Source organism: Kribbella sp. NPDC104218 (assembly GCF_055584105.1).
This window is the reverse complement of record NZ_JBVJMQ010000002.1, coordinates 210,681-323,623: the sequence shown is the minus strand read 5'-3', so window position 1 is coordinate 323,623 and position 112,943 is coordinate 210,681. Positions and strand designations below refer to the sequence as shown.

Annotated in this window: 105 protein-coding genes and 1 pseudogene (2 of these 106 cut by a window edge); 66 read left to right on the top strand and 40 right to left on the bottom strand. The window is 70.1% G+C overall.

Going from position 1 to position 112,943, the window contains the following annotated elements:
• Window positions 1-539 carry the 3' portion of a TetR/AcrR family transcriptional regulator gene (locus ACZ6ZD_RS17555; RefSeq protein WP_465673238.1) on the top strand. 34 nt of this gene lie to the left of the window's left edge, so 539 of the gene's 573 nt are visible here — the last part of the coding sequence; its start codon lies beyond the left edge, outside the window; the stop codon is at window positions 537-539.
• Window position 540: 1 nt separating this feature from the next.
• On the opposite strand, the gene ACZ6ZD_RS17550 is transcribed toward ACZ6ZD_RS17555, so the two are convergent.
• Entirely contained in the window at window positions 541-2,328 is a 1,788-nt protein-coding gene (locus tag ACZ6ZD_RS17550) for an AMP-dependent synthetase/ligase (protein ID WP_465673236.1), read from the bottom strand.
• 101 nt (window positions 2,329-2,429) lie between these two features.
• On the opposite strand from ACZ6ZD_RS17550, the gene ACZ6ZD_RS17545 reads away from it, so the two are divergent.
• From ACZ6ZD_RS17545 to ACZ6ZD_RS17515, 7 genes are all read left to right on the top strand, one after another.
• A complete protein-coding gene (locus tag ACZ6ZD_RS17545; RefSeq protein WP_465673234.1) occupies window positions 2,430-3,323 on the top strand; it encodes an SRPBCC family protein in 894 nt (297 codons plus the stop codon).
• A 6-nt stretch (window positions 3,324-3,329) separates the two neighbouring features.
• A complete protein-coding gene (locus tag ACZ6ZD_RS17540) occupies window positions 3,330-4,622 on the top strand; it encodes an ArsA family ATPase (RefSeq protein WP_465673232.1) in 1,293 nt (430 codons plus the stop codon).
• On the top strand, window positions 4,619-4,999 hold the full coding sequence (locus ACZ6ZD_RS17535; RefSeq protein WP_465673230.1) for a hypothetical protein: 381 nt from the start codon (window positions 4,619-4,621) through the stop codon (window positions 4,997-4,999). The genes ACZ6ZD_RS17540 and ACZ6ZD_RS17535 overlap by 4 nt, the downstream gene beginning before the upstream one ends.
• Complete coding sequence (locus ACZ6ZD_RS17530; protein ID WP_465673228.1) at window positions 4,990-5,949, top strand: ROK family glucokinase; 960 nt, start codon at window positions 4,990-4,992, stop codon at window positions 5,947-5,949. Before ACZ6ZD_RS17535 ends, ACZ6ZD_RS17530 begins: the two co-directional genes overlap by 10 nt.
• 364 nt (window positions 5,950-6,313) lie before the next feature.
• Window positions 6,314-7,441 carry an ROK family glucokinase gene (locus ACZ6ZD_RS17525; RefSeq protein WP_465673226.1) on the top strand — a complete coding sequence of 376 codons (1,128 nt, stop codon included), beginning with the start codon at window positions 6,314-6,316 and terminating at the stop codon, window positions 7,439-7,441.
• Complete coding sequence (locus tag ACZ6ZD_RS17520) at window positions 7,438-8,178, top strand: endonuclease/exonuclease/phosphatase family protein (protein WP_465673224.1); 741 nt, start codon at window positions 7,438-7,440, stop codon at window positions 8,176-8,178. The genes ACZ6ZD_RS17525 and ACZ6ZD_RS17520 overlap by 4 nt, the downstream gene beginning before the upstream one ends.
• A 17-nt stretch (window positions 8,179-8,195) precedes the next feature.
• Entirely contained in the window at window positions 8,196-10,514 is a 2,319-nt protein-coding gene (locus ACZ6ZD_RS17515; protein WP_465673222.1) for a glycoside hydrolase family 95 protein, read from the top strand.
• On the opposite strand, the gene ACZ6ZD_RS17510 is transcribed toward ACZ6ZD_RS17515, so the two are convergent.
• The 4 genes from ACZ6ZD_RS17510 to ACZ6ZD_RS17495 form a co-directional block, all read right to left on the bottom strand.
• Window positions 10,511-11,260 carry an enoyl-CoA hydratase family protein gene (locus tag ACZ6ZD_RS17510; protein ID WP_465673220.1) on the bottom strand — a complete coding sequence of 250 codons (750 nt, stop codon included), beginning with the start codon at window positions 11,258-11,260 and terminating at the stop codon, window positions 10,511-10,513. The two genes, ACZ6ZD_RS17515 and ACZ6ZD_RS17510, sit on opposite strands and share 4 nt — an antisense overlap.
• Window positions 11,261-11,389: 129 nt before the next feature.
• Complete coding sequence (locus ACZ6ZD_RS17505) at window positions 11,390-12,619, bottom strand: ornithine cyclodeaminase, nickel-pincer nucleotide-dependent (protein ID WP_465673219.1); 1,230 nt, start codon at window positions 12,617-12,619, stop codon at window positions 11,390-11,392.
• 57 nt (window positions 12,620-12,676) lie between these two features.
• A complete protein-coding gene (locus tag ACZ6ZD_RS17500) occupies window positions 12,677-13,384 on the bottom strand; it encodes a hypothetical protein (protein ID WP_465673218.1) in 708 nt (235 codons plus the stop codon).
• The gene (locus ACZ6ZD_RS17495; RefSeq protein WP_465673216.1) at window positions 13,368-14,141 is read right to left on the bottom strand and encodes an alpha/beta hydrolase; all 774 of its coding nucleotides are present in this window, start codon (window positions 14,139-14,141) and stop codon (window positions 13,368-13,370) included. Before ACZ6ZD_RS17495 ends, ACZ6ZD_RS17500 begins: the two co-directional genes overlap by 17 nt.
• Window positions 14,142-14,401: 260 nt before the next feature.
• Between ACZ6ZD_RS17495 and ACZ6ZD_RS17490 the strand changes: the two genes are divergently transcribed.
• The 8 genes from ACZ6ZD_RS17490 (at window position 14,402) to ACZ6ZD_RS17455 (ending at window position 21,565) form a co-directional block, all read left to right on the top strand.
• Entirely contained in the window at window positions 14,402-15,166 is a 765-nt protein-coding gene (locus tag ACZ6ZD_RS17490) for a lysophospholipid acyltransferase family protein (RefSeq protein ID WP_465673214.1), read from the top strand.
• A 56-nt stretch (window positions 15,167-15,222) separates the two neighbouring features.
• Window positions 15,223-16,596, top strand: a complete 1,374-nt coding sequence (locus ACZ6ZD_RS17485) for a class II 3-deoxy-7-phosphoheptulonate synthase (RefSeq protein ID WP_465673212.1) — start codon at window positions 15,223-15,225, stop codon at window positions 16,594-16,596.
• Window positions 16,593-17,618, top strand: coding sequence for a threonine aldolase family protein (locus ACZ6ZD_RS17480; protein ID WP_465673210.1), 1,026 nt, complete (start codon window positions 16,593-16,595; stop codon window positions 17,616-17,618). Before ACZ6ZD_RS17485 ends, ACZ6ZD_RS17480 begins: the two co-directional genes overlap by 4 nt.
• 62 nt (window positions 17,619-17,680) lie before the next feature.
• Complete coding sequence (locus ACZ6ZD_RS17475; protein ID WP_465673209.1) at window positions 17,681-18,310, top strand: DUF998 domain-containing protein; 630 nt, start codon at window positions 17,681-17,683, stop codon at window positions 18,308-18,310.
• Window positions 18,311-18,329: 19 nt separating this feature from the next.
• Window positions 18,330-18,893 (top strand): NADPH-dependent FMN reductase, encoded by a 564-nt coding sequence (locus tag ACZ6ZD_RS17470; RefSeq protein ID WP_465673207.1) that lies wholly within the window; start codon window positions 18,330-18,332, stop codon window positions 18,891-18,893.
• A 37-nt stretch (window positions 18,894-18,930) separates the two neighbouring features.
• The gene (locus ACZ6ZD_RS17465) at window positions 18,931-19,905 is read left to right on the top strand and encodes a ribose-phosphate diphosphokinase (protein WP_465673205.1); all 975 of its coding nucleotides are present in this window, start codon (window positions 18,931-18,933) and stop codon (window positions 19,903-19,905) included.
• Window positions 19,906-19,922: 17 nt separating this feature from the next.
• Window positions 19,923-20,450, top strand: a complete 528-nt coding sequence (locus ACZ6ZD_RS17460) for a hypothetical protein (RefSeq protein ID WP_465673203.1) — start codon at window positions 19,923-19,925, stop codon at window positions 20,448-20,450.
• Between the two features lie 44 nt (window positions 20,451-20,494).
• Entirely contained in the window at window positions 20,495-21,565 is a 1,071-nt protein-coding gene (locus ACZ6ZD_RS17455) for a glycoside hydrolase family 172 protein (RefSeq protein WP_465673201.1), read from the top strand.
• A 1-nt stretch (window position 21,566) separates the two neighbouring features.
• Here ACZ6ZD_RS17455 and ACZ6ZD_RS17450 read toward each other — a convergent pair whose 3' ends face one another.
• From ACZ6ZD_RS17450 to thiO, 5 genes are all read right to left on the bottom strand, one after another.
• Window positions 21,567-22,784: a glycoside hydrolase family 15 protein gene (locus tag ACZ6ZD_RS17450; protein ID WP_465673199.1), complete on the bottom strand. Its 1,218-nt coding sequence runs from the start codon at window positions 22,782-22,784 to the stop codon at window positions 21,567-21,569.
• A 7-nt stretch (window positions 22,785-22,791) separates the two neighbouring features.
• Window positions 22,792-23,673: a DMT family transporter gene (locus ACZ6ZD_RS17445; protein ID WP_465673197.1), complete on the bottom strand. Its 882-nt coding sequence runs from the start codon at window positions 23,671-23,673 to the stop codon at window positions 22,792-22,794.
• A gap of 38 nt (window positions 23,674-23,711) precedes the next feature.
• A complete protein-coding gene (pknB, locus tag ACZ6ZD_RS17440; RefSeq protein ID WP_465673195.1) occupies window positions 23,712-25,661 on the bottom strand; it encodes a Stk1 family PASTA domain-containing Ser/Thr kinase in 1,950 nt (649 codons plus the stop codon).
• Between the two features lie 90 nt (window positions 25,662-25,751).
• Window positions 25,752-26,735, bottom strand: a complete 984-nt coding sequence (locus tag ACZ6ZD_RS17435; protein WP_465673193.1) for a LysM peptidoglycan-binding domain-containing protein — start codon at window positions 26,733-26,735, stop codon at window positions 25,752-25,754.
• Window positions 26,736-26,845: 110 nt separating this feature from the next.
• A complete protein-coding gene (gene thiO, locus ACZ6ZD_RS17430; protein ID WP_465673191.1) occupies window positions 26,846-27,988 on the bottom strand; it encodes a glycine oxidase ThiO in 1,143 nt (380 codons plus the stop codon).
• Window positions 27,989-28,030: 42 nt separating this feature from the next.
• Between thiO and thiE the strand changes: the two genes are divergently transcribed.
• Genes thiE through ACZ6ZD_RS17415 form a run of 3 tightly spaced genes read left to right on the top strand, consistent with a single transcriptional unit; the run spans window position 28,031 to window position 29,527 of the window.
• Window positions 28,031-28,678: a thiamine phosphate synthase gene (gene thiE / locus ACZ6ZD_RS17425; protein ID WP_465673189.1), complete on the top strand. Its 648-nt coding sequence runs from the start codon at window positions 28,031-28,033 to the stop codon at window positions 28,676-28,678.
• Window positions 28,675-29,100 carry a guanyl-specific ribonuclease gene (locus ACZ6ZD_RS17420; protein ID WP_465673187.1) on the top strand — a complete coding sequence of 142 codons (426 nt, stop codon included), beginning with the start codon at window positions 28,675-28,677 and terminating at the stop codon, window positions 29,098-29,100. Before thiE ends, ACZ6ZD_RS17420 begins: the two co-directional genes overlap by 4 nt.
• On the top strand, window positions 29,093-29,527 hold the full coding sequence (locus tag ACZ6ZD_RS17415) for a barstar family protein (RefSeq protein WP_465673185.1): 435 nt from the start codon (window positions 29,093-29,095) through the stop codon (window positions 29,525-29,527). The genes ACZ6ZD_RS17420 and ACZ6ZD_RS17415 overlap by 8 nt, the downstream gene beginning before the upstream one ends.
• Here ACZ6ZD_RS17415 and ACZ6ZD_RS17410 read toward each other — a convergent pair.
• Window positions 29,524-30,594, bottom strand: coding sequence for a polyprenyl synthetase family protein (locus ACZ6ZD_RS17410; RefSeq protein WP_465673183.1), 1,071 nt, complete (start codon window positions 30,592-30,594; stop codon window positions 29,524-29,526). The two genes, ACZ6ZD_RS17415 and ACZ6ZD_RS17410, sit on opposite strands and share 4 nt — an antisense overlap.
• Before the next feature lie 57 nt (window positions 30,595-30,651).
• On the opposite strand from ACZ6ZD_RS17410, the gene metF reads away from it, so the two are divergent.
• Together metF and ACZ6ZD_RS17400 are read left to right on the top strand one after the other, a co-directional pair.
• The gene (gene metF, locus ACZ6ZD_RS17405) at window positions 30,652-31,569 is read left to right on the top strand and encodes a methylenetetrahydrofolate reductase [NAD(P)H] (protein ID WP_465673181.1); all 918 of its coding nucleotides are present in this window, start codon (window positions 30,652-30,654) and stop codon (window positions 31,567-31,569) included.
• Window positions 31,570-31,586: 17 nt separating this feature from the next.
• A complete protein-coding gene (locus tag ACZ6ZD_RS17400; RefSeq protein WP_465673179.1) occupies window positions 31,587-32,117 on the top strand; it encodes a SixA phosphatase family protein in 531 nt (176 codons plus the stop codon).
• 8 nt (window positions 32,118-32,125) lie between these two features.
• Here the strand turns inward: ACZ6ZD_RS17400 and ACZ6ZD_RS17395 are convergent, their stop codons facing one another.
• From ACZ6ZD_RS17395 to ACZ6ZD_RS17385, 3 genes are all read right to left on the bottom strand, one after another.
• Entirely contained in the window at window positions 32,126-34,336 is a 2,211-nt protein-coding gene (locus ACZ6ZD_RS17395; RefSeq protein ID WP_465673177.1) for a HelD family protein, read from the bottom strand.
• A gap of 68 nt (window positions 34,337-34,404) precedes the next feature.
• A complete protein-coding gene (locus ACZ6ZD_RS17390) occupies window positions 34,405-35,712 on the bottom strand; it encodes a phytoene desaturase family protein (RefSeq protein ID WP_465673176.1) in 1,308 nt (435 codons plus the stop codon).
• A complete protein-coding gene (locus ACZ6ZD_RS17385) occupies window positions 35,712-36,323 on the bottom strand; it encodes a DUF4126 domain-containing protein (RefSeq protein ID WP_465673175.1) in 612 nt (203 codons plus the stop codon). Before ACZ6ZD_RS17385 ends, ACZ6ZD_RS17390 begins: the two co-directional genes overlap by 1 nt.
• 145 nt (window positions 36,324-36,468) lie before the next feature.
• On the opposite strand from ACZ6ZD_RS17385, the gene ACZ6ZD_RS17380 reads away from it, so the two are divergent.
• Window positions 36,469-38,388, top strand: coding sequence for an N-acetylmuramoyl-L-alanine amidase (locus tag ACZ6ZD_RS17380; RefSeq protein WP_465673173.1), 1,920 nt, complete (start codon window positions 36,469-36,471; stop codon window positions 38,386-38,388).
• Here ACZ6ZD_RS17380 and ACZ6ZD_RS17375 read toward each other — a convergent pair whose 3' ends face one another.
• Window positions 38,389-38,859: a YbaK/EbsC family protein gene (locus tag ACZ6ZD_RS17375; RefSeq protein ID WP_465673171.1), complete on the bottom strand. Its 471-nt coding sequence runs from the start codon at window positions 38,857-38,859 to the stop codon at window positions 38,389-38,391.
• A gap of 11 nt (window positions 38,860-38,870) precedes the next feature.
• Window positions 38,871-39,458 carry a DM13 domain-containing protein gene (locus tag ACZ6ZD_RS17370; protein ID WP_465673169.1) on the bottom strand — a complete coding sequence of 196 codons (588 nt, stop codon included), beginning with the start codon at window positions 39,456-39,458 and terminating at the stop codon, window positions 38,871-38,873.
• A 349-nt stretch (window positions 39,459-39,807) separates the two neighbouring features.
• On the opposite strand from ACZ6ZD_RS17370, the gene ACZ6ZD_RS17365 reads away from it, so the two are divergent.
• The 5 genes from ACZ6ZD_RS17365 (at window position 39,808) to ACZ6ZD_RS17345 (ending at window position 43,408) form a co-directional block, all read left to right on the top strand.
• On the top strand, window positions 39,808-40,311 hold the full coding sequence (locus tag ACZ6ZD_RS17365; RefSeq protein ID WP_465673168.1) for a DUF6504 family protein: 504 nt from the start codon (window positions 39,808-39,810) through the stop codon (window positions 40,309-40,311).
• Window positions 40,308-40,781 carry an SAV_6107 family HEPN domain-containing protein gene (locus tag ACZ6ZD_RS17360; RefSeq protein WP_465673166.1) on the top strand — a complete coding sequence of 158 codons (474 nt, stop codon included), beginning with the start codon at window positions 40,308-40,310 and terminating at the stop codon, window positions 40,779-40,781. The genes ACZ6ZD_RS17365 and ACZ6ZD_RS17360 overlap by 4 nt, the downstream gene beginning before the upstream one ends.
• A 132-nt stretch (window positions 40,782-40,913) precedes the next feature.
• Complete coding sequence (locus ACZ6ZD_RS17355; RefSeq protein WP_465673164.1) at window positions 40,914-41,942, top strand: serine hydrolase domain-containing protein; 1,029 nt, start codon at window positions 40,914-40,916, stop codon at window positions 41,940-41,942.
• 62 nt (window positions 41,943-42,004) lie between these two features.
• Entirely contained in the window at window positions 42,005-42,751 is a 747-nt protein-coding gene (locus tag ACZ6ZD_RS17350; protein ID WP_465673162.1) for a methyltransferase domain-containing protein, read from the top strand.
• Window positions 42,752-43,003: 252 nt separating this feature from the next.
• On the top strand, window positions 43,004-43,408 hold the full coding sequence (locus ACZ6ZD_RS17345; protein WP_465673160.1) for a DUF3040 domain-containing protein: 405 nt from the start codon (window positions 43,004-43,006) through the stop codon (window positions 43,406-43,408).
• Between the two features lie 126 nt (window positions 43,409-43,534).
• On the opposite strand, the gene ACZ6ZD_RS17340 is transcribed toward ACZ6ZD_RS17345, so the two are convergent.
• From ACZ6ZD_RS17340 to ACZ6ZD_RS17330, 3 genes are read right to left on the bottom strand one after another with little or no spacing between them, the layout of a single operon-like run.
• Window positions 43,535-45,895, bottom strand: coding sequence for a transglutaminase TgpA family protein (locus tag ACZ6ZD_RS17340; protein ID WP_465673159.1), 2,361 nt, complete (start codon window positions 45,893-45,895; stop codon window positions 43,535-43,537).
• The gene (locus tag ACZ6ZD_RS17335) at window positions 45,892-47,178 is read right to left on the bottom strand and encodes a DUF58 domain-containing protein (protein ID WP_465673157.1); all 1,287 of its coding nucleotides are present in this window, start codon (window positions 47,176-47,178) and stop codon (window positions 45,892-45,894) included. The genes ACZ6ZD_RS17340 and ACZ6ZD_RS17335 overlap by 4 nt, the downstream gene beginning before the upstream one ends.
• 3 nt (window positions 47,179-47,181) lie before the next feature.
• Window positions 47,182-48,171 (bottom strand): AAA family ATPase, encoded by a 990-nt coding sequence (locus ACZ6ZD_RS17330; RefSeq protein WP_465673155.1) that lies wholly within the window; start codon window positions 48,169-48,171, stop codon window positions 47,182-47,184.
• A 417-nt stretch (window positions 48,172-48,588) separates the two neighbouring features.
• On the opposite strand from ACZ6ZD_RS17330, the gene mraZ reads away from it, so the two are divergent.
• From mraZ to ACZ6ZD_RS17240, 18 genes and pseudogenes are all read left to right on the top strand, one after another.
• Window positions 48,589-49,020 carry a division/cell wall cluster transcriptional repressor MraZ gene (mraZ, locus tag ACZ6ZD_RS17325; protein WP_132410748.1) on the top strand — a complete coding sequence of 144 codons (432 nt, stop codon included), beginning with the start codon at window positions 48,589-48,591 and terminating at the stop codon, window positions 49,018-49,020.
• A 241-nt stretch (window positions 49,021-49,261) separates the two neighbouring features.
• A complete protein-coding gene (rsmH, locus tag ACZ6ZD_RS17320; protein WP_465673153.1) occupies window positions 49,262-50,227 on the top strand; it encodes a 16S rRNA (cytosine(1402)-N(4))-methyltransferase RsmH in 966 nt (321 codons plus the stop codon).
• Window positions 50,227-50,832: a cell division protein FtsL gene (gene ftsL, locus ACZ6ZD_RS17315; protein ID WP_465673151.1), complete on the top strand. Its 606-nt coding sequence runs from the start codon at window positions 50,227-50,229 to the stop codon at window positions 50,830-50,832. Before rsmH ends, ftsL begins: the two co-directional genes overlap by 1 nt.
• Before the next feature lie 4 nt (window positions 50,833-50,836).
• A complete protein-coding gene (locus ACZ6ZD_RS17310; RefSeq protein WP_465673149.1) occupies window positions 50,837-53,077 on the top strand; it encodes a peptidoglycan D,D-transpeptidase FtsI family protein in 2,241 nt (746 codons plus the stop codon).
• 50 nt (window positions 53,078-53,127) lie between these two features.
• Entirely contained in the window at window positions 53,128-54,651 is a 1,524-nt protein-coding gene (locus ACZ6ZD_RS17305) for a UDP-N-acetylmuramoyl-L-alanyl-D-glutamate--2,6-diaminopimelate ligase (protein WP_465673147.1), read from the top strand.
• Entirely contained in the window at window positions 54,648-56,042 is a 1,395-nt protein-coding gene (locus ACZ6ZD_RS17300) for a UDP-N-acetylmuramoyl-tripeptide--D-alanyl-D-alanine ligase (RefSeq protein WP_465673145.1), read from the top strand. The genes ACZ6ZD_RS17305 and ACZ6ZD_RS17300 overlap by 4 nt, the downstream gene beginning before the upstream one ends.
• Entirely contained in the window at window positions 56,039-57,100 is a 1,062-nt protein-coding gene (mraY, locus tag ACZ6ZD_RS17295; RefSeq protein ID WP_465673143.1) for a phospho-N-acetylmuramoyl-pentapeptide-transferase, read from the top strand. The genes ACZ6ZD_RS17300 and mraY overlap by 4 nt, the downstream gene beginning before the upstream one ends.
• On the top strand, window positions 57,097-58,533 hold the full coding sequence (gene murD, locus ACZ6ZD_RS17290; protein WP_465673141.1) for a UDP-N-acetylmuramoyl-L-alanine--D-glutamate ligase: 1,437 nt from the start codon (window positions 57,097-57,099) through the stop codon (window positions 58,531-58,533). Before mraY ends, murD begins: the two co-directional genes overlap by 4 nt.
• Window positions 58,534-58,548: 15 nt before the next feature.
• A complete protein-coding gene (ftsW, locus tag ACZ6ZD_RS17285) occupies window positions 58,549-59,796 on the top strand; it encodes a putative lipid II flippase FtsW (protein WP_465673139.1) in 1,248 nt (415 codons plus the stop codon).
• Window positions 59,797-59,854: 58 nt separating this feature from the next.
• Window positions 59,855-60,943: an undecaprenyldiphospho-muramoylpentapeptide beta-N-acetylglucosaminyltransferase gene (gene murG, locus ACZ6ZD_RS17280; protein WP_465673137.1), complete on the top strand. Its 1,089-nt coding sequence runs from the start codon at window positions 59,855-59,857 to the stop codon at window positions 60,941-60,943.
• Window positions 60,940-62,400: a UDP-N-acetylmuramate--L-alanine ligase gene (gene murC / locus ACZ6ZD_RS17275; RefSeq protein ID WP_465673135.1), complete on the top strand. Its 1,461-nt coding sequence runs from the start codon at window positions 60,940-60,942 to the stop codon at window positions 62,398-62,400. Before murG ends, murC begins: the two co-directional genes overlap by 4 nt.
• A 33-nt stretch (window positions 62,401-62,433) precedes the next feature.
• A complete protein-coding gene (locus ACZ6ZD_RS17270; protein ID WP_465673133.1) occupies window positions 62,434-63,186 on the top strand; it encodes a cell division protein FtsQ/DivIB in 753 nt (250 codons plus the stop codon).
• A 160-nt stretch (window positions 63,187-63,346) separates the two neighbouring features.
• A pseudogene (gene ftsZ / locus ACZ6ZD_RS17265) lies at window positions 63,347-64,355 on the top strand (cell division protein FtsZ); the annotation flags it as partial.
• A gap of 528 nt (window positions 64,356-64,883) precedes the next feature.
• Window positions 64,884-65,627: a peptidoglycan editing factor PgeF gene (pgeF, locus tag ACZ6ZD_RS17260; protein WP_465673131.1), complete on the top strand. Its 744-nt coding sequence runs from the start codon at window positions 64,884-64,886 to the stop codon at window positions 65,625-65,627.
• Window positions 65,624-66,334, top strand: a complete 711-nt coding sequence (locus ACZ6ZD_RS17255) for a YggS family pyridoxal phosphate-dependent enzyme (protein ID WP_465673129.1) — start codon at window positions 65,624-65,626, stop codon at window positions 66,332-66,334. The genes pgeF and ACZ6ZD_RS17255 overlap by 4 nt, the downstream gene beginning before the upstream one ends.
• 72 nt (window positions 66,335-66,406) lie before the next feature.
• Window positions 66,407-66,976: a cell division protein SepF gene (locus tag ACZ6ZD_RS17250; protein WP_465673127.1), complete on the top strand. Its 570-nt coding sequence runs from the start codon at window positions 66,407-66,409 to the stop codon at window positions 66,974-66,976.
• A 37-nt stretch (window positions 66,977-67,013) separates the two neighbouring features.
• Window positions 67,014-67,319, top strand: coding sequence for a YggT family protein (locus ACZ6ZD_RS17245; RefSeq protein ID WP_465673125.1), 306 nt, complete (start codon window positions 67,014-67,016; stop codon window positions 67,317-67,319).
• Window positions 67,320-67,499: 180 nt separating this feature from the next.
• Entirely contained in the window at window positions 67,500-68,270 is a 771-nt protein-coding gene (locus ACZ6ZD_RS17240) for a DivIVA domain-containing protein (protein ID WP_171670215.1), read from the top strand.
• A gap of 196 nt (window positions 68,271-68,466) precedes the next feature.
• On the opposite strand, the gene ileS is transcribed toward ACZ6ZD_RS17240, so the two are convergent.
• Window positions 68,467-71,616 (bottom strand): isoleucine--tRNA ligase, encoded by a 3,150-nt coding sequence (ileS, locus tag ACZ6ZD_RS17235; protein WP_465673123.1) that lies wholly within the window; start codon window positions 71,614-71,616, stop codon window positions 68,467-68,469.
• A 430-nt stretch (window positions 71,617-72,046) separates the two neighbouring features.
• Window positions 72,047-72,310, bottom strand: a complete 264-nt coding sequence (locus ACZ6ZD_RS17230) for a hypothetical protein (protein WP_465673121.1) — start codon at window positions 72,308-72,310, stop codon at window positions 72,047-72,049.
• Here ACZ6ZD_RS17230 and ACZ6ZD_RS17225 point away from each other — a divergent pair.
• The 8 genes from ACZ6ZD_RS17225 (at window position 72,309) to ACZ6ZD_RS17190 (ending at window position 81,594) form a co-directional block, all read left to right on the top strand.
• Complete coding sequence (locus tag ACZ6ZD_RS17225; RefSeq protein WP_465673119.1) at window positions 72,309-72,764, top strand: TraR/DksA family transcriptional regulator; 456 nt, start codon at window positions 72,309-72,311, stop codon at window positions 72,762-72,764. The two genes, ACZ6ZD_RS17230 and ACZ6ZD_RS17225, sit on opposite strands and share 2 nt — an antisense overlap.
• Window positions 72,765-73,318: 554 nt before the next feature.
• On the top strand, window positions 73,319-73,780 hold the full coding sequence (gene lspA / locus ACZ6ZD_RS17220; RefSeq protein WP_465673117.1) for a signal peptidase II: 462 nt from the start codon (window positions 73,319-73,321) through the stop codon (window positions 73,778-73,780).
• A 14-nt stretch (window positions 73,781-73,794) separates the two neighbouring features.
• Window positions 73,795-74,703, top strand: coding sequence for an RluA family pseudouridine synthase (locus tag ACZ6ZD_RS17215; RefSeq protein ID WP_465676060.1), 909 nt, complete (start codon window positions 73,795-73,797; stop codon window positions 74,701-74,703).
• A gap of 18 nt (window positions 74,704-74,721) precedes the next feature.
• Window positions 74,722-75,333: a Type 1 glutamine amidotransferase-like domain-containing protein gene (locus ACZ6ZD_RS17210; RefSeq protein ID WP_465673115.1), complete on the top strand. Its 612-nt coding sequence runs from the start codon at window positions 74,722-74,724 to the stop codon at window positions 75,331-75,333.
• 121 nt (window positions 75,334-75,454) lie between these two features.
• Window positions 75,455-79,003, top strand: coding sequence for a DNA polymerase III subunit alpha (gene dnaE / locus ACZ6ZD_RS17205; RefSeq protein ID WP_465673113.1), 3,549 nt, complete (start codon window positions 75,455-75,457; stop codon window positions 79,001-79,003).
• A gap of 23 nt (window positions 79,004-79,026) precedes the next feature.
• Window positions 79,027-79,659, top strand: a complete 633-nt coding sequence (locus ACZ6ZD_RS17200; protein ID WP_465673111.1) for a hypothetical protein — start codon at window positions 79,027-79,029, stop codon at window positions 79,657-79,659.
• Window positions 79,660-79,714: 55 nt separating this feature from the next.
• Window positions 79,715-81,334: a DUF3352 domain-containing protein gene (locus ACZ6ZD_RS17195; protein ID WP_465673109.1), complete on the top strand. Its 1,620-nt coding sequence runs from the start codon at window positions 79,715-79,717 to the stop codon at window positions 81,332-81,334.
• 59 nt (window positions 81,335-81,393) lie between these two features.
• A complete protein-coding gene (locus ACZ6ZD_RS17190) occupies window positions 81,394-81,594 on the top strand; it encodes a hypothetical protein (protein ID WP_465673107.1) in 201 nt (66 codons plus the stop codon).
• Here ACZ6ZD_RS17190 and ACZ6ZD_RS17185 read toward each other — a convergent pair.
• Complete coding sequence (locus ACZ6ZD_RS17185; RefSeq protein ID WP_465673105.1) at window positions 81,591-82,355, bottom strand: alpha/beta fold hydrolase; 765 nt, start codon at window positions 82,353-82,355, stop codon at window positions 81,591-81,593. The two genes, ACZ6ZD_RS17190 and ACZ6ZD_RS17185, sit on opposite strands and share 4 nt — an antisense overlap.
• 101 nt (window positions 82,356-82,456) lie before the next feature.
• On the opposite strand from ACZ6ZD_RS17185, the gene ACZ6ZD_RS17180 reads away from it, so the two are divergent.
• Window positions 82,457-82,816, top strand: a complete 360-nt coding sequence (locus tag ACZ6ZD_RS17180) for a VOC family protein (RefSeq protein WP_465673103.1) — start codon at window positions 82,457-82,459, stop codon at window positions 82,814-82,816.
• Window positions 82,817-82,927: 111 nt separating this feature from the next.
• On the opposite strand, the gene recQ is transcribed toward ACZ6ZD_RS17180, so the two are convergent.
• The 5 genes from recQ to ACZ6ZD_RS17155 are packed head-to-tail and all read right to left on the bottom strand — an operon-like array spanning window position 82,928 to window position 88,085.
• Complete coding sequence (gene recQ, locus ACZ6ZD_RS17175; RefSeq protein ID WP_465673101.1) at window positions 82,928-84,781, bottom strand: DNA helicase RecQ; 1,854 nt, start codon at window positions 84,779-84,781, stop codon at window positions 82,928-82,930.
• Between the two features lie 58 nt (window positions 84,782-84,839).
• Window positions 84,840-85,241 carry a VOC family protein gene (locus tag ACZ6ZD_RS17170; RefSeq protein WP_465673099.1) on the bottom strand — a complete coding sequence of 134 codons (402 nt, stop codon included), beginning with the start codon at window positions 85,239-85,241 and terminating at the stop codon, window positions 84,840-84,842.
• Window positions 85,238-86,080, bottom strand: a complete 843-nt coding sequence (locus tag ACZ6ZD_RS17165; RefSeq protein ID WP_465673097.1) for an AraC family transcriptional regulator — start codon at window positions 86,078-86,080, stop codon at window positions 85,238-85,240. The genes ACZ6ZD_RS17170 and ACZ6ZD_RS17165 overlap by 4 nt, the downstream gene beginning before the upstream one ends.
• 10 nt (window positions 86,081-86,090) lie before the next feature.
• The gene (locus ACZ6ZD_RS17160) at window positions 86,091-87,107 is read right to left on the bottom strand and encodes a methyltransferase domain-containing protein (RefSeq protein ID WP_465673095.1); all 1,017 of its coding nucleotides are present in this window, start codon (window positions 87,105-87,107) and stop codon (window positions 86,091-86,093) included.
• Window positions 87,108-87,161: 54 nt separating this feature from the next.
• Entirely contained in the window at window positions 87,162-88,085 is a 924-nt protein-coding gene (locus ACZ6ZD_RS17155; protein WP_465673093.1) for an RNA polymerase sigma factor, read from the bottom strand.
• Between the two features lie 113 nt (window positions 88,086-88,198).
• Here ACZ6ZD_RS17155 and ilvD point away from each other — a divergent pair, with 113 nt between their 5' ends.
• Window positions 88,199-90,049, top strand: a complete 1,851-nt coding sequence (gene ilvD, locus ACZ6ZD_RS17150; protein WP_465676058.1) for a dihydroxy-acid dehydratase — start codon at window positions 88,199-88,201, stop codon at window positions 90,047-90,049.
• Here ilvD and ACZ6ZD_RS17145 read toward each other — a convergent pair.
• The 3 genes from ACZ6ZD_RS17145 to ACZ6ZD_RS17135 are packed head-to-tail and all read right to left on the bottom strand — an operon-like array spanning window position 90,046 to window position 91,294.
• A complete protein-coding gene (locus ACZ6ZD_RS17145; protein WP_465673091.1) occupies window positions 90,046-90,348 on the bottom strand; it encodes a type II toxin-antitoxin system PemK/MazF family toxin in 303 nt (100 codons plus the stop codon). The two genes, ilvD and ACZ6ZD_RS17145, sit on opposite strands and share 4 nt — an antisense overlap.
• Window position 90,349: 1 nt before the next feature.
• Window positions 90,350-90,586, bottom strand: a complete 237-nt coding sequence (locus tag ACZ6ZD_RS17140) for a ribbon-helix-helix domain-containing protein (protein ID WP_465673089.1) — start codon at window positions 90,584-90,586, stop codon at window positions 90,350-90,352.
• Between the two features lie 39 nt (window positions 90,587-90,625).
• On the bottom strand, window positions 90,626-91,294 hold the full coding sequence (locus ACZ6ZD_RS17135) for an LON peptidase substrate-binding domain-containing protein (protein WP_465673087.1): 669 nt from the start codon (window positions 91,292-91,294) through the stop codon (window positions 90,626-90,628).
• A 111-nt stretch (window positions 91,295-91,405) separates the two neighbouring features.
• Here ACZ6ZD_RS17135 and hisD point away from each other — a divergent pair, with 111 nt between their 5' ends.
• The 11 genes from hisD to ACZ6ZD_RS17080 all read left to right on the top strand — a co-directional run bounded on the left by hisD (window position 91,406) and on the right by ACZ6ZD_RS17080 (window position 103,384).
• Window positions 91,406-92,731, top strand: coding sequence for a histidinol dehydrogenase (hisD, locus tag ACZ6ZD_RS17130; RefSeq protein ID WP_465673085.1), 1,326 nt, complete (start codon window positions 91,406-91,408; stop codon window positions 92,729-92,731).
• Complete coding sequence (locus ACZ6ZD_RS17125; protein ID WP_465673083.1) at window positions 92,731-93,849, top strand: histidinol-phosphate transaminase; 1,119 nt, start codon at window positions 92,731-92,733, stop codon at window positions 93,847-93,849. The genes hisD and ACZ6ZD_RS17125 overlap by 1 nt, the downstream gene beginning before the upstream one ends.
• Window positions 93,846-94,445, top strand: a complete 600-nt coding sequence (gene hisB / locus ACZ6ZD_RS17120; protein ID WP_465673081.1) for an imidazoleglycerol-phosphate dehydratase HisB — start codon at window positions 93,846-93,848, stop codon at window positions 94,443-94,445. Before ACZ6ZD_RS17125 ends, hisB begins: the two co-directional genes overlap by 4 nt.
• On the top strand, window positions 94,442-95,077 hold the full coding sequence (gene hisH / locus ACZ6ZD_RS17115) for an imidazole glycerol phosphate synthase subunit HisH (RefSeq protein ID WP_465673079.1): 636 nt from the start codon (window positions 94,442-94,444) through the stop codon (window positions 95,075-95,077). Before hisB ends, hisH begins: the two co-directional genes overlap by 4 nt.
• Before the next feature lie 153 nt (window positions 95,078-95,230).
• Window positions 95,231-96,016, top strand: a complete 786-nt coding sequence (locus tag ACZ6ZD_RS17110) for an ABC transporter ATP-binding protein (RefSeq protein WP_465673077.1) — start codon at window positions 95,231-95,233, stop codon at window positions 96,014-96,016.
• The gene (locus ACZ6ZD_RS17105) at window positions 96,013-96,795 is read left to right on the top strand and encodes an ABC transporter ATP-binding protein (protein ID WP_465673075.1); all 783 of its coding nucleotides are present in this window, start codon (window positions 96,013-96,015) and stop codon (window positions 96,793-96,795) included. Before ACZ6ZD_RS17110 ends, ACZ6ZD_RS17105 begins: the two co-directional genes overlap by 4 nt.
• Window positions 96,792-98,624, top strand: a complete 1,833-nt coding sequence (locus ACZ6ZD_RS17100; RefSeq protein ID WP_465673073.1) for an AMP-dependent synthetase/ligase — start codon at window positions 96,792-96,794, stop codon at window positions 98,622-98,624. Before ACZ6ZD_RS17105 ends, ACZ6ZD_RS17100 begins: the two co-directional genes overlap by 4 nt.
• On the top strand, window positions 98,621-99,508 hold the full coding sequence (locus ACZ6ZD_RS17095; protein ID WP_465673071.1) for a branched-chain amino acid ABC transporter permease: 888 nt from the start codon (window positions 98,621-98,623) through the stop codon (window positions 99,506-99,508). Before ACZ6ZD_RS17100 ends, ACZ6ZD_RS17095 begins: the two co-directional genes overlap by 4 nt.
• Entirely contained in the window at window positions 99,505-100,608 is a 1,104-nt protein-coding gene (locus tag ACZ6ZD_RS17090) for a branched-chain amino acid ABC transporter permease (protein WP_465673069.1), read from the top strand. The genes ACZ6ZD_RS17095 and ACZ6ZD_RS17090 overlap by 4 nt, the downstream gene beginning before the upstream one ends.
• 10 nt (window positions 100,609-100,618) lie before the next feature.
• Window positions 100,619-101,920, top strand: coding sequence for an ABC transporter substrate-binding protein (locus ACZ6ZD_RS17085; protein WP_465673067.1), 1,302 nt, complete (start codon window positions 100,619-100,621; stop codon window positions 101,918-101,920).
• A gap of 78 nt (window positions 101,921-101,998) precedes the next feature.
• On the top strand, window positions 101,999-103,384 hold the full coding sequence (locus ACZ6ZD_RS17080; protein ID WP_465673065.1) for an alkaline phosphatase PhoX: 1,386 nt from the start codon (window positions 101,999-102,001) through the stop codon (window positions 103,382-103,384).
• Here ACZ6ZD_RS17080 and ACZ6ZD_RS17075 read toward each other — a convergent pair.
• The 10 genes from ACZ6ZD_RS17075 to ACZ6ZD_RS17030 all read right to left on the bottom strand — a co-directional run.
• Window positions 103,381-103,755, bottom strand: coding sequence for a YchJ family protein (locus ACZ6ZD_RS17075; RefSeq protein ID WP_465673063.1), 375 nt, complete (start codon window positions 103,753-103,755; stop codon window positions 103,381-103,383). The genes ACZ6ZD_RS17080 and ACZ6ZD_RS17075 overlap by 4 nt on opposite strands.
• 60 nt (window positions 103,756-103,815) lie before the next feature.
• Window positions 103,816-105,054: an ATP-grasp domain-containing protein gene (locus tag ACZ6ZD_RS17070; protein WP_465673061.1), complete on the bottom strand. Its 1,239-nt coding sequence runs from the start codon at window positions 105,052-105,054 to the stop codon at window positions 103,816-103,818.
• Window positions 105,047-106,306, bottom strand: a complete 1,260-nt coding sequence (locus ACZ6ZD_RS17065) for an MFS transporter (protein WP_465673059.1) — start codon at window positions 106,304-106,306, stop codon at window positions 105,047-105,049. Before ACZ6ZD_RS17065 ends, ACZ6ZD_RS17070 begins: the two co-directional genes overlap by 8 nt.
• A complete protein-coding gene (locus tag ACZ6ZD_RS17060; protein WP_465673057.1) occupies window positions 106,303-107,550 on the bottom strand; it encodes an ATP-grasp domain-containing protein in 1,248 nt (415 codons plus the stop codon). The genes ACZ6ZD_RS17065 and ACZ6ZD_RS17060 overlap by 4 nt, the downstream gene beginning before the upstream one ends.
• A gap of 1 nt (window position 107,551) precedes the next feature.
• Window positions 107,552-107,926 (bottom strand): avidin-fold protein, encoded by a 375-nt coding sequence (locus ACZ6ZD_RS17055; protein WP_465673055.1) that lies wholly within the window; start codon window positions 107,924-107,926, stop codon window positions 107,552-107,554.
• Entirely contained in the window at window positions 107,923-110,286 is a 2,364-nt protein-coding gene (locus ACZ6ZD_RS17050; RefSeq protein WP_465673053.1) for an FAD-dependent oxidoreductase, read from the bottom strand. Before ACZ6ZD_RS17050 ends, ACZ6ZD_RS17055 begins: the two co-directional genes overlap by 4 nt.
• Complete coding sequence (locus ACZ6ZD_RS17045) at window positions 110,286-111,632, bottom strand: class I tRNA ligase family protein (RefSeq protein WP_465673051.1); 1,347 nt, start codon at window positions 111,630-111,632, stop codon at window positions 110,286-110,288. Before ACZ6ZD_RS17045 ends, ACZ6ZD_RS17050 begins: the two co-directional genes overlap by 1 nt.
• Window positions 111,625-111,963, bottom strand: a complete 339-nt coding sequence (locus ACZ6ZD_RS17040) for a cupin domain-containing protein (protein WP_465673050.1) — start codon at window positions 111,961-111,963, stop codon at window positions 111,625-111,627. The genes ACZ6ZD_RS17045 and ACZ6ZD_RS17040 overlap by 8 nt, the downstream gene beginning before the upstream one ends.
• Before the next feature lie 315 nt (window positions 111,964-112,278).
• Window positions 112,279-112,689 carry a ferritin-like domain-containing protein gene (locus tag ACZ6ZD_RS17035; protein WP_465673048.1) on the bottom strand — a complete coding sequence of 137 codons (411 nt, stop codon included), beginning with the start codon at window positions 112,687-112,689 and terminating at the stop codon, window positions 112,279-112,281.
• Window positions 112,686-112,943, bottom strand: partial view of a cell division protein FtsK gene (locus ACZ6ZD_RS17030; RefSeq protein ID WP_465673046.1) — the final stretch only. The gene runs 297 nt beyond the window's last position; 258 of the gene's 555 nt are visible here — the last part of the coding sequence; the start codon falls outside the window, past its right edge — the gene reads right to left on this strand; the stop codon is at window positions 112,686-112,688. The genes ACZ6ZD_RS17035 and ACZ6ZD_RS17030 overlap by 4 nt, the downstream gene beginning before the upstream one ends.

Below are 112,943 nucleotides of genomic sequence, written 5' to 3'. Positions count from 1 at the left end.
AGCAGCTGCTCGGCGTCGCGCTCACCCTCGTCCGCACGCGGGGTACGGACGGTCTGACGCTGGTCACCCTGGCCGAGGCAGCCGCGGTCAGCCGCCCGATCGTCTACGACCACTTCGGCACCCGCTCGGGTCTGCTCCTGGCCCTCTATCGGCTGCTGGACGAACAGCACCGCACGGCGGTCGAGAAGGCGCTGGGGTCGGCTGAGGCGACCGCGGACGCCGTCGCGCGGGTGCTGAGCGAGGCCTACTTCGCCTGCGCGACGGACCTGCCCGAGTTCGGGGCGGTGGCGGCGGCGCTGAAAGGCGACCCCGAGGCGGACGCCGCGCAGCACGATCTGCTCGACGAGTACGTCGAGTTGATGTTCGTCGCGCTGATGCCGTACTCGCGGCTGCCTGCGGCGGCGCTGCGCGTGCGGTGCGTCGGCGTCCTGGGCGCGGCTGACGCGCTCGCGGTCGAGCTGAACCACGACCGGGTGACCGCCGAGGAGGCGGTCGCCGCGCTGACCGGGCTGATCACGGGCGACCTCCTCCGCGGGTGAACTACTTCGTGTAGAGGGCCTCGACGTCCGCCTCGTGGTTCGCCATCACGATGTGGCGGCGCAGCGAGAGCTTGAGCGAGAGCTCGCCGGACTCCTGCGTCCAGTCGATCGGGAGGATCTGGAACTTGCGGATCGCCTCGGCCTTGGAGACCGAGTCGTTGGCCTCGTCGACCGCCTTCTGGATCTCGGCGATCAGGTCGGCGTCCTCGGTCAGCGCGGCCGGGTCGCTCGGCTTGTTGTGCTCCTTGGCCCACGGCACGATGTTCTCCGGGTCGATCGTGATCAGCGCGGCGATGAACGGCTTGCCGTCGCCGACGACCATGCACTGGCTGACCAGCGGGTGCAGGCGGATCTGGTCCTCCAGGACGGTCGGCGCGACGTTCTTGCCGCCGGCGGTGACCAGGATCTCCTTCTTGCGGCCGGTGATCTTGATGAACCCGTCGACGTCGAACTCGCCCAGGTCGCCGGTGTGGAACCAGCCGTCGGCGTCGATCGCGCCGGCCGTCGCCTCGTCGTTCTTCCAGTAGCCCTGCATCACCTGGCCGCCCTTGAAGAGCAGCTCGCCGTCGTCGGCGACGGCGACCGTCACCCCAGGAAGCGGCCGGCCGACGGTGCCGATCCGGATGTCGTCGGGCAGGTTCACCGAGACGGCCGCGGTGGTCTCGGTCAGGCCGTAACCCTCCAGGACCGGGACGCCGATCCCGCGGAAGAAGTGGCCCAGCTTGTCGCCGAGCGGCGCGCCGCCGGAGACGGCGTACTGCACCTGGCCGCCGAGGACCGCCCGCAGCTTGCTGAACACGAGCCGGTCGAACAGCGCGTGCTTGGCCTTCAGGCCGAACGACGCGCCGCCCTTGTCCTGGGCCTGGGAGTAGGCGATCGCGGTGTCCGCGGCGGCGTCGAAGATCTTGCCCTTACCGCCGGCGTGCGCCTTCTGGTGGGCGGAGTTGTAGACCTTCTCGAAGACCCGCGGCACGCTCAGGATGAAGGTCGGCCGGACCTCGCCGAGATCGGCGACCAGGTTCTTCACGTCCGGGCTGTGCGCGACCTTGACCCGCTTCAGCACGCAGCCGACCTGGATGATCCGGGCGAACACGTGCGCCAGCGGCAGGAACAGCAGCGTGCTCGCGCCGTTGGTGTCGAACAGCTCGTCGAGGATCTTCACCGCCGGCTCGAGCTCGGCGGCGAAGTTGCCGTGGGTGAGCCGGCAGCCCTTCGGCCGGCCGGTCGTCCCGGAGGTGTAGATCAGCGTGGCCAGATCGCCGGGCGCGACCGCCGAGCGGCGCTTGTCGAAGTCGGCGTCGCTGACATCGCGGCCCAGCTCGATCAGCTGGTCGACAGCGCCGGCCTCGATCTGCCAGACCTCCTGCAGCGCGGGCGCCTCGGCGCGGGCCGACTCGACCACTGCGCCGTGGGTGGCGTTCTCGACGACGGCGACGACGGCCTCGGAGTCGCTCAGGATCCACTGCACCTGCGAGGGGGAGGAGGTCTCGTAGATCGGCACGGTGGCCGCGCCGATACTCCAGATCGCGTAGTCGACCAGAGTCCACTCGTAACGGGTCGGGCTGAGCAGAGCGACCCGCTCGCCGTGCTTGACGCCGGCCGCGATCAGACCCTTGGCGACGCCGGTCACCTGCTGGGCGAACTCGGCGGCGCTGACGTCGACCCAGCCGGCGCCGGAGCGGCGGCTGAACACCGCGGTCGCCGGGTAGGCGGACGCGTTCGCCCAGACCGCGTCGCTCAGGCTGCCGGTCGGCGGCTCGGTCACAGCAGGAACGGTGTACTCACGCATCCGCGTCTCCCCATCAGTCCGTCACGAATTGCCGGGCTTCCGGCGCACGCTACAGTCACTTACCCACAGGTAGCCAGGTTTATGTGACCCAAGGAATAGCCATGCCCGCGCTCGACATCAGTTGCGACGACTTGGTCGTTGCTGATCCAGCCTACGTCGCCGAGCGGCTCGGCTCGGACACGGTGTGGCGCGAGTGGTGGCCGGAGCTGACGCTGACGCCGTCCGAACGCCGCGGCGCGGAGGGCGTCCGGTGGATCGTCACCGGCGCCGCGCTGGGGACGGCGGAGTGGTGGCTGGAGCAGGTCCGCGACGGCGTCGTCGTCCACTGGTACCTGCGCGCCGATCCGGCCCGGCCGCTGCGCGGGCGGGCCCTGACGCGGGTGCGGGAACGCTATGTCCGGCAGTACCGGGAGCGGCTCTGGGCGTTCAAGGACGAAGCCGAAGCGGGCCGCGCCGCGGGCGAGCGACGTACCGGGGACCAACCCGCGATAGTCTCTCGCTCTGAGCTCTTCCCGACGGTGCAGTCTTCGTATGGCAAGTCCCGGCAGCTAAGAGGTGAATCGATGGCGGAACAGACCACCTCGACCATCGTGGTCAACGCGACCCCCAAAGAGATCATGGCGGTGATCGCGGACTTCGCGGCGTACCCCGAATGGGCGGACTCGATGCGCGAGACCGAGGTGCTGTCCACCGACGAGGCCGGCCGGCCGAACAAGGTGCGCTTCAAGGTCGACGCGGGCGCGATCTCCGACGAGTACACGCTGGCCTACGTCTGGTCGCGCAACGAGGTGACCTGGACGCTGGTCGAGGCGAAGATGGTGAAGGGGATGGACGGCGCGTACGTCCTGACCGACCAGGGCGCGGAAGGGACCGAGGTGACGTACCGGCTCGCGGTGGACGTGGCGATCCCGATGATCGGGATGCTCAAGCGCAAGGCCGAGAAGGTCATCATCGACACCGCCCTCAAGGGGCTCAAGAAGCGCGTCGAGTCCTGATCCGCGGTGACTCGGGTACTGCTGTACACAGGTAAGGGCGGCGTCGGCAAGACGACGTCGGCCGCGGGGACGGCGACTCTCGCGGCGCTGCGCGGGCTGCGCACGCTGGTGCTGTCCACGGACGCGGCGCACTCGCTGTCCGACGCGTTCGACTGCGAGGTCGGCCAGGAGCCGACCGAGGTGGACGATCTGCTGTTCGTGCAGCAGATCGACGCGCAGCGGCGGTTCGAGCGGTCCTGGGGCGACATCCAGTCGTACCTGCGCTCGCTGCTGCAGATGGTCGGCGTCGACCCGATCGAGGCCGAGGAGCTGACGGTGCTGCCGGGTGCGGCGGAGGTGCTCGCGCTGCTCGCCGTCCGCGACCACGTCCGGTCCGGCCGGTGGGACGTCGTCGTCCTGGACTGCGCACCGACCGCGGAGACGCTGCGGCTGCTGGCGCTGCCGGAGGCGCTGAGCTGGTACATGGATCGGATCTTCAACGCCGAGCGCAAGGTGATGCGGACGTTCCGGCCGTTCCTGAGCGGCGGGTCGAACCTGCCCGTTCCGGACGACAACGTGTTCGACGCGTTGCGGCGGCTGCAGAGTGATCTGGCTGACATCCGTACGCTGCTGGCCGGTCCGGATGCGTCGGTGCGGCTCGTGCTGACGCCGGAGGCGGTCGTCGTCGCGGAGGCTCGGCGTTCGCTGACGCGGCTGTCGCTGTACGGCTACCGCGTGGACGGCGTCGTCGCGAACCGGGTCTTCCCGGCCGCCGGCGCGGACACCTGGCGGCGGCAGTGGGTCGCCGCGCAGCGCGGCATCCTGGAGGAGGTGGCCGACTCGTTCCGGCCGCTGCCGATCTGGGAGTCGCCGTACCGGGTGTGCGAGCCGGTCGGGGTGGAGGAGCTGGCCGCGTTCGCCGTGGAGATGTACGGCGGTGACGACCCGTTCGCCCGCGCGACCGACGAGACCTCGCTGTGGGTCGATCGGCACATCGACACCGACGGGCGGACGTACACGCTGACGATGCCGTTGCCGCTGGCCTCCGCGAGTGAGCTGGAGCTGGCGCGGCACGGCGACGAGCTGATCATCACGGTCGGGTCGTACCGCCGCGTGCTGCCGCTGCCGGCCGCGCTGGCGCGTGGCGTGGTCGCAGGCGCGCGGCTGGACGACGGGCGGCTGCAGGTCCGGTTCGCTCCGCGAGAGGTCGCGCGGCCGGCGCCGGCGCTGGAGTCCGCGCAGGAGTTGGCGCAAGGGCTGACGGCGGAGTACCTGGCTCAGCAGGAGAGCCGCGAAGCAGCGATCGGTGAGAGCCGGTGAGCAAGGAACCTGTCGGTTCGCTCGCTGAGGAGGCCGCGAAGCTGTTCGCCGTCCTGCAGACCGCTGGTGCGGCGCCGGATGCGGATGCTGAGCCGGTTGAGGAGCACGAGCACAAGCTGGGGCCGGACTGCGTGTGGTGTCCGGTCTGCCAGGTGGTCAACAAGGTGCGGAACACCAGCCCGGAGACGATCGAGCAGCTGTCGACCGCTGCCGCGCATGTGCTCGGGTCGGTGCGATCGCTGCTGGAGGCGGCCGCGGAGGCCGCCCGGCAGGCACGGGAGGACGCAGCGTCGCGCTCTCCTCGGCAGGAGGAGGAGCCGGCTCCGCCGAAGGTGGACCGGATCGACGTGAGTGAGGACCCCGAACCATGGGACTGAGCATCGGAATCGACGTCGGCGGCACGAAGATCGCCGCCGGGGTGGTGGACGCCGAGGGCACGATCATCGCGCGGGCGCATCGCGACACCCCGGCCGACTCGGTCGACGCGACCGCCGCCGCGATCTGCGCCGCGGCCGCCGAGCTGATCGGTGAGCACGAGATCGAGGCGGTCGGGATCGGCGCCGCCGGTTTCGTCTCCTCCGACCGGTCGACCGTGCTGTTCGCGCCGAACCTGGCCTGGCGCGACGAGCCGCTCGGCGCCCGGGTCGCCGCGGAGCTGAAGATCCCGGTCGTCGTCGAGAACGACGCGAACGCGGCCGCCTGGGGCGAGTTCGCCTTCGGCGCCGCGAAACACGTCGAGCACATGGTCTGCGTCACCGTCGGCACCGGGATCGGCGGCGGTGTCGTGAGCGAGAGCCAGCTCCTGCGCGGCGCCCACGGCGTGGCCGCCGAGCTCGGCCACATGCGCGTCGTCCCCGGCGGTCACCGCTGCGGCTGCGGCGCCCGCGGCTGCTGGGAGCAGTACGCCTCCGGCCGCGCCCTGGTCCGCGAAGGCCGCGCCCAAGCCGAGTCCGGCTCACCCGCCGCCGCCCAGCTCCTCAGCGTCTGCGGCATCACCGACCCCGCCGACCTGACCGGCCCCATGATCACCGACGCCGCCACCAACGGCGACCCCCTGGCCGTAGAACTCCTCGAAGACCTGGGCCGCTGGCTAGGCGAAGGCCTCGCCTCCATCGTCACCCTCTGGGACCCCTCCGTCGTAGTCATCGGCGGCGGTGTCAGCGCCGCCAAAGACCTCATCCTCACCTCCGCCCAGATCGCCTTCGAAAAAAACCTCCCCGCCCGCTCCAACCGCCCCCACCCCACCTTCGGCATAGCCCTCCTAGGCAACGACGCCGGCCTAATCGGCGCCGCCGACCTAGCCCGCCACCCCGCCCCCACCAAATGACTTCCGGCGGACTACGTCCGGCCCGGACGAAGCGCCGAGCGCCCCACCGGCGCCCAGCCCACCCCAAGCCACAGGTCGAAGGCTCCGACAGCCTCCCTCCTGCGGCCGCCGGCGACTCGCGCCAGACGAACGTGTCCGGCCGCGATGGCGAACGGGCCCACGGGCGGCGTCCGGGGCGGACGAAGCGCCGAGCGCCCCGCCGGCGCCCAGCCCACCCCCAGCCACAGGTCGAAGGCTCCGACAGCCTTCCTCCTGCGGCCGCCGGCGACTCGCGCCAGGCGGAGGTGTCCGGCCGGGATGGGGAACGGGACCACGGGCGGCGTCCGGGGGCGGGGGATACTGGGGGGACTACTAGGAGGCTCGGGTGGCGCTGACGCAGGCTTTGACGATCGGGATCGACATCGGCGGCACGAAGGTGGCGGCGGGGGTGGTGGATCCGGAGGGAAATATTCTGGATCGGCTGCGCCGGGAGACGCCGACGAAGGATCCGCGGGAGACCGAGGACGCGATCGCGGAGATCGTGCACGACCTGGATTCGCGGCACGATGTGATCGCGGTCGGGATCGGCGCGGCCGGGTTCGTCGACGGGACGCGGTCATCGGTGCTGTTCGCGCCGCACCTGGCCTGGCGGCACGAGCCGCTGCGGGATGCGGTCGAGCGCCGGCTCGGCATCCCGGTCGTCGTGGAGAACGACGCGAACGCCGCGGCCTGGTCGGAGTGGCGGTTCGGCGGCGGGCAGGGCGAGAGCCACCTGGTCTGCGTCACCCTCGGCACGGGGATCGGCGGGGCGATCCTGAACGACGGCGCGCTCCAGCGCGGCAAGTTCGGTATCGCCGGCGAGTTCGGGCACATGCAGGTCGTGCCGGGCGGTCACCGCTGTGAGTGCGGTAACCGCGGCTGCTGGGAGCAGTACGCCTCCGGCAATGCGCTCACCCGCGAGGCCCGCGAGCTCGCGCTGTCCGGCTCGCCGGTCGCGCACAACCTGCTCCGGGCCGCCGGCGGCGACCCGCGCAAGATCAACGGCCCGATGGTGACCGAGCTGGCCAAGGACGGCGACCCGGTCGCCGTCGAGCTGCTCGAAGAGGTCGGCCGCTGGCTCGGCATCGGCCTGGCCAACCTGGCCGCCGCGCTCGACCCCGGCACGTTCGTCATCGGCGGCGGCGTCTCGGACGCCGGGGAGCTGCTCCTCGCCCCCGCCCGCGAAGCCTTCAAACGCACCCTCACCGGCCGCGGATTCCGCCCCGAGGCGCGGATCGTCCGCGCCGTCCTCGGCCCCGAAGCCGGCATGGTCGGCGCCGCCGACCTGGCCCGCGAGGAAGCCACCTGGCTGCGCCGCGTCCGCGTCAAGACCACCGCGGTCACCGCCAAGACCGCCGCCGCCCGCAACCGCTCCACCCGCCTCGAACGCGCGGCCCGCAAATCCGCCGCCCGCCGCAGCCCCCTCCGCCAGCCCGCCACCCCCGAACCCGAACTGAACGACACGGAGGCATGAGTACGCCGTTCGGGCCGGGCGGCGACGCCCGGGATGCGGTCGGGGCGGCGGTGATGCGGGTGTTGTCGTACAACGTGCATCGGTGGGGGGATGACCGGGAGGCGTTGGCGCGGGTGGTGAAGGCGTGTGCGCCGGATGTGATGTTGGTGCAGGAGGCGCCGACTTGGTGGGGGACCAGGCGGAAGCGGCGGGCGATGGCTGCGAGTTTTGGGCTGACTTATGTGGCGGGCGGGGCGCGGAACGCGATTTTGGTTGCTGAGCGCATCGAGTTGGCGCAGTCGCTGCACTGGCGGATCTGGCGGCCGTTCGTCCGGCGGCGGTTGCGGCTGGTCGCTACGCAGCTGCCGGGCGGTGCGGTGGGCGGGCGAGTGCTGATCGGGACGACGGCGGCGGCGCTCGTCGTCTGCCATCTGGGGCTGCACATCCTGGGCCGGCAGCGCGAGCTGGAGCAGGTGCTGCGCGGCTGCCGCTCGTTCGGGACGCCGTTCCTCCTGGTCGGCGACCTCAACGAGACGCCCGACGGCCCGGTCTGGCAGCGGCTCGCGGACGAAGGGCTCACCGACCTCGGGGCGGACGCCGGTCCGACATTCAGCTCGACCGATCCGCACAAGCGGATCGACGGCGCCCACCTGTCCCCGGAGCTGACCGGGCGGATCGTGCCGGTCCCGGCCGAGGTGCGTGAAGACCTGCCGAAGGCATCCGACCATCTTCCCCTCTTGATCGAACTGACGGGTTGAGACATAGGATCTCTCCCATGGGAGATCCGGTGAACAGCCTGCGCTACGACCGTCCGGCGTCCGAGTGGGTCGAGGCGTTGCCGCTCGGCAACGGGCGGATCGGGGTGATGTGCTTCGGCGGCGCCGGCCGGGAGCGGCTCGCGCTGAACGACGAGACCCTCTGGTCCGGCAGCCCGGCGACGCAACGCGCGCTCGAGCAGCCGCGAGGCGCGGTCGGACCGCAAGCACTGCAAGCGATCCGGGCCGCGATCGCGGACGGCGACGTCCGCCGCGCCGAGGAGCTCGCGGCGGGGTTCCACGCCGGGCACTCCCAGGCCTACCTGCCGCTCGGCGACCTCCTCCTCGACTACGCCGTCGACGGCGAGCCGACTCGCTACGAGCGCCGCCTCGACCTCGACACCGCGACCGCGACGACGGCGTACGAGATCGGAGGTCTCGCGGTCACGCAGGAGGTCTTCGGGAGCCACCCGGCCGGGGTCGCAGTGGTCCGCCTGACGGCCGCGCGCCCGATCGGCGTCCAGGCCAGACTGACGTCGCAGCTGCAGTCCCGCGCGCACGTGTCGTCCGACAGCGCCGGCCTGCTCATCCAGGCCCCCGCGGATGTGGCGCCGCCGCACCGCGACGTCCCCGAGCCGGTCCGCTACTCCGACGGCGACGATCGCGGTATGGCCGCGGCGATCGCGCTCCGCGCCGCCTCGAACGGTGCCGAGGTCGACGACACCGATGGGCTCACCATCGCGGACGCGACCGAGATCACGCTCGTCCTCGCCACCGCGACCGGGTACGTCGATCCGCACACCGCGCCGACCAAGCCCGCCGCGGAGTGCTTCGCCGAGGCCGACCACCGGGCGCGGACCGCGCTCGCCCGTGGCTGGGAGGCCCTGTACGCCGAACACGTCGCCGACCACCAGTCCCTCTACCGCCGCTCGGTCCTCGACCTGCCCCCGGCCGACACCGCCGCGCTCCCCACCGACCAGCGGCTGGCCCGCAACGACGACCCGGCCCTGGCCGCGCTGATCTACAACTACGGCCGCTACCTGATGATCGCCAGCTCCCGCCCAGGCGGTCTGCCGACCAACCTGCAGGGCATCTGGAACGACATCCTCCAGCCGCCGTGGAGCTCCAACTACACGGTCAACATCAACACCGAGATGAACTACTGGCCCGCCGAGACCACCAACCTGTCCGAGTGCCACGAGCCGCTGCTCAGCTACCTCGGTCACCTCGCAGCAGCCGGACGCCGGACGGCGCAGGAGCGGTACGGCGTCAACGGGTGGGTCGCCCACCACAACGCCGACGCCTGGTGCTGGACCGTCCCGGTCGACGGCAACCCGAAGTGGGCCAACTGGCCGATGGCCGGCGCCTGGCTGGTCCGCCACCTCTGGGACCACTACGCCTTCACCGGCGACCGTGACTTCCTCGCCGAGGCCTGGCCCGTGCTGCGTGGTCAGGCCGAGTTCTGCCTCGACTGGCTGACCGAACTGCCGGACGGCACCCTCGGGACGTCGCCGTCCACCTCACCCGAGAACGACTACGTCGCCGCCGACGGTCAGCCGGCGTCCGTCACCACGTCGTCCACCATGGACCTGGCTCTCATCGCGGACCTCTTCGACCGCTGCGTCCAGACAGCGGCCGTCCTCGGCCTGTCGGATGAGCTGGTCGACCGCTTCGCCGCAGCCCGCAAGCGCATCCCGGAGCCGTCCGTCGGCAGCCAGGGCCAGCTCCAGGAGTGGGCCGCCGACCTGCCGGAGCAGGACCCGCACCACCGGCACATGTCGCATCTCATCGGCGTCCACCCCGGCGACCTCATCACGCCAGACACCACACCTGAGCTGGCTGCCGCGGCTGCCCGGACGATGGACCTCCGCGGTGATGCGGCCACCGGCTGGTCTCTGGCCTGGAAGATCAACCTCCGCGCGCGTCTCCGCGACAGTGCGGCCGCGCACCGGCTCGTCCGCGCCTTCCTGACCCTGGCTGACGACACCGAGACGGACTACGTCGGTAGCGGCGCCGGCGTCTACGCGAACCTGCTCTGCGCGCACCCGCCGTTCCAGATCGACGGCAACTTCGGAGCCACCGCTGGCATCGCCGAACTGCTCCTCCAAAGCCACACCGACGACGTACACCTGTTTCCGGCCCTACCGGCCGCCTGGCCCACCGGCAGCATCACCGGCCTCCGGGCCCGCGGCGGCGTCACCGTGGACCTCAGCTGGTCTCCGACCGCCGCCACCGCAACTCTCACCGCCGACACCGACCAAACCCGCACAGTGCGCCACGGCGACACCCGCAACACCGTCACGCTCGCCGCGGGGACGCCGCAGACTGTGCAGCTCTAACGCTTCTTGCGGTTCAGGAAGGCCAGCATGGCTTCCTGGGCCGCGGGGGAGCCGAAGAGGCTCGCCGACAGCTCCGCCAGGTCCTTGCCGCGGGCGTCGATGTCGGCGAGCAGCTCGCGGTTGAGGAGCTGCTTGCTCTCGCGCAGGCCCTGCGGTGCGCCCTTGAGCAGCGACTCGACCATCGACGTGACGGCAGTGTCCAGCTCGTCGTCCTGGACGGTCAGCGTGACCAGGCCGAGGTTGGCGGCCTCGAGACCGTCGAAGGTGTTGCCGGTCAGGAACGTGTAGCCCGCGGCCCGCGAGCTGAGCCGGGGGAGCACGGTCAGCGAGATCGTGGCCGCCGCCAGCCCGAGCCGCACCTCGGTCAGCGCGAACGTCGTCGTCGCGCCGGCGACGCTGATGTCGGACGCCGCCACGATGCCGATCCCGCCCGCCCGGACCGGCCCGGCGACCCGCGTCACGACCGGCTTCGGGTTGGCCACGATGGCCCGCTGGACGTCGACCATCCGCTGCGCGCCCACGCCCATCCCGACGCTGGTCGCCTCGGACAGATCCGCGCCGGAGCAGAACACGTCGAGCGCCGACCGGATCACGATCACCCGGACGGCGTCGTCCGCCCCGGCCGTCTCCAGATGCGCCAAAAGCTCGCCGGTCAGCTGCTGCGACAGCGCGTTCTTGTTGTGCGGCGAATCCAGCGTCAGGGTCGCCACGCCATCGGCCACGGTCAGGTGCACGAGCTCGGTCATGCGCCCATGAAAGCACCTTCCCCGGCCGCGCGCTGTGGCGCGGATCGCCACGCCATCACAATCACCGCCGGCGGCCGCCGCCACGCTCGGCGCGGGGCGCGCGGAGCGATTGTGATGGGCTGGCGGTTCCTACTTCGTCTCTGCGTAGGTCGGTGAGAGCTCGCGGGCGAGGTGCTCGACGAAGAGGCCTACGTCGGTGACGATCCCGCGGGCCTGGGTGGAGCCGCGGTCGGCGAGTTTGGTGACGGTCGCCGGGTTGATGTCGACGCAGGTGAGCGGGACGGCGGCCGGGAGGATGTTGCCGGTGGCAACGGAGTGCAGCATGGTGGCGGCCATCAGGCAGTAGCCGACGCCCTCGAGTTCGGCGCGCATCGCGCGCTGCCCGGCCAGGACGTCGGTGTACACGTCGGGCAGCGGGCCGTCGTCGCGGACCGAGCCGACCAGTACGAACGTGTTGCCCTGTTTCACCAGCGCGTGCATGACGCCGGAGGTGAGCACGCCCTGCTCGACCGCGGCCGCGATCGACCCGGACTTGCGGATCGTGTTGATCGCCCGGATGTGGTGCTCGTGACCGTGCTCGACGCCGCGGCCGCGGGCCAGGTCGACGCCGAGCGACGTCCCGTACAGCGAGGACTCGATGTCGTGGGTGGCCAGCGCGTTCCCGGCGAACAGGACGTCGACGAAACCGGCCTCGACGATCGCGACCATGGCCGGCGCGGCGCCGGTGTGCACGATCCCCGGGCCGCCGACCCAGAGCACCTTCTGGCCGTTCGCCTTCGCCTCGCGCATCCCGTCGGCGACCTGCTTGACCAGCACCCGCTGCGGCTTCTCGCTGGACACCTCGGACTCCATGAAGCCGAAGGCCTCCTCGGAGTTCGCCACGATCGGCGGGGTCACCCTGACCCCCTGCGCGCTGGTGATGACCCGCATCCCGGCCTTCACCTCCGACATCGGGATCGTCCGGACGCCGGCGTCCTCGACGAGCAGCCCGCAGTCCATCTCCGGGTTCCGGACGGCGACCCAGTGGCCGTCCAGCCGGACGCTGGTCGGCAGGTTCGTGGTCGAGTAGAACCCGTCGGGGAAGACGCCGTCGCGCTCCACCTCGGTGATCTCGGGCGTGCCGGGGTCGACCAGGTTCGCGCCCTTGGTCTGGATCCGCATCAGCAGCCGCTGCAGCGTCTCCTCGTCGTCGGCGCCGACCGTCATCCGGACCGTCGACGGGTCGTCCTTGTCGTAGCCGAGGTCGAACTTGTCCAGCGTGTACTCACCGCCGTACCCGCGGATGTCGTCGAGCACCCGGGACAGCAACCCCGAGTCCATCAGGTGTCCGGTGATCTCAACCGTCTCACTGACCTGCACGGGGGTACCTCCCTCAGTCAAGAACGTCAGATTGTCCGACGATCTGCTGATGCTAGCTCACACCACGGCTCCGTCGTCCGGAGTGTCGTCCTGGGGGAGCCGGTCGCCCATCCGGATCACCAGCGTGAGGAAGCCGCCGACGAACCCGACCACGCCGAGGGTGGTGATCCAGCCGGTGCCGAAGTCCAGGACGGCGGCCAGGATCAGCAGCAGCGGGCCGCCGAGCAGGCCGAGCCAGGCGGCCCGGCTGATCCAGTCCAGCCGGGGGCCGCGCGGCGGCTCCGGCGGGATGTAGTGGTCGCGGGGGTCGTCGACGGGCCGGGCCGGGCGCTCCGGCTCCTCCTCGACGGGCTCGTCGCGGACGGCGAGCCCGGCCGGTACGTCGATCAGCGGCTCGTACTTCTCGTCGACGTCCTCGCTGACCGGCCAGCGCGGCACCGGGCTCTCGCCGCCGTCGTGCCCGGGGGCGGACGGCTGGTTGAACTGCTCGACGAGCAGCTTCCATTCGACGTCCTCGGTCGTCCGTGAGATCACCGGACGGGCGTCGTCGACCGCCTCGGCGTCCACGAACAGCTCCTCCGAGCCGTCCGGGACCGGGGCGCTCGCCGACTCCTCCGGCGTCCGCGGCTCCTCGCCCGGCGCCTTCACGTACGCCGCGATCCCGGCCTCGCCGAGCTGGAGCAGCAACGGCTCCACCAGCGCCGGGGTGATCGCGCCGACCGAGGCGAACGCCTCGGCGGTCAGCCCGTTATGACGCAGTGGCACGGCTGGTCACCCGCTCGATGAAGGTTGCCGAGCCGGCGAAGATCCGCGGCGCGTCGTTGTCCAGGGTGGCGACGTGGTAGCTGTCCTCGAGCAGGGTCTCGGTCACGTCACGCGACGAGATCGCGGCCAGTACGTTGCGCGCCGAGCTCGCCTCCACCACGTGGTCGACGGTACTGCGGAACAGCAACACCGGCTGCGTGACCTTGGCCAGGTCGGCCCGGGTGACCTTCCACAGCTGCGACAGCGACAGCATCGCCCGCAGCGGCATCCGGTCGTAGCCGTGCTCGTCGACGCCGGGCTTCTTGATGTCGTTCGCGATCGGCGGGAACGACGGGACCACCTTGGCCAGCAGCGGCAGCAGGCCGATCCGCTTGTCCTCGGTGCTCACCGACGGGTTGACCAGGACGACGCCGGCGATGTCGTCGCCGTGCTCCTCGGCCAGCCGCAGCGCCAGGCAGCCGCCCATCGACAGGCCGGCGACGACGACCTGGTCGTGTTCGGCGCGGAGCCGGGCCAGCTCGTTGTCCAGGACGGCGTACCAGTCCTGCCAGGTGGTCCGGTTGGCCTCCTGCCAGCTGGTCCCGTGGCCGGGCAGGCGGGGGACGGCGACGCCGTACCCGAGGGCGGCCAGGTGCTCGCCCCAGGGGCGCATCGAGTACGGCGTACCGGTGAACCCGTGGCTCAGCAGGACTCCGACGGCGGCGTTCTCCCCGCTCCCGGGGCTGCGGTACTCCTCCGCGTGGGCTTGCACTGGCACGGTCGACTCCTCGCCCGGTCGTGGGATCCTCACAAGGCGGCCAGGCCGCCGCTCAATGGTCGCATCTGGACCACGTCCAGTCTGCATCCAGATGACAACACGGTGTGCGACGCGGACATTCCTGGCGGTGACATTGCCTGAGGGGGAAGCTGGAACGTAGTGTCCTGCAGCGACGGGCCAGCACTGGTGCCGGACGAAGGACGGGCCGACGATGGTGTCGGCGGTTGTACGTGTCGGGCGAGTGACGGAGGTCGAGGCGGATGCTGTACCTGCTCATCAGACAGTTCATCGTGGCGCCAATCGTGAAGCTGTTCTTCCGGCCGAAGGTGACCGGGCTGCACCACATCCCGACCAGCGGCCCGGCGCTGCTGGTCAGCAACCACCTCGCGTTCTCGGACTCGATCTTCCTGCCGGTCGCCGTCCCGCGGCAGATCGTCTTCCCGGCCAAGTCGGAGTACTTCACCGGCCCCGGCCTCAAGGGCAAGGTCGTCGCGACGTTCTTCCGCTCGATCGGCCAGATCCCGATCGACCGCTCCGGCGGCCGCGCCTCGCTGGCCGCGCTGAACACCGGGCTCGACATCCTGAAGAAGGGCGAGCTGTTCGGGATCTACCCCGAGGGCACCCGCTCACCCGACGGCCGGCTCTACAAGGGCAAGACCGGCGTCGCCCGGATGGCGATCGTGGCCGGCGTCCCGGTGATCCCGGTCGCGATGATCGACACCCACAAGCTGCAGCCCCCGGGCTCGGTGCTGCCGAAGATCTGGCGCCGCGAGCCGGGCAAGCTGTTCCCGCGGATGAACCGCCCCGGCGTCGCCATCGGCGCCCCGCTGGACTTCTCCCGCTACGAGGGCATGGAGCGGGACCGCTTCGTGCTCCGCTCGGTCACCGACGAGATCATGTACGCGATGATGGAGCTGTCCGGCCAGGAGTACGTCGACATGTACGCCGACAAAGCCAAGGAGCTGCTCAAGGCCGGCGAGTCGATCGACGACCATCTGCGGCTGGGTGACGAGAAAGCGTCCTGACCCGTGTGATTGAGACGGCAGTGCGCGGGGTGTGCGCCCTCGAATAGGCTGAGGGCATGCAATTCGCGACGTTGAGCACGGGGGAAGTGCCGGGAGTTCCGACTCTGGACGAGCTGCGGGCCCTGAAGCCGCTGCAGCAGCCGGAGTGGCCGGACCAGCCGGCGCTGGAGCAGGTGATGAGCGAGCTGCGGACGCTGCCGCCGCTCGTGTTCGCCGGTGAGTGCGACGACCTGACCACCAAGATCGGGGCCGTCGCCCGGGGCGAGGCCTTCCTGCTCCAGGGCGGGGACTGCGCCGAGACGTTCGACGGCGTGACCGCGGAGAACATCCGCGCCAAGCTGCGGGTGCTGCTGCAGATGTCGGTCGTTCTCCAGTACGCCGCGAGCGTGCCGGTCGTGAAGGTCGGCCGGATCGCCGGGCAGTACGCCAAACCGCGCAGCTCCGGTGAGGAGACCCGGGACGGCGTGACGCTGCCGTCGTACCGTGGCGACGCGGTCAACGGCCTGGAGTTCACCCCCGAGGCCCGCATCCCGGATCCGCGCCGCCTGCGCGGCGTCTACAACGCCGCCGCCGCCACGCTGAACCTGACCCGCGCGTTCACCACCGGCGGGTACGCCGACCTGCATCAGGTGCACGCCTGGAACACCGACTTCGTGAAGTCCTCGCCGGTCGGCCAGAAGTACGAGCAGCTGGCCTCGGAGATCGAGCGGGCGCTGGCCTTCATGCGGGCCTGCGGCGCGACCTCCGACGAGTTCAAGACCGTCGACTTCTACGCCTCGCACGAGGCGCTCATCCTCGAGTACGAACACGCCCTGACCCGGATCGACTCGCGGACCGAGCAGCCGTACGACGTCGCCGGCCACCTGCTCTGGGTGGGGGAGCGGACGCGCCAGCTGGACGGCGCGCATGTCGAGTTCCTCGCCTCGCTGAGCAACCCGCTGGGCGTCAAGATCGGCCCGACGACGACGCCGGAGTACATCCGCGCGCTGATCGACAAGCTGAACCCGAAGGGTCTCGAGGGCCGGCTGACCTTCATCACCCGGATGGGCGCGGGCAAGATCCGGGAGGCGCTGCCGCCGCTGCTGGAGGCGGTCCGCGATCACGGCTCGCCGATCGCGTGGGTCTGCGACCCGATGCACGGCAACACCTACGAGACGCCGAACGGCTACAAGACCCGCAACTTCGACGACGTGATGGACGAGGTCCAGGGCTTCTTCGACGCGCACCAGCAGATCGGCACCTGGCCGGGCGGGATGCACATCGAGCTGACCGGTGACGACGTCACCGAGTGCCTGGGCGGCGGCGAGGCGCTTGTCGCCGAGGATCTGGCCAGCCGGTACGAGACGGCTTGCGACCCGCGCCTGAACCGGCACCAGTCGCTGGAGCTCGCCTTCCTGGTCGCCGAGCGGCTGCGGGGCGCGCGGGCATGATCGACCTCCGGTCGGATACCGTCACCCGGCCGGCCGCGGGGATGCTCGCAGCGATGACGAGCGCCCCGCTGGGCGACGACGTGTACGGCGAGGACCCGACGGTCAATCGCCTCGAGGAGACCGTCGCCGGTCTGCTCGGGCACGAGGCGGGCCTGTTCACCGTGACCGGTTCGCTCGCGAACGTTCTCGGCGTCCAGGGCCTGGTCCCGCGCGGCGGCGAGCTGATCTGTGAGGCGAGTGCGCACGTCGTCCGGGCCGAGCTGGGCGCGCATGCGGCCGTCAGCGGGATCACCACCCGGACGTGGAGCGCCCCGGCCGGGCAGATCGACCTCGAGCAGATCCGGGCGCTGATCGCGCCCGACCTCGGCCCGTACTTCGTCCGGACGTCGGCCGTTTCGGTCGAGAACACCCACAACTTCGGCGGCGGCGCCGTCCAGCACGGTTTCGACGCCCTCGCCGACGAGCTCGACGCTCGCGGCATCCCGCTGCACCTGGACGGCGCCCGCCTCTGGAACGCCGCCGTCGCGACCGGCCGGACGCCCGCGTCGTACGCCTCCAGAGCGGCCGCGGTCAGCGTGTGCCTCTCCAAGGGCCTCGGCGCTCCGATCGGCTCGGTGCTCGTCGGCTCGACCGAGCTGATCCGTGAGGCCCGCGTCTGGCGGAAGCGCCTCGGCGCCGGCTGGCGTCAAGCCGGTCTGCTCGCCGCCGCCGGTCTGTACGCCCTCGACCATCACGTCGACCGCCTCGCCGAGGACCACGCCAACGCGCGCCTGATCGCCGAGCTGCTGGCGGACGCCGCCCCCGGCTCCGTCAAACCCGACCAGGTCGACACCAACATCGTCGTCGCCGACCTCTCGGTGACCGGCAAATCGGTCGCCGAGGTGGTGGCCGCGGCGAAGGATCAGGGTGTCCTCGTCGGCGGGGTCGGCGCGACTCAGCTCCGCGTCGTCACCCACCTCGACGCGTCCGCGGCCGACTGCCGCGCAGCGGCCGAAATACTCGCCAGAATTTTTTCTGCGTAGCGGTGTCGATTTCGCGGTGACCCGTCCGACGCGTTGGCAAGACCAACCGAGAGGACGCCATCATGACCACCACGATCAGCACCCCGACCTACGCCGTCAGCACCCGCACCCTGCTGTCCGGCGGGATTCTCGCCGGCCCGCTGTACGCCGTCGTCGTCGCGGCCCAGGCGCTCACCCGCGACGGGTTCGACCCCAGCCGGCACGCGGCGAGCATGCTGGCGGTCGGCGAGCACGGCTGGATCCAGGTCCTGAACTTCATCGTCGCCGGCGCGCTGGTCATCGCGGCCGCCGGTGGACTGCGCCGGACCAGCGCGAGCCGCTGGACGCCGCGACTGCTCGGCATCTTCGGCGCCGGCACGATCGCGGCCGGCCTGTTCGTCCCGGACCCGGCCATGGGCTTCCCCGAGGGCGCCGCCGAGGGCGTGGTGAGCTGGCACGGTATCGCGCACTTCGCGGTCGGCGGGATCGGATTCCTCGCGCTGATCGCCTGCTGCCTGGTGAGCGCGCGCCGGTACGCCGTCGCCGGCCGGCGCGGCTGGTCGGCGTTCTCCGCGGCGACCGGCGTCCTGTTCTTCGCGGCCTTCGCCGGGATCGCCTCGGGCTCGACCGGCGGGATGACGATCGCCTTCTACCTCGCGATGGCGCTCGCCTGGAGCTGGATCTCGGCCACCCTGTGGCAGACCCGCAAGTAGTTCATGTTTAAATAGTTGAATGACTGATCTGAAGCTCCTCGCCATCTCCGGCAGCCTGCGGGCGGCCTCGCTGAACACCGCGCTGCTGCGGGCCGCGCAGCGGCAGGCGCCGGCCGGGACGACGATCTCGCTGTACGAAGGGCTCGCGGAGCTCCCGCACTACGACGGGGATCTGGACACCGAGGAGCGGCTGCCGGAGGCCGTGCGCGAGCTGCGCGCGGCGGTACGGGCCGCGGACGGCCTGCTGATCGCGACGCCGGAGTACAACTACTCGATCCCCGGCGGGCTGAAGAACCTGATCGACTGGGCCTCGCGACCGGCGGCGACGTCCTCCCTGCTGCACAAGCCGGTCGCCATCATGGGCGCCGCGCCGACGAACTTCGGGACCGTCCGGGCGCAGCTGGCGCTCCGGCAGGTGTTCGTCTGGACGCACTCGGATGTCGTGGTGAAGCCCGAGGTGATGGTGTTCAAGGCCCACGAGCGGTTCGACGCGGAGGGCAACCTGACCGACGCCGACACGATCACGCTCCTCGGCGGGCTGCTGGACGCCCTCGCCGACAAGATCCGCGCCGCCGCCAAGTAAGCTGCGGCTGTCTGGTCGGCAGCGTTCGGGGAGAGCCGTGCGAGAGATCGTCGTGTTCAGCGGAAGTGCCCATACCGATCTGGCGGAGCGGATCTGCGCCGATCTCGGCGTCCGGCTCTCGCCGGTCGAGATCCATCGGTTCAGCAACGACTGCCTGCAGGCGCAGTTGCAGGCGAACTGCCGGCAGCGCGACGTGTACATCGTGCAGCCGCTGGTGCCGCCGACGCAGGAGCACCTGATGGAGCTGCTGCTGATGGTCGATGCCGCGCGCGGCGCCTCGGCGCAGCAGATCACCGCCGTGATGCCGCACTACGCGTACGCGCGGTCGGACAAGAAGGACGCTTCGCGGATCTCGATCGGCGGCCGGCTGGTCGCCGACCTGCTGGTCGCCTCCGGTGTCGACCGGGTGCTGACGATGGCGCTGCACGCGCCGCAGGTCCACGGCTTCTTCTCCGTCCCGGTCGACCACCTGACCGCGATCGGCGTCCTGGCCGACCACTTCCGCGGCCGCGATCTGAGCGACACCGTCGTCGTCAGCCCGGATCTCGGCAACGCGAAGACCGCGACCCAGTTCGCCCGGCTGCTCGGGCTGCCGGTCGCCGCGGGCAGCAAGCAGCGGATGGCCGACGACCGGGTCGTCATCGACGCGATCGTCGGCGACGTCACCGGTAAGCGCGCGATCGTGCTGGACGACGAGATCGCCACCGGCGGCTCGATCATCGAGCTGCTCGACCGGCTCAAGGATCGCGGCTGCACCGAGGCGGCCGTCGCCTGCACGCACGGCTTGTTCGCCGGCAAGGCCGTCGAGCGGCTGCGGTCACACCCGTCGATCACCGAGGTGATCAGCACCGACACCGTCCCCCGGCCCGACGGCTTCCCCGAGTTGCAGGTCAGCTCGGTCGCCTCGCTCTTCGCGGAGGCGATCAAGCGCATCCACGAGGGCGAGTCCGTCTCCAGCCTCTTCGACGGCGTCGACCCCACCCACGCCCCGCCGCAGCCGAAGCTCTTCTAGACCCTTAGGGTCTGGGCATGGTGCTGAAACTGCTCGAGCGCGTGAAAGCGCTCGCGGTGGCCGGGGGCTGTGTGCTGCTGGCGCTCGCCGCGGCGTTCGGGATGGACTCGCGGCTCGACCGGCAGTGGATCCTGCGCGGCGTGACCCTGTTGCTGGCGGTCGGCTGTGCCCTCATGGTCGTCGCCGATCCGACGCGCCGTCTGCGCCGCATCATCGCCTCGGCCGGCGTCCTGATGTTCGGTCTCGTGTTCCCGTTCACGATGACGCTGTGGGCCAGCCCGCCGGAGGTGGACTTCGTTCTGGCGGTCGCCTCCGATGCCAAGCGCGCTGCGGCGTCCGACAACCGTTCCGCGGTCACGGTCGAGGATGTGAAGGCGGCTGCGACCGCCCGCGGTGGCGCGGTCGGTACGCCGTCCACGCAGAAGTCGCCTGTCGTGCGCGGCGCCGATGCGTTCCCGCTGATCGTGCGGATGACGCCGGAGCACACCCGTCCGTGGGCGTGTGTCAGCTTCACCGGTCTGGACGCCGAAGTCCGCAGCTGCTGAGTAATCGATTTCCCGCGACCCTCGCGGCGTCCTAAGGTCGCTGTATGACTCTTGGGAACCTGTCCGGAATCAGCACGCTCGTGGATGTCGAGACGCGCTCCATCAGCGCGGAGAACCCGACCGGGGAGCCGGGGCAGGGCGGCCGGCGGACCGCGGGGACCGGGGCGCACGCGGCCCGCGACCTCGGCCAGGGCTGGAAGGTGTCGCCGTCGATCGAGATCGGGCCGGGGGAGACGGCGGTGCTGGCCGATATCGCCGGCTCCGGCGCGATCACGCGCATCTGGCTGACCACGCACGTCGACCACTGGCGGCGGCTGGTCCTGCGCGGCCACTGGGACGGCGATGAGGCGCCGGCGATCGAGACTCCGGTCGGAGACTTCTTCTGCTCCGGCTGGGGCCGTTTCGCCCAGGTCAACGCGCTCCCGGTCGCGGTGAACCCGAACGGCGGCTTCAACTGCTACTGGGAGATGCCTTTCCAGCAGCAGGCCAAGCTGACGCTGGAGAACACGCACACCGAGTCCGTGGTCGTCTACTTCCAGGTCGACTACTGGCTGGGCGCCGTACCGGAGCAGGCGGCGTACCTGCACGCGCAGTGGCGTCGCAGCAACCCACTGACCGTCAAGACCGTCCATACGCTGCTCGACGGCGTTGAAGGACCGGGCCACTACGTCGGCACCTACCTGGCCTGGGGCGTCAACAGCACCGGCTGGTGGGGCGAGGGCGAGGTCAAGTTCTACCTGGACGGCGACGACGAGTTTCCGACCATCTGCGGCACCGGAACCGAGGACTACTTCGGCGGCGCCTGGAACTTCGACGTCCCGCATCTCGGCGGCTACACCGAGTTCAGCACGCCCTACCTCGGTATGCCCCAAGTGATCCGGCCGGACGGCCAGTACGCGAGCCAGCAGCGGTTCGGCATGTACCGGTTCCACCTCCCGGATCCGATCCGTTTCCGGGCGAAGCTGCGCGTCGACGTCCAGGCACTCGGCTGGCGATCCGGCGGGCGCTATCTGCCGCTGCAGGACGACATCGCCTCGACGGCGTTCTTTTACTCGGCCAAGACCAGTACGACGCGGCCGGACGCCCCGGTCCACGACGTGATGGAGATCTGCTGACTCAGGGGATCGGTAGCGGTCGTTTGAGGGCCTGGTCGGCGAGGACGACGATTGCGGCTGTCCAGCTCAGTGGTGCTTCGCCGGCCGGCATTGAGTCGCGGTTGACCTTCTCGGGGAGGGCTCCGGTTCGGGTGCGGTACTGGGCGAGCCAGCCCAGTAGTGCTTCGGCGGTTGGTCGATCGCCGCGTGCGGCCGCGCTGAGCGCGAACAGTGCGGTCTGCGGCGTCCAGGAGACGCCGTCCGCCCGCCACTCTTCGCCGGGGGTGAAACCGCCGTTCGGCTGGCGCAGCGCCTGTTGGGTGGCAGAGATGGCTTGGGTCAGCTCTTTGCGTTCTGGTGCGAACGGCGGGCCCAGAACGGTGACGATCGCGTCTGGGCTGCCGCCGACGCGGGCTGGCGGTAGCCCGGGCTCCAGGAAGCTTTCTGCGCGCGGAGGCGTCCGCGGGTAGTCCGGCGCGAAGCGGCGCTCGGTGGCTGCGGACAGCGTGTTCAGCGCGCGCTGCCAGCGCTCGGCCTCGGCTGGATGGCCGAGCTCGGTGGCGATGTGGATGGCAGAGCGGAGCCCGGTCAGCAGTGGCGCCACTGTGCCGAGCGTCACCTCGTGCTCGGGGCGCTCCCAGTAGTCAGGGGACGGGCCGGGCAGACCGTCCGCGTCGAGCTCGCGGGTGATCTGGTCCGCGGACACTCGGACCATCTCCCAGTACCGCGCACCGGCTTTGCAGAACCAGGTTGCCCACGGCACCCAGCCGGAGCCGTCGAGCTGCGGCTCCCGCTCGTCGTTGACCGGCGTACCGGTCTCGGCGTACCGGGCCTGCCAGCGGCCAGTGCTGGGGTGGATGCTGTCCAGGAAGTCGAGCACCTTGGCGGCTTCGGCGTCCTGGCCGACGGCGCAACGGGCTGCTGCGACGAACGACGCATCCCGCGGCCAGACGTATCGCCACGGACCGTCCCAGCCGGCGAGTGTGGCTCCACTGGGCAGCGTCAGCGCATCCAGGTCGGCGAGCGCGCGTGTAGCCAGGTCGGCAGGCGGTCCGCCGTCGCCGCGGGCCGGACCGGCGACGTAGGTCACGTTGGCGCGGTGCGGCACGTCCTCGGCCACCAGCCCCGGCTGCGGGTAGCGGGCCAGGTTGTTCGCCCCACCGCCAATGACAACGGCCGACAGGACGCCGATGACCGCGACCGGGAACCACCGGCCGCGTCGTCCGCTGTCGTCCCGCATGATCCCCCTACTGGGCCAGATGCTGTACTTCGGCCTCGAACTTACGCCGTGGCGCCAGCTCGACCAGATACATCGCCGACAGCACCAGCGCGCCGCCGACCAGCATCCGCAGCGTCACGCTCTCCGTGCCGAACAGCACCGCGAACGCCGAAGCGAACACCGGCTCCATTGTCATCGCGATCGCGGCCCTGGTGGGCGTCAGATGCGCCTGCGCCCAGGTTTGGACGATCAGCGCGAGCGCACCGGCGATCAGCGCCATGTAGATCACGCTGATCCAGTCCCGCGCTCCGGTGGGCGCGGAGAACCCGCCGGGGATCGCGCCGATCGCGCACACACAGGTGATGACGACCATCTGCAGCGCCGACAGCCCGAACGCGTTCTCCGGCGTCGACCAGGCGCCCAGCCCGATGATGTGCAGCGCGTAGAGGCCGGCCGACGCGAGCGTCAGCAGCTCGCCGTTGCCCATGGTCATACCGCGCAGGGACAGGACGCCGAGACCGATCGTGGCGAGCACCACCGCGATCCACGCCCACCGGCCGATCTTGTGCCGGAGGATGACCGCGGCCAGCAGCGGGGTGAAGACGACGTACATGCCGGTGACGAAACCGGAGACGCTGGCGTCGGTGTGCCGCAGCCCCTCGGTCTGCACGAGCTGGGCGATGCCGTAGGTGATGCCCAGGGCAACGGCCCGGCCGCGGTCCAGCCGGCTCAGCTTCGCGATGGCGGTCGGGTAGACCAGCAGCAGAGCGACCGAGGCGATCAGGAACCGCAACGCCAGGTAGTCGGCGACGTCCATCCGGGTGAGGAGGTCCTTGGTCAGGAAGAACGTCGATCCCCACGCCGCCGCGACCGCCAGCAGGGCCAGTACGGCAAGACGCGAGCGGTTCACGCGGACAGCTAATCACCCCGCCCTGGCGGGCTCCAACTTCACAGGATGGTGATGGTGACCGTGCTGCCCGGCTTGGCCTTCTTACCGGCACCGGGGTTCTGCGCGGCCACGATGTTCAGGCCGATGTTGAGCGTGGCCTTCTCCACCTTCACCACGAAACCGGCCGCGGTGAGGATCTGCTGCGCCTCGGCGAGCGGCTTGCGCTTCACGTCCGGCACCTCGCGCAGCGCCGGGCCCTTGGAGACGACCAGCTGCACCTTGTCCTTGGCGTACAGCGTGCCGCTCTTCGGCGTCTGGCTGATCACCGTGCCTTCGGGCACCTTCTCGTCGTACTGCTCGCTGCGGCTGACGCCCAGGTCCAGCTTGCGCAGGCCCTTGTTCGCCTCGCGGTACGTCTTGCCGGTGAAGTCGGGAACGGTGATCGGCCGCTTGCCCTTGCTGATCGCGAGGTTGACGGCGGTGTTCGGCGCGACGATCGCGTCGAAGCGCGGGTAGAAGGCGACCACCCGCCCGGCCGGCACCGTCTCGCTGTACTGCTCGTTGACCTGGCCCTGCACCAGCTTGATCGCGGCGAGCGCCCGGTTGGCGGCGTCCAGGTCCAGCCCGTTCAGCTGCGGGACGCGATAGCGCTCCGGGCCCTTGGAGACCGTGAGCTGGATCTCGCCGTCCTTGCTGATCCGGTCGCCGGCCTTGGGGTCACTGGCGATGACCTGACCCTTTGGGACGTCCTCGGAGAAGTCCTGGTTGGCCAGTGTGGTCCGTAGGCCGGCCTTTTCGGCCTCGACGGCCGCTGAGGTCGCAGTCAGCCTCAGCAGATCCGGAGTGGTCGTGTAGCGGTGAATTCCGTAGTACCAGGCTGATGTGCCCAGAGCGATGGCCGCAGCGAGGATGAGAGCCAGCGCGATCACGCCACGCCTGCGGCGCTGCGGCCGGGGCTGCACGCGTGGCGCACCGGTCGGGCGGCCGCTCTCCACCGGTACGACGATCGTCTCGTGCCGCATCTGCGGCGTGGGCGCCAGCGTCGGTACTTCGCGCGTGTAGCCGTCGTCGTAGTCGCTGTCCTGCCGGATCTGCTGAATCGGCACGGTCAGGTCGCCGGTCAGCTCCGGGTCGTCCGGCAGGCCCTCCTCGAGCGCACTGCGCACCCGCCGGACCTGGCGGCTCAGCACGCGCGCGTCCGCAGGCCGCAGGTCCCGGTCGCGGGCGGTAGCGCGCTGGACGAGGGCATCGACGTACGGCGGGATCGTGGGTTGCTCCAGCGACGGAGCCGGCACGTCCGCGTGCACGTGCGCGTAGGCGACCTGAATCGGGGTGTCGCCGCTGTGCGGCTTCTTCCCGGTGAGCAGCTCGTAGAGCAGGATGCCGGCCGAGTACACGTCCGATCGGGCGTCCGCACTGCCGTCGGTGACCAGCTCAGGCGCCAGATACGACACTGTGCCCATCAGCAGACCCTGCGTCGCGGTGTTGCCAGTAGCGCTCACGGCACGGGCCAGACCGAAGTCAGCGACCTTCACTGCGCCGTTGTCACTGATCAGCACGTTCTCCGGCTTGATGTCCCGGTGGACGATCCCGGCATCGTGCGCGGCGGACAGCGCGGACAGAATCGGCGCCAGCAGGTCCAGCGCGCGGGCAGGCGACATCGGGGCGTGCTCACGGACAAGATCGCGCAGCGTGCGGCCCGGGACGTACTCCATCGCCAGGAACAGGGTGCCGTTGTCGTCACCCTGGTCGAAGACGGCGACGACGTTCGGGTTCGACAGCTTGGCCGCGGCGCGCGCCTCGGCGACGAACCGGCGGGCGAACTGCGCGTCGTCCCCCAGACCGTCGTGCATGATCTTGAGCGCGACAGTCCGGTCCAGACGCATGTCCAGCGCCTGGTAGACGGTGGCCATGCCACCTCTCGCGACGCGCGCGCCCACGCGGTACCGGCCGTCGAGCACTCGCCCGACGAGGCGGTCGCCAACCTGCGTGTCCACGTCGTCCGTCACTGGTGGTGAGCCGCCTCTCAAAGCTGTCCTGCTGCAGAGCAGTGTAGATAAGGCTCTACGCCGACAGCGCCAGGCTCACCGCTCAAGCGGTCACTTGAGCGGATCCCAGCCCTTTTCGAACGCCGCCTTCAGCCGGAGCACGTTCTTCACGTAGACCTTGGTGTCGGGGTACATGCCGTTCCTCCGGACGCCGCCGAGGCCCTGGTAGTAGCCCGCGATGGCGATGTCCAGCTTGGCGGCGCCGGTCAGCCGGTCCAGCAGTACGACACCGGCGGTCACGTTGTCCTGGGGCTTCAGCAGGTCCAGGTTGCGGCCGACGATGCCCGACGAGAACCGGCCGGTCGACGGGATCACCTGCATCGCGCCGATCGCGTTCGCGGGGGAGACCACGCGCTGCTTCCAGCCGGACTCCTGCCAGCTGATCGCCAGCGCCAGCTCGGGATCGACGCCGTACTTCTTCGCGGTGTTCCGGATCATCGTCCGCATCTGGGCGCGGGTGGGCAGGTTGCGCTTCTTCAGCGTCGCCCGGTTCCGGTCGGCCTGGGCGACGATGTGGTCGGCGTACGTCCGGCCGGCGAAGGTGTTGTTCTTGTTCTTCGTCTTGGCCGGCTTCTTGGCCCGCAGCTTGACCGGCACCTGCAGCGTCTTCCCGGCGAAGATCCGGTCGCCGGCCTTGAGCTTGTTGGCGGCGAGCAGATTGGCCTGCGAGCACTTGAAGCGCTTGGCGATCTTCGAGATCGTGTCACCCGGTTTGACCACGTAGGTCACCCGGCCGAGCTGGGAGCGCCGCGCGGGCGCCTTCGCCGCGCCGGGTTTGGCGGCGGTCTTCGGCTTGGCCTTGGGCGCACCCGGCAGCTTGAGCACCTCGCCGGCGTAGATCGCGTTCCCGTTGCCCGGGAGCTTGTTCAGCGCGACCAGCGCCTTGACGCTCGTCCCGTGCCGGGTGGCGATCTGGCTGAGGGTGTCACCGCTCTTGACGGTGTAGGCCCCGAAGCCGGGCGAGCCGGCGGTGATCAGACCGGCGGCCAGCACCGGTACGGCGATCCCGGTCAGTACACGTACGACGTTCCGCATGTCCATCTCCCCGTGTCACGTCACTTGACCGTAAGTGCTGGTACGGATGTGACAACAGAGGCGAATGGGGTGATTGTTACGGCTGTAATCCAATGTTTATATTGTTTTGTTCAGAAGTGACCGAAACGGCTCCGGAGGAATGGTTTGCCGAGATCCGGGAGCGTTCCGGAGCGCACGGTGGCGCTCAGGATCGCCGCGGTGACCGGCGTCAGCAGGACGCCGTTGCGGTAGTGACCGGTTGCCCAGAGCAACCCGTCGAGCCCGGACGGGCCGAGGATCGGGGCGTTGTCCGGAGTGGCCGGGCGGAGTCCCGCGATCGCCTCCACCAGTTCGAGTTCGTCGATCACCGGCAGCACGGTCCTTGCGTCGCGCAACAAAGCGAAGACGCCGCCCGCGAGCACCCGGGTGTCGTAGCCGAGCTCGTTGCTGGTGGCACCGACCACCAGCTCGCCGCCGGGGCGCGGCACCAAATAGACCGCGAATCCGCGGGCCGTCGCGCGCACCGTGTGATTGAGCGCCGGGCGATATGCCTCGGGCACCCGCAGACGCAGGACTTCGCCTTTCACCGGGCGCACCGGCGCGCGCAATTCCGCCGGGACGCCATTCAGCTGCGCCGACCACGGACCGGTCGCGGCGATCACCTGCCCCGCGTGCACCGCCGTCCCGTCGTCGAGCTGGACGCCGATCGCCGTCGTACCGGCGGTCAGGACGTGTGCGACCCGTTGGCGGATCAGTCTGACGCCGGAGACCTCGACAGCTCGCAGTAGCGCGGTGAGTGCCTGCCTGTTGTCGACCGAGTGGTCGCCGGGCACCCAGACGCCGCCGGAGACGCCGTTCGCCAGCAGAGGCTCGCGTTTGCGCGACTCGCGGCCGGTCAGCACCTCAACCTCCAGACCGAGCGTCCGCTGGTACTCCGCGAGCCGGCGCAGCGCAGCGGCGTCGTCGACGTCGTACGCGACCGAGAGGGTGCCGGTCCGGTGCAGACCGGCCGGTACGCCGGTGGCGTCCTCGAGGCGGGCAGCGAAGTCCGGCCAGGCGTTCACACCGGCCAGGTTGAGGGCGAGCAGGTCGTCCTCGCCGTACTCGACCTCTGTGACCGGGGCGAGCATCCCGGCGGCGACAGTGGATGTCTGCGAAGCCGGAGCCGGGTCGCAGAGGGTGACCTGCAGACCGTCGGTGGCCAACTGCCAGGCGGTCGCCAGACCGATGAGCCCGGCGCCGATCACCACCACATCGGACGTGTGCTCAGGCATGCCGTCAGCCTACGTCCGGCGCGGCATGGCAGGCTGTGCGGTGTGACTGAGTCCACGGACCGCCTGCAGGACGCACACCTGTACCTGTGCACGGATGCGCGTGCCAAGCAGGGAGACCTCGAACAATTCCTGGACGCTGCGCTCGCAGGCGGCGTCGACATCGTCCAGCTCCGGCAGAAGGAGATGGAGGCGGCCGACGAGCTTGCTGCGCTGGAGGTGTTCGCAGCGGCCTGCAAACGGCACGGCAAGCTGCTAGCGGTCAACGACCGCGCGGACATCGCTTTCGCTGCCGGTGCCGACGTACTGCACCTCGGTCAGCGTGACCTGCCGGTGCACGCCGCGCGGGGCATCATCGGGCCGGACGCCGTTGTGGGTCGCTCCACGCACACGTTCAGCCAGGTGAATGCCGCGGTGGCGGAGCAGGGTTCTGACTACTTCTGCGTCGGCCCGACGTGGGAGACGCCGACCAAGCCCGGTCGGCAGGCGGCCGGCCTGGAGCTGGTGTCGTACGCGGCGAGCCGCCAGCAGACCAAGCCGTGGTTCGCGATCGGCGGTATCGACCTGGAACGGCTGGACCAGGTGGTCGAGGCCGGTGCGAACCGCGTGGTCGTCGTCCGGGCGATCACGGACGCCGACGACCCCGGTGCGGCGGCAGCGGAGTTCAGCCGGCGGCTGCGGAGTGCCGGGTGATCAACAACCCGAAGGTCGCCCGCATCGTCGCAGTCATCGTGATCGCGATGCTGGTGATCACTCTGGCCGCTTCGCTGTTCGGCTGTGCCGCCGAGAAGCCCGCGACCACGCCGAGTACCGACCCGGTCAGCGGACTGCGGTACGTCGCTGTAGCGGACCTCCCGAAGGAGGCGCGGGACACGCTCAAGCTGATCGACCAGGGCGGTCCGTACCCCTACAGCCGGGACGGTGTGACCTTTGGCAACCGCGAGAAGCTGCTGCCGAAGCAGAACAACGGGTACTACCGCGAGTACACCGTGAAGACGCCGGGGGAGCGGGACCGAGGCGCCCGGCGGATCGTCACCGGCAAGTCCGACGAGCGCTACTACACCGAAGACCACTACCAATCGTTCCGCCGGATCCGGGAGACGACGGATGAGTGATCTGACTGCCCTGCTGACCAAGGGCCTGCGCCCTGGCGTGTACCGGTGGGAGTCCGCCCGGACGCCGGAGCAGATCCGCCACGACGTCACCGACGCCGGCTGGGACTTCGTCCTGCTCGACACCACCGACGTCCACGACAAGGCCGGATTCCTGGACGTCTGCGCGACCGCCTTCGATCTGCCGCGCTGGTTCGGCCGGAACTGGGACGCGCTGGCCGACTCGCTGAGCGACCGCTCGACCGGAGAGCCGGAGATCGTCTACTGGACCGGGCTGCAGCATCTCCTCACCCACGACCACGACACCGTGGACGTCGCGCTGCAGATCCTCAGCGAGGACATCACGAACTCCGGTCAGCTCCGCGTGCTCATCCACCAGGAGCCGGACACGGCCACGCCGGACCTGCTCAGTACGCTGCCGACCGTCTAGAGCACTCGCGAGGTTGCTGCGATCGCTAGATCGGTCAGGCCCTTGCGGGCGGTGTCGTCGGCCAGTGGCGCGTGGTGGAGCGCGTCGAGGGCGTCCTCGGTCCGCTCGGTGATCAGATCCTCGCAGGCCTGGACCGCGCGCGAGTCCTGCAGGATCTCGCGCAGCAGCTGGATCTCGTCGTCCCCAAGGTCCGGGCGGCCGAAGAGCCGGTCGAACTCGGTCAGCTGCACCTCTGACATCCGCTCGACCGCGTAAGCGACCAGAACGGTCCGCTTGCCCTCGCGGAGGTCGTCGCCGGCCGGCTTGCCGGTCAGCGCCGGATCACCGAAGACACCCAACAGATCGTCGCGCAGCTGGAAGGCCTCACCGATCGGCTGGCCGTACGCCGACAGCGACTCGACCAGCCGCTGGTCGCCACCGGCCAGCGCGGCGCCGACATGCAACGGACGCTCGACGGTGTAGGTGGCGGCCTTGTAGCGCAGTACGCGCAGTGCGAGGTCCATGTCCGACTCGCCACTCGCCTGCGCGACGAGGTCGAGGTACTGCCCGGCGGTCACCTCGACCCGGACAGCGTCGAAGAACTGAGAGGCCCGGGCCAGCGCGGCCGCATCGAAGCCAGAGGTGTGCAGCAGCTCGTCCGCCCAGATCAGGCACAGGTCACCGAGCAGAATCGCCGCACCGACGCCGAAGCTGACCGGATCACCGCCACGACCAGATGCCTCCGACCGGGCTCGCTGCAACGCCTCGAACCGACGGTGCGCGGCCGGAGCGCCACGGCGTACGTCGGAAGAGTCCATGACGTCGTCGTGCACCAGAGCACTGACGTGCAGCATCTCCAGGCTGGCAGCCGCGGTCAGAATGGGCTGGGCAGGATCGCCACCGGCAGCACGAAAGCCCCAGTAGCAGAAGGCCGGCCGCAGCCGCTTGCCGCCGCTGGTCGCGTCACGGGCCGCCTGGACCTGCTCGGCCAGCTCAGGCCCGATGGCCGCGAGCCGCTGCTCCTGCAGGTCCAGAAAGCCGGTCAGCGCGTTCTGCACCTCGGTGGGGATGTCGACATCGCCATACACGTCTCGGAGCGTAGTCGGTCGGGGGACAGGTCCCGACGGCGCGGGTAACCTTGGCGCATGGCGAACGGTCTTCCTTCCACGCTCCCCGGCGGCGCTCCGACGGTCCGTGAGTTGCTGGCGAGCGGAGCCCGCTCGTTCTCCTTCGAGTTCTTCCCGCCGAAGACGCCGGAGGCCGAGGAAGTGCTGTGGCGCTCGCTGCGCGAGATCGAGCAGCTGCGGCCGACGTTCGTCTCGATCACGTACGGCGCCGGCGGCACCACCCGCGACGGCACGATCCGGGTGACTGAGCGGGTCGCCCAGGACACGTCGCTGACGCCGATCGGTCACCTGACCTGCGTGTCGCACTCACGCGACGAGCTGCGCTCGGTGATCGGGGCGTACGCCGGCTCCGGCGTCCGGAACATGCTGGCCCTGCGCGGCGACCCGCCGGGCGGGCCGAACCAGCCCTGGGTCGCGCATCCGGAGGGCCTCAACCACGCGGTCGAGCTGGTCGAGCTGATCCGTTCGCTCGGTGACTTCTGCGTCGGCGTGGCCGCCTTCCCGGACAAGCACCCTGAGGCCTCCTCGCTGGAGGAGGACGCGCAGGTGCTGGCCGCCAAGGCGCAGGCCGGCGCCGACTACGCGATCACCCAGATGTTCTTCGGGGCGGACGACTACTTCCGGCTGGTCGATCGGGCCGCGGCGCTCGGCTGCGACATCCCGGTGCTGCCCGGCATCATGCCGGTGACCAACATCAAGCAGATCGAGCGGATGGCCGAGCTGACCGGTATGGCGCTGCCCAAGGCCGTCACCGATCGGCTGCACGCCGTCGCGGACGATCCGGCGGCGGTGCGGCAGGCCGGGATCGAGATCGCCACCGAGCTGTGCGAGCGGCTGCTCGCGGGCGGCGCGCCCGGCATCCACTTCATCACCCTGAACCGCTCGACCGCGACCCGCCAGGTCTTCCAGAACCTGGGCAGCCACGTCGGCTCCTGAGCTCGTATCCTGGTCCGATGGCTGACCCGTCGGACCTGCTGATCGATCGCACCCTTGTCCTGCTCCGGCACGCGAAAGCGGTGCCTCCGGAGTCGATGCCGGACCTGGAGCGTCCGCTCGCCGAGCGCGGCCGGGCGGACGCCGCCGCGGCCGGCCGCTATCTCGTTGCCCAAGGCATCGAAGCTGACTTGGTCCTGTGCTCGTCGTCGAAGCGCACCCGCGAGACGTGGAAGTACGTGGCCGAGGGCGGCGCGACCGCGACCGACGTCTGGTACGACAAGCGGATCTACAACGCCGACACCGTCGAGCTGTTCGACGTCCTGCGGGACGTGCCCGCCGAGGCGCGCACGGTCGTCATGATCGGCCACGCGCCGGGCATCCCCTGGCTGGCCGACGAGCTGGCCCAGCCCGGCACCAGCCCGGAGCGCGTCGAACTCACGCAGAAGTACCCGACCTCCGGCCTGACCGTCCTGCGCTTCACCGAACAGTGGGCGGCCGTCGGCGCGGACGACGCCGAGCTGCTCTCGTACGTCGTCCCGCGCGGCTAACGACCTGGCTACCGACCGGGCAGCCAGGTGGTGGTGCTGTTGACCGTGATCATTCGCTGGGTTGCCCGGGTCAGGACGACGTAGAGCGCGCGGACGCCGCCGAGGGTGTCGCTGATGATCCGGTCGGGCTCCACGACGACGACGGCGTCGTACTCGAGGCCCTTGGACTCCAGCGGGCTGAGCGCGGCGACGCGCGGGTTGCCGATCTCGGCGAGGACGGGGTCGACGATCGGCCGCAGCTTCGGCGGCACGATCACACCGACCGTGCCCTCGACCAGACCGAGCAGCTCGGCCGCTGCGTCGCCGGCCGCCTCGGCGACCTTGTCCGCGTCGAAGACCCGGTGCTCGGGCTCCACACCGGTCTGGCGGACGGCGTTCGGCAGGTCGGCGTCCGGCAGCGTCTGCCGGATCACCTCACCGGCGAACGCGTAGATCTCGGCCGAGTTCCGGTAGTTGGTCGACAGCCGGAACGAGTGCCGCTGCAGGTGCGACAGCATCGAGTCCATCGCTGCGCGCGCCTCGTCCGGATCGGGCCAGGAGCTCTGCGCCGGGTCGCCGACGATCGTCCAGCTCGCCTGCGGGCCGCGCCGGGTCACCATCCGCCACTGCATGGGGGAGAGGTCCTGCGCCTCGTCCACCAGGACGTGGGCGTAGTCCTCCGGCTCTTCGGCCTCTCTGGCCGCAGCTGCGCGCGCACGGCGCTCCGAGGTGGTCAGCACCTCGTTCACGCCGTCGCTGAGCCCCTCCAGCCAGTCGAACTCCTCGTCCCGGGTCTCCGGGATCGGAGCGCGACCGAGCGACGTACCGAGCTCGTCCAGCAGCGCGACGTCGGCGATGGTGAACTCGTCGGTGCCGCGGATGCCGGCGGCGAGCGTCTCGATCTCGACCGGGGTCAGCTCGTTCCGCGCCCAGCGCTGCAGCCGGCGTGCGTCACCGAGCCAGCGCAGCACGGCCTCCGGTGTCAGCACCGGCCACCACTGGCTGAAGAACGCCCGGAATGCCGGAGTGTCGGTGACTCGGTCGCCAAAGGCCTCCCGGTCGCCGTGCACACCCGTCCGCAGGTCTTCGGGGAAGCGGTTCCACAGCGCGGCCACCAGGCCCTTACGCGCCTCACCGGCGGCCCGGTTCCGCGGCGTCCGCCGCAGCGCGTTCCGGCGCACGTTGTCGAGCTGGTTCGCATCCAGCTCGACGTTGGCGCCGCCGACGAAGACCCGCAGCGTGGTGGGCGCGTTCGGCACCCGGTCGCGCGCGGCACGGGACAGGACGCCGCGCATCCGCAGCGAGCCCTTGATCGCGGCCACGTCGGCCTCGTCGACCGCGGTGGCCTTCACACCGTCGACCAGCTCGCCGACAGCGCGCAGCGCCACGGTGTTCTCGCCGAGGCTCGGCAGCACGCGCTCGATGTAGGCCATGAACGCCGCCGACGGCCCGACCACCAGAACGCCGCCACGCTCGAAGCGGCGCCGGTCGCTGTACAGCAGGTACGCCGCGCGGTGCAGCGCGACCACCGTCTTACCGGTGCCGGGCCCGCCGCCGATCACGGTGACGCCGCGGGCCGGAGCCCGGATCGCCTTGTCCTGCTCGGCCTGGATGGTGGCGACGATGTCGCGCATCGTGTGCCCGCGGGCGCGCGAGAGCGACGCCATCAGCGCGCCCTCGCCCATCACCGGCAGGTCTTCCGGGGCGCGCTCCGGACCGAGCAGGTCGTCCTCGATGCCGACGATCCGCGGGCCCTTGTTGCGCAGGACGCGGCGCCGGACGACCTTCTGCCGGTCCGTCGCCGTGGCGCGGTAGAACGGCTCGGCGGCCGGTGCGCGCCAGTCGATCACCAGCGGCTCGTACTCCGCGTCGCGGACGCCGATCCGGCCGATGTAGAGCTTCTCCAGCTCAGCGGCGCTGGCCGCGAGCGGCTGGTCGTCGCCGCGGTCGGAGTCGAGGCGGCCGAAGACCAGGCCCTCGTGCTCGGCGTCCAGCTCGGCGATCCGGCGCGCGGCGGCGAACACCAGCACGTCGCGCTCGTACAGGCCGGTCTGTTCCTCCTCGCGGACCCGGCCGACGTTCTGCGCCTGGGCCCGCTGATGGCCGTCCACCGCGATCTGCGAGGCCGATCGGGTCGCCACGTCGACCCGGTCGTACACCAGGTCCACGTGTTGTTGCTCAGCCGCCAGCTCAGCCCGCTCGACGTTCTCGTCATCGGCCGGCAGGGGGGTTTGATCCACCGAGGTCCTCTCTACTGCACACGAACCATCAATCTTAATGCGCCTCGGTAACCAACCGCAGACTGCCCTCAGGCCTTCCCGATCGCGTCCGCGACGATCGCCGCGCCCAGCGTGGTCGCCGGGACGCCGGAGCCGGGATGCGCGCCCGCGCCGACGCAGTACAGGCCCCTGATCGGGGACACGTTCGCTGCGCGGCGACGGGCCGTCCGGTAGCCCTCCCAGGCCACTCCGGCCCACCAGGACGGCGATGCCTGCCGAGAGACGACCTTGTCCCGAATGGGCAGGCCGCGAGCGACCAGCAGGTCCAGTACGTCGTCCGTCGGGTAGCCGTGGACCAGGACCGTCCACGCCTGATGCCCGTCCGGCGCCTGACCACCCGTCCGGACGACGACGGTCGGCGTCCCGTGCAGGACAGTCTCGAAGGGCAGTGTCGGTACCGGCTCCCGCAGACCGAGGTGGACGACGTACGCCGCCTGGGCCTGATGCGTGGCCAGCACGCGTTTGCGCATCTTCCTGGCCGCGGGGTCGTCCACGAGCTGCCCGTAGAGATCACGCGGGTCGATGTCGCTGACGACGACGTCCGCCGCCAGCTCGGCGCCGTCGGTGAGCCGGACGCCGGTGACCGCGCCGGCTTTGGTGGTGACTGCGGCGACGTCCGCGCCGGTGCGGACGGTGATCCTGCGTTCGCTGACTCGCTGCGCCAGGGCATCAGCGAGTGTGCCGAAACCGCCCGGTGCGGTCCATCTGCCGAAGGTGCGCTCCAGATAGGACCAGACTCCGACGTAGCCGGGGGTGAGCTTCGCATCCGAGCCGCCTTGCGCTGCGAAGTGCCGCAGCACCGCACGGGCCCGCTCGTCGGACAGCCGGCGCTGCGCGACCTTGTCGAGTGACTGCCAGGGCTTGAGGGCCCGGACCGCGCTGAGCGGCAGTTTGTGCTCGAGCGGCGGCTCGAGTGAGGTCTTGCGGAGGATCTGCCAGGTGTCGCCGTAGCTGTCGACCAGATCGGTCCACTGCTGGGCCACCTGCGCACCGGCCAGATCTGTCCACGCTTCCTGCTGGCTGCCGCGGTCGCTGACTGGCAGATCGAGAACAGAGCCGTCGGCGAACATGTGCCGACGCGGCTCGGTGATCGGCTCCAGAGTCAGCAGACTGTCGATTGGGCGACCACTCTTACGGAAGAGGTCGCGCAGCGCGGCCGGAAGCGTCGTACTGGCGGCTCCGGCGTCCCACTGGAAGCCGTCGGCCTCGATGCGGCCGATCACTCCGCCCAAACGTTCGTCCCGCTCGCAGATCGTGACCTGATGGCCCAGCTTGGCCAACCGAACCGCACTGGCCAGACCGGCCAGACCGGCCCCGACAACAATCACCTCAGCCATCAGACCGCACTGCCTCCAGCCGCCGGGGCATCTCGTTTCTCTCGCCAGGCCTTGAATCGCCGCCAGCCGCGCTTGATGAACCGGAAGGCGACGTACACACCGATCAGACCGAGGAGTAGCAGCACTACGGCGATGACGAGCGCGATCTCCGGGTGGAAGGCGGCCAGCGAGACCACACCGGCGACCGCGACGTCCTCACCGGACGACGCGGCGATGTTGGTGACCGGCTCGGGGGAGGTGTTGATGGCCAGGCGCAGACTCGACTTGACCGCGTGGGAGAGCAGAGCGACCAGGCCGCCGGTCGTCGCGATGACGGCCTGCTGCAGTGTGTCGGCCTCGCCGGCCATCAGCGCGGCGATGATCGCGCCGACGGCCGGGCGGATCACCGTCGAGACGGCGTCCCACGCCGAGTCGACGTACGGGATCTTGTCGGCGACGAACTCGAACGCGAACAGCACGCCGGCCGCGATCAGTACGCCGTTGCCGGTCAGCGCGGCCGGGACCTCCTCCGCGCCGGCGAACCGGCCGAGCAGTCCCAGGATCAGCACGCAGGCATAGGCGTTGACACCACTCGCCCAGCCCGACGTCACCGCCAGCGGCAACACTTCCATGGCACTACCTTTTCGTCAGAATCGAACCTTCACGGGGGAGTTTTGGTTAACCGTTGACAGCCCGGGTCGCCTCGACTAACAGTGATCGCACTGCCAGTCTGTGTGACCGGCAGACCCCGCCATCGGGTTCCCCAGGAGATCGAACATGCTGCGTCGAACGAAGATTCTCGCCGCACTCGCGGCAGTAGCGTTGCCCATCACCGTGACCGGCGTGTCTTCGGGCGGTCCGCCCGCGGTTGCCGCCCCACCGGAGGGCAGTGCGTACAGCGCGGCGTTCGGTGCGGCCGCGGCGAAGTACGGCGTACCGGAGTCGGTGCTACTGGCAGTGTCGTACGCCGAAAGCCGGTGGGACGACCACCAGGGCGCGTCCAGTACGTCGGGCGGCTACGGGCCGATGCACCTGACTGCTGTCGACCCGTCGACCGTGCTCGACCTGTCCGGCAAGCAGCGGACGTTCAAGACGCAGTCGCTGCTGACGCTCTACCGCGCGGCCAAGCTGACCGGTCTGGACCCGGTGGCGCTGCGCAGCGACCCAGCAGCCAACATCGCTGGTGGCGCGGCGCTGCTGGCGGCGTACCAGAAAGAGCTGGGCCTGCCTGTAGGCGCTGAGACCTCCCCGGCGCAGTGGTACGGCGCTGTCGCGTCGTACGGCGAGACGGCGGACCGCGCTGCCGCTGCCAGCTTCGCAGACGATGTCTACGCGATTCTGGCGCGCGGTGCGGCCCGTACGACGAACACCGGGCAGCACGTCGCGATGCCGGCGCTGAACGTCGCACCGGACAAGAGCCAGGTGAACAAGCTGGACCTGCCGGCCGGCGCGAAGCGGAACAACACGGACGTCGAGTGCCCGGCCACGGTCGCCTGTGAGTGGCTGCCGGCGCCGTACCAGAAGCTGGGTCCCGCGCCGACCAGCTACGGCAACCACGACAAGGGCAACCGGCCGAAGACCGGCAAGATCGACTACATCGTCATCCACGATGCGGAGGGCTACTGGCAGGGCACGCTGAACCTGGCCCAGGACCCGACGTGGACGAGCTGGCACTACACGATGCGCGCCTCCGACGGTTACATCTGGCAGCACGTCAAGACGAAGGACGTGCCCTGGCAGGCCGGTAACTGGTACGTGAACATGCACAGCGTCGGGATCGAGCACGAGGGCTTCGCGAAGACCGGCGCCGCCTGGTACAGCGAGACCATGTACCGCAACTCGGCCAAGCTGGTGCGGTACCTGGCGAAGAAGAACAACATCCCGCTGGACCGCGCGCACATCATCGGCCACGACCAGGTGCCCGGTCTGCTGCCGCCCCGGGTCTCTGAGATGCACTGGGACCCGGGTCCCTTCTGGGACTGGGAGCACTACATGGACCTGCTCGGCGCGCCTATCTACGGGCACTCGATCTTCCCGGTGAAGACCGGCTCGATCGTCACCATCAAGCCGGGCTTCGCGGGGAACCACCAGGTCATGTACGGCTGCGCCGGCGCCGGCGTCCCCTGTGCGGAGCAGGGCTCGAACTTCATCTACCTGCGCCAGGCGCCGGACGACAACGCCCCGCTGGTCAAGGACATCGGTCTGCGGCCGAACGGCGCGGACAGCACGACAGAGGTTTCCGACATCGGCGCCCGCGCGGCCGCGGGTGGCGAGTACGTGGTCGCGCAGCGGCAGGGCGACTGGGTCGGCGTCTGGTACCTGGGCGCTATCGGGTGGTTCAAGAGTCCGAAGTCCGCACCGGACGCTTTCGCCAAGCCTGGCGCCGTGGTGACGCCGAAGAAGGGCAAGGCGTCCGTACCGGTGTACGGGCGGGCCTACCCGGAGGAGTCGGCGTACCCGGCCGGTATCCCGTACCAGGAGATCACTCCGATGCAGTACTCGATCGGCGCCGGGCAGGCCTACTCGCTGGGTGATGCGTCGATCCAGACCGACTACTACCGCGCGGTGACGTTCGACGTGACGGATCCGAACGACCACGTCCAGGTGATCGGCAAGGACCGCTACTACCAGATCTGGTTCGGGCACCGCATGTACTACGTCCGCGCCGCCGACGTGGACATCAAGCCCGCGTTCTGATCAGTTGACGGTGATCTGGGTGGCCTTCGTCAGGCCCAGCAGCTCGGTGTAGCTCGTCGGGAACACCGAGTGCGGGATGCCGGCGGCCGCCCAGATCACGTCGTACTGCTGGAGCGCTGCGTCGACGTACGTCGGCACCGGCGCGGGGTGGCCGACGGGAGCGACGCCGCCGATCGGCTGGCCGGTGTGCTCCTTGACGAACTCCGGAGTCGCGCGGCGGAGCTTGCCGACGCCGATGGCGGCCGCGACCTTGGCGGTGTCGACGCGGTGCGCGCCCGAGGTCAGGATCAGCACGGGTGCGCCGTCCCCGTCGAAGATCAGGCTGTTCGCGATCGCGCCGACAGCGCACCCGAGCTGCTCGGCCGCCGCGGCCGCGGTCGGGGCCGCCTCGGCCAGGATGACGATCTCTCCGGTGACGCCGCCCGCCTGAAGCGCGTCGGCCACCAGCTGAACGTTGGGATGGTTGCTCACGGCTCGCAAGCCTATGCGAGCGTGGCCGCCCCGAAGGACACGTTGAACCGGTCGCACCAGATCGCCACACTCCGGAAGTCCGCCAGCCGCACGTTCTCCGGGATCGCGTAGTTCTGGCTGCCCCGGTTCCCCTTCAGCTTCCCCAGCGACCGGTACTGCCCGTCGTCGAACACATGCCACCCCCGGCGTCCCTCCACCACCCGCGCGTCACTCAGCCAGACCCGCAGATCCGGCCCGTCCGACGTCCGCAACCCCTCGAACCGCAACACCCGCGCCCCATCCGCCAGCCGCAGCACCGCCACCCGCCCCGAAGTCTCGTGCTCATGCGAAATCAACACCCCCCGCAACAACACCGCGGGCCCGTCCTCCTGCTTCCGGACCGGAGACGAAGGCTTGGGAGAAGTCCCCTTCTTTCCTTCCTTCCCTTCGCCTTCGAAAACTGTCGGTGGCGGCTTGGAGGATGTGGGTATGGAAATGGGAAGCGCTTCGTCGACCGTCCGATCGGTGACGAGCCGCCACGGCTGGAACAGCGGCAGTCCGACCGCCGCGACCACGACGCCCACCGCCGCCGTGGTGACCAGTGCTGCCCGTTTCCGCATCGCGCGTCCTTCCGCCTCCGGATGTGTGTTCCCAGTGTCACGGCCCGCGCACCCGTTGTCCGCCACGCCGGGATTACCGCCCGTTGACGATTCCGCCCGGGCGGCGATACTCTTCCAGTGTTCGAACAGATGTTCGATTACCTTCGGTCCGGTGTCGTCGGGAGACCGGCCGGGGGTGACCCGGGCAGCTGGACGGCCCCGGTGCGGAGTTGCGGCCGCATCGGGTTCCGGTGGTCCCGGTGGGCCGGGCGCCGCGGCGGACCTCGACCCCCGCCGCGCGACCGCCCGCCGGGCCTCGGCCCCGGCCGTCGATCAGGAACACCGGTTCGTACCCAGGAGGCGATGGAACATGTGGGAGTTCGACGAGGCCGTCGAGGTGCGCTCGGATGTCGAAGGCGGCGTCGAGACCCCGACGCAGTTCCTCTGGCGCGGCCGGCTGTGGCGCGTCTGCTCCGTCCAGGCGCACTGGACCGAGACCGCCGCCTGGTGGGAGCGCGGCGTGATCGGGACGGGCGCCGCGTCGTACGACGACCGCCTGGCGCACTGGTCGCATTCCTTCCCCAGCCGCGTGGCGGCGTCGGTGCATCCCCGTTCCCGCGCCGATCGCGCCGCCGCGCACTCTCCCGGCGGGGGCGCCGCCACCTACGCCCCCGCCGGGACCCTCGACGAGCCCGCCCCGGGAATGGCCGGCAGCCCGTCGGCTGTTGGAATCCTCGACGCCGAGTGGGGTCCGCGGCGTGCGGTGTACCGGGTGGAGGCAGGCTGCGGCCGGCAGGGCCGGCGTGAGCTGTTCGATCTCGCCCACGACCCGGACTCCGGTCGCTGGCAACTGGAAAGGGTGACCGACCGATGACTGTTTCACCGGTGTCTCCGGTGGCCGCGGGTGCGGCCAGCCGGGAGTTGTCCCGGGCCCGCGCCGCGCTGGCCGAGGCGATCGAGACAAGTGACCACCTGATCCGCTACTCGAGCGCGCATGTCGCCGCGCTCCGGGTCGCGGCCGCGGTGCTCGCCGTCCGCGCCCGTCCGGTCCGCTCCGGCGCCCGCCGGCGGGTCCAGCGCAACGCCTGGGTCCTGCTCGCCGAGGTGGCGCCCGAGTTCGGCGAGTGGGCCACCTTCTTCGCCGCCGGCGCCGCCCAGCGCGCCGCCGCCGAGGCCGGCCTCGAGCGCTCCGTCAGCACCCGCGAGGCCGACGACCTGATCCGCGCCGTCGAAACCTTCTACACCCAGGTCGAGTCCAGCCTCCGCCTCTCCACCACCCCGACCTTCACCGCCACCACCGACCCCGCCTCGGTCCTCGCCCAGCCCTGGATGCAAGCGAGCTGACCCCGATCCCGGCCCACCCACCCGAAGGCGCCGGGCGGGTGGGCCGACTCGTTCCCTACCTGGGGTTGTCCGGACGCCGGCTAGGGGGCCAGCCTCATTCCGGCCGCGACGCGCCGGATCTAGCGTCCAGGTATGACCTTCTTGAGTGGGGCGCTGGCCGGATTGATGACGCTGTCCGGGGCGCTGTTTCCCGCGGAGCAGGTGGATGAGCTGGTCGCGTCGGGTGCGGCGTCGTCAGCGCTGCTGGTGGTGGCGGGCGAGTCCGCGCCGGGCCGCCGGGCTGCCGGTGAGGCGCGACCGGATGGCTACTTCCGGATCGGCAGTGTGACGAAGACCTTCGTCGCCACGGTCGTGCTGCAGTTGGCCGGCGAGGGCAGGCTGGGCCTGGATACGCCGATCGAGCAGTACCTGCCAGGTGTCGTACCGAACGGCGCGAACATCACCGTGCGCCAGGTGCTGAACCACCGCAGTGGCATCTACGACTACGCCCACGACGCGGGCTTCTCGACGAACCGCTGGCGAGGCGCCGATCGCTTCGATCACTACGCGCCCGAGGAGCTCCTGACGGTCGCCTTCGCCCATGAGCCGTATTTCGCACCCGACCAGGGCTGGCACTACTCGAACACGAACTACGTGATCGCCGGCCTCCTGATCGAACGCCTGACCGGCCGCTCGTACGGTGCTGAGATCAAGCGGCGCATCCTGAGCCCGCTCGGCTTGCGCCAGACCCAGCTTCCCGGCGATCGCCCCGGCCTGCCGCGTCCACACGCGCCCGGCTACGCCGACGTCGATGGCCGGCTCGTCGACGCCACGCTGATGAATCCGTCCCTCGACTGGGCGGCCGGCGAGATGATCTCCACCGCTCGCGACCTCAACACGTTCTTCGATGCCCTCCTCGGCGGCCGGCTGCTCAGCCCGCAGTTGCTCGACCAGATGCGTCGCTATACCGCGGCCACACCTCTCTTCGACTACGGCCTCGGCCTCCAGCGCTTCCACCTGCCCTGCGGCCGCGACGTCGAAGGCCACAGCGGCCAGCTCCTCGGCTACACCACCTATGCCCTCAACACCGCCGCCACGCAGGCGACGCTCTCGTACAACCCGCTGCCCGGTGCCGACCCGTCCGCGACGCTCATCGGGCTGTTCAGCAAGATCTACTGCTGAGGGCCGACTGGGCGGCAAGTAGGGTGTGGCGGGTCGGGGGTTGTGGCGTAGAAGGGTTGGCGATGGTGGATCGGCGGCGGCGGGCCGTGCGGACGGCGTTGGTGGGTGAGGCGCTGCGGGTGGCGCTGGCGGGGCGGGGCCGCGTTGAGCCGGGGGCCGGGTTGGACATCGTCGATCTGGGCGGTGGGACCGGTGGGTTCGCGGTACCGCTGGCGGTCGAAGGACACCGGGTGACCGTGGTGGACCCGAGCCCGGATGCGCTGGCCTCGCTGGAGCGGCGCGCTCGGGACGAGGGCGTCAGCGAGCTGGTCCGCGGTGTGCAGGGCGACGCGGCCGAGCTGCCCGGGATCGCGGGGGAGTCGAGCGCGGACGCCGTGTTGTGTCATGGCGTGCTCGAGGTCGTCGACGACCCGGTTCAGGCTCTGCAGGCGATGGCCTCGGTGTTGCGCGAGGGCGGTGTGCTGAGTCTGCTGGTTGCCCAGCGCAACGCTGTGGTGCTGGCCCGGGCGCTGGCCGGTCATCTGGCCGAGGCGCGGGTCGCCCTCCAGGATCCGGACGGACGCTGGGGCGCCAACGACCCGATGCCGCGGCGGTTCGACGAGGCCGGTATCAGCGCCCAGCTGGCGGACGCCGGTTTCATGGTGCACACCGTGCACGGCGTCCGGACGTTCGCCGACCTGGTGCCGTCGGCGTTCGTGGACTCCGAGCCCGGCGCGGCCGAGTCGCTCGCCGAGCTCGAGCGGACGGCGAGTCAGCACCCGGCGTTCCGGGCGCTGGCCACACAGCTGCACATCCTCGCCACTCGCTGATCCGTCAGCCGCTGTGCCGTGTGCAGAGTGTGGTTGATCACGTGCGCGTAGTTCCGGGAGCGGTTCCGGTCCGGAAATCGGGTGCTTCGGTGCGCTCGACACGCCGTCGGGTAGCGCATCCGAAGTGGGTGTGATGAGCGGAGTTGCGGGACCGTGACGCGCGGGACAGGCGGTCAGGGTTTCGTGTGACGCCACCGCGGCCTAGACTGGAGGCGGCCTATCGAGATCGCGCTCACCATGGAGGGATCGACGGTGCCCCTCTCGGAAGAAGAGCAGCGCCAGTTCGAGCAGCTCGAACGCGCCCTTGCTGCGGAAGACCCGAAGTTCGTCTCCGCCATGCGAGGCACAAACGTGCGCTTGTACTACAAGCGCCGGGCAGTACTTGCCGGCGCCGGATTCGTGCTCGGCATCGTGGTGCTGATGACCGGTGCGATCCTCCCGAACACCATCATCGGAGTCATCGGCTTCGTGATGATGGTCGCCTGTCTGTACATCGCCGCGCTGAGTATGAAGCGGATCAGCAACGCGGGGGACTCCGACGACATCCCGCCGCCACCGCCCACCTCGAAGCGGCACCGGACCAAACACGACTCGTCCGGCAGCTTCATGGAGCGGATGGAGGACCGCTGGCGCCGCCGGCGCGACGAGGACCTCTGACCGCGAGCTGAGCTCGCCGCAGTTCATAGCACGACGAAGAAAGGGTGGGGTGCCTGAGCACCCACCCTTTCTGTCTGCCTACCGCTCGCTCCTCTGTCTGCCCCCGGCCTGGGCCGGAGGCGCCGGTCAGCTGGAGGCGTGGCGGCCGCGGCGGAGGATCGTGGTGCGCAGCCGGGCCAGCAGGAGATCGAACTCGTCGAGCAGGTCGGACGCCTCGGTCGTGCCCCGGCTGAGGTACCAGCGCCAGGACGGCGGCAGCAGCCGGGCCCGCCAGCGCCGCCGGTGCGATGCCTGGGCCCACAGCGCCGTCCGGACGGCGTCGGTCTCGGGGCGCAGATCCGTCGTGACGTCCGCGTTCCCGGCGTACCGGATCGCTTCGATCCCGCGGGCCAGCCGCAGCGCCGCCGGGTGCGTCTCCTCGGGGAGCTTGGTGGTCAGCCACTCGCCGGCCTGCCGCGGGGTGGCGACGTCCGACCAGTCCAGGCCGAGGTCGCGGGAGGTGTCCCGGACCTCCGACCACAGCCCTTCGGCGGCCGTCCGGCCGGGGGTGCGGTGGAAGCGCCGGCGTCGCGACAGCGCCCGGAGGATCCAGGGGATCAGCAGGACGAAGACCACCAGCGCGACGATCCCGATGATCCGGCCGCCGCCGTTGGTGAACCAGTTGCCGGTGTCGCCCACGGCGACGCCCTGGTCATCAGGCAGGTTGCGGTCCGGGTCCGGGCGGTTCTGCTCCGGGTCCAGGGTCTGGCCGGGGGTGGTCGGTGTCGCGGACGGCGTCGTCGACGGGTTCGTCGGGTCGACGATGCCGGGGATCGTGTAGCTCGGCGCGGACGCGGCCCGGCTGGCCGGCGTCGGCTCGAACGGCACCCAGCCCGCGCCCTCGAAGTACAGCTCCGGCCAGGCGTGCATGTCGTGCATCCGGACGGTGTAGCCGTCCTTGCCGGCCTGGCCGGGCAGGAAGCCGATGGCCACCCGGGACGGGATGCCGGAGATCCGGGCCATCAGCGCCATCCCGGTCGCGAACTGCTCGCAGTACCCGGTCCGGTTCTTCAGCAGGAACTCGGACAGCGCCGGCATCCCGCTGCCGCGCTGCCGCTCCAGGCTGTAGGTGAAGTTGCCGTTACCGCGGAAGAACTTCTGGATCGCCGCGGCCGCCGCGTACTTGTTGCCCTGGGCATCTTTCGTGACCTGGGCGGTCAGGTCGCGGATCTCCTTGGGGACGTTCGGCACCTTGCTGGTGTACTGGTCCGGGATGCCGGTGTCGATCGAGTTGCGCAGCTGCTGCTCGGTCGGCGCCATCCGGTACCAGGTGACGTCGTACTTCTTGCCGCCGACGACCTGCCCGTTGGCCGAGACCACGTCGAGTGAGCCGACGTCGAACCGCCAGTCGCGTTTCAGCGAGATCGACTTGACCGGGTAGGGGACGGGCGCGAAGTTCGAGCGCAGGCTGCGGCTGACGTCGATCGTCATCTTCGCCGTGCCGACCTCGCTCAGCGGGCCGTTGAACCCGGGCGGCTGGGTGAGGTCGCCGTCGATCCGGCGGCCCTCGGGCCGCGGCGCGATCCGCCAGGTGTTGCCGTCGAACTGGTCGAGTGTGGTGATCCGCAGGTTGGTGCCGCCGTTCGGGCCGCCCTTGTAGGTCAGGGCGACGGTGTTCGCGCCCTGCTTCAGGTTCTTGCCCATGTCGAGCATCGGGTCGGTCGAGGAGATCGATGCGCCGATGCCGGTGCCGCCGCTCCCGCCGCCGGCCAGACCGTTGCCGATCACGCTCTCCGGCAGGGTCGGCAGCAGGGCGGGGAGCAGCGCGGCGAGTGCGACCACGGTCAGCCCGATCCGCCGCCCGGCCTGGCCGAGCGCGGACGCTTCGACCGGCTCGGCGGCGTCCAGGTGCGAGACGCCGGAAATGCGCCGGCCCCAGCGGCTCAGCCGGCTGCGGCCCTCGGCCGACAGCAGCAGGATGTAGCCGAGCGCCGGCGGGATGAACAGCAACGCGGGCAGGCCGCCGTGCACGGTCGCGGCCGGCACGGTGTACATGATCAGCAGCAACAGCCCGGCCCACGCCGCCTGCCGGAGCTGGACGGCGATCACGTGGATCAGCAGACCGGTCGCCGAGATCACCGTCGTCGCGAACAGCGTCAGGTGCGCGTCGGGCGGCAGGGGAGCGCTGTACTGGTTGATCGAGGTCAGCGCGTTGGCCATCTGGGCGTTGAACTCGATCGCCGTCCCGCCCACCGGGACGATGCCGAACTTCAGCGTCTCCTTCAGGAAGAACAGTGAGATCAGCTCGACGAGCACGACCAGCTGGACCAGCGGCACGACGAGCCGCGGGGCGCGCAGGTTCTGCAGGAGGACGCCGACGCCCGTCAGCAGCGCGCACAGAAACGCGCTGAGGAACAGGAACGGCCCCGAGAACACCGGCGTCAGCACCAGCGACCCGAGCACCGTCGCACCCCACGCGGCGATGGAGATCCTTGCGTGTCCGGTCATGCGATCCTTCCGCTTCTCAGGCCTAGGCCTGCCCAGACTGTTGCCAGTTGGTCTCCACGGCGGACGCGGGCGACGCGCCAGCCGTTGCGGCGGAGCTCGTGTTCGGTGGCGTCCGTGGCGGTGGTCAGGCGGGCCGTCTTGTCGGTCGCCTCGGCGCCGACCGCCCAGCTGGCCGCGTCCAGGACGATGGCGACGCCGGTGGCCTGGCTGGTCCGCCAGCGGTTGAGCGCGGTGATGTCGTCGGCTCCACAGGCGCCGAGGATCGCGATCACCAGACTCGGCTCCTGCGCGAGCCGGTCCACGCTCAGCAGCGGGCCGACCTCGGCGTACTTGTGTTCCTCGACGGTCGCGCATTCGGTCAGCAGCTGCTGGGTGTTCAGCGGCTGATGGACGGCGGCCGCCGAGCGATGCGTGATCGCGGACAGCGTCGTCGGACCGCCGAGCATCGTGGTCACGTAGCCGCGGCGGATCCGGTCGGCGCCGATCGAGGCGGTCGCACTGACCGCCCACTCCAGGCTGGACGACGGACCGTGGCCGTGGTGCGAGATCGTCCGCGCGTCCAGGAAGATCGAGCAGCGGCTCTGCCACGGCTGCTCCTCCCGGCGGACCATCAGCTCGCCGCGGCGCGCGGTCGATCGCCAGTGCACCCGGCGCAGGTCGTCGCCGTCGCGGTACTCGCGGACGGTCGCGTCCTCCTCGCCGGCCGCGGCGATCGCGCGCGGCCGGTTCTCACCGGAGCCGGCCCGGTCCGCGCCGAGGCGGATCTCCGGCAGCTTGTGGACGCGCGGGGTGACCAGCAGGTGCTGGCTGCGCGTGAACGTCCGGCTGGTCTCGACCAGCCCGAACGGGTCGGCGACGGTCAGCATCAACGGACCGACCTGGAACAGCCCGCGGACGTCGGACTTCACCGGGTAGGTGACCGTACGCCGCCAGTTCGGGCTGACCCGGTCGACGACGAACCGCGGCCGGTGCCCCAGGACATAAGGAATGCGGTCCTCGAGGAGTAACAGCCCGGCCGGCATCCGGCCCTGGTTGCTGAGCGCGAGCTCGACGGTCGCCGAGGCGCCGACCGGCACCTGGCTCGGAGTGAGGCTGCGCCGGACCTGCAGCCGCAGCCTGGTCCGGCCGACGACCAGCGCGGCCACGACCGGAAGCGCGACGAGCAGGATGCCGACGCGCAACAGGTCCTTCTGGCCGAGCAGCAGCGCGCACAGCGACGCGGTGATCCCGGCCGCCACGAACGCCCGTCCTCTGGTGGTCAGCCCGCGGAGTGCCTGCCGCATGGATCAGTCCCGGCGGGTGCGCGGCAGCGGCACCGAGGAGACCAGCCCGGCGACGATGTCGGCCGAGCCGCGCCCGCCGAGATGCGCTTCGGCCGCCGGCAGCACGCGGTGCGCGAGCACCGGCACCGCGAGCTCCTGGATGTCGTCCGGCAGGACGAACTCGCGGGAGTCGAGCGCCGCGGCCGCGCGGGCCGCCCGGATCAGGTGCAGGGTCGCGCGCGGGGAGGCCCCGAGCCGCAGCTCCTGCGAACGACGGGTCGCGCCGACCAGGCCGACGGCGTACTCCTTCACCGACTCCGAGACGTGGACGGACTGGACGGTCTTCACCAGCCGGAGGATCTGCTGGCCGTCGGTGACGGGCTGCAGGTTCTGCAGCGGGTCGTCGGCGGCGTGCCCGTCGAGCATCCGCAACTCGGCGGCCGGCTCGGGGTAGCCCATCGAGACCCGGGCCATGAACCGGTCCCGCTGCGCCTCCGGCAGCGGGTAGGTGCCCTCCATCTCGATCGGGTTCTGCGTCGCGATCACCATGAACGGCGCCTCGAGCAGGTAGGTCGTGGTGTCGACCGTAACCTGGCGCTCCTCCATCGACTCCAGCAGCGCGGCCTGGGTCTTCGGCGAGGCGCGGTTGATCTCGTCGCCGACCACGATGTTCGCGAACACCGCGCCGGGTTTGAACTCGAAGTCGCGGATCTCCTGGTTGAAGACCGAGACGCCGGTGATGTCGGACGGCAGCAGGTCGGGCGTGAACTGGATCCGGCGCACGCTGCAGTCGATCGAGCGCGCGAGCGCCTTGGCCAGCATCGTCTTGCCGACGCCGGGAACGTCCTCGATCAGGAGATGGCCTTCGGCCAGCAGGACGGTGACGGCGACCTCGACCACGTCGGGTTTGCCTTCGATCACCTGCTCGATCGCACGGCGGACGCGGCCGGCGACTTCGGACAGCTCGTCGAAGTCTCCGCCTGCTGCCAGCGGGCTGGTCGCGGTGGTGCTCACCCTGGGTCCTCCCCATTTGATTGACGGCCGACACATTCTCACCCGGAGTGAGGGTCGGACCTAGAGCAGCCGATGTTTCGTTACCTGGGGTTTCGGTGCCCTTCCAGCGTACGGGCGACCGAAATCCGGATGCGCCGTTCGACGACGGAAGTGCCGGTTCGGTTCGCACCTTTGTCTTACCCGTTCCACCACTTCGCTCCACTCCCGTCCTCCACTTCGCTCCACCGGGCCCCCGGAGCGGTCGCTTCAGGCGCAACGACACGCGGGACACGCGGGCCCGATTTGCGCTCGGAGTGGGGTGTGTGGGGCGGAAGTTGGTTGACGGTGGGGCAAAGTGGAGTAAGGTGGAGCGCAGTGGAACCGAAGTGGTGGAAACAGCTCGCCTGAGACGGAGAGACCGCAACGGGGAGGTGGAGCGTGTTCCTCGGAACTCACTTCCCCAAGCTCGACGACAAAGGACGGCTGTTCCTGCCGGCGAAGTTCCGGGACGAACTGGCCGAAGGCCTGGTGATCACGCGTGGGCAGGAGCGATCGCTGTCCGTGTGGCCGGAGCGCGAGTTCGTGCAACTGACCGAACAGCTGAAACAGGCGCCGATCACCAACAAGGGTGCGCGGGACTATCTGCGGATGCTGTTCGCCGGAGCCTCCAACGAGGTGCCGGACAAGCAGGGCCGGGTCACCATCCCGCCGATGCTGCGCGATTACGCGGGACTGGATCGCGACTGCGTCGTCATCGGGGCGATGAACCGGGTGGAGATCTGGAACACGGAGAACTGGAACAGGTACTCCCAGGAGCAGGAGCAGGCGTTCGCCGATCTCTCCGAGGAGGTTCTGCCCGGCATCTTCTGACAAACAACATGTGGGCTAGCGGCACGCGAGCACACCGGCCGTCCGGTGAGATCACGGGTCCGACCTCCGACTTCAGGTGTTGACGCCACTTCCCCGGCGCCAAGGCGACGAAGTACTTCCCCGGACGTCGTACCCGCGATCTGACCGGACGGAGTCGTATCCGGCCGCTGATCCACACCAGCAGTACACACAGGACCTGCGGGGGCAGGGTCGCTCCCGCAGCGACGAGAAGGGTCGGGAAATGGACGCGTCGGAGCGGCATGTGCCGGTGATGCTGGAGCGCGTGGTCGCGCTGCTGGCTCCCGCGCTCGCCCGCCCCGGCGCTGTTTTCGTGGACGCGACCCTCGGCCTCGGCGGACACTCCGAGGCCTTCCTGCGTGAGTTCCCCGAGCTGCGGCTGATCGGCCTCGATCGCGACCCGGCCGCGCTGCGGCTGGCGGGTGACCGGCTGGCGCCGGACGCCGATCGGATCTCGCTGGTGCACTCGGTGTACGACGAGCTCCCGCGGGTGCTCGACGAGCTCGGCGTCCCCGCGATCGACGGGATCCTGTTCGACCTCGGGGTGTCCTCGATGCAGCTGGACGAGGCCGAGCGCGGTTTCGCCTACGCGCAGGACGCGCCGCTGGACATGCGGATGGACTCGACCGGCCCGACGACCGCGGCCGACATCGTCAACACCTACAGCGCGGCCGAGCTGGCGCGGGTGCTGTTCCAGTACGGCGAGGAGAAGTTCGCCCGCCGGATCGCGGACCGGATCGTGCGCGAGCGCGAGACGGAGCCGTTCACCCACAGCGCGCGACTGTCCGAGCTGGTCCGCAACGCGATCCCGCAGGCGGCCCGGCGGACCGGGGGACACCCGGCCAAGCGGACCTTCCAGGCGCTCCGGATCGAGGTGAACGGTGAGCTCGAGGTCCTGCGCCGCGCGCTGCCGGCGGCGCTCGCGGCGCTGGCGCTGCACGGGCGGATCGTCGTGATGAGCTACCAGTCCCTGGAGGACCGGATCACGAAGCAGACGTTCGCCGCCCAGACGAAGTCCGATGTGCCGGACGACCTGCCGGTCGTCCCGGCGGGCCACGAGCCGTACCTGCGCGTGGTCACCCGGGGAGCCGAGCGGCCGACCGAGGAGGAGGTCGCGGAGAACCCGCGGGCGGCCTCTGCTCGCGTGCGGGCGGCCGAGCGGGTCCGGGAGAAGGGGTTGGTGGTCTGATGAGCACTGTATTCAGCCCGCAGAAGGCGCGGGTCACACCGGCGACGCCGGCTCCGAAGCGCGCTGAGCCGCGGCTGCGGGTCGTGTACGGTGCGCCCTTCCGGCCGCCGCGGATGCCGTTCGTCATCTTCGTCGTGTCGCTGCTCGCGGCCGGCCTGATCGGCTTGCTGCTGCTCAACACCGAGCTGCAGCGCGGGACGTTCGAGATCACCAAGCTGAACACCCAGGCGGCATTGCTGCGCGACCAGCAGGAGGGCCTGGAGAAGCAGGTCCGCGCGCTGGAGTCGCCGCAGCACCTGGCCGACCGGTCGTTGCGGATGGGCATGGTCCCGAACCCGAACCCGGTCTTCCTGCGGCTCGGCGACGGGCAGGTGCTCGGCGTCCCCAAGGAAGCCAAGGCGGGTACCGGTAAGGCGATGTTCGGCCCCGGTACGCCGGACGGCGCCAAGCCGCCCGTCAAGCCTCCGGTCAAGCCGCCCGTCAAGCCGCCGGTGAAGCCGCCGGCGGCCAACAAGCCGCCCGCGAACTCCCAGGGCGGTACGCCGGCCACCAACAAGCCGGCCACGAACACCAAGCCACCCGCCAACTCGACCACCGGGGGATGATCGGATGACGGATCGACGGGGCGACGAGCCGCCGCGCAGGCGTGGCGGCGATCCGGGCCGCGGCACCCCGCCGCGGTCCAGCTCGTCTCGCCCGTCGTCCGCTACCGACCGCACCCGAGCCACCCCGCAGCGTCCCGAATCCACCCGGGACCGCCTCCTCCGCCAGGCGCGCGAGGCGCAGGAGGCCCGCGAGCAGGCGGAAGCGCGCGAGCGGCGGCCACGTCCGCCGCAGGCCCGCAAGCCGGTCAAGAAGGCCGCGGCCGGCCGGCCCCAGCGAACCGAGGGACGCCGTACGGGAGAAGGCGCACCCCGGAAGACCGCCGCGAAGAAGACAGCTGCCAAGAAGACAGTTGGCAAGAAGAGCGCAACCGGACGCCCGGTGGCGAGGAAGACTGCCGCGAAGAAGGCGCCGCCGCGGAAGCGGCCGCCGCAGAAGCCGCGCGTGAAGAAGCCGCCGAAGACGCTGAAGCTGGGGCGGTCGACGGTTCGGCTGCGGGTGACGTTCGGCGTGATGGCGTTCGTGCTGTCGCTGTTCGCCGGGCGGCTGGTGCTGTTGCAGGGCGTGGACCCGGACAGCTACGCGCTGGCGGCGTCCAAGGAGAACAACAAGACGTATGTGCTGCACGCGACCCGCGGCTCGATCACGGATCGCAACGGCGTCGAGTTCTCGGTCACCGAGGACACCGTGCGGATCGCGGCCGATCCGGTCCAGACGAAGCCGGTCGCGGCGAAGCTCGCCGCGATTCTCGCGCCGAAGCTGACCGGGACGACGACGGCCGGGCTGATCGCCGAGATGACCAAGAAGGGCCGGTACGCCAAGCTCGCCGAGAAGGTGCCGCCGCAGACCTGGAACGAGATCCAGGCCGAGATCAAGGCCGCCAACAAGGAGCTCGGCAAGCAGAACGCGGGCAAGCCGAAGCTGGAGAAGGCGCCGCTGCTGCTCGGCCTGTACACCGAGGCGGACCCGATCCGCAGCCACCCGAACGGCTCGATCGCCGCGACCGTCGTTGGCGTCACCGGCAAGGACGGCCAGGGCCTGTCCGGTCTCGAGTACGGCCTGAACGACAAGCTGTCCGGCAAGAACGGCCAAGCGATCTACGAGGTGGACTCGAAGGGCAACAAGATCCCGAACGCGAACCACACCGTCGAGGAGCCCAAGCCGGGCCTCGGCGTCCAGCTGACCCTGGACTCCGATCTGCAGTGGTTCGCCGAGAAGCGGATCGAGGAGGCGGTCAAGAAGTACGGCGCCTCCGGCGGCACGGTGATCGTGTCCGAGGTGAAGTCCAACGAGATCCTCGCGATGGCGAACTACCCGACGTTCGACCCGAACAAGAAGGAGTTCACCCCGAACGACCTGAAGAACCCGGCGCTCGAGCGCACCTTCGAACCCGGCAGCGTGCAGAAGGTCGTCACGATGGCCGCGCTCGCGGACGCCGGGCTGATCGACCTGAACACCAAGCTCCGGGTCCCGGGCACGATCGAGGTCCAGCGCCGCACGATCAAGGACCACTGGGCGCACGGCGAGATCAACCTGACCATCGCCGGTGTGATCGCGAAGTCCTCGAACGTCGGCACGATCATGGCCGCCCAGCAGATGCGGATCCCGCAGTTCGTGAAGTACCTGCACGACTTCGGCTTCGGCGAGCCGACCGGGCTGAACTTCCCCGGCGAGAGCAAGGGACTGATGACCGCCGGCGACGAGTGGCCGGAGATCACCCGCTCGAACGTCGCCTTCGGCCAGGGCCTGTCGGTGAACGCCGTCCAGGAGTCGTCCGCGGTGAACGCGGTCGCGAACGGCGGCGTCTACGTGCCGCCGAAGCTGATCCGCAACTACGTCGACGCCAACGGCACCGAGACCCCGCACGAGACCGCGCCGCCGCGCCGCGTGGTCAGTGAGAAGGCCGCGAAGGAGGTCGCCACGATGATGGAGGCGGTGACCGCCGAGAAGGGCACCGCGCCGCAGGCGGCGATCGACGGCTACCTGGTCGCCGGCAAGACCGGCACGGCCCAGCAGGTCGACCCCAAGACCAAGAAGTACGGCAAGTGGGCCACTTCTTTCGCCGGATTTGCTCCGGCCGACAACCCGCGCTTCGTTGTGTACGTCGTACTGCACGACCCGACAGGTGCTCGGGGTGGCGGCTTCCAAGGAGGACCGGTGTTCCGCGACGTGATGAGCTACGCGCTCCAGAAGTACGCAGTCCCGCCGACCGGGGCCAAGCAGAACAACGTCCCCATTAGCTGGTGACGCAGGGTCAGGTAGGTGTCGCAGGGCCTGGAGCGGTAGCCTCTGGGCCCGTGTCCACCCCTACCGCCGCAGGCGGTGCCGTAGCAGCGATCAGACCCCGGCACGTGGTGCCGGTAGCCCTCTCCGACCTGGCCTTCCTGGTCGGCGCAGCGGCCCCTGAGCGACCCACTGAGGTCACCGGAGTCACGCTGGACTCCCGTTCTGTTCTTCCTGGTGACCTGTACGCCGCTCTGCCCGGCCAGATCACCCACGGCGCGGCGTTCGTCGCGAAAGCGCAGGAGGCCGGTGCGGCCGCCGTCCTGACCGACCCGGCCGGCGCTGAGCGCGCGCGGGCGACCGGGCTGCCGGTTCTGGTGGTCGAGAAGCCGCGCGACGTGCTGGGCGCGGTCGCGTCCCGGGTGTACGGCGATCCGACCACCGAGCTGCGGCTCCTCGGCCTGACCGGGACGAACGGCAAGACCACCACCAGCTTCCTGCTGGACGCCGTACTCCGCCGGCTCGGCCCGGCCGCACTGATCGGCACGATCCAGACCCGCGTCGGCGACGAGGTCGTCAAGAGCGTCCGGACCACTCCGGAGGCCACCGACCTGCAGGCGCTGTTCGCGGTGATGCGCGAGCACGACGTCCAGTGGTGCTCGATGGAGGTGTCCAGCCACGCGCTGGCGATGGGCCGGGTCGACGGCGCGCGGTTCGCGGTCGCCGGCTTCCTCAACCTCACCCAGGACCACCTGGACTTCCACAAGACGTTCGAGGAGTACTTCGCCGCCAAGGCGTCACTCTTCACCCCCGAGCGCTGCGACCTTGCGGTCGTGACCATCGACGACGACTACGGACGCCGGTTGGCCGCGCAGGTCGTCGTACCGCTGGTGACGGTCTCCGTGACCGGCCCCGCCGACTGGACAGTCGCGCACCGGCACACGTCCGAGCACGGCACCACCGTTCTGGACATCCAGGGCCCGGACGAGGCCCTGACCGTGGAGATCGCGCTGCCCGGGGACTTCAACGTCTCCAACGCGCTGCTGGCCACAGTGATGCTCCGCCAGGCCGGAGTGCCCGCGGAAGCGATCGCAGCGGGCTTGCGGGACGCCACTGTGCCCGGCCGGATGGAGGCGTTCACCCGGTCCGACGGCCTCACTGCGATCGTCGACTACGCGCACACGCCGGACGCCGTCGCACTGGCCCTCAAAGCGGCCCGGACGGCCACCAAGGGCCGGCTGTTCGCGGTGGTCGGCTGCGGCGGCGACCGCGACCCGGGCAAGCGCCCGGCCATGGGCGCCGCGGCGGCCCGGACGGCGGACGTCGTGATCGTCACCGACGACAACCCGCGCAGCGAGGACCCGGCGACGATCCGGGCCGCTGCGATCGAGGGCGCCCGGGCGGCGGTACCGGCCGTCGATCTGCACGAGATCGGCGACCGGAGGCAGGCGATCGCCTCGGCGATCGGCCTCGCCGGGCCGGATGACACCATCGTCGTGCTGGGCAAGGGCCACGAGACCGGCCAGGACGTCGGCGGTGTGATCCACCCGTTCGACGACCGGGAGACTGTGCGGGAACTGTTGGAGGCGGAGCGGTGATTCCAGTCAGGTGCGGTGCGATCGCGGAGGCGGTCCACGGCGAGTTGGCCGGGGTCGACCCCGCGGCCGTCGTCGACGGCGCGGTGGTGATCGACTCCCGCGCGGCCGGTCCGGGCGGCCTGTTCGTCGCCCTCCCCGGCGAGCGCGTCGACGGCCACGACTACGTCGGCACGGCGACCGAAGCAGGTGTCACGGTCTCGCTCACGACCCGGCCGATCGACGGTTGTCCCTGCATCGTCGTCCCGGACGCGCAGCGGGCCCTCGGCGACCTGGCCCGGCTCGTCATCAGCCAACTGCCCGACCTCACGGTGATCGCGCTCACCGGCTCGTCCGGCAAGACCAGCACGAAGGACCTGATCGCCCAGCTGATCCGCCCCTACGGCGAGACCGTGTCACCGGAGGGCTCGTTCAACAACGAGATCGGCCACCCGCTGACCGCGCTGCAGGCGACCGGGTCGACCCGGTTCCTGGTCGCGGAGATGGGCGCCCGGCACGCCGGCGACATCGTCTACCTGTCCGGTATCACGCCGCCGAAGGTCGGCCTGGTGCTCAACGTCGGGACGTCGCACATCGGCGAGTTCGGCTCCCAGGACAACATCGCCCAGGCCAAGGGCGAGCTGATCGAGGCCGTCGGCCCGGGCGGCACCGCCGTCCTGAACGCCGACGACCCGCGGGTCGCCGCGATGGCGAGCCGGACCGAGCAGCGCGTTCTCACCTTCGGCGAGGCCGAGCGCGCCGACGTCCGCGCCACCGACCTGACGCTGGACGGCGAGGGCCGCCCGAGCTTCACCCTGCGGATCGGCGACTTCGCCGGCGACGTGCAGCTGAAGTACGTCGGCGAGCACTACGTCTCGAACGCGCTCGGCGCGGCCGCCATCGGGTACGCCGTCGGCCTCACCCCGGAGCAGATTGCCCAGGGCCTCACGGCCGCGGCGCCGGTCTCGGCCGCCCGGATGGAGGTCGTCGAGCGCGCGGACGGCGTCACGATCATCAACGACGCCTTCAACGCCAACCCGGACTCCACCCGCGCCGCGCTCAAGGCCCTGGTCGCGATCGGCCGCTCCCGCGGCGCGCGGACCTGGGCCGTACTCGGCGAGATGCTCGAGCTCGGCGAGACCTCGGCCGAACAGCACGACGGCATCGGCCGCCTCGTCGTCCGGCTGGACGTGAACCGGCTGCTGGTGATCGGCCCGGGCGCCAAACCGATCCACCTCGGCGCGTCGCTGGAGGGCTCCTGGGGTGACGAGTCGGCGTACGTCGACACGATCCCCGAAGGGCTCGACTTCCTCCGCGGTGAGCTGCGCAAGGGCGACGTCGTCCTGGTCAAGTCCAGCAAGGGCTCGAAACTGCGCAGCCTGGCCGAGGCGCTGATCGAGGAGGTCGCACAGTGATCTCGATCCTGTTCGCGGGCGCCGTCTCGATGGTGCTGACGCTGATCGGCACCCGGTGGGCGATCGCGGTACTGGCCAAGCGCGGCTACGGCCAGGAGATCCGCACCGACGGCCCGACCACGCACCACACCAAGCGCGGGACGCCGACCATGGGCGGCACCGTGTTCATCATCGCCACGATCATCGGGTACTTCGCGGCCAAGCTGTTCACGATGACCGAGCCGAGCGCCTCGGCGATCCTGGTGCTGTTCCTGTTCGCCGGGATGGGCGCGGTCGGCTTCCTGGACGACTTCATCAAGATCTTCCGGCAGCGCAGCCTCGGCCTGCGCAGCAAGGCGAAACTGGCCGGGCAGACGCTGGTCGCGGTGATCTTCGCGGTGCTCGCGCTGCAGTTCCCCGACCAGCGCGGCCAGCGGCCGGCGTCGCCGTTCATCTCGTTCATCCGCGACATCAGCTGGCTCGAGCTGCTGCCGGTCCTGGTCGTGATCTGGATCCTGTTGCTGATCGCCGGCATGTCGAACGGCGTCAACCTCGCCGACGGCCTGGACGGTCTGGCCACCGGCGCGTCGATGATGGTCTTCGGCGCCTACACGCTGATCTGCATCTGGCAGTTCAACCAGAGCTGCGCGACCACGCCCGAGGCTCGCTGTTACGAAGTCCGCGATCCACATGACCTGGCGGTGGTCGCCGCCGCGCTGACCGGCGCGCTGTTCGGCTTCCTGTGGTGGAACGCGTCCCCGGCCAAGATCTTCATGGGCGACACCGGTTCGCTGTCGCTCGGCGGCGCACTGGCCGGTTTCGCCGTGATGACGCGGACCGAGCTGCTCGTGCTGCTGCTCGGCGGTCTGTTCGTCATCATCACCGCGTCGGTCATCCTGCAGGTCGGCTACTTCAAGGTGACCCGCGGCAAACGGCTGTTCCGGATGGCGCCGTTGCACCACCACTTCGAGATGCTCGGCTGGGAGCAGGTCAACGTGGTGATCCGGTTCTGGATCATCCAGGGTCTGTGCGTGGTCACCGGTCTCGGCATCTTCTACGCGGAATGGGTGGCCGGATGAGCCTGACAACGCGGACGGACGACGGCTGGGCGACCACGCGGTTCGTCGTCCTCGGCTTCGGGACGGCGGGTTACGCGTGTGCCGACTCGCTGCTGCAGGCCGGGGCCGAGCAGGTCGTCGTCCTCGACGACCGGGACAACGAGGCGCTGCGCGACAAGGCGCAGATCCTCGAGGTGCTCGGCGCGACCATCACGCTCGGCCCGGGCAGTACGGCGACGCTCCCGGTGGACGTCGACGTGGTCGTGACCTCACCCGGCGTCCCGCCGCACGCGCCGCTGCTGGCTCAGGCGGCCGAGCGCGAGGTCCCGATCTGGAGTGAGATCGAGCTGGCCTGGCGGCTGCGCGATCCCGCCAACGCCGCGCCTTGGCTGTGCGTCACCGGCACCAACGGCAAGACGACGACCGTGCAGATGCTGACCGCGATGCTGACCGCGGCCGGCCACCGGGCAGTTGCCGCGGGCAACGTCGGCCTCCCGCTGCTGGAAGCCGTCATGGACCCCGAGCCGTACGACGTGATCGCGGTCGAGCTGTCCAGCTACCAGCTGCACTACACGCACTCGATGTCCGCGCACGCGGCCGCCGTCCTGAATCTCGCGCCGGACCACATCGACTGGCACGGCTCGATGGACGCCTACGCGACCGACAAGGGCCGGATCTTCACCAACTGCCAGGTCGCCTGCGTGTACAACGTCGCCGACCAGGTCACCGAGCGGCTGGTCGAAGAAGCCGATGTGATCGAGGGCTGCCGTGCGATCGGCTTCACCCTCGGGACGCCGGGTCTGTCGATGGTCGGCCTGGTCGAGGACCTGCTCGTCGACCGCGCGTTCGTCGAGCAGCGCCAGACCTCCGCGCTGGAGCTGGCCAAACTCGAGGACGTCGAGCCGCCGGCGCCGCACAACGTCGCGAACGCGCTGGCCGCGGCCGCGCTGGCCCGGGCGTTCGGCGTCCCGGCGTCCGCCGTCCGCGACGGGCTGCGCGGCTTCCGGCCGGACAAGCACCGGATCGCGCAGGTCGCCGAGGTTGCCGGGGTCAACTATGTCGACGACTCCAAGGCGACCAACCCGCACGCGGCCCAGGCGTCGCTGCTCGCCTACGACCCGGTCGTCTGGATCGCCGGCGGCCAGGCCAAGGGGGCGAAGTTCGACGAGCTGGTGATCGCCGCCAAGGACCGGCTGCGGGCCGTCGTCCTGCTGGGGCAAGATAAGGCCGTCATCGCCGAAGCTCTTGAACGACACGCACCGGATGTCCCGAGGATCGTCGTCGAGTCAACCGACACTGGAGCCATGGAGATCGTGGTGGGGGAGTCGGCGAAGGTCGCACAGGTGGGTGACACCGTGCTGCTGGCGCCGGGCTGCGCATCCTGGGACATGTTCGCCAACTACGGAGCCCGTGGGGACGCCTTCGCCGAAGCCGTTCGCGGCCTCCGGGACTGATCCGGGGCTGATCGCATGACGTCGATCGCTGACCCACCGGACGAGCGCGAGACGCGGGCGCCGGAGCGGCCGTGGCTGGCGGCGATCCGCGAGGTGCTGGACCGGCCGCTGACGTCGTACCACATCCTGCTCGGCGCGACCGGCCTGCTGCTGGTGCTCGGGCTGCTGATGGTGCTGTCGGCGTCCAGCGTGCTGTCGCTGCGTGCGAACGGGAACAGCTACACGATCTTCGTCCGGCAGCTGATCTGGGTCGCGGTCGGTCTCCCGATGGCGTACGTCGCCTCCCGGATGACGCCGCGGCACTTCCGGATGCTGGCCTACATCGCGTTGCTCGGCTCGGTCTTCCTGCTGGTGCTGACGTATGTGCCGGGGCTCGGCAAGGGCGTCAAGGGCAACAACAACTGGCTGAACCTGGGCGGCCCGCTGCAGATCCAGCCGAGTGAGTTCGCCAAGCTCGCGCTGGTGATGTGGTGCGCCGATCTCTACGCCCGCAAGCAGAAGCTGCTGACCCAGTGGAAGCACCTGCTGGTGCCGATGATCCCGGTCTGCGGCCTGGTGATCTCGCTGGTGGTCGGCCAGCACGACCTCGGGACGGCGCTCGTCCTGATGGCGATCATGATCGGGCTGATGTGGGTGGTCGGCGCGCCGGCCCGGCTGTTCGGCGCGACGCTGGTGGCCGTCGGCCTGTTCGCGGCGTACTTCGTCAGCACCGCCAAGCACCGGATGGACCGGCTGCTCAACTTCACCAACCCGATGGCCGACCCGACCGAGGTCGGCTGGCAGGCCTACCACTCGTTCTACGCGCTGTCGACCGGCGGCTGGTGGGGCGTCGGGATCGGCAACAGCCGGCAGAAGTGGGGGAACCTGCCCGAGGCGCACACCGACTTCATCTTCTCGGTGATCGGCGAGGAGCTCGGCCTGTTCGGGTCACTCACCGTGCTCGCGCTGTTCCTCACCCTCGCCTACGCCGGGGTCCGGATCGCGACCCGGAACACCGAGCCGTTCGTCCGCTACGCGGCCGCCGGGATCACGGTCTGGATCATGGCCCAGACGCTGGTCAACCTCGGCGCCGTGATCGGATTGCTACCCATCGTGGGTATTCCGCTCCCGCTCTTGTCGTACGGTGGTTCCGCACTACTGCCGACGCTGATCGCGGTCGGCATGCTGCTGTCCTTCGCGAAGGCCGAACCCGGCGCGCAGGCCGCCCTCAAGGAGACGAGACGGCCGCGATTCGGATGGCTGCCCTCGCGGCGGACGCCGTAGCAGACAACTCCATCCCCTGACATTCCCCCTGAAAATGCGTGCAGGAGCGTTGAAAGCTGTGCCCAGCATCGTCCTGGCCGGTGGCGGAACCGCCGGCCACACCTCACCCCTGATCGCGACCGCCGACGCGCTGCGCCGGATCGATCCGACCATCGAGATCCTCGCGCTCGGCACCGAGCGGGGGATCGAGACCCGGGTCGTGCCCGAGGCCGGCTACCGGCTCGAGCTGATCCCGCCGGTCCCGCTGCCGCGCAAACCCACGCCCGCGCTGCTCGCCGTCCCGGGCAAGATGCTGGCCTCGGTGTCGGCCGCCCGCAAGGCGCTCGACGAGGCCAAGGCCGATGTCTTGGTCGGGTTCGGCGGCTACGTGTCGACCCCGGCGTACGTCGCGGCCTGGCGCCGGAAGACGCCGATCGTCGTCCACGAGGGCAACGCCGTCCCGGGAATCGCGAACAAGTTCGCTGCCAAGTACTGCACGCAGCACGTGATCACGTCCTTCCCGGGGTCCGAGCTGCCGCACGCGCGGTACGTCGGGCTGCCGATCCGCCGGGCGATCTCGACGCTGGACCGGGCCGCCGTCCGCGCGGAGGCGCAGGCCTTCTTCGGGCTCGACCCGGCGCTGCCGACGCTGCTGGTGACCGGCGGCTCCCAGGGCGCCCAGCAGCTGAACAACGCCTTCGCCGGCGCCGCGGCCGAGCTGCAGACCGCCGGCGTCCAGGTCCTGCACGTGATCGGCCCGAAGAACTCGCTGGAGGTCGCGCAGACCGGCCCCGCGCCGTACCGCGTGCTCTCGTACGTCGACCGGATGGATCTGGCGTACGCCGCGGCCGACCTGGTCGTCTGCCGTTCGGGCGCCAACACGGTGACCGAGGTCTCCGGTGTCGGGCTGCCCGCGATCTACGTTCCGTTGCCGCACGGTAACGGTGAGCAGCGGCAGAACGCGAAGCCGGTCGTCGACGCGGGCGGCGGCCTGCTGGTCGACAACGCCGACGTGACCGCGGAGTGGGTCCGGGCGACCGTTCCGCAACTTCTGCACGACTCCGCGCGTCTGACAGCCATGTCCACCGCAGCCACCGGCGTCATCCGTACGGATGCCGACGACCGATTGGCGCAGATCATCCTCGATGTGGTGAGGTCTGCTTCGTGATCGTCACCGCTCCTGACACCCTGCTCCCGGCCGAGAAGCTGGGCAAGGTGCACTTCGTGGGTATCGGCGGCGCGGGGATGTCCGGGATCGCCCGGATCATGGCCTCGCGCGGCATCGAGGTCTCCGGTTCCGACGCCAAGGACGGCAAGGTGCTGGCCGCGCTGCGCGCCCTCGGCGCCACCTGCTGGGTCGGCCACGCCGCCGGCAACGTCGCGGACGCCGACACCGTCGTCGTCTCGACCGCGATCCGGGAGACCAACCCCGAGGTCGTGGCCGCCCGCGCGGCCGGGATCCCGATCCTGCCGCGGGCCGCCGCGCTCGCCTCGGTGATGGCCGGCCGGCGGACGATCGCCGTCGCCGGGACGCACGGCAAGACGACCACGACGTCGATGCTGACGGTCGCGCTGCAGCACTGCGCGGCCGACCCGTCGTACGCGATCGGCGGCAACCTGAACGAGTCGGGCTCGAACGCCCACGACGGCACCGGTGAGCTGTTCGTCGCCGAGGCCGACGAGTCGGACAAGTCGTTCCTGACGTACGCGCCCGAGGTCTCGATCGTCACCTCGGTCGAGCCCGACCACCTGGACAACTACGGTGACGAGGCGACCTACCGGCAGGCGTTCAAGGACTTCTGCGCCCGGGTGCTGCCCGGCGGTTTCATGGTGATCTGCCACGACGACGAGGGCGCCCGGCAGCTCGCGGAGTACGCGCGCGAGCGGGGCGTCGACGTCCGGACGTACGGCCTGTCCGGTGACGCCGACCTGCAGGTCACCGAGCTGGCCGCGGAGGGCGCGACGCAGTCCTTCGTCCCGATCTACCGCGGGCGGAAGCTGCCGGTCGTGCACCTGCAGCAGGCGGGCCAGCACAACGCGCTGAACGCCTCGGCCGCGCTGACGGTCGGGCTCGGGCTCGGGTTCTCCGCGGCCGATCTGGCCGAGGGCCTCGCGGCCTTCACCGGGACGGGCCGGCGGTTCGAGTTCAAGGGCCAGCAGGACGGCGTCCGCGTCTTCGACTCCTACGCGCACCACCCGACCGAGGTGACCGTCGACCTGAAGGCGGCGCGCCAGGTCGCGGGGGACGGGCATGTGGTCGTCTGCTTCCAGCCGCACCTGTTCAGCCGGACGCGGATCTTCGCGGCCCAGTTCTCCGAAGCGCTCGCGCTGGCCGACGAGGTCGTCGTGATGGACGTGTTCGCCGCCCGGGAGGACCCGGAGCCCGGCGTCACCGGCGCGCTGCTGGCCAACCACGTTCCCCTGAAGCCGGAGCAGGTTCGCTTCGAGCCGTCCTGGTCCGCGGTCCCGGCGCTGCTCGCCGAGCTCGCCCGTCCGGGGGACATCGTGGTCACCATGGGCGCCGGCGACGTCTCGCTGATCGGCCCGGAAGTCGTTGATCTGCTGGCCGAACGGGCGCTGCTCCGCGAGTCTGCGGCAGCGGCTCCCGACCCTGTGCTGAAGTAGTTCCGTGGGGTTTGTCGCCGTGGGGTTCGTCGAGTGAGCCAGAGCGCTGATCTGGCGCGGGCGCAACAGCGGTTCGCGCGCCGGCAACGGCTGGTGCGCTGGCGGAGCTGGCTGCCGTGGGCGGTCGGCGGCGGGGTGCTGTTACTCGCCGCCGTGATCGTCTGGCTGTTCTACTTCTCGTCGCTGTTCGCGGTTTCCGGCGTCCGGGTGAGCGGTGCGGACACGGTGCCGGTGGCAACGATCGAGCAGACCGCGGCGGCCCCGGGCGGGACGCCGCTGGCCAAGGTCGATCTGAGCGCGATCGCGGGCCGGGTGCGGACGATCCCGGCTGTCGCGGACGCGCAGGTGACCCGGGCCTGGCCGAACAAGATCGTCGTCGTGGTCACCGAGCGGGTTCCGGTGGTGGTCGTCACCGACGGCGCCCGGTACGACCTGGTCGACGCGACCGGGACGTCGTACCGGACGCTGACGGCCCGGCCGACCGGCCTGCCGGAGGCCAAGGTGACCGGCGCGCGCCGCGAGCAGACGGTCCGGTCGATCGTCACCGTCTCGGCCGCGCTGCCGGATGTCCTGCGGGCCCAGGTGGGGTCGATCTCGGCAGCGTCGCCGGACTCGATCACACTGAATCTCGGGTCCGGCGTGACAGTGGTCTGGGGGAGTTCCGATGACAGCGCGCGCAAGGCCGAGGTACTCAGCGTGCTGATGAAACGCAAGGCGCGGACGTACGACGTGTCGGCGCCCGATCTCCCTGTCACCAAAGGCGAAAGTGTCACCCAGCGGCGGTAACGCATCACATCGGCACGGCGAGCGGCGAGGCGCGTGGACTTTGGCCGGAAGCGTCCCGTACCGTGCGGCGTAATCTAAAGTTGACATAAGTCTAAGCATTTACTTGAGGTTCAGTCTTTTCGCTGGACAACGGGATAGCAACGAGGCGAGAGGCGCGGACGTGGCGGCACCGCAGAACTACCTGGCACTCATCAAGGTCGTCGGTATCGGCGGAGGCGGCGTGAACGCCGTCAACCGGATGATCGAGCACGGCCTGAAGGGCGTTGAGTTCATCGCCATCAACACCGACGCGCAAGCGCTGTTGATGAGCGACGCGGACGTCAAGCTCGACATCGGCCGCGAGGAGACCCGGGGCCTCGGCGCCGGGGCGAACCCGGCGATCGGGCAGAAGGCCGCGGAGGACCACGCGGAGGAGATCGAGGAGGCGCTCAAGGGCGCCGACATGGTCTTCGTCACCGCGGGTGAGGGCGGCGGCACCGGCACCGGCGGCGCGCCCGTCGTGGCCCGGATCGCCCGCTCGCTCGGCGCGCTGACCATCGGTGTGGTGACCCGGCCGTTCTCCTTCGAGGGCAAGCGCCGCGCCACCCAGGCCGAGGACGGCATCTCGCACCTCCGCGAGGAGGTGGACACGCTGATCGTCATCCCGAACGACCGGCTGCTGACGATCTCCGACCGGGCCGTGTCGGTGCTGGACGCGTTCAAGCAGGCCGACACCGTGCTGCTCCAGGGCGTGTCGGGTATCACCGACCTGATCACCACCCCCGGCCTGATCAACGTCGACTTCGCCGACGTCAAGGCCGTCATGTCGAACGCCGGCTCCGCGCTGATGGGGATCGGCTCGTCGCGCGGTGAGGACCGCGCGGTCGCGGCCGCCGAGGCGGCCATCTCCTCACCGTTGCTGGAGGCAAGTATCGAGGGCGCGCACGGCGTGCTGCTCTCGATCGCCGGCGGCTCCGACCTCGGCCTGTTCGAGATCAACGAGGCCGCGCAGCTGGTCTCGGAGTCCGCGCACACCGACGCCAACATCATCTTCGGCGCGGTCATCGACGACGCGCTCGGCGACGAGGTCCGGGTGACCGTGATCGCGGCCGGGTTCGACGGCGGGATGCCGAAGCGCCGCGAGCAGGCGATGAACCAGGCCCGCCCGCAGGCCGGCCGCCCGGCGGCCGCTCCGCCGGCGCCGGCCGCGACACCTGCGCCCGCGCCCGCGCAGCCGGCGTACTCCGAGCAGATGTCCGCGGGGAACACTCCGCCGGCGCAGCAGCAGCCGCCGGTCGCGCAGCCGCCGGCTCAGCAGCCCCCGGTCCAGCAGCCGCCCGTGCAGCAGCCGGCTCCGGCCGCGGCCACGCCGCCGGCGCCGCAGACCCCGGTGAACCCCACGCTGCCGACCGACGACACCGTCCCGGTCCCCACGCAGAACGACGCCCGCCCCGGCCACGGGACGACGACGTCCGCGCGCCCGCAGTCCGGTGACCCGGTCCGCACGGTGCAGCCGAGCCAGCCCGCGCCGCACACCACCGCCACGCCGAGCCAGCCGACCACCGAGCGTTCCTGGCCCACCACCGGCCCGAGCAACGCGCCGTCCACGCCGCCGCAGTCCACCCCGCCGCGCCCGGCCCGCAAGCCGGACCCGGAGGACGACCTCGACATCCCGGACTTCCTGAAGTAACTGTCATCAGCGCGGGTAGCCTTTGGTCGTGTTCAGCTACGACGAGGTTCACGGTGCTGCCCGCTTCGCCGTCACCGACCGCTTCGGCGGGATCAGTCAGCCGCCGTACGGCGAGCTGAACCTCGGTGGGGCCGGGGAGCTGGGGGAGGACGCCGCGCGGATCGGCGAGAACTTTCGCCGGGTCGGCGCGGCCTTCGGGGTCGAGCCGGAGCGGGTGATCCGGGTCAGCCAGGTGCACGGGCGGGACGTGCACGTCGTCCGGCCCGGGGACCCGGTGCCACTCGACCCGGTGCCGCGGGTCGACGCGCTCGTCACGACGCGCACCGACGTCGTCCTATGTGTCCGGGCGGCCGATTGCCTCCCGGTCCTGTTCGCCGACAGCGCGAACGGCATCATCGGTGCGGCCCACTCCGGCCGCCCCGGCATGTACGTCGGCATCGCGCCGGCCACCGTCGAGGCGATGCGCGCGCTCGGCGCGGAGCAGATCACGGCTGTGCTCGGCCCGAACGCCTGCGGCAAGTGCTACGAGGTCCCGGCCGAGATGCGTGCCGAGGTGGCCGAGCGGGTGCCAGCGGCGTACTCCGAGACCAGCTGGGGGACTCCGGCGCTGGACGTGGCTGCGGGGGTGAAGGCTCAGCTGACCGAGCTCGGCGTCGACGTGATCGAGGATGCCCGCGGCTGCACGATGGAGAACCCGAGCCTGTACTCCTACCGGCGTGAGGGCAAGCAGAGCGGCCGGCTGGCCGGTCTGATCAAGCTGGTCACCGCGTGAACCGTCTGGACGAGCTGCGCGCGAACCTGCAACAGGCGCAGGAGCGGGTCGAGAAGGCCTGTGTAGCGGCCGGAAGGGCCCCGGACGAGGTCTCCCTGGTCGCGATCACCAAAACCTTCCCAGTCAGCGACGTACGGGCGCTGGCGGGCCTCGGCGTCGTCGACGTCGGGGAGAACCGTGAGCAGGAGCTCAAGGTGAAGGCGCCCGAGTGCCCGGAGCTCACGTGGCACTTCGTCGGCCAGCTGCAGTCGAACAAGGCGCGCTCCGTCGTCCGGCACGCCTCGGTCGTGCACTCCGTCGACCGGCTGTCACTCGTCGGAGCGCTGTCCAAGGCCGCCGTCGCCGAGCAGAAGACCGTTCGGTGTCTGCTCCAGGTGAGCCTCTCGGCGTACGGCGCGGCCGGCGCGGCCACGGGTGCGGATCGCGGCGGCGCCGGGCTGGACGACGTCCTGGAGCTGGGGGCCGCGGTCGCTGCCGCGGACGGGCTCGAACTCGGCGGAGTGATGGCCGTCGCGCCGCTCGGAGCGGAGCCGGACGAGGCGTTCGCGGGTCTTCGCGAGGTAGCTGATCGGCTACGGTCCGAACATGCCGGCGCCGGGTGGATCTCGGCCGGGATGACCGGCGACCTGGAGGCGGCGATCCGGCACGGGGCGACACACGTTCGGCTCGGGCGCGCATTACTCGGTACGCGTACTCACCTGGGCTAGTGTCGACATCGAGCAGGATTCTTTCCGGCTCATCAGAATGTCGTCGAACCGGGATCGAGGGGCTGGAGGGCCATGAGCGGCGCACTGCGCAAGATGGGTGTGTACCTCGGCTTGGTCGAGGACGGTGAGCGCTACAACGCGCGGTACGACGACGAGTACGACGACTACGACGAGTACGACGACGAAGCCGTCGACGGGGACTCCCACGAGGCCGAGCCGGCGCCTGCCGGCCGGGAGAGCCGCGACCAGCACCGCGAGCCCCGCTCCGATCACCACCAGGGGCACGGGCGCGAGGAGCCGGGCGGCACGGTCAGCAAGTTCCCAGAGCGTCGCGGTGTCGCACCGTCCCCGGAGGTTACCGAGTTGGCCCGCATCACCACCGTGCACCCGCGCAGCTACAACGAGGCGCGTGTGATCGGTGAGCACTTCCGTGACGGCACCCCCGTCATCATGAACCTGACCGAGATGGACCACGCGGACGCCAAGCGCCTGGTCGACTTCGCGGCCGGCCTGATCTTCTGCTGCCGGGGCTCGATCGAGCGGATCACCACCAAGGTGTTCCTGGTCTGCCCGCCCAACGTGACGGTCGCCGCGGAGGAGAAGGAGAAGATCGCCGCGGACGGGTTCTACAACCAGTCCTGACCGGTGACTTCGCCCGTCTTCTACACTCATTGACGACATGGATGCTCTAGTGCTCGTCCTCACCGTTGTCAGCTGGGTACTGCTCGCCTTCCTGCTGGTTCTGCTGGCGCGCTTCGTACTCGGACTGATCGTCATGTTCGCGCCGCAGTGGCACCCCAAGGGGCCGTTACTGCTGCTCTTCGAGGCCGTCTACTCGGTCACGGACCCGTGCCTGCGCCCGCTGCGGCGCATCCTGCCCCCGATCGGGGCCGGCGGGATCCGGCTGGATCTGTCCATGCTGATGTTGTTCGTGATCGTCTCCGTGGCGATGTCGATCAACTCCACGATCCTGCATTCGCTGTGATCCGGCGGGTACGGGGGCTTGGATCGGGTAGGTAAGGTCTCGGACAAAATCGAAGTACAGGGAGCGTTGTCGCCCGCCCGGATTCCGTCACAACACAACGAAGCGATAACGTGATCTACTGAGTCGCCGATGGTGTTAGCCACGGGGGCTCCGCCAAGACACAGACAAACGAGGTGAAAGATGCCGCTGACGCCGGATGACGTCCGCTCGAAGCAGTTCACGCCCGTCCGACTACGGGAGGGCTACGACGTCACAGAGGTCGACTCCTTCCTCGACGAGGTGGAGGCCGAGCTCGAGCGCCTTCTCGCCGAGAACGAGGAGCTGCGGGCCAAGCTCGCCGCTGCTCAGCGCGCGGGCGCCGGTCAGGAGCGGCCGGTCGACCAGACCGCCGCGCTGCCGCCCGTCGTGCAGCAGCCGAAGCCCCCGGTGGTGGTCGAGAAGCCGATCATCGAGGAGAAGCCGCCTGTCGTCGCGCCGGTGGTAGCGGCTGCGGGGGCTGCTGCGGCCGCCGGGACCGTCGGTGACGCGTCCAGCTCCGCGGTCCGGCTGCTGGAGATGGCCACCAAGCACTCCGACGACCTGGTCCAGGAGGCGAAGGACACCGCCGACAAGATCATCGGCGAGGCCCGCGCCAAGGCCGAGCGCCTGGAGAACGAGGCCCGCGGCAAGGCCGACCGGATGACCGGTGAGGCCCGCGCCCGCGCCGAGAAGCTCGACGGCGAGATCGCCGAGCGGCGCGCCCAGATGCTGGGCACGCTGGAGAAGCAGAAGGGCCAGCTCGAGCGCACGATCGACGATCTGCACGCGTACGAGCGCGAGTACCGCAGCCGGTTGAAGACCTACTTCACCGAGCAGCTCAAGGCCCTGGGCAACGGCGACGACACGCTGAGCCCGCGCAACGGCTTCCGCCCGGAGGCCCGCGTGCAGGCCCACGGCGGTCACGGAGTCTGAGCAACCACGTCTGAACCTGTGAAGGGGCGGTGCTTTCCGGCAGCACCGCCTCTTCGGCGTGTCCGGAAACTTCTGACACACAGTCGTTTGATCGTCACTGGGAGTGCTTCCCCCGCCGGACCATCGGGGAACACCACCCGTCGTCACACCTTCGGCGCGAGCCCGGTAATCACCGGACCCGCGCCGTACGACGTTCTCAGGCCTTGCTGAGCCAGTAGGTGAGCTGGAGGTCGTCCTCGGTGCCGGTGACGAGCCCGGCCTCGGCCGGCGCGGACTGCGTGAGCTCCACTGCCAGCACCTCCTTGGCCAGGTCGTCGGCGTGCTTGCCGAGGGCGTCGGCCAGCTCGGCGTCCGGTGTGGTCAGCCAGACGCGGATGCGGTCGGAGACCTCCAGGCCGGCGGACTTGCGCGCCTCCTGAAGCGTCCGGACGACCTCGCGGGCCAGACCGGCCTGCTTGAGCTCCGGGGTGATCTCGAGGTCGAGAGCGACGGTCTCGCCCTGCTCGTTGACGACCGACCAGCCCTCCTTGGGCCGCTCGGACAGCAGGACGTCGGCCTCGGTCACCTCGACGTCGGCGCCGTCCACGACCACGGACGCCGTACCGGTCGCCTTCAGCGCCGCGGCCAGGGCGGCGGCGTCCGCGGCGGCGATCGCGGCGGCGACGACCGGGGTCTGCTTGGCGAACCGCTTGCCGAGCTCGCGGAAGTTGCCCTTCGCGGAGTAGTCGATCAGATCCGCGCCGGCGGCCGACAGCGGCTCGACCGAGCCGACGTTCAGCTCGTCGGCGATCTCCTGCAGCAGCTCCGGCGACAGGTCCGCGATCGCGGCCGAGCCGACCAGCGCGCGCGACAGCGGCTGCCGCGTCCGGACCTTGGCGTCCGCCCGGGCCGACCGGCCCAGCTCGACGACCCGCTTGGCCATCGACACGTGCTGCGCGAGGACGTCGTCGATCAGCGCGGCGTCGTACGCCGGGAAGGTTGCCAGGTGCACCGACTCGGCCAGCTCGGGCGTGACCGGGCGGAACACGTCCTGCCAGACCCGCTCCGTGACGAACGGCGTCAGCGGCGCCAGCACGCGCGTCAGCACGTCCAGCGTCTCGTGCAGCGTCGCCAGCGCGCCGGTGTCACCGGCCCAGAACCGCCGCCGCGACCGCCGGACGTACCAGTTCGACAGGGTGTCGACGAAGGAGCTGATCAGCAGCCCGAGCTTCTGGGTGTCGTAGGCGGCGTACGCCTCGTCGGTGTCCCGGACCAGCCGGTGCGTCTCGCTGACGAGCCAGCGGTCCAGCACGGACCGCTCCGCGACCGGCGGGACGTCGCTGGGCGACCAGTCGGCCAGCCGCGCGTACAGGGCGTGGAAGGCGACCGTGTTCCAGTAGGTGAGCAGGACCTTCCGGACGATCTCGTTGAGCACGTTCGGGCCGATACCGCGCGCCTTCCACGGCGAGCCGGAGGCGGCCATGAACCAGCGCACGGCGTCCGCGCTGTGGTCGTCCATCAGCGGGATCGGCTCCAGGATGTTGCCCAGGTGCTTGGACATCTTCCGGCCGTCCTCGGCCATGATGTGCCCGAGGCAGACGACGTTGCGGTACGACGACTCGTCGAACACCAGCGTGCCGACCGCCATCAGCGTGTAGAACCAGCCGCGGGTCTGGTCGATCGCCTCGGAGATGAAGTCGGCCGGGTAGGCCTTCTGGAACTTCTCCTGCGACCCCTCGGCCCACGGGTAGCCCCACTGCGCGAACGGCATCGAGCCCGAGTCGTACCAGGCGTCGATCACCTCGGCGACCCGGCGCGACTCCTCCCCGCAGGTCGGGCAGGCGAAGGTGATGTCGTCGACGTACGGCCGGTGCGGGTCGGTGGCGCTCAGGTCGCGCCCGGCCAGCTCGCCCAGCTCGGCCAGCGAGCCGACGCACACCTGGTGGTCCTCGGCGCACCGCCAGATCGGCAGCGGCGTACCCCAGTAGCGCGACCGGGACACCGCCCAGTCGATGTTGTTGCGCAGCCAGTCGCCGTACCGGCCCCACTTGATCGAGTCGGGGAACCAGTTGGTCTTCTCGTTCTCGCGCAGCAGCGCGTCCTTGACCTGGGTGGTGCGGATGTACCAGGAGGGCAGCGCGTAGTACATGACCGGGGTGTGGCAGCGCCAGCAGTGCGGGTACGGGTGCTCGTACGGCACGTGCTTGAACAGGACGCCGCGGGCGTCCAGGTCCTTGACCAGGTCCGCGTCGGCCTTCTTGAAGAACTGGCCGCCGACCAGCGGGATGTCGGCGCTGAACGTGCCGTCGGCCTCGACCGGCTTCACCACCGGCAGGCCGTACGCGCGGCAGACGATGAGGTCGTCGGCGCCGAACGCGGGGGATTGGTGCACCAGACCGGTGCCGTCCTCGGTGGTGACGTACTCGGCCAGGACGACGTAGTGCGCCGGCTCGGGGAACTCGACCAGCTCGAACGGGCGCTGGTACGTCCAGCGCTCCATGTCGCGGCCGACGTACTGCTCGGTCACCGTCCAGCCCTCGCCGAGGCGGTCGAGCAGCGGCTCGGCCACGACCAGCGACTCGCTGCCGTCGGTGGCCACGACGTACGAGACGTCGGGGTGCACGGCGACGGCGGTGTTGGAGACGAGCGTCCAGGGCGTCGTCGTCCAGACCAGCAGGGACGCCTTACCGGCCAGCGGGCCGGAGGTGAGCGGGAAGCGGACGTAGACCGACGGGTCGACGACGGTCTCGTAGCCCTGGGCCAGCTCGTGGTCGGACAGGCCGGTGCCGCAGCGCGGGCAGTACGGGGTGATCCGGTAGTCCTCGACCAGGAGGCCCTTGTCGTGGATCTGCTTGAGCGACCACCAGACGGACTGGACGTACTCCGGGTCCATCGTCTTGTAGGGGTGCTCGAGGTCGACCCAGTAGCCCATCCGGGTGGTCAGCTCGTTGAACGCGTCGACGTTGCGCAGCACCGACTCGCGGCACTTGGCGTTGAACTCGGCGATCCCGTACGCCTCGATGTCGTTCTTGCCGTTGAAGCCGAGCTCCTTCTCGACCGCGACCTCGACCGGCAGGCCGTGGCAGTCCCAGCCGGCCTTGCGCTCGACCGAGAACCCCTTCATGGTCCGGTAGCGCGGGAACACGTCCTTGAAGACGCGGGCCTCGATGTGGTGCGTGCCCGGCATCCCGTTCGCGGTCGGGGGGCCTTCGAAGAACGTCCACGGCGTGCCGCCGGCGGACTGCTCGAGGCTCTTGGCGAACGTGTCGTGCTCGTCCCAGTGGGTGAGCACCGCCCGCTCCATCGCGGGGAAGTCGACCTGCGCGGGGACCTGCCGCCAGCCGGTCTCAGGGTTCTGTGCCGCCATCGTTTCGTTCCTTCGTCGCCAGATACGGGCCCGACGAGGGACGAAATGCCGCGGCCGGATCGGCCGGGCACCGCGCGGTACCACCCTCCTTGGCGACTCCGGGGGAGTCACCCACTTCCTTCGCGCGCCGCTGCCGGTTCTAATAGGTCGCCACGGACTGTTCTTCCGGCGGCTCCGGGGTGATGGCCCCATCACTGCCTTGCAGGTCGCGGTCGCCAGTGTACGGCGTCGTACCGGGTGATCACGAATCGTTAATGGGGTGCCGATCGGGGGTACAGCGGTGAGAATGCTGCGTGATGTTCACGGAAATGTCACCGTCGGTAGCGGCTGAGATGTGGCTGTGACGCGCGGAACATCGAGTGAACTTGAAGAAGCGACTACCGTATGTCCACGGTCCGCGCGTCGGGCTGGCCAGCGTGGGTGAGCTGGCCTACTGTCTTGCGACCAGTCCGACTTCAGTCTCCGACGACGAAGGCAGGGGGTAGCTGCGCATGGCTACGGCTCCCAGGAAGACCGCCCCCCAGCGCACGACCGCGGCCAAGAAGAGCGCCTCGGGATCGAATGCGGCCAGTCCGGCGAAAAAGACGCCGGCCACCAGGAATTCCGCAGCGAAGAAGACGACCGCCGCTGCGGCGAAGAAGGCTCCGGCCGAGACAGCCCCTGCCAAGCAAGCGACGACGAAGAGGGCAGCCATGAAGACGAACGAGAACCGGACCCCGGCCACGGCGCCGGGCAAGTCCCCGGCACACAAGGCGGAGACCCTCGCGGTGAAGACGGGCGAGACCCCGTGGACGGCGGCCGAGCTGGCCGGTCTGCGGACCGAGCTCGAGGCCGACGTGGTGCACCTGCGGCAGGAGATCAAGGACGCCGAGCAGGAGATCGTCGGCCTGCTCCGCGACGGCGGCGACGGCGCCGGTAACGACCAGGCCGACGTCGGCTCCACCACCCTCGAGCGCGACCACGAGATGTCCCTGGCCAACAACGCCCGCGACATGCTCGACCAGATCGAGCGCGCCCTCTCCCGCATCGAGGACGGCACCTACGGCATCTGCGAGTCCTGCGGCAACGCCATCGGCAAGGGTCGGCTCCAAGCCTTCCCCCGTGCGACACTGTGCGTCTCATGCAAAGAACGCGAAGAACGCCGCTGACCGACGACCAGCCTCTCCCCGGAGAAGCCCCCACCCCCGAACCGGCCGACCCCCCCTCGGCCGGTTCTCCGTCGTCCCCCAGCCCGTCTTCCCCCACCCCCACCACCGAACCCCCCGCGACTGCCCCCCCAGCAGAAGCGCCCGGAACTGAAACCCCAGCAGACGGCCCTGCGACCACTCCTGCTGTTGGTCAGGGCGAGGTCGCCGAAGGCGACGAGCCCGGCGCAGCTGGTTCGTCGGGCGAAGCCGGCCCGGCGTCCGACGGCACTTCAGTTGCAGCCGTAACCGCCCAGCCCACCGCTTCGGCCAACTCGACCACCGGCTCGGCCAACCCGACCACCGGTCACGCGGCTTCGAACACCTCCAGTCCTTCCCAGGGCGAGGTCGCCGAAGGCGACGAGCCCGAGGTCCCGCGCAGCCCGAAGGACCCGACCCCGGGGAGCGAGCCCGCGAACACATCTGCTCTTGAAACGGGCGAGGTCGCCGGAGGCGACGAGCCCGGGGCGGGGGACCCGGCTAGCGGGGTGCGGTGGAAGTGGGTGGGGGTGTTCGGCGTGGTGGGGTTGCTGGTGTGGGGGATCGACCAGTTCACGAAGGCGCTGGCGCTGGCGAACCTGACGCCGGGGGAGTCGGTGAACGTGGTGGGTGAGCTGCTCAAGTTCACCCTGATCCGGAACTCGGGCGCCGCGTTCAGCCTCGGCGCGGGGTACACGCCGTACATCAGCGCCGTGCAGATCATCGTGGCGATCGGGGTCGTGTATCTGTCCCGCAAACTCGGCTCGGCGGGCTGGGCGGTCGCGTTCGGGCTGCTGTTCGGGGGCGCGGTCGGCAACATCACCGACCGGATCTTCCGCGAGCCGTCGCCGTTCCACGGGCACGTGATCGACTTCCTGCAGACGCCGCACTGGGCGATCTTCAACGTCGCCGACATCGCCGTCTCCTCGGCCGCGATCCTGCTGGTCATCCAGACCCTGCGCGGCATCCGCCTGGACGGCACCCGGGAGATCCGCAAGTGAGCTCACGCACCGTCATGGTCCCCGACGGCCTGGCCGGCGAGCGCCTGGACGCCGCCCTGTCCCGCCTGTTCGGCGTCTCCCGCACGAAGGCGGCCGAGATGATCGAGTCCGGCCTGGTCCAGATGGACGGCGCCACCGCGGCGAAGTCCGCCCGGGTGGCCGCCGGCGTCATGCTGGACGTCGAGCTCCCGCCGCCCCCGGCCGAGGTGCAGATCGTCCCGGAGACGGTCGACAACCTGCGCATCGTGCACGACGACGACGAGATCGTGGTCGTCGACAAACCGGTCGGCGTCGCCGCGCACCCGTCCCCGGGCTGGACGGGCCCGACCGTGATCGGCCACCTGGCCGGCGCCGGCTTCAGCATCTCCACCAGCGGCGCCGCCGAGCGCAAGGGCATCGTGCACCGCCTGGACGTCGGCACGTCCGGCCTGATGGTCGTCGCGAAGACGGAGTACGCGTACACCGTCCTCAAGCGCGCCTTCAAGGAGCGCACGGTCAAGAAGATCTACCACGCCCTCGTCCAGGGCCACCCGGATCCGTTCACCGGCACCGTCGACGCCCCGATCGACCGGCACCCGCACCACGACTACAAGTTCGGCGTGATCGCCGGCGGCAAACCGAGCGTCACCCACTACGAGACCCTCGAGGCGTTCCGCTACGCGACACTGCTCGAGATCACCCTCGAGACCGGCCGCACGCACCAGATCCGCGTCCACATGTCCGCGATCGGCCACCCCTGCTGCGGCGACCTCACCTACGGCGCCGATCCGGTCCTCGCCGAGCGCCTCGGCCTGTCCCGCCAGTGGCTGCACGCCATGCGCCTCGGCTTCGACCACCCCGGCAGCGGCCAGTACGTCGAGTTCACCTCGGAGTACCCCCAGGATCTCGACCAGGCCCTCGACGTCCTCGCCGACGCCCAATGACAGCCCAATGACAGCACCGTGAAGCTCTACCTGTCCTCCTTCCGCCTCGGCGACTCCCCGGAGCGCCTCCTGGCCCTCCTCCCGACCCCGGCCCGCGTCGCCGTCGTCGCCAACGCGATGGACTTCGTCACCCCCGCGATCCGCCGGGAGAAGGTCGAGGCCGAGCTGGCCGCCCTCGCGACCCTCGGCCTGACCGCCGAGGAGCTGGACCTCCGCGACGACGACGCCGCGTCCCGGCTCCCGGCGTACGACGCCCTCTGGGTTCGCGGCGGCAACGTCTTCCACCTCCGCGCCGCCCTCGCCCACTCCGGCGTGGACGCCGTCCTCCCCGACTTGATCCGCTCCGAACAGCTCGTCTACGCCGGCTACAGCGCCGGCGCCTGCGTCCTCGCCCCCAGCCTCCGCGGCCTCGAACACGTCGACCCCATCGACGGCCTCGACCCGGTCATCTGGGACGGCCTCGGCCTCCTCGACCACGCGATCGTCCCGCACCTCGATTCTCCCGGCCACCCCGAGACCGACCTCGTCGCCGCCGTCGCCGCGACCTACGACCGGACCGGCGTCACGTACGTCGGTCTCCGCGACGGCCAGGCCCTCTTCATCGACGGCAACTGGCGCGAACTGGTGTGATCCACGCCCGGATAGCGGGCGGTCGCCGGTTCGGTCGGTGAGCCGATTCAGAACTGTCGGAGGGGTCTGCATAAGCTGTGGCAGTTCCGCTCACACACGCCTCTGGGAGGTCTGCGAAGACATGGCGTCCAGCGACAATTTCGTGCATCTTCACGTGCACACCGAGTACTCCATGCTGGACGGCGCCGCCCGGATCGACGAATTGTTCAAGACCGCCCAGGAGATGGGTCAGCCGGCGATCGCGACCACCGACCACGGGTTCGTGTTCGGGGCGTACGAGTTCTGGAAGACCGCGAAGAAGTACGACGTCAAGCCGATCATCGGCGTCGAGGCGTACCTGACCCCGCACACGCACCGCACGGAGCGCAAGCGGGTCAAATGGGGTGACGCGAACTCGGGCCGTGACGACGTCTCCGGCTCGGGTGCGTACACGCACATGACGCTGCTCGCGAAGAACACCTCCGGTATGCACAACCTGTTCAAGATGAGCTCGCTGGCCTCCCTCGAGGGCTACTACTTCAAGCCCCGGATGGACCGCGAGCTGCTGAACACCTACGGCCAGGGCCTGATCGCGACGACGGGCTGCCCGTCCGGCGAGGTCCAGACCCGGCTGCGCCTGGGGCAGTACGACGAGGCGATCAAGGCGGCCGCGGAGTTCCGCGACATCTTCGGCAAGGAGAACTTCTACTGCGAGCTGATGGACCACGGCCTCGGCATCGAGCGGAACATCCAGGGCGACCTGCTCCGCCTGGCCAAGGAGCTCGGCCTGCCGCTGGTCGCGACCAACGACCTGCACTACACCAAACCGGAGGACGCGACGTCCCACGCCGCGCTGCTCTGCGTGCAGTCCGGCTCGACGCTGTCCGACCCGAACCGGTTCAAGTTCGACGCGAACGAGTTCTACGTGAAGACCGCGGCCGAGATGCGCGAGGTCTGGAAGGACTTCCCCGAGGCCTGTGACAACACGCTGCTGATCGCCGAGCAGTGCGAGGTCAGCTTCACCGAGGGCGAGGGCCGGTTCATGCCGCGCTTCCCCTGCCCCGAGGGCCACAACGAGGAGTCCTGGTTCGTCGCCGAGGTCGAGACCGGCCTGCACAAGCGCTACCCGGCCGGCGTCCCGGACCACGTCCGCAAGCAGGCGGAGTACGAGATCGAGGTCATCACCTCCAAGGGGTACGCCGGCTACTTCCTCGTCGTCGCCGACTTCATCAACTGGGCCAAGGAGCACGGCATCCGGGTCGGTCCGGGCCGTGGTTCCGGCGCCGGCTCGATGTGCGCGTACGCGATGCGGATCACCGACCTGGACCCGCTCCAGCACGGTCTGATCTTCGAGCGCTTCCTGAACCCGGAGCGGATGTCGATGCCCGACTTCGACATCGACTTCGACGACCGCCGCCGGCCCGAGGTGATCCGCTACGTCACCGAGAAGTACGGCGACGACCGGGTCGCGATGATCGTCACCTACGGCACGATCAAGGCCAAGCAGGCGATCAAGGACGCCGGCCGGGTGCTCGACTACCCGTTCGCGATGGGCGACCGGATCACCAAGGCGATGCCGCCGTCGGTGATGGGCAAGGACATCCCGCTGTCCGGGATCTTCGACACCTCGCACAAGCGCTACTCCGAGGCCGGCGAGTTCCGCCAGCTCTACGAGGGCGACCAGGACGTCCGCAAGATCGTCGACACCGCCCGCGGCCTGGAGAACCTGAAACGCCAGTGGGGTGTGCACGCGGCCGGCGTGATCATGTCCAGCGAGCCGCTGATCGAGCTGATCCCGATCATGCGCCGCGACCAGGACGGCCAGATCATCACCCAGTTCGACTACCCGAGCTGCGAGACGCTCGGCCTGGTCAAGATGGACTTCCTGGGTCTGCGCAACCTGACGATCATGGACGACGCGGTCAAGAACGTCGAGGCCAGCCGCGGGATCAGCCTCGACCTGGACGCCCTGGCCCAGACCCTCGACGACGGCCCGACCTTCGAGCTGCTCGGCCGCGGTGACACCCTCGGCGTCTTCCAGTTCGACGGCGGCCCGATGCGGGCCCTGCTGCGGCTGATGAAACCCGACAACTTCGAGGACATCTCGGCCGTCGGCGCGCTCTACCGCCCCGGCCCGATGGGCGCGAACAGCCACACCAACTACGCCCTGCGGAAGAACAAACAGCAGGAGATCTCCTACCCGCACGACGAGCTCGCCGTCGCGCTGGAGCCGATCCTCGGCATCACCTACGGCCTGATCGTCTATCAGGAGCAGGTGATGGAGATCGCCCAGCGCCTGGCCGGCTACACGCTCGGCAAGGCGGACCTGCTCCGCCGGGCGATGGGTAAGAAGAAACGCGAGGTGCTGGACGCCGAGTACGTCGGCTTCGCCGAGGGGATGAAGTCGAACGGCTTCTCCGAGCAGTCGATCAAGGCGCTGTGGGACGTCCTGCTCCCGTTCTCCGACTACGCGTTCAACAAGGCGCACTCGGCGGCGTACGGGCTGGTCTCGTACTGGACGGCGTACCTCAAGGCGAACTTCCCGGCCGAGTACATGGCCGCCGTCCTGACGTCGGTGAAGGACGACAAGGACAAGATGGCCATCTACCTGAACGAGTGCCGCCGGATGGGGATCAAGGTCCTCCCGCCCGACGTCAACGAGTCCGACTCGAACTTCACCCCGGTCGGCACCGACATCCGCTTCGGCCTGTCCGCGATCCGCAACGTCGGCGTCAACGTGGTGGCCGAGATCGTCGCGGCCCGCGAGGAGAAGGGCCGGTTCACCGACTTCGTCGACTTCATCGACAAGGTCTCACTGCCGGTCTGCAACAAGCGCGTCATCGAGTCGCTGGCCAAGGCCGGCTCGTTCGACTCGATGAGCCACGCGCGGCGCGCGGTCGTCGCCGTCCACGAGCAGGCCGTCGACGAGGCGATCGACCTCAAGCGGAACGAGGCGCACGGCCAGTTCGACCTGTTCTCGATGGGCGAGGACGAGGCGGACGACGGCGAGGGCAACAGCCGGCTGTCGGTCACCGTCCCCGAGATCGAGGAGTGGGACAAGGCGACCAAACTCGCCCACGAGCGCGACATGCTCGGCCTCTACGTCTCCGACCACCCGCTGTTCGGCGTCGAACACGTCCTCACCAACGGCTCGGACTGCACGATCGGGCAGCTTTTGGCCGACGAGGACCGCCCCGACGGCATCCGGGTGACGATCGGCGGCCTGGTCACCGCCGTCCAGCGCAAGGTGAACAAACGCGGTGACATCTACGCGATCGTCACCATCGAGGACCTCGAAGGTTCGATCGAGGTGATGATGTTCTCCTCGGCGTACCAGCTGCACGCGCACCTGCTGAGCAACGACGCGATCATCTTGATGAAGGGCCGGATCCGCCGCCGCGAGGACCGCGTCGAGCTGTCCGGCGACGAGGTCGTCGTCCCCGACCTCACCGAAGGCCCCAGCGGCCCGGTCGTCATCAGCATGCCCACCACCCGCTGCACCCAGCCCGTCGTCGACCAGCTCCGCGACATCCTCCAGGCCCACCCCGGTATGACCGAGGTCCAGCTCCGCCTCCAGGCCCGCCAGAAAACCACCGTCATGCGCATCGGCGACCGCTTCCGCGTCACCCCCACCAGCGCCCTGATGGCCGACCTCAAAGCCCTCCTCGGCCCCTCCTGCCTGGCCGGCTGACGGGGATACGGCACACTGGCGTGGTGAGTCAGCAGCAGTCCCCGCAGTCTTGGGGCCAGCCCGGTCCGTATGTCGCGCCGCCGTCGATGAATCCGTTCGGGGCGCCGCCGGAGCCGGAGCCGCGGATGCCGTGGGCGAAGGCGATCCTGGTGACGGTGGTGGTGTTCCTGGTGGCCGGGGTGGTCGGCGGGTGGGCGTGGCAGCAGTTCTCGCCGCTCGCGCAGTACACCGTCGACGAGAGCGGCGGCGCCCTCGGCGAGGAGCAGATGACGCGGGTGTTCGGGCCGGACGGGACGTTCACGGCGATCGGGTTCGTGGCCGCGTTCGTGCTGGGCGGCGCGGTGTTCTGGTGGCTGCGGAACTACGGACCGTGGTCGGTCGCGATCGCCGTCCTCGGGGCCTGCCTGGGCTCGGGCGTCGCGTGGGGCGTCGGCATGCTGCTCGGCCACGACCCGCTGGACGAGCGCCTGGCCGCGGCGAAGCCCGGGGATCTGGTCGCCGCGCCCCTCGAGCTGCACACCTGGACGCCGGCGGTCGCCTGGCTGGTGGGCGCCGCGCTGGCCGCGGCAGTGATCTCCGCCACCACGTGGAGGTCGGAGCCGGTCGCAACCGATCCGAAACCTGTTGCGTCAGAAGGCCACCCCCCGGTGCACTAAGGTGTTCAGGCCGGTGGGTGAGGCCACCGGTCCGTTGAGGGGGAAGTAGAGAAGCATGTCTGATCAGTTCAATCCGCCCGGCCCGCAGGGTCCCGGCGGGCAGCAGTACCCGGGTAACCAGCCCCAGCCGCCGTACCAGGGCCAGCAGCCCGGGCAGCCGCCGTACCAGGGCCAGCAGCCGCAGCAGGGGGAGCAGTCCTTCGAGCAGCTGCAGTTCGGCCCGCAGGGGCAGCAGGCGCCGGTGAAGAAGCCGCGCGGCAAGCTGATCCCGATCATCGCGGCGCTCGCGATGGTGCTCGTCGTCGCCGGTGGCGGCATCTTTGCCTACGGCAAGCTGAACAGCGGCAAGCAGCCGGACGCCGTCCTCCCGGGGACCGCGATCGGCTTCCTGCGCGTCGACCTGAACCCGTCGGCCGGTCAGAAGCTGGCCGCGCTGCGGTTCCTGATGAAGTTCCCGTCGGCCAAGGACAAGCTCAAGCTGACCGGTGACAAGGACGACCTGCACCAGAAGCTGTTCGAGGCGATCAAGAGCAGCTCCGGCGACGACCTCGCCGAGGTCGACTACGCCAAGGACGTCAAGCCGTGGCTGGGCGACCGCCTCGGTGCGGCCGTGCTGCCGGTGGCCGACGGCGCGAAGGAGCCGCCGGTCGTCATCGCCGTCCAGGTGAAGGACGAGAAGGCCGCGGCCAAGGGGATGGACAAGCTCCTGGCCAAGGAGACCGAGAAGCCGGGGCGCGCCTTCCACGAGGACTACATGATCCTCGGCGAGAAGCAGGCCGACGTGGACGCCGCGATCGCGACCACGAAGACCAACCCGCTGGCGGGTAACACCAAGTACACCGACGACCTGAAGAAGCTCGGCGAGCCGGGGTTCGCAACGGTCTGGGCCGACATGAAGGGGCTGTCGGCGCTGGCCGGCGAGATCGGTCCCGCCAAGGTCGACCCGGTCGGCGAGGGTACTGTCGCGGCCGCGCTGCGGTTCGACGCGCAGTACGTCGAGGTCAAGGGCATCGTGAAGGCCGACCAGGAGGTCGTCGCGAAGGCGACCGACGCGAGCGAGCTGTTCACCAAGCTGCCCGACACCACGGCCGCCGCGATGACGGTCTCGGGTGTGGACACGTCGATCGACACGCTGTGGAAGCAGCTGGAGAAGAGCGGCGAGCTGGGCGAGATGGTCAAGGGCTTCGGTTCGGCCTCCGGCCTGAGCCTGCCGGACGACCTGAAGAACCTGCTCGGCAAGAACCTGTCGCTGGTCGTCGACAAGGACGCCTCCGCCGGCCCGAAGTTCGCGGCCCGGATGGAGACCGACCCGGCCAAGGCCGAGCCGGTGGTCAAGAAGCTGACCGCGCTCATGCAGCAGCAGTCGCCGGTCCAGATCCCGCTGGTGACCGCCAAGGACGGCGACACCCTCGTCGTCTCGACCGACCAGGCCTACGCCGGCCAGGTCCTCCAGGGCGGCAACCTGGGCGCCGCGGAGAACTTCAAGCTCGCGCTGCCCGACGTCCAGGGCGCCACCATGCTCGGCTATGTCGACTTCACCGCCGCCGCCGACATCATGGAAGCCCTCGACGAGAAGCCCAACGCCGACGTCCAGGCCCTCCGCTCGGCCGGCATCGTGGCCCGCAACACCGGCAACTTCGAGGGTGACTTCACCCTCCGCGTCGTCGCCAAGTAACACCCCGCCGAAGCTCCGGACGACCACCCGTCGTCCGGAGCTTTCGCTATCGTGGACGAATGGTCGATCCCGTTCGGCACCGCCGTGGTCAGCGCTGGGCCGCGATCGGCGCGGCGGTCCTGGTTGCGGCGAACACTGCCTGGGCCTGGCTGGCCGGGGGAGCGGAGTGGACCGACCCGGCCCTCTTCCTGGCCCCGGTCGCCGCACTGATCGGCGCCGCAGCCGGCTACGGCCTCGCGGCACTCACCAGCCGCCGCTAACGCTCGAGAAACCTCCGGACGGCGGTTGCGCAGCCGTCGGGATCCTGCCGGTGGATCCAGTGCCCGGTGTTCTCGAAGAGCACCTGTTCGGTGCCGGGGCACCGCCGCAGCATCTCGGCGGCCAGCTCCTCGGGTAGCAGGAAACTATCGGTGGCCCGCAGCAACAAGATCGGGCACTCGACAGCCTCCCAGTCGGCCCACCAGCTGCCGACATTTCCTTGCTGCACAAGCATCATCGTGTCCAGGTCGAAGAGCAGGGCGCCGTCCACGACGCTCTCCAGGAAGTACTCCGGCGCCGGCGTTCCGGCGAAGAAGTTCGCTGCCGCGTCCGCCCCGGCGAACCGGCTGGGCCAGCCCGTCACGTCCAGCACGGGCTGCGCCACGGCGCTTTCGTCGGTGACCGCGCCGACGTCCTCGACGACGACCGCACGGACCAGCTCCGGCCGTCGAGCCGCCACCTGGTACGCCGTCACGCCCCCGAGCGAGTGCCCGTACAGGATGACCGGCGCGAGGCCGAGCGCCTCGATCACCTGCGCCACGTCGTCCACGAACTCGTCCCGCCCAAAACCACCGGACGTCGTGGTCAGTCCGTGTCCGCGCAGATCGGGAGCGAGCAACCTGTACTCCGGCAGCAGCCGCTCGGCCAGCGCGGCGAACGTCCGCCCGCGCCCGAAGGTGCCGTGCAGCGCCAGGACAGGCTCACCCTCGCCCCCGGCGTCCTCGTAGTGAAAAAGCCCGTTGGGCAGCTCGAGACTCGGCATCGGATCCTTCCGGCAGAAAATTCTTCGATCGAGGATGTCGAAAGTCGGCAGACGGCTTCTACCTCGAAGGTGACAGCAACTTTCACCTCCAAGGAGAGACCATGAACCATTTCACAAGCGTCCACACCGTCGGCATCCCCGTCAGCGACCAGGACCGCGCGCTCGCCTTCTACACCGAAACGCTCGGCCTCAACCTCGTGATGGACGCACCACTCCCACAGCTCGGCGGCCGCTGGATCGTCGTAACCACCGGCGACGGCGCGAACCTCGCACTAACACCAGCAACCAAAGACCAGCCGCTAGGCCGCGACACCGGCATCCGCCTAGGAACCCCCGACGCCGCCGCGGCCCACGCCGCCCTCGCCGACGCAGCCGGCGACCTCCTGACCTGGCCCGGCATGCCGCCCATGTTCACCTTCGTCGACCCCGACGGCAACACCCTCTACGCCGTCCAGAACTGACGCGGCGGTGACGCGGATCGGCGCCAGCATAAGGCGCCGACCGCGGCCGGTCAGTCAGGTCGGACGCCGTCCCGGACGCCGAAGCGGGCTGGACGACGTGCGCACACCGGGTTAGTCGGTGGCTAGGGCTTCTAGGACGCCTTGGCCGTATTTGGCGAGTTTGTTTTCGCCGATGCCGTTGATGGTGCCTAGGGCGGAGAGGGTGGTGGGGCGGTCGATGGCTATTTGGCGGAGGGTGGCGTCGTGGAAGATGACGTAGGCGGGGACGCCTTGGTCCTTGGCGGTGGTGGCGCGCCAGGTGCGGAGGCGTTCGAAGAGGGGGGCGGCTTCGGTGGGGAGGTCGGCGGCGGGGGACTTCTTGCCGCTGGTGGAGCGGGATCTTGATTTGGTGCGTTCGGGTTCGCGGCGCATCTGGAGGGTGCGGCGGCGGCCGAGGACTTCGGCGCTGTCGTCGGTGAGGACGAGGGTGCCGTAGTTGCCTTCGACGGCGAGCAGGCGCAGGGCGAGGAGCTGGCGGATGACGCCGCGCCACTCGGTGTCCTTGAGCTCGGTGCCGATGCCGAAGACGGTGAGCTCCTGGTGGCGGAACTGTTTGACCTTGTCGGTGTCCTTGCCGAGGAGGATGTCGATCAGCTGGCCGGCGCCGAACTTCTGGTTGCGCTCGTGCTGGAGGCGGTAGACAGTGGAGAGCAGCTTCTGGGCGGGGATGGTGCCGTCCCAGGACTCGGGCGGGGTGAGACAGGTGTCGCAGTTCTGGCAGGCCTCGCCCTGCTGGCCGAAGTAGGCGAGCAGCTGGGTGCGGCGGCACTCGACGGTCTCGCAGAGGGCGAGCATCGCGTCGAGGTGGGCGCCGAGCCGGCGGCGGTGGGCGAGGTCGCCCTCGGAGGTGTCGATCATCTTGCGCTGCTGGACGACGTCCTGCAGGCCGTAGGCGAGCCAGGCGGTCGAGGGCTGGCCGTCGCGGCCGGCGCGGCCGGTCTCCTGGTAGTAGCCCTCGACGGACTTCGGCAGGTCGAGGTGGGCGACGAACCGGACGTCGGGTTTGTCGATGCCCATGCCGAAGGCGATGGTCGCGACGACGACCAGGCCGTCCTCGCGCAGGAAGCGGGACTGGTTCTGCGCGCGGATGCGGCTGTCGAGACCGGCGTGGTACGGGACGGCCTCGATCCCGTTCTGGGTGAGGAAGGCCGCGGTCTTCTCGACGCTGTTGCGGGACAGGCAGTAGACGATGCCCGCGTCCCCCGCGTGCTCGGTGCGGAGCAGGTCGAGGAGCTGGCGCTGCGGGTTGTCCTTGGGGACGATCCGGTACTGGATGTTCGGCCGGTCGAAGCTGGCGACGAAGTGCTTGGCGTCGCCCAGCTGCAGCCGGGTCGCGATCTCGGCGTGGGTCGCCTCGGTCGCCGTCGCGGTGAGCGCGATCCGGGGGACGTCGGGCCAGCGCTCGTGCAGCTCGGACAGCATCAGGTAGTCGGGCCGGAAGTCGTGGCCCCACTGGGACACGCAGTGCGCCTCGTCGATCGCGAAGAGCGCGATCTTGCCCTGGTCGAGCAGTCGGACGGTCGCCTCGACGCGCAGCCGCTCCGGCGCCAGGTAGAGCAGATCCAGCTCGCCGGCCAGGAACGCCTGCTCCACCTCGCGCCGCTGGTCGAAATCCTGTGTGGAGTTCAGGAAGCCGGCCCGGACGCCGAGCGCGGTCAGCGCGTCGACCTGGTCCTGCATCAGGGCGATCAGCGGCGAGATCACCACACCCACACCGGAGCGGACGAGCGCCGGGATCTGGTAGCACAGCGACTTGCCGCCGCCGGTCGGCATCAGCACCAGCGCGTCACCGCCGCTGACGACGGTGTCGATGATCTCGGCCTGGTCGCCGCGGAAGGCGTCGTACCCGAAGACCCGGCGCAGCACGTCCAAAGCCTCACTCGGCAGCGATTCGTCGGACGCGGGCGGCACAGGTGTTTCGGTCACCCAGCGATTCTAGGCAGCTCCGCGCCGCCGCGTGTGCCCGATCGCCGCAGCCTGTGGATTACTCGCCGGCGTACGTCCCGACATCCCACAGATTCCCTTCCGGATCACGGACCGTGAACCCGCGCGATCCGTAATCGGTGTCCCGCAATCCGCGGACGACGACCGCCCCGGCGCCGATCGCGCGCCCGATCACCGCGTCCGGGTCGTCGTGGACCAGATACACGGCCTGCGTCTGGTCAGCGAGCGCCGAGTACGCATCAGGTGCGGCCTTCGCGTCGACCGAGCCCAGCATCACTCCGCCACCCGCCGGCCAGCGCAACTCCGCATGCCCGATCGATCCCTCGGCCACGCCCGGGTACGACGCCACCACCTCGAAACCGAGTCCTTTGGTCAGAAACGTCAGTGCGGCCTGTCCGTCGCGGTACATCAAGGTCGGCCAGACGCCAGTCGCAGTAGTCATATCCCAGACTCTGCAGCCTCCAGGGTGCACCGGTCTTGAACGTTTGGGAGCTCCTCGATCATCCACCGCCGTGGCGTGCACCCGGCGATCGCCTGCCACTCCCGCGTCAGATGCGCCTGATCGGCGTACCCGAACGCCGCAGCCAGGTCAGCCAGCCGTAGCGTCGGCTCCTGCCGCAGCCGCGCGACCGCCTGCTCGAACCGCAACACCCGCCCAGCCACCTTAGGCGCCAGCCCGTACTCCGCACCGAACCGCTCAGTCAGGTGCCGCCGGCTCCATCCGACCTCAGCAGCCAACTCCTGGACGCCGATCGCCCCGCCCGTCTCGCACAGCCGCCGCCAGGCCCATCCGACCTCAGCCCGGACGCCGGACGCCGGGGGAGTCGCCCACCGTCGCAGCAACGCCCCCTCCAACAGGTCGAACCGCTCGCCCCAGCCAGCGACAGACCGCAGCTGTGCGATCAGCTGCGCACCCGACGACCCGAAAATCTCCTCCAGCTCAACCACTCGCCACGCGAGTTCAACCGGCGGCAGTCCGAACAGCGCCCGCGCAGCCGCCGGAGTCAGCGCCAGCTGCAGACCAGCCCGGCTGCCCGAGCCGCCGACGTGCACCGCCTGCGAATGCAGCCCACTGAGCCCAGCGTCGTAGAAACCGCTAGTCCCGTCCGGCCACGCGATCCCGAGCGGTTCGTCCAGCGTGATGACCAGCGTCAGGTACTGCGACGGCAGTCCGCGATGCAGCTCCGGCGGAGCACCGTCGTACGCGTATCCGCTGAGGTCACCCACATACGGCCGCAGGGCAGGGTGCACCGCGCGCTGAACGTGGGTGAACCCTGCCATAGCCCTCAGGCTAGATCGGACGCCGAACCAGCACCATCCGCCCGAAGTCGGTCTGCGCGACCCGTACCAGCTCGAACCCGACCGCAACCGCCTCGTCGGTCAGCTGCTCCGCAGTCCGTCCGAACGGAACACCCCAGCCCTGAGCGATCAGCCGGCGCAGTGTGTACGACGGCAGCCCGGCCTCGTCCGGCACCGGCTCCATCTCCTGGATGAACAGGATGCCGCCCGGCTTCAGCGCCCGCAGGATCATCTCCAGCGTCGCCGCGCGCGTCGGCTCCGGGAAGAACGGCTGCGCCCAGAACGCCGAGCCGAACACGTCCTTCTCATCGAAGTCCCGCGCATCCAGCACCCGCACGTCGACCCGAGCGCCGACCCCCAGCGCCGCTACCCGCCGCCGGGTCTCCGCCGCGACGGCCGGGATCAACTCGATCGCCGTCCCGCGCAGCTCCGGAAACAGCCCAGCCAGCGTCGTCGTCGCACCCGCGACCCCGCACCCGACGTCGATGAACCGATCACGACGGATCGCCTCACCCAGCTCCGGAATCTGCGGCAGGAACAGCCGGTCGTAGAGCGCCGCAGTGACCGGTGTGGCCTTCCCACCGGTCGCCCGCGCCGTAACGAGCGCATCTGCCTCGGTCAGTGGCAGCGGCCCCGAGTCCGTTGCCGCCGTCCGGATCAACCGGGTCAGCAGCTCGGCCTGGTCCAGTGCGTCGTTCAGACCGATGTAGGCGTCGTCAGCGGCCAGTGCGGCGAACGAGTCGCTCAGCTGGACGCCGGAGTCGTCGAGCTGCACCACGCCATGCGCTTCGAGCGCACTGACGAGGTCACTGACCCGCTGCGGCGGCAGCCCGGAGTACGCCGCCAGCTCGTCCAGACTGCGCGGTTCGGTCAGGTACGTCGTCCAGCCCTTATCGCGCAGCGCTGTGACCAGCGAGAGGATCTGGGCGCCGTCGACCCAGGCCTTCACCACATCGCGCGCCTGCCCGGCCAGCGCGAATCGTGCGAGTTGATCGTCTTGGTTGCTCACATGGACAGGATGCGGGAGCGCACCCGAAGTTCGCGGGAGCAGCAGTGACCCGCGTCACGCGGACAGTGACTGGTCCATCCGCAGGGAGTGGAACAACCGCAGGTTGTGCACCCGACCGTCGCGCAGGTGCTGCACCCAGACCACCGTCGGCGGGCAGTGCAACGGGTCCTCCGGCGGATTGATCAGGTCGATCTCGCTGACGGTCACGTCCCGACTGGCCAGCACGTTCGTCAGCTGGCCGCGGACGCCGTCCGAGATGTCTTCATACATACCGCGCAGAAACGAGCTGACGTCGCCGTCGCCACCGGACCAGCTGTACCGCGCGTCCGGCGTCCAGTACGCCGCCAGCGTCTCAGCCAGCGTCCCGCGCTCAGCGGCGTCCATCGTCTCGGCCACCTCACGCCAGCGGACGCCGGTCAGCGCGTCAGCATCGCCGTAGCTCGTGTCAGCCGTCGCCAGCAGGCTCGTCGACAGCTGCCCGCGCGCCTTCGCGAGCCGGCTCCGCACCGTGCCGACCGGGATGCCGCACGCGTCCGCAATGTCCTGGTACGCCGTGACACCGCTGAAGTGCCGCAGCATCATCACCAGTCGCAGCGGCGGTGACAGCTCCTCCAGCGCCCGCCACACCCAGTCCCGAGTGGCGTGCCGCTCGAGCGCCTGCGCGGGATCCGGCTCGGACGACGGCAGGACCGCGTGCAGCTGCTCGTCGAGGGGGAGTGGACGCCGGGCGCGCAGTTGCGTCCGGCAAGCATTCCGGACGACCTGCCGCAACCAGGCCCCGGCCGCGGCCGGCTCCCGGACGTCGCCGATCCGGGCCAGCGCGACCGTCATCGCCTCCTGGACGGCGTCGTCCGCGTCCGGGCCGGGACCGAGGACGGAGATCGCCACCGCGGTCATCCCGGGCCGGTGCCGCGCGAGCAGGCTGCCGAGCGCCCCGATGTCGCCGGACTGGGCGGCCCGGACCAGATCGGTGTCCATACCGCCACGATAGCGACCGCCCGGAATCCGCCATCCGGGACCGCCGTTTCGGCATCCGGACGACGAGTGGCACCATGGACGAAGTCGTTCGCAGCGAGATTTTGGAGATCGTCGTGCCTGAGCTGAGGTCCCGAACCGTCACCCACGGCCGCAACATGGCGGGCGCCCGCGCCCTCATGATGGCCTCCGGCGTCGACCGCGGGGACTTCGGCAAGCCGATCATCGCGGTCGCCAACAGCTTCACCGAGTTCGTCCCCGGCCACACCCACCTGGCGCCGGTCGGCCGAATCGTGTCCGAGGCGATCCAGGCCGCCGGCGGGATCGCCCGCGAGTTCAACACGATCGCCGTCGACGACGGGATCGCGATGGGCCACGGCGGCATGCTCTACAGCCTGCCCTCGCGGGACCTGATCGCCGACTCGGTCGAGTACATGGTCGAGGCGCACTGCGCGGACGCGCTGATCTGCATCTCGAACTGCGACAAGATCACCCCCGGCATGCTGATGGCCGCGCTGCGGCTGAACATCCCGACGGTGTTCGTCTCCGGCGGCCCGATGGAGGCCGGCCGGGCGACGCTCGTCGACGGCACCGTCCGCAAACTGGACCTGATCGACGCGATGTCCGAGGCCGTCAACGAGAACGTCTCCGACGAGGACATCGCGCGGATCGAGGAGAACGCCTGCCCGACCTGCGGCTCCTGCTCGGGGATGTTCACCGCGAACTCGATGAACTGCCTGACCGAGGCGATCGGCCTGTCGCTGCCCGGTAACGGCTCGGTGCTGGCCACCCACACCGCGCGCCGGGCCCTCTACGAGAACGCCGGCCGCACGGTCGTCGAGATCACCAAGCGGTACTACGAGACCGACGACGCGACCGTGCTGCCGCGCAACGTCGCGTCCCGGGCCGCGTTCGAGAACGCGATGGCGCTCGACATCGCGATGGGCGGCTCGACGAACACGATCCTGCACCTGCTGGCCGCGGCCCAGGAGGCGCAGGTCGACTTCGACCTGGACGACATCAACGCCGTCTCGCGCCGGGTGCCCTGCCTGGCCAAGGTCGCGCCGAACGTCGCCCCCGGCGGCACGTACTACATGGAGGACGTGCATCGCGCGGGCGGCATCCCGGCCATCCTGGGCGAGCTCTACCGGGCCGGCCTGCTGAACGAGGACATCCACACCGTGCACAGCGCCTCTATCGGCGACTGGCTGAAGACCTGGGACGTGCGCAGCGGCTCGCCGTCGGCCGAGGCTGTCGAGCTGTGGCACGCGGCTCCGGGCTGCAAGCGGTCCGCGACGGCGTTCTCGCAGTCCGAGCGCTGGGACACCCTCGACACCGACGCGGCCGGCGGCTGTATCCGCGACCTCGAGCACGCCTACTCCCAGGACGGCGGTCTGGCCGTCCTCAAGGGCAACCTGGCCGTAGACGGCTGCGTCGTGAAGACGGCCGGCGTCGACGAGTCGATCTGGACCTTCCAGGGGCCCGCGGTCGTCTGCGAGTCGCAGGACGAGGCCGTCGAGAAGATCCTCGCCAAGCAGGTCCAGCCCGGTGACGTCGTCGTGATCCGCTACGAAGGCCCCAAGGGCGGCCCGGGGATGCAGGAGATGCTCTACCCGACGTCCTTCCTGAAAGGACGCGGCCTGGGCAAGGTCTGCGCGCTCGTCACCGACGGCCGCTTCTCCGGCGGTACGTCGGGGCTCTCGATCGGCCACGCTTCGCCGGAGGCCGCCTCGGGCGGCACGATCGCGCTGGTCCAGGACGGCGACCAGATCCGGATCGACATCCCGAGCCGCTCGATCGAGCTGCTCGTCGACGACGCCGAGCTGACGGCCCGGCGCGCGGCGCTCGGCGGCGTCTACGCGCCGAAGAGCCGCGAGCGCAAGGTCTCCCAGGCGCTGCGGGCCTACGCCGCGATGGCGACCAGCGCCGACAAGGGCGCCGTCCGCGACGTCAGCAAACTGGGTTAGATCTCCAGGTCGAACGCGAGGTTGATCGCCTCGGCCAGGGCCGGTTCCTGGTCGGGGTGCAGATAGCCGATCAACCGGCCCAGCTGGGACTTCGGGATCGTCTGGATGTTGTCGCAGGAGATCGCGCTGGGGTGGTCGAGCCCGTTCTGCGGGCCGACCAGCACCTCGGTGGACAGGCCGCGGATCGTGCTGGTGATCGGCGCGACGGTCACGTTCGTCAGCCGCGGCCGGATCAGCTCCCGGGTCAGGACGACGACGGGCCGCGGTTTGTCCAGCAGTGCGATGTGCAGCGGCCGCATCTCAGTCGAGGTCGGTCAGGACGGTGCTGGACGCCGAAGCGGTCATTCCCTCGAATTCGGGGTAGTCGCCGTGCTCGGCCAGGATCGCCAGGTCGCGGGCGGCCAGCGCCCGGCGGCGCTCGCGCTCCATCGCCCGGGCGACCACGGACGCCCGGCTGGTGGCCTGATCGGTCGCGACCAGCTCGTCCATGAACTCGACCAGGTCATCGGGCAGCCGCACGGTGATCTGTTTGCTCATACCAAAACCATACCGCCCCGGGATGCACCCCGCCAGGAGTCAGTTCGGCGACATCGTCGACCAGCTCAGGTCGGTGGCCGGGAGCGAGGGCAGCGCGGCGATCGCGGACAGCTCGGTGTCGAGCAGGCCGATCAGCTGGGACAGCCGGGTGGTGGTGTCGGTGGCCTCGAGCAGCTTCTGCCGATCCGGCGTCAGCAGCGTGGTGGCGGCCGACATCAGGTAGGACAGCGTGCTCGGGTCGTCGGGCAGGTCGCCGATGTGCAGCCCCGGGCGGCTGATGGTCGTGACGGCCTCGGCGTACCGGCGGAAGCGCTCGACGGCGATCATCGCCGTCCCGAGCGGGTCGTCGCCCAGCTCCTCGGGCAGCCACTCGACGTCGGCGACCAGGTAGTCGCCGGCGCCGTCCAGCTCGGCGACCTTGAACCGGCGGCTGCCGGTCAGCGTGATCTCGACCGGGCCGTCGTCGTCGGCGTCCAGGGTGATCTCGGAGATCGTCGCCGAACAGCCGGTCCCGTACAGCGAGCGGAAGACCCGCTCGCCGAGCTCGTACCCGTCCCGGACGGCGAGCGCGCCGCAGACCAGCTCGCCGCCGTTCTCGACCAGGTCCCGGATCACGGCGCGGCCCTGCACGTCGGTCACCGGGATCGGAAGCACCAGCCCGGGGAAGATCACCGTTTCGACAGTGAGCAGTGGCAGGCGGGAGTCCATATCAAGGAGCCTAGTGGACAACGCACCTCATCACGCGGCGTCACCGCGCCGTTCCGCCCGCCGGATGGATATGCGGTCAGGGGAGCGGAGCGTGAGCACTAGACTGGGCCCATGATTCGCCGCGTCGACCTGCGGGGACGAGTGGCGGCCGGTGAGGTCTTCGACCTCCACGCCGAAGTGAGCGCCCTGGTCCCCCGAGCCGTGTTCGACGTCGAGAAGGCTCTCGACGTCGTCCGACCGATCTGTCTGGACGTCCGTCATCGCGGGCTGGCGGCGATCCGGGAGTACGGCGAGAAGTTCGACCACGTCCGGGTGGACGACGTGCGCGTCCCGGCGGCGGCGCTGAAGACGGCGCTGGAGGAGCTGGACCCGGTGGTCCGGTCCGCGTTCGAGGAGGCGATCCGGCGGGTCCGCGAGGTCTCCGAGGACGAGCTGACCGCGGATATCGAGTCCGAGCCCGCGCCGGGTGGCCGGGTCACGCAGCGGTTCGTCCCGGTCCAGCGCGTCGGGCTGTACGTGCCGGGCGGCCGCGCGCCGCTGGCGTCGTCCGTCGTGATGAACGTCGTCCCCGCGCAGGTGGCCGGCGTGCCGTCGCTGGCGGTGGCATCCCCGCCGCAGAAGGAGTTCGGCGGTCTGCCGCACCCGACGGTGCTGGCCGTCTGCGAAATGCTCGGGATCACCGAGGTCTACGCGATGGGCGGCGCGCAGGCGATCGCCGGATTCGCTTACGGCTTCGACGGCTGCCGCAAGGTCAACCTGATCACGGGTCCCGGCAACATCTATGTCGTTGCCGCGAAGCGCTTTCTGCTCGGCGAGGTCGGGATCGACTCCGAGGCCGGCCCGACCGAGATCGCGATCCTGGCCGATGACAGCGCGGACGCGCGACACGTCGCGGCCGACCTGATCAGTCAGGCCGAACACGACCCGATGGCGGCGTCCGTCCTGGTCACCCCGAGCGAGACGCTCGCCGCGGCGGTCGCGGCCGAGCTGCCCGCGCAGGTCGCCGCGACCAGGCACAGCGAGCGCGTCACCGAGGCGCTGACCGGTCAGCAGTCCGCGATCGTCCTCGTCGACGACCTCGACCAGGGCGCCGCCGTCGTGGATGCGTACGCCGCCGAACACCTCGAGATCCAGACCGTGGACGCCGAGGAGCGGGCTGGTCAGATCACCAATGCGGGTGCGATCTTCGTCGGCGGCTGGTCCCCGGTCTCGCTGGGCGACTACTGCGCCGGCTCGAACCACGTCCTGCCGACCGCGGGCTGCGCCTGCCACTCGTCCGGCCTGTCCGTGCGCAGCTTCCTCAAAGCCGTGCACGTCATCAACTACTCGCGCGCCGCGCTCGAGGACGTCGCCGGGCATGTCGTTGCCCTGGCCAACGCCGAAGACCTGCCCGCGCACGGCGCCGCCGTCTCGATCCGCTTCCCCGGAGCCAGCTGATGGGGCGCTTCGACGGTCTGCCGATCCGTGACGAGCTCAAGAGCTTCGAGCCGTACGGCGCACCGCAGCTCGACGTACCGGTGCTGCTGAACGTCAACGAGAACCCGTACGGTCCCAGCGAGGAGGCGGTTGCCGACATCGCCAACTCGGTCGCGGCCGCGGCCCGGGGGCTGAACCGCTACCCGGATCGCGAGTTCCTCGAGCTGCGGGCCGATCTGGCGGCCTACCTCGGCCGGGAGTCCGGCGCGCAGCTGACGGCCGAGCAGATCTGGGCGGCCAACGGCTCCAACGAGGTCATGCTGCATCTGTTGCAGGCCTTCGGCGGCCCGGGCCGCAAGGCGCTCTCGTTCGCCCCGACCTACTCGATGTACCCGGAGTACGCGCGGGACACCAACACCGCCTGGGTCACCGGCCGCCGCGCCGAGGACTTCACCCTCGACCAGAGCAAGGCGCTGGCCGCGATCTCGCGGCACCGCCCGTCCGTCGTCCTGCTCGCCTCGCCGAACAACCCGACCGGGACGGCGCTGCCGATCCAGGTCGTCGAGGCGCTGGCGGCGCGGACGGCGGCGATCGGCGCGGTGCTCGTCGTCGACGAGGCGTACGGCGAGTTCCGCCGGGCCGGGACGCCGAGCGCCCTGTCCCTGTTGCCGTCGTACCCGAATCTGGCCGTCGCGCGGACGATGTCGAAGGCGTTCGCATTGGCCGGCGGCCGGGTCGGATACCTTGCCGCGAGCAACCAACTGGTCGACGCGCTGCGGATCGTCCGGCTGCCGTACCACCTGTCCGCGGTCACGCAGGCCGTCGCGCGGGCCGCGCTCCGGCACTCCGACGAGCTGCTCGGCCGCGTCGAGCAGCTGCGCACCGAGCGGGACGAGACCGTCAGCTGGTTGCGCGGCCTCGGCCTGCGCGCGGTCGACTCCGACGCGAACTTCGTCCTGTTCGGCCTCTTCGCCGATCGGCACGCGGTCTGGCAGGCCCTGCTGGCGGACGGCGTCCTGATCCGCGAAACCGGGCCGGACGGCTGGCTGCGGGTCTCCATCGGCACCGGCGCCGAGATGGCCGCGTTCCGCGCTTCCCTGGAGCGCATCCTCAAGACAGACACCGGAAGGCTGCTATGACGCGCACTGCACGGATCGATCGCGAGACCAGTGAGTCGAAGGTTCTGGTCGAGCTGGACGTCGACGGCACCGGCCGGGCCGACATCTCGACCGGGGTCGGGTTCTACGACCACATGCTGAACGCGCTGGCCAAGCACGCGCTGCTCGACCTGACCGTGAACACGGTCGGCGACCTGGAGATCGACGCGCACCACACGGTCGAGGACACCGCCATCGGTATCGGCCAGGCGCTCAAGGAGGCGCTCGGCGACAAGCGCGGCATCCGCCGGTTCGGCGACGCGACCGTCCCGCTGGACGAGGCGCTCGTGCACTGCACGGTCGACCTGTCCGGCCGCCCGTACTGCGTGCACACCGGTGAGCCCGACGGGCAGATCTACGCGATCATCGGCGGCGATTACGCCGGTTCGCTGACCCAGCACGTCTTCGAGACACTCGCGTTCAACGCCGCGATCTGCATCCACATCCGGGTGCTGTCCGGCCGCGATCCGCACCACATCGTCGAGGCGCAGTTCAAGGCGTTCGCCCGCGCGCTCCGCGCTGCCGCCGAGCTGGATCCGCGGCAGCCCGGCATCCCGTCCACCAAGGGCGCGCTGTGACGAAGAAGGTCGTCCTGCTCGACTACGGCTCGGGCAACATCCGCTCGGGGGAGCGGGCGCTGCAGCGCGTCGGCGCCGACGTCACCGTCACCTCCGACTACGACGAAGCGCTGAACGCCGACGGCCTGCTGGTCCCCGGCGTCGGCGCGTTCGCCGCATGTATGACCGGGCTCAAGTCCGTCCGCGGTGACGAGCTCGTCGACCGCCGGCTGACCGGCAGCCGCCCGGTGCTCGGGATCTGCGTCGGGATGCAGATCCTGTTCGCCCGCGGGATCGAGCACGGCGTCGAGACCGACGGCTGCGAGCAGTGGCCGGGCACGGTCGAGCGGCTCCGGTCCGAGCAGCCCGTTCCGCACATGGGCTGGAACACGATCGACGTCCCGGCCGGTACCAGCCTGTTCGACGGCGTCGAGAAGGAGCGGTTCTACTTCGTCCACTCCTACGGCGTCCGGAGCTGGGAGTTGACCGACACCCGCGAGTCCGTGACCCCGCTGGTGACCTGGACGGAGTACGGCGGCGACCGCTTCGTGGCCGCCGTCGAGAACGGCCCGCTGACCGCGACGCAGTTCCACCCGGAGAAATCCGGGGACGCCGGTGCGACCGTCCTGGAGAACTGGGTTCGCTCGCTCTGATACCAGTTGTCTCACTGGTTTAGCACCTGATACCGGTCACGGTTCGGGTGGCACTGCCCCTTTACCTGGGCGCGAGGTCTTCTCAGGTGACCAAAAGTGCTGTCACACTCACTCGCCAAGGTCATGGGAACCGTCGGGGATCCGGGAGGCCGGGTGCTTGCTGCGAAGAACCTCGAGGTCGTCTACGACGACGTGATGCTGGTGCTGCGGGGCGTCGGCCTGGAGATCCCGCAAGGGCGGATCGTCGCCCTGCTGGGGGCCAACGGCGCCGGCAAGTCCACCTTGCTGCGCGCGCTGTCGGGGCTGCTCGACGTCCATGACGGCGCGGTCCGGCGCGGGTCGATCACGCTGGACGGCGAGCCGATCCACGGCTACGGCGCCAGCCGGATCGCTGCCCTGGGCATCAAACAGGTCCTGGAGGGCCGGCGGATCCTCGCCGACCTGACCGTCGAGGAGAACCTGCGGATCGGCGGGCACGTCACGCCGCGCGCGATCCGGGCCAACCTCGACCGGACGTACGAGCTGTTCCCGGTGCTGGCCGGGCGGCGGCACCGGACGGCCGGCTACCTGTCCGGCGGTGAGCAGCAGATGCTCGCGATCGGCCGGGCCCTGATGTCGGACCCGGCGTACCTGCTGCTCGACGAGCCGAGCCTCGGGCTGGCGCCGCTGATCGTCCAGCAGATCCGGGACGTGATCGTGCGGATCAACGAGCAGGGGACGACCGTGCTGCTGGTCGAGCAGAACGCAGCGATGGCGTTGTCGATCGCCGAACACGGCTATGTGCTGGAGAACGGCTCCGTCGTGATGGACAAACCCGCGGCCGAGCTGCTCGCGGACGGCGACGTCCGCGAGTTCTACCTGGGGCTCGGGGCCGAGGGCGCGGTGAAGTCGTTCCGCGACGTGAAGCACTACCGGCGGCGGAAGCGGTGGTTGTCATGACGGAGCCGGTGCTCAGTTTCGACGACGTCCGGCTCGGCTTCGCCGGTGTCACGGCGCTCGACGGCGTCAGCTTCACGGTGAACCCGGGCGAGCTGTTCGCGGTGATCGGCCCGAACGGCGCCGGCAAGACCTCGATCTTCAACGTGCTCTCCGGCGTCTATCGGCCGCAGCGCGGCTCGGTCCGCTTCGAGGGCGCCGAGCTGATCGGACGCCGTCCGCACGCCATCGCGCGGCTCGGCGTCGCCCGGACCTTCCAGAACATCGAGCTGTTCGCGAACCTCACCGTGCTGGACAACCTGATGCTCGGCCGGCATCACCATCACCCGTACGGCGTGCTCGCGGCCTTCGGCTGGCTCGGCAAGGCGAGGCGCAGCGAGCTGGCCAACCGGCTGGCCGTCGAGGAGATCATCGACTTCCTCGAGCTGGCCCAGTGGCGGCGGTTGCCGGTCGGTCTGTTGCCGTACGGCGTCCAGAAGCGCGTCGAGCTCGGCCGGGCCCTGGCCGGGGAGCCGAAACTGCTGCTGCTCGACGAGCCGGTGGCCGGGATGAACCTGGAGGAGACCGAGGACATGGCCCGGTTCGTCCTCGACATCCGCGACGAGCTCGGGCTGCCGATCATCATGGTCGAGCACGACATGGGCCTGGTGATGGATCTGGCCGACCGGATCATGGTGATCGACTTCGGCCGGCCGATCCGGACCGGCACCCCGCCGGAGGTGGCCGGCGACCCGGAGGTGATCCGCGCCTATCTCGGCGCCGAGCATCGGGAGGCCGGATGACCGCCACGATCGCCACCCGGGTCCGGGACCGGGCCGCCGCGACCCCGGAGGTGATCGCCTTACGGGAGAAGGATCTGGGCATCTGGCAGCAGGTCAGCTGGTCGGAGTACTGGCGGACGGCCGAGCTGGCCGGGCACGCGCTCCTTGCCCTCGGCATCGAACCGGGCGACCGGATCGCCGTGCACTCCGACAACCGTCGCGAGTGGCTGTACGCCGATGTCGCGACGGTCGCCGTCGGCGCCGCGACCGTCGGCCTCTACCCGACCAACCCGGTCGCCGAGGTCGCCTACCTGCTCCGGCACTCCGGGGCCCGGGTGCTGATCGCGGAAGACCAGGAACAGGTCGACAAAGCGCTCGCTGCAGGCGACCTGCCCGCCCTGGAACGGATCGTGTACGTCGAGCCGCGCGGCATCCGCAACCGGTACGACGATCCGCGGTTGCTCGCCTGGCCCGATTTCCTTGCCCTCGGCAAGGAGCACCAGGAACAGCACCCGGACGCCGTTGCCCGCCGGATGGAGCGCTGCCAGCCGAACGACGTGGTCACCGTGATCTACACCTCCGGGACGACCGGCCCGCCCAAGGGCGCGATGCTCACCGCGGCGAATGTCGAGTTCGCGATCCAGGAGCTGATCGAGCGCGGCGGGTTCGCCTCGCCGCCGCCGTCCGCCCGGGACTGCGTGCTGTCGTACCTGCCGTTGTGCCATGTCGCCGAGCGGATCTTCAGCACCTGGTTCGGCGCGGGTGCGGGCGTCTGCGTGCACTTCGCCGAATCGATCGAGACGGTGGCGGCCAATCTGCGCGAGGTGCAGCCGACGATCCTGTTCGGCGTCCCGCGGATCTGGGAGAAGATCGCGGCCGGGGTGCAGATCCGGATCGACTCCGCGGACCCGATCAAACGCCGGGTCGGCGGGTTCTGGTTGCGCCGCGCCGACTGGATCGGCGGCGTGCTCGCGGCCAACGCGGGCCGGCACAGCACGGCGTCCCGGATCGTCTACGGCATCGGCTGGCTGTTCTGCTACCGCGCGCTGCTCGACCGGGTGGGGCTGCGCGAGGTCCGGTACGCCGCGTCCGGCGCGGCGCCGATCGCGCCCGAGGTGCTCCGGTTCTTCATGGGGCTCGGCGTCCCGATGCACGAGGTGTACGGGATGACCGAGAACACCGCCGTCGCGACGGCGAACCGGCCCGGCCGGGTCAAGGTCGGCACGGTCGGCGAGGCGCATCCGAGTGTCGAGGTCCGGATCGACGAGCTGACCGGCGAGATCCAGACCCGGCACCTGGGCACCTTCGCGGGCTACTGGCAGGATCCGGCGGCGACCAAGGCGGTGCTCGGCGCGGACGGCTGGCTGCGCACCGGCGACGTGGGGGAGTGGGTCGACGGCACGCACCTGCGGATCACCGACCGGATGAAGGACATCATCATCACCGCGGGCGGGAAGAACATCGCGCCGTCCGAGCTGGAGAACGCGCTGAAGGCGTCGCCGTACATCAAGGAGGCGCTGGTGGTCGGCGACCGCCGCCGGTTCCTGGCAGCGCTGATCGGCATCGAGCCGGACACCGTCGGCCACTGGGCGCAGACGCGGCGGCTGGCCTACACGACGTACGCCGACCTGGCCGCCAAACCGGAGGTGGTCGCGCTCGTGCAGACGGTCGTCGACGACGTCAACGTCCGGTTCGCCACCGTCGAGCAGGTGCGCTCGTTCCGGCTGCTGCCGAAGCTGCTGGACCACGAGGACGGCGAGCTGACCGCGACCCAGAAGCTGAAACGGTCGGCCGTCCTGCGCTCGTTCGAGGGCCTGGTCGAGGCCATGTACGCGAAGGAGGCGCGGTGAACGAGTTCCTCGCGACCGTCGTGCGCGGCCTCGGCAGCGGGTCGATCTACGCCCTGCTGGCGCTGGGGTTCGTGATCGTCTACAAGTCCATGCGGGTGATCAGCTTCGCCCAGCCGGCCTTCATGATGACCGGCAGCCTGCTGGTCGGCTACCTGGTGCTGTCGATGAACTTCTTCCTCGCCGTCCTGATCGCCCTGCTGCTGACCGCGCTGCTCGGCGCGGGGGTCGAGCGGCTCGCGTTGCGCCCGATGATCGGCAAACCGGTCTTCGTACTCGCGATCGTCACCCTCGGCGTCGACATCGTCGTCCGCACGGTGGTGAACTCGTTCATCGGCCTCGACATCCGCCAGATGGGCGACCCCTGGGGCCTGCGCCAGCTCGACGTCCTCGGCGTGCAGATCGACCAGCGCCACCTGGCCACCCTGGTCACCACGCTCGTCGTGGTGGCCGTGCTCTTCGCCTTCTACCGCTGGTCCCGCACCGGGCTGGCGATGCGCGCGGCGTCGTCCGACCAGGAGGTCGCGCTCGCCCAGGGCATCTCGGTCGCGCGCGTCTTCTCCCTCTCCTGGGCCCTCGCCGCGGCCCTGGCCGGTCTGGCCGGCGTCTTCCTCGCCACCGGTATCGGCCTCGAACAGAACCTCTGGCTCACCGCCCTCAAAGCCCTACCGGTCATCATCCTCGGCGGCCTCGACTCGCTCGGCGGCGCCGTCCTCGCCGGTCTCGCGATTGGCGTCGTCGAAGCCCTGGTCGGCAGCTACGGCGGCGATCTCCATCCCGTCTTCGGCGGCGACTTCTTCCTCGTCGTCCCCTACCTGCTGATGCTCCTCGTCCTCCTCGTCAGACCCTACGGCCTGTTCGGAACCCGAGAGGTGGAACGCATATGAGCCGGCCACTGCTCTACCTGTCGTATCGGCAGGACATGGCGTTGCTGAACACCGGGGCCAAGCGGGGGTGGACGGCGGTGCTGGTGGTGGGTGGGCTGGGGTTGCCGTTCGTGGTGCAGGACGATCTGTTGATCGTGCTGGCCACGGCTTGGGTGGCGGCGATCGGGGCCATCGGGCTGAACATCGTGACGGGGTACGGCGGGCAGGTGTCGTTGGGACATGCGTTCTTCCTGGCGATCGGGGCGTACACGGCGGCGGCGATCTCGGGGGATCCGGACAGTACGCGGCTGATCGGGTTCGGGATCACCTCGTTGCCGGTGTGGTTATTGGCGGCGGGGTTGGTGGCGGGGCTGGCCGGGCTGATCGTTGCGCCGTTGGCGGCTCGGCTGCGGGGGTTGTATCTGGCGGTGGTGACGCTGGGGCTGGTGTTCATCGGGGAGCACGTGTTCAAGCATTGGCGCGAGTTGACCGGTGGCGTCGGGGTCGGCCGACCGGCCGCGGTGCCGGAGTTGTTCGACTTGCAGTTCGCGGTGGACGGCGCGTTCTTCACCAAGGCGCAGAAGCTGTACCTGCTGATGCTCGTGCTGCTGGTGATCTTCGGCGTCCTGGCGCGCAATCTGGTCCGGTCGCGGATCGGGCGGGCGCTGGCCGCGGTCCGGGACCGGGATCTGGCCGCGGCGGTGATCGGGGTCGACGTGACCCGCTACAAGATGATCGCGTTCGCGGTGTCGTCGTTCTACGCCGGCGTCGCGGGCGCCCTGCTGTACGTGATGATCGGCTTCGTCGAGCCCGGGTCGTTCAACCTGGCGATGTCGGTGCAGTACATCGCGATGATCCTGATCGGCGGTGTCGCGACCATCTCGGGGTCGGTCCTCGGCGCCGTGTTCATCACGCTGCTGCCCCGGGTCACCCGGGAGCTGCCGGCGGTGCTGCCGTTCGTCAGCAGCAGCCCGGGCTCGGGCGGCATCACGGTCTTCCAGGTCGAGACGATTCTCTACGGCCTGCTGATCATCGGATTTCTCGTCTTCGAACCGCGGGGGCTGTTCGGGATCTGGACCCGGCTCCGCACCTACTGGAAAGCGTGGCCGTTCTCGCACTGAAGGAGCAACGATGAATATTCGGAGGGGAATCGCCGTCACGCTGGTCGTGGCGCTGGCCGTGCTGACGGGGTGCCGCAACGACGCCCCGCAGACGCAGGAGGGCGCCACCGGCGTCAAGTTCGACGTCGGCGTCACCAAGGAGCCGTGCCCGGCCGCGGTCGACCAGGCCAAGGGCTGTATCTACCTGGGCTCGATCTCGGATCTGACCGAGGGCCCGTTCAAGGCGCTCGGCGTCCCGATCACCGCCAGCCAGAAGGCGTTCTGGCAGCGGGTCAACGAAGCCGGCGGGATCGGCGGCTTCGAGGTCGACGTGACCAAGTACGTCAAGGACAACAAGTACAACCCGCAGATCCACAACGAGGTGTACGCCGAGATCAAACCCGATGTGCTCGGGCTGACCCAGACCCTCGGCTCACCGACCACCACGGCGATCCTCGGCGACCTCAAGTCCAGCGGGGTGATCGGCGTCCCGGCGTCCTGGACGTCGGCGTGGGCGTTCGAGGACGTGATCCTGGAGTCGGGGACGAACTACTGCTTCGAGTCGATGAACTCGGTCGACTTCGGCGCCGAGACGCTCAAGGCCAAGAGCGTGGCCGCGGTGCACTTCCCCGGTGACTACGGCGACGACGCGGCGGCCGGGACGAAGGTCGCGGCAGAGGCCAACGGGATGACGTTCACCGACATCCCGACCGCACCGGGGCAGGAGAACCAGGGCGCGGCGATCCAGAAGCTGCTCGCCGCCAAACCTGATCTGGTCATCCTCAGCACCGGCCCGACCGAGGCGGCCACGATCGTCGGCGGCGCCGCGCAGAACGGCTTCAAGGGCCAGTTCATCGGCAGCAGCCCGACCTGGAACCCGGCGCTGCTGAAGAGCCCGGCCGCACCCGCGCTGACCGCGCTCTACCGGCAGTCCGGTCCGTGGGCGCCGTACGGGACCGACACCGCCGGTCACAAGGCGCTGGCGGCCGCGCTGGACCCGGCGACCTTCAAGGCCGCGCCGAACGACGGCTACACCGCGGGCTGGGTCTGGTCGTATCCGATGAAGGCGGCGCTGCAGAAGGCCGTCGACGCCAAGGACCTGACGCGGGCCGGGCTGCTGGCCGCGGTCAAGTCGCTGGAGACCGTGGACTACGAGGGCATGCTCCCGGCCGCGGCCGGGAAGTTCGGCGGCGCGCCGAACGACCGGGTGTTCCGGCAGAGCCTGATCTCGAAGGTCGACCCGTCGGCGCCGACCGGGGTGGTCGTGGAGAAGGACTTCTTCACCGGGAAGACGGCGACCGGCTACGAGTTCAGCAAGCCCTGTTATCAGTGACCCACTCTTGATGTTTGTCAGGTGTTTACCGTACGTTCACTGGCGACCACTGCTTGTCCAGGAGCCAGGAGGCCGCCCATGTCCGAGTTGTCCAGACGTCAGTTCGTCGGCACCGCCGCCGCGGCCGGAGTCACGGTCGCGGTAGCGGGGTCGGTGGAGGCGCTGTACACGGCCCAGCCTGCGCTCGGGACGTCCGGTCCGAAGATCGGCTACGGGCCGCTGATCGAGGACCCGGACGGGATGCTCGACCTGCCGCGCGGCTTCCGGTACGAGATCCTGTCCCGCGAGGGCACGGTCCGCGCCGACGGGCTGAAGACGCCGAGCCGCTTCGACGGGATGGGCGCCTTCCCGGACCGGCACGGCGGCGCCCGGCTGGTCCGCAACCACGAGTGCAGCCCGACGTCCACGATCAAGGTGGTCGCGCCGCCCGAGCGCACCTACGACCCGGGCGCGGCCGGCGGCACCAGCACCTTGGTCGTGGACCGGCACCTGAACTCGACCAAGGAGTACGTCAGCCTCGGCGGGACGGCGATCAACTGCTCCGGCGGGATCACCCCGTGGCGCACCTGGCTGACCTGCGAGGAGACCGAGCTCAAGGCCGGCGAGAGCGGCTACACCAAGGACCACGGGTTCATCTTCGAGGTCGACCCGTACGACGACCGCCGCAACCGGAACCCGTTCGCGCTGAAGGAGATGGGCCGGTTCCAGCACGAGGCGGTCGCGATCGACCCGGCGACCGGCATCGTCTACGAGACCGAGGACGCGTTCGTCGCGCCGCTCGGCGGTTTCTACCGCTTCCTGCCGAACCGGCCGCGCGGCGGCTGGGGCTCACTGCGCGCGGGCGGCGTCCTGGAAGCGATGTACATCCCCGGCCTGCCGGACCTGTCGGTCGTCCAGGAGGCCGGCACGGTCTTCCGCGGCGTCAAGTGGCTCAAGGTGCCGGACCCGCTGGCCAAGACCGAGTCGGTCCGCTCGCAGGACTACGGCAAGCAGATCACCGGCGGCTACAAACTCGAGGGCTGCTGGTGGGGCACCCGGGACCGCTGCGTGTACTTCGTCTCGTCGTTCGCGACCGTTGAGCTCGGGTCCAAGGTCGCGCACAACGGCCAGGTCTGGCGCTACGACCCGCGGAAGCACACGCTCCGCCTCGAGGTGATCTTCAAGCGCCACGAGCCGGGCACCGAGCCCGAGTACGACTCCCCGGACAACATCACGATGTCGCCGTACGGCGGGCTGATGATGTGCGAGGACGGTCTCGGCGAGCAGCACATCCTCGGCACCACCGAGGACGGCGAGGTCTTCAAGTTCGCCAAGAACACCGTCAACATCGGCTCGCCCGAGGAGCCGGAGTACGGCGAGCTGACCGGCGTCGGCTTCTCCGCCGACGGCCGGACGATGTTCTTCAACGTCTACAACCCCGGGATCACCTACGCGATCACCGGGCCCTGGCGCCGTCGGCGCTAGGCGACCGGGCGCACGTACACCCACGCGCCGTTCTCGCGGGTGAAGTAGCTGTTCTCGTACTGCGCGCCGGCCTGGTGGTCGGCACGGAACTCGACGGTCCCCTCGCTGTGGAAGGGGCTCCCGTCGGTCGTGCCGAGGATCGTCAGGCCGGTCCAGTGCCGGTCCGGGACCAGCTGCAGCCCGAGCGGCCGGGTCGTGGAGTGCCACGTCCGCAGCAGGTAGCCGGTGTCACCGAGGACGAAGGCGGCGTACCGCGAGCGCATCAGCTGCTCGGCGGTCGCGGCGGTCTCCGGGCCGGTGTGGAAGCGGCCGCAGCAGTCGGCGTACGCCGCCGGGAGGCCGCACGGGCAGGTTTCGGACGTCGGGGCCATCCGCGCATTTTCGCATTCGAGCCACGACCGGGCGGTGGTGGGCCGCCCGGCCGTGCGCCGTCACGGCGTCTCGATCACGATCTCGGCCTCCATCTCCAGCACCCGCTGGTAGTCCTCGTCCAGCGTCTGCGGATCACTGTGGATCAGGATCACCCAGGCCAAACAGGTGAACAGATCGACCGTCGCCGGGACGACGGCGTCCTCCTCGTGCAGGACCTTCCACCAGTGGAAGGACTTGAGCTCCTCGATCCCGTCGAACACCTCGCGGTTGCGGAAGTAGCCCTCCTGCGGCGCGATGATGAAGATGCCGCGCAGGTGCTGGACCAGGTCGAACCCGTCCCGCACCTCGCCGCGCACCCGGTGCGCGACCGTCCGCTTGATGTGGTTGTCGCCGGTGGCCAGCTCGCTGACCATCTGATGCCCGCCGCCGGCCGGGCGGGCCGCGACCTCGATCAGCCGCGGACCGTCGGCCGTCATCATCACCTCGACGTGCCCGCAGCCGATCCGGATGCCGACGGCGTCCAGGACCTGCTGCGTGTACGGCCACAGGGCCTGTACCTCGGGGTCGTCCTCGGTCAGGAAGTCGATCCGCCGGTAGATGCCGATCTTGTCGCCGCGGCCGACCTTCGTGTACCGGCAGACGTCGACGAGCGCGTGCTTGCCGTCGACGCTGTAGGTGTCGACCAGGTACTCCGTCCCTTCGGCGTACTCCTGGATCAGGACGGCGTCGTTGGTCAGGCCCATCTTGTTGGTGCGTCCGAGCACCCGGCCGAACCGCTCCCGCCAGTCGCCGCCCTCGAAGACGACGTACACCTCGTCACCCGCGGCGCTCTTCGGCGGCTTGATCACCAACCGCTTCCCGAGCAGGTCGTTGGCCCGCAGCCACTCCTCGGCCTCGCCCTCGTCGGCGGTCAGCACCTGCCGCAACCTCGGGACGCCGGCCGCGGTCAGGGCCTGCGCCATGTCCCACTTGTCCCGGCGTGACGACGCCAGCTCGGGCACATTGCCCGTGCCGGGCAGCAGGATCTCGATCAGCTGGTCACACAGCTCGACCCCGCTCTCGGCGCCCGGGACGAGGAACTCGGGCTCGTACTGGCGCAGCTCGTCCGCCAGCGCCTGCACGTCGCCGGTGAAGTAGTGCACGTGGTCGGAGTCCTCCGGGTGCCAGCTGCCGGTGAACGCCGGCGGCGGCTCCGGCCCGCTCAGGACCGCGACCGGGATCCGGCCCGCGGCCCGGAACGCGGCCGGGTACTCCTGTCCGGTCGACAACGGGTCGACGACGATCGCGTAGTCAGGCATGCTGTCCGCCTTCCAGGACGGTGGAGGTCTCGTCGGCCGGCTCCGGGGCCGGCGCCATTCCGAAGTAGGCGAGCACCAGGCCGATGGCGCCCAGGACGCCGCACCACAGCCAGACCTGGGTGCCGACGCTGTTCCAGGCCCAGACGCCGAGGAACGGGCCGAGCGCGGATCCGAGGCCGAACATCGCGTGCGCGCCGCCGACGTACCGGCCGAGCAGCGGCTTCGGCGCGGCCATGCCGGGGTAGGCGAACATGGTCGGCCCGCCGATGATCTCGGCCAGCGTCCACAGCAGCGTGCCGATCACGAAGATGGCCAGGCCGCCGGGCAGCGCGTAGAACGCGAGCCCGCCGCCGAGCAGCACGAAACCGATCATCGCGATCGTCCGGGCCGCCTTGTGCTGGACGTACTTGGTGACCAGCAGCTCGCAGGTGATCACGATGAAGCCGTTCAGCGCGACCATCGCGCTGTACCACCACGTCGAGAACCCGTCGGCGTTCATGTGCAGCGGCAGCACGGCCAGGTACTGCATGTAGATGGCCGCGTTGATGAACATGCAGAGCAGGAACAGCACGTACTTGTGGTCGCGCAGAACAGCGAGGTAGCTGCCCTTCGGCTCGGGCTCCGCGGTTTCGGTGGCGTCCGTCTCGGCCGCGGCGGGCTTGGACCGCTTCGGCAGCGCGACGATCGCGACCGCGGCGTACGCGAGGGCCGCGGCCGCCTCACCGATGAACAGCAGGTTCCACGAGACGGCGACCAGTGCGGCGCCGATCAGCGGGGCGGCCGTCGTCCCGAGATTCATCGCCAGCCGGTAGACGGCGAAGATCATCACCTGGCGGTTCTTCGGTGTCAGCTCGGTCAGCAGAGCTGCCGAAGCCGGCCGGTAGAACTGCCCGACCGCGCCGGCCAGGGCGACGACGACCACGATTGCCGCGTAGCTCGGCACGTAGGCGATCGCCAGCACGAACCCGGCCATGCCGAACATGCTGATCATCACCGCCGCGCGCGGGCCGACCCGGTCCGACAGCGAGCCGCCGATGATCAGGCCGACCACCGAGCCGGCGCCGTACACGCCGAGCGCGGTGCCGGCCTGGACCGGCGTGAAGCCCTTCGAGGTGGTCAGGAAGAGCACCAGGAAGACCTGCAGGAACCAGCCGAGCTTGTTCACGAAGACGCCGACCAGCAGCGCCTTCACCGGTGTCGGAGCCTCCCGGATGGTCTGCCAGATGCCGGTGCTCTCGTCGGTCTCGGTCATGCTGACGGCTCCTTCGGGTGCCCGCTCCAGCGCAGCGACTGCGCGGCGGCGTCCAGCCCGGCGCGGCTCTCGGCGAGGGAGCCGGAGACCGTGGTCGCGTAGGCGATCCGGCCCCACAGCGTGCCATCCGGCGGGGGACTGGTCGTCTGACCGGCCTCCATCAGGACGACGAGCTGGTCGATCGACTCCGGCAGCCCGGCCCGGTCGAACTCCACCGAGTCGAGCACGGTGTCGTTCTCGTCGACGTAGAAGAACCGGACGCCGCCGACCAGGGTGCGGTCGGGGGTGACGTCGGGCTGCCGGCCGCAGGCGACCGCGGCCGCGGCCAGGCCGGGGTCGGCGCCGGTCGCCTTGAGCCCGAGGTAGGGGATCAGGTCGCCGCCGATCCGGGCGTTGATCTCGATCACCTTCGGGCCGTCGGCCGTCATCATGATCTCGGTGTGCGTGACGCCGTCGGTGAACGCGATCGCCTTGTGCGCGTCGACGAGCACCTGGAGCAGCTGCTCGTCGGCCAGCAGCGGGTCGGCCGCGTCGACGAAGTGGCCGATCTCCTCGGCGTACGGCGGGTAGCCGAGCTCCTTGCGGGCCAGGCAGAACGGCGCGACCTGCCCGTGGAAGACCGCCGCGTCGATACTGATCTCGTAGCCGTCGGCGAACTCCTCGACCAGCACCTTCACGTCGTAGTGCGGCGCCTCGGGGACGGTCGTGTCGTGCGCGAACTCCCAGTTCGCCGTCAGCTCGGCGGCGTCGTTCACCTTGACCACGCCCAGGCTGGCCGCCAGCGCGCGCGGCTTCAGGATCACCGGGTAGCCGAGCTTCTCGGCGGTCGCGAGCGCCTCGTCGACCGTGTCGACCAGGACCGAGACCGGCTGCGGGACGCCGTGCTCCGCGAGCGCCGTCCGGGTCAGGTGCTTGTCCCGGCACCGGTTGATCATCGCGACGTCGCCGCCCGGCAGCCCGAGCGCCTCGGCCACATGGGCGGTCTGCAGGATCCGCGCCTCGTCCCAGCACAGGACGCCGTCCAGCGCGTCCCGGTCGTTCAGCGTGCGGGCCGCGGCGACCAGGGCGTCGGCGTCCAGCGTGGACTCCAGCACCGTCCAGCCGTCCAGGTACTCCTGCTCCCAGGTCGGCTCGGCGTGCAGGAACATGTGCAGCCGGTACTCCGGCGCGATCGACCGCAAGATGTACTCGCGGAACAGCCGCATGCCGGTGGCAACGACCAGTAGATGGGGTTTGTCGGACATCTCACACTTCCCTGACTGGACTGGGGATCTGACGGATCCGGCTGACGCCGCGACTGCCGTCGGCGCGCCGGAAGTGGTCGGTGACCAGGATGTTGCCCTGGGCATCGAATTCGGGAATGCTGTGGCAGGCGCCGCTGATCAGCTCACCGGTCTCGGTGAGCAGGCAGTACGACGCGTCGAAGCTGCCGTCGGCGCGCAGCCGGCCGACCAGCCGGCCGCTGCGCAGCGTGCCGCCGGCATAGAACTCGGCCCAGACCACGTCGTCGTCGCGGTGGTACTGCCCGTACGGCGCGCCGGCGGCCGGGTCGTCGACCTCGAGCTGGAACCAGACCCCGTCGACATCGGGGACGACGGGTTCCGGCGCGGCCGCGCTCACCAGCGCACCGCGCAGACGTCGTCCGCGATCGGGTAGATCTCCCGCTCGAACATCGAGTTCAGCACGATCGCGGCCCGGACCGGCAGCTGCGTGAGCCCGGCGTTCGTCAGGCCGTGGCTGTAGCGGCTGGCGTTGAACGTGTAGATCTTGTGGCCGTTCATCCCCTTCCAGCGCACCGAGTAGTCCGGCTCGACGAGCAGGTCGCCGTCGTCGTCGACCTCGACCCGCTCGCGCAGATCGTCGTCGAACGGCGCCGCCACGTGCTCGCGACCGGCCGCGACGACCAGCTGCCGGACGACGTGCTCCTCGGGCAGCGTGCTGGTCGAGCAGCACAGGCGGATGTTGCCGTCGGGCTGCAGGTCCGAGGTCTGGACGTCGCGGCCCGGGAGCAGCGTGACCGGGAACTGGCCCAGTGACAGGAAGCCGTCGTAGTTGGCCTGGTAGAGCGCCCGCAGGCCGCCGGGGGTGATCGCGTCGCCGCTGTAGCGCGAGTCGTCGATCATCTGCCGGCGCTTGCCGCGGTTCAGGCCCTGCAGGTACTGGATGTGCGACGGCCGGTAGAGCTCGTTGGCCATCGGCGAGTCGTCGATACTGCGGAACCACTGGTTCCGACCGAGCCAGCGGACGTCGGTGAAGCCCGAGCCGAGCAGCCGCAGGACCGACTCCAGGCCGGTCTGGCCGCCGCCGATGACCGCGGTCGGCGCCGTCCGGTCCAGCGCGGCCAGCCGCTGCCCGAGGTCGTCGGCGATGAACGCCCGCTCGGCCGGGAGGCCGCCCAGGTACGCCGGCCGCACGGCCCGGGTGCCGACGCCGAGCACCAGGTGCTCCGACACCGCGGCCGGGACGCCGTCCACGGTGATCTGGAAGCCCTCGTCGGTCAGTGAGATCGCGTCCACCTGGGCGCCGAAGTTGACCACGCCGAGCCGCTCGGTGGCCCAGGTGAGGTAGCGCTCGTACTCGATCCGGGGGAGCGAGTCGAACTGGGAGTTGATCAGCGCGTAGAGACGGCCCGAGGTGACCAGGTAGTTGAGGAACGTGAGCTCGTGGCGGGGGTCCACCAGCGAGACCAGGTCCTTCATCCAGCCGGTCTGCATCCGCACCCCGGGGTACAGCAGCGGGGTGTGCCAGCCGGTACCCGGCCGGGAGTCGAACAGGGCGAGCCTTTCGCTGGTGACGTTCTTGTAGAGCGCCGCCAGGGAGAGGTTGGAGGGACCGGCCCCGATACCTACGGTGTGGTAGCGGGGGACGGGCTGGGTGTCTGCTCGCCGGATGCCTGGTTCGGTGATCGTCATGCGCTTGTTCTCCGTCCGCGAAGTGGAGGTGCTTGTCCCGCCCGCGGCGAGCAGTTCGCTCGCAGCGGCCCGGCTGGCGGCCAGCGCGGTTTTCACGCTGCCACCGGACCCGCCGGTAAAGGTGTAGAGCCGATGTGTGCCACCGGGAACCGGCCACAAGGTCAGAACCGGTGGATCGGCGTAGCAGTCGGCGGTGCTGACCAGGTGGTCAGGCGTCGACAGCTTCAGCTGCGGCAGCCGGCGTCCGGCGATCCGGACGGCCTGTTCGGCCAGATCCGGGACCGGTGCGCTGCTGCCGGGTGGAACCGACCAGCGTTGGGTGTCGACGCCCAGTAGCAGGCGGCCGTCGGCGGTCGGCCGTCCGTACAGGTCGCTGGTCTCGTCGACGAACATGGTCGGCAGTTGGCCTTCCACCCGGTACACCGCGATCTGGACCGACTTGGTCCGGGTGTTGGCGCCGAAGTTGTTCTCCGTCAGGAAGCCGGGGGTCCACGACCCCGCGGCGACCACGACGGCGTCGTACCGCTCGGTCCGGTCCGGTAGCCGGCACGACACGGTGCCGTCCGGTTCGGTGAGCAGCCGCAGGACCGGCCCGGTCAGTACCCGGGTGGTCCGGCCGAACGCCAGCCGCCGGACGACGCTCGTCCGCAGCCGGTCGGGGTCGATGAAGCCGGCCCGCCGTTCCAGGACGCCGACCGTGCCCGCGGGCAGGTCGCGCCAGCCACGCCGGTGCAGCTCCGGTCCGTCGACCAGCGTGGCCGACCCGGGCAGCGCGTCCTCGACCTCGGCGACTGCCGCCTCGATGCCGTCGTACGCCGGGAGCAGGTACGTGCAGCCGGTCTCGGTGTACGCCGCCTGGTTGTGGAGCGTGCCGAGTAGCTCGTTCAGGCTCTCGATCGCCAGCCGGCGCTGCAGCGGGTGCGTCTCGAACCCACGGACGCCGCCGCCCGAGGCCGCGGTCGCATCCGTGCCGGGCGGGCCGGTGATCAGGTCGACGCTGGCCCGGTCGCCGAGCCGCCAGGCCAAGAGGGCACCGGCGATGCCGGCGCCGACCACGCAGATCCGCATCATTCCTGCCCGGTCAGCGCGCTGCGCAGCGAGCCGGTGTCGGCGCCGCCGTCCAGCAGGGTGAGGAGGCAGCGGGCTGCCAGCGGCGGGTCGAAAGCGTCCGGCCGCAAGGCGGCCTCGCCCCGGGCCAGCTCACTCGCGGCCAGGGCCGGATCGAGCGGCTCGGAGGCCGTCCGGACACCTGCGAGCGCCGCCTCGGCGCGGGTCGCGAAAGCCTCGAAGTGATCCATTGTGAAATCACTTGGGTAGCGGTCCGGCCGGTCCCAGGCCAGTGCCAAACGAACGATTGATGGGTCCCGCTCGCGGAGTAATTCCGTCGCCGCGATTCCATGTTTCCGGCTGGTCGAGAATTTCGCGCCGTCGAATGTGTAGAAGTCGTTCACGACGAGCCCGGAAAGCGGTGATCGGGGGAGCCCGGCGGCGGCCCAGACGGCCGGCCAGTAGAGCGCGTAGGCGAACGCGTTGTCGAGGCCGAGGAAGTGCCACAGGTGGTCTACCCGGCCGAGCGCGGCCAGGTAGCCGGCCACGTCCGCGGCGCCGGGGTCGACGGCCCGCGCGATGCTGTAGAGATCGGTCAGCGCGACCTCGGCGTACGCCGCCACCCGCAGGCCGGTCAGCGGCCCGTCGCACTCGATACCCCAGTCGGTCGGGAAGGCGAGTGGGATCTCGGGCAGCCCGGTCCGCGACGTCCGATCGACCAGCGCCCGGACCTCCGGCGGCAGCCCGGCGCGCAGCCAGGTCTCGACGAGCTGCGGCCGGAAGTCCTCCATCCGCAGGACGGGAACCGTTACCTGGAAGGGTTTCGGCTCACCACCGCAGCGGCCGCAGCTGGGATCGATCAGCGTCGGCACCGAGGCGAACGTGCCGCACACCTCGCAGGCGCCGCCCGCCGCGGGCTCCTCGCAAGTGCCGCAGCGGCCGGTCAGGTAGGAGTCGTGCAGGGTCCGGTCGCAGTCGGCGCAGGCGTAGAGGGTGATCTCGCGCAGCGGCGTCGCGCCGGATTCGACCAGGTGGGTCAGCAGTTGCCGGACGATCGGCGCGTGCTCGGCCACCAGCGGGTTCGAGAAACGGTCATAGCCGATACGGGCCCGGGCGTAGGTGTCCAGGATGTCGTCGCGGAAGTCCGCGATCATCGCGTGCGGGTCCAGGCCTTCGCGCTCGGCCCTGGTCAGCACATAGTTCTGGTGCACGTCCAGGCCGCTCGTCACCAGCACGCGCTCACCGCGGGCGCGGGCCGCCCGGGCCGCGATGTCCGCGGCCAGGTAAGGGCCGGACAGGTGCCCGACGTGCAGCGGGCCGTTGACGGTCGGCTGCGGGAACGTGAAGACGCTGAGCGGCTCAGCCATCGGCCGGCATCCAGTACGCGCTGAAGACCGTCAGCTCGGTCGACTCCGACCGGTTCTGGACGACGTGCGCCTCGGTGCTGGACAGCAGGAACGCGTTGCCCTGCTGGACTTCGTACTCCGCGCCGCCGGTCAGCACGTGCGCCGTGCCGGCGACGACGAGCGACAGCTCGAGCTCGGGGTGCTGGTCGAGCGGGCTCTCCGAGCCGGGCGGAACGGAGTACCACATGGCCTGGAACGGCAGGTCGCCGTCCACGCCGTACTGCTCCCAGCGGACCACTCGCAGGTCTTTGACGAACAGGTCCTCACCGGTGCGCAGGTCGAATGTACGCATGCTTCGCCACCCTCCGGGGTCACGCCGGGCGTGACCGAAGAAGTTTGAGATCAGAGCGGAACGAACGCACGGAACAAGGCGCACACAGGCGCCGAAACGAGCCGGATCGGCTCGGTGCGAGTACGCGGCCCGCGCCACCAACGCGGGCGCCGTGAAACTCGGTGACCCCCCAGTCTCCGTGGCCGAAAATATAGGTGAATGCGGAGCCGTGCGTAAAGGGGAATGCGTCAGTAATTTCCGGTCCGGGCATAACCCGACGGGAAATTCTTCGTTAGTGCCGGTATTTGCGCGCGGACCGTGTCCACGCGGTCACGGTCAGGCGTCGCCGGGCAGTGCGACCGGTGCGCCGCCCCAGCTGAGCTGGGCGGCCGCGGTGGCCAGCAGCTGGTCGATGGCGAACTTGCGGACGGCGGGCTGCTCGGCAGCCTCGACCAGGTCGCCGTACACCCCGGCGAGCCGGCGCTCGATCAGCAGGACCAGCTGGCTCGCGCTCGCGGCGTTCGTCACCGGCTGCGGCAGGTCGTAGGCCGGCTCGGCGGCGACCGGGGTCTCGTCGGCGGCCGCGATCAGCTGGCTGAGGTGGTCACGGCTCTCGCGGTGCCGGTCGAACGTGTCGGCCGCGGCGCGGAACTTCGCGCCGTTCAGCTTGCCGCCGGCGACGCCGACGCCGTACAGGGCCGCGTGCTCACCGGCCAGAGCGGCCTGCAGGGCTTCGAGCTCGGTCATGACGCTTCCGCCTTCTTGGCCGGGGCGAGGCTGAGCGCGAGCTGGAGCTCGGACGCCGCGAGCATCGCGAGCGTCCGGGCGGCGGCGCCAGAGGCCTTGGCCGCGGCCGTCGCGTGCACCTCCGAGGCCGAGCGCTCGGCGACGGAAAGCGCGGACAGGGCAGCCGCCGAGCTCGCCGGAACGCTCTTCGGGGCGATCTTGACCGTCGTCACGCCGGGCGTCTCGGTGAGCTTGGCCAGGTGCGCCGCGTGGTA

What these genes read in the sequence shown, in the direction of transcription:
- ACZ6ZD_RS17550 (WP_465673236.1), bottom strand. Translation starts at nt 2,328, where the DNA reads ATGCGTGAGTACACCGTTCCTGCTGTGACCGAGCCGCCGACCGGCAGC.
- ACZ6ZD_RS17545 (WP_465673234.1), top strand. Translation starts at nt 2,430, where the DNA reads ATGCCCGCGCTCGACATCAGTTGCGACGACTTGGTCGTTGCTGATCCA.
- ACZ6ZD_RS17530 (WP_465673228.1), top strand. Translation starts at nt 4,990, where the DNA reads ATGGGACTGAGCATCGGAATCGACGTCGGCGGCACGAAGATCGCCGCC.
- ACZ6ZD_RS17520 (WP_465673224.1), top strand. Translation starts at nt 7,438, where the DNA reads ATGAGTACGCCGTTCGGGCCGGGCGGCGACGCCCGGGATGCGGTCGGG.
- ACZ6ZD_RS17515 (WP_465673222.1), top strand. Translation starts at nt 8,196, where the DNA reads ATGGGAGATCCGGTGAACAGCCTGCGCTACGACCGTCCGGCGTCCGAG.
- ACZ6ZD_RS17510 (WP_465673220.1), bottom strand. Translation starts at nt 11,260, where the DNA reads ATGACCGAGCTCGTGCACCTGACCGTGGCCGATGGCGTGGCGACCCTG.
- ACZ6ZD_RS17490 (WP_465673214.1), top strand. Translation starts at nt 14,402, where the DNA reads ATGCTGTACCTGCTCATCAGACAGTTCATCGTGGCGCCAATCGTGAAG.
- ACZ6ZD_RS17485 (WP_465673212.1), top strand. Translation starts at nt 15,223, where the DNA reads ATGCAATTCGCGACGTTGAGCACGGGGGAAGTGCCGGGAGTTCCGACT.
- ACZ6ZD_RS17480 (WP_465673210.1), top strand. Translation starts at nt 16,593, where the DNA reads ATGATCGACCTCCGGTCGGATACCGTCACCCGGCCGGCCGCGGGGATG.
- ACZ6ZD_RS17475 (WP_465673209.1), top strand. Translation starts at nt 17,681, where the DNA reads ATGACCACCACGATCAGCACCCCGACCTACGCCGTCAGCACCCGCACC.
- ACZ6ZD_RS17470 (WP_465673207.1), top strand. Translation starts at nt 18,330, where the DNA reads ATGACTGATCTGAAGCTCCTCGCCATCTCCGGCAGCCTGCGGGCGGCC.
- ACZ6ZD_RS17460 (WP_465673203.1), top strand. Translation starts at nt 19,923, where the DNA reads ATGGTGCTGAAACTGCTCGAGCGCGTGAAAGCGCTCGCGGTGGCCGGG.
- ACZ6ZD_RS17455 (WP_465673201.1), top strand. Translation starts at nt 20,495, where the DNA reads ATGACTCTTGGGAACCTGTCCGGAATCAGCACGCTCGTGGATGTCGAG.
- ACZ6ZD_RS17450 (WP_465673199.1), bottom strand. Translation starts at nt 22,784, where the DNA reads ATGCGGGACGACAGCGGACGACGCGGCCGGTGGTTCCCGGTCGCGGTC.
- ACZ6ZD_RS17435 (WP_465673193.1), bottom strand. Translation starts at nt 26,735, where the DNA reads ATGCGGAACGTCGTACGTGTACTGACCGGGATCGCCGTACCGGTGCTG.
- thiO (WP_465673191.1), bottom strand. Translation starts at nt 27,988, where the DNA reads ATGCCTGAGCACACGTCCGATGTGGTGGTGATCGGCGCCGGGCTCATC.
- ACZ6ZD_RS17415 (WP_465673185.1), top strand. Translation starts at nt 29,093, where the DNA reads ATGAGTGATCTGACTGCCCTGCTGACCAAGGGCCTGCGCCCTGGCGTG.
- metF (WP_465673181.1), top strand. Translation starts at nt 30,652, where the DNA reads ATGGCGAACGGTCTTCCTTCCACGCTCCCCGGCGGCGCTCCGACGGTC.
- ACZ6ZD_RS17400 (WP_465673179.1), top strand. Translation starts at nt 31,587, where the DNA reads ATGGCTGACCCGTCGGACCTGCTGATCGATCGCACCCTTGTCCTGCTC.
- ACZ6ZD_RS17390 (WP_465673176.1), bottom strand. Translation starts at nt 35,712, where the DNA reads ATGGCTGAGGTGATTGTTGTCGGGGCCGGTCTGGCCGGTCTGGCCAGT.
- ACZ6ZD_RS17385 (WP_465673175.1), bottom strand. Translation starts at nt 36,323, where the DNA reads ATGGAAGTGTTGCCGCTGGCGGTGACGTCGGGCTGGGCGAGTGGTGTC.
- ACZ6ZD_RS17380 (WP_465673173.1), top strand. Translation starts at nt 36,469, where the DNA reads ATGCTGCGTCGAACGAAGATTCTCGCCGCACTCGCGGCAGTAGCGTTG.
- ACZ6ZD_RS17370 (WP_465673169.1), bottom strand. Translation starts at nt 39,458, where the DNA reads ATGCGGAAACGGGCAGCACTGGTCACCACGGCGGCGGTGGGCGTCGTG.
- ACZ6ZD_RS17365 (WP_465673168.1), top strand. Translation starts at nt 39,808, where the DNA reads ATGTGGGAGTTCGACGAGGCCGTCGAGGTGCGCTCGGATGTCGAAGGC.
- ACZ6ZD_RS17360 (WP_465673166.1), top strand. Translation starts at nt 40,308, where the DNA reads ATGACTGTTTCACCGGTGTCTCCGGTGGCCGCGGGTGCGGCCAGCCGG.
- ACZ6ZD_RS17355 (WP_465673164.1), top strand. Translation starts at nt 40,914, where the DNA reads ATGACCTTCTTGAGTGGGGCGCTGGCCGGATTGATGACGCTGTCCGGG.
- ACZ6ZD_RS17350 (WP_465673162.1), top strand. Translation starts at nt 42,005, where the DNA reads ATGGTGGATCGGCGGCGGCGGGCCGTGCGGACGGCGTTGGTGGGTGAG.
- ACZ6ZD_RS17340 (WP_465673159.1), bottom strand. Translation starts at nt 45,895, where the DNA reads ATGACCGGACACGCAAGGATCTCCATCGCCGCGTGGGGTGCGACGGTG.
- ACZ6ZD_RS17335 (WP_465673157.1), bottom strand. Translation starts at nt 47,178, where the DNA reads ATGCGGCAGGCACTCCGCGGGCTGACCACCAGAGGACGGGCGTTCGTG.
- rsmH (WP_465673153.1), top strand. Translation starts at nt 49,262, where the DNA reads ATGGACGCGTCGGAGCGGCATGTGCCGGTGATGCTGGAGCGCGTGGTC.
- ftsL (WP_465673151.1), top strand. Translation starts at nt 50,227, where the DNA reads ATGAGCACTGTATTCAGCCCGCAGAAGGCGCGGGTCACACCGGCGACG.
- ACZ6ZD_RS17310 (WP_465673149.1), top strand. Translation starts at nt 50,837, where the DNA reads ATGACGGATCGACGGGGCGACGAGCCGCCGCGCAGGCGTGGCGGCGAT.
- murD (WP_465673141.1), top strand. Translation starts at nt 57,097, where the DNA reads ATGAGCCTGACAACGCGGACGGACGACGGCTGGGCGACCACGCGGTTC.
- ftsW (WP_465673139.1), top strand. Translation starts at nt 58,549, where the DNA reads ATGACGTCGATCGCTGACCCACCGGACGAGCGCGAGACGCGGGCGCCG.
- ACZ6ZD_RS17250 (WP_465673127.1), top strand. Translation starts at nt 66,407, where the DNA reads ATGAGCGGCGCACTGCGCAAGATGGGTGTGTACCTCGGCTTGGTCGAG.
- ACZ6ZD_RS17245 (WP_465673125.1), top strand. Translation starts at nt 67,014, where the DNA reads ATGGATGCTCTAGTGCTCGTCCTCACCGTTGTCAGCTGGGTACTGCTC.
- ACZ6ZD_RS17240 (WP_171670215.1), top strand. Translation starts at nt 67,500, where the DNA reads ATGCCGCTGACGCCGGATGACGTCCGCTCGAAGCAGTTCACGCCCGTC.
- ileS (WP_465673123.1), bottom strand. Translation starts at nt 71,616, where the DNA reads ATGGCGGCACAGAACCCTGAGACCGGCTGGCGGCAGGTCCCCGCGCAG.
- ACZ6ZD_RS17225 (WP_465673119.1), top strand. Translation starts at nt 72,309, where the DNA reads ATGAAGACGAACGAGAACCGGACCCCGGCCACGGCGCCGGGCAAGTCC.
- ACZ6ZD_RS17230 (WP_465673121.1), bottom strand. Translation starts at nt 72,310, where the DNA reads ATGGCTGCCCTCTTCGTCGTCGCTTGCTTGGCAGGGGCTGTCTCGGCC.
- ACZ6ZD_RS17215 (WP_465676060.1), top strand. Translation starts at nt 73,795, where the DNA reads ATGGTCCCCGACGGCCTGGCCGGCGAGCGCCTGGACGCCGCCCTGTCC.
- dnaE (WP_465673113.1), top strand. Translation starts at nt 75,455, where the DNA reads ATGGCGTCCAGCGACAATTTCGTGCATCTTCACGTGCACACCGAGTAC.
- ACZ6ZD_RS17195 (WP_465673109.1), top strand. Translation starts at nt 79,715, where the DNA reads ATGTCTGATCAGTTCAATCCGCCCGGCCCGCAGGGTCCCGGCGGGCAG.
- ACZ6ZD_RS17190 (WP_465673107.1), top strand. Translation starts at nt 81,394, where the DNA reads ATGGTCGATCCCGTTCGGCACCGCCGTGGTCAGCGCTGGGCCGCGATC.
- ACZ6ZD_RS17185 (WP_465673105.1), bottom strand. Translation starts at nt 82,355, where the DNA reads ATGCCGAGTCTCGAGCTGCCCAACGGGCTTTTTCACTACGAGGACGCC.
- ACZ6ZD_RS17180 (WP_465673103.1), top strand. Translation starts at nt 82,457, where the DNA reads ATGAACCATTTCACAAGCGTCCACACCGTCGGCATCCCCGTCAGCGAC.
- ACZ6ZD_RS17170 (WP_465673099.1), bottom strand. Translation starts at nt 85,241, where the DNA reads ATGACTACTGCGACTGGCGTCTGGCCGACCTTGATGTACCGCGACGGA.
- ACZ6ZD_RS17165 (WP_465673097.1), bottom strand. Translation starts at nt 86,080, where the DNA reads ATGGCAGGGTTCACCCACGTTCAGCGCGCGGTGCACCCTGCCCTGCGG.
- ACZ6ZD_RS17155 (WP_465673093.1), bottom strand. Translation starts at nt 88,085, where the DNA reads ATGGACACCGATCTGGTCCGGGCCGCCCAGTCCGGCGACATCGGGGCG.
- ACZ6ZD_RS17145 (WP_465673091.1), bottom strand. Translation starts at nt 90,348, where the DNA reads ATGCGGCCGCTGCACATCGCACTGCTGGACAAACCGCGGCCCGTCGTC.
- ACZ6ZD_RS17140 (WP_465673089.1), bottom strand. Translation starts at nt 90,586, where the DNA reads ATGAGCAAACAGATCACCGTGCGGCTGCCCGATGACCTGGTCGAGTTC.
- ACZ6ZD_RS17135 (WP_465673087.1), bottom strand. Translation starts at nt 91,294, where the DNA reads ATGGACTCCCGCCTGCCACTGCTCACTGTCGAAACGGTGATCTTCCCC.
- hisD (WP_465673085.1), top strand. Translation starts at nt 91,406, where the DNA reads ATGATTCGCCGCGTCGACCTGCGGGGACGAGTGGCGGCCGGTGAGGTC.
- ACZ6ZD_RS17125 (WP_465673083.1), top strand. Translation starts at nt 92,731, where the DNA reads ATGGGGCGCTTCGACGGTCTGCCGATCCGTGACGAGCTCAAGAGCTTC.
- hisB (WP_465673081.1), top strand. Translation starts at nt 93,846, where the DNA reads ATGACGCGCACTGCACGGATCGATCGCGAGACCAGTGAGTCGAAGGTT.
- ACZ6ZD_RS17105 (WP_465673075.1), top strand. Translation starts at nt 96,013, where the DNA reads ATGACGGAGCCGGTGCTCAGTTTCGACGACGTCCGGCTCGGCTTCGCC.
- ACZ6ZD_RS17100 (WP_465673073.1), top strand. Translation starts at nt 96,792, where the DNA reads ATGACCGCCACGATCGCCACCCGGGTCCGGGACCGGGCCGCCGCGACC.
- ACZ6ZD_RS17090 (WP_465673069.1), top strand. Translation starts at nt 99,505, where the DNA reads ATGAGCCGGCCACTGCTCTACCTGTCGTATCGGCAGGACATGGCGTTG.
- ACZ6ZD_RS17085 (WP_465673067.1), top strand. Translation starts at nt 100,619, where the DNA reads ATGAATATTCGGAGGGGAATCGCCGTCACGCTGGTCGTGGCGCTGGCC.
- ACZ6ZD_RS17080 (WP_465673065.1), top strand. Translation starts at nt 101,999, where the DNA reads ATGTCCGAGTTGTCCAGACGTCAGTTCGTCGGCACCGCCGCCGCGGCC.
- ACZ6ZD_RS17075 (WP_465673063.1), bottom strand. Translation starts at nt 103,755, where the DNA reads ATGGCCCCGACGTCCGAAACCTGCCCGTGCGGCCTCCCGGCGGCGTAC.
- ACZ6ZD_RS17070 (WP_465673061.1), bottom strand. Translation starts at nt 105,054, where the DNA reads ATGCCTGACTACGCGATCGTCGTCGACCCGTTGTCGACCGGACAGGAG.
- ACZ6ZD_RS17065 (WP_465673059.1), bottom strand. Translation starts at nt 106,306, where the DNA reads ATGACCGAGACCGACGAGAGCACCGGCATCTGGCAGACCATCCGGGAG.
- ACZ6ZD_RS17060 (WP_465673057.1), bottom strand. Translation starts at nt 107,550, where the DNA reads ATGTCCGACAAACCCCATCTACTGGTCGTTGCCACCGGCATGCGGCTG.
- ACZ6ZD_RS17050 (WP_465673053.1), bottom strand. Translation starts at nt 110,286, where the DNA reads ATGCGGATCTGCGTGGTCGGCGCCGGCATCGCCGGTGCCCTCTTGGCC.
- ACZ6ZD_RS17045 (WP_465673051.1), bottom strand. Translation starts at nt 111,632, where the DNA reads ATGGCTGAGCCGCTCAGCGTCTTCACGTTCCCGCAGCCGACCGTCAAC.
- ACZ6ZD_RS17040 (WP_465673050.1), bottom strand. Translation starts at nt 111,963, where the DNA reads ATGCGTACATTCGACCTGCGCACCGGTGAGGACCTGTTCGTCAAAGAC.
- ACZ6ZD_RS17035 (WP_465673048.1), bottom strand. Translation starts at nt 112,689, where the DNA reads ATGACCGAGCTCGAAGCCCTGCAGGCCGCTCTGGCCGGTGAGCACGCG.